We start from the raw sequence: 115,343 nt of genomic DNA, 5'->3' as shown, positions 1-115,343 counted from the left end.
ACCCAGTCGCGGATGGTGCCCTCGTTGCAAAGCGTGAGCGCGGCGACGTGATCCAGCGCCTGGGCCTCCGGGATGTGACGGCCTGCCTTGCCGATGATCAGCACGAGCTCGCCTTCATAGTCGAGCTGCGGTGAAGCGCGGGGACGCACCAGCGGCGTCTCGTGGCCAACGAAGGAGCGCGGCGTGCGCATGAACATCGACGGATATTTCGGCGCGTCCTGGCCGTCCTTGTACTCGGCGTTGCGATCGGGATAGTTGACGCCGATGCAGATGATCTTCTCGGGCGCGGGGATCGGCGGCTGCCAGCTGATGGCATCGAGGCCGTGATCGGGCGACAGCCCGGCTGCGGCATCGATCAGCCGGGGCAGGGCTCCCGCGGCGATCACCTCGCGCAAGGTCGGATAATCCTGGGCGAAACGCGTGGAGAGATCGATGAGGCCCTTGTCGGTCGCAAGTCCGTAGCGGACCGAGCCATCGGCGGCATAGGTGGCGAGGCGAGGGGAGGTCATGGGCATCAGTCCTTACACGCCGAGCCGCTGGATCTTGTGCGTGCCGCGCGCGAGCGAGACGTGCTTGGTCTCCATGTAGAAGTCGAACGAGTAGTCGCCGCCGTCGCGGCCGATGCCGGATGCCTTCATGCCGCCGAACGGGGTCGGCAGATGGCGGACATTCTCCGAGTTCAGCCAGATCATGCCGGCCTCGAGCGCATCGGCCACGCGCAGAGCCCGGCCCATGTCATTGGTCCAGACATAGCCGGTGAGGCCATATTGCACGTCATTGGCGATCTCGATCGCATCCGCCTCGTCGCGGAACGGGATTACGGTCAGGAACGGCCCGAACACTTCTTCCTGCGCCACGCGCATGGTCTGGCTCGCGCCGGTCACCAGCGTGGGCTCGACATAGTGGCCGCCGCCCGGTCCATCGAACGGCTTGCCGCCCACGGCGATGATCGCGCCGTCCTGCCTTGCGACATCGACATAGGAGCAGACCTTGGCCAGATGCCGCTCGTGGATCAGCGGCCCGATCTCGGTGGCCGGATCGAGCGGATGACCCACTTTCAGCGCACGCACGCGCGCCGCAAGCTTGGCCGTGAAGGTCTCGGCGATGCTCTGCTGCACCAGCAGACGGCTCGATGACGTGCAGCGCTCGCCATTGAGCGAGTAGATCATGAACACGACGGCATCGAGCGCGCGGTCCAGATCGGCATCGTCGAACACGATCACCGGGTTCTTGCCGCCAAGCTCGAAATGCACCCGCTTCAGGGTCGGTGCGCCCTGCGCCATGATCGCAGATCCCGTCGAGCTCTCGCCGACGAAGCCGATTGCCTTGATCGCGGCATGCTCGGTCAGCGCCTTGCCGGCTTCCTCGCCGAAGCCGTGTACGGTGTTGAGCACGCCGTCGGGAATGCCGGCCTCCTTGGCGAGTTTCGCCAGCCATTGCGCCGTGATCGGCGACCACTCCGCCGGCTTGTGCACGACAGTGCAACCGGCCGCGAGTGCCGGCGCGATCTTCCAGGTCGAGAGCATGAACGGCGTGTTCCACGGCGTGATCACGCCGACCGGGCCGATCGGCACCCGCGTCGAGATGTTCCAATGCTCGTCGCTCGGCGTGCTCAGGCCGTCGCGGGCCTCGGTGCATTTGTCGGCGAAGAAGCGGAAATTCTCGGCGGCGCGGATCGCGGCCTTGGCCATGAAGCGATAGGCCTGACCGGTGTCGATGCATTCGAGCACGGCGATGTCGTCGGCATGATCCTCGATCGCGTCGGCCACGCGATGCAGCAGCTTGCGCCGCATCGCGGGCGCCATGTCGCGCCACGACTTGAAGGCGAGGGCGGCCGAGGTCGCCGCGCGATCGATGTCCTCGGCATTGCCGCGCGCGACCTTGGCCAACACCGTGCCATCGATCGGGGACTTGGTCTCGAACGTCGCGCCTGAGATCGCCGGCACCACCTTGCCGTCGATGAAGTGGCCGATGCCCTCGTCCTTCAGCTTCGCGAGCAGGGGAGCGGCACGGTCGAGATTGGCCTTGTAGATGTCGGCTTTGGGACTGGCCTTATCCATGGGATGCCTCCGCTTTCAGGGCGTCGTGGATGTTGTTGCGCTTCCAGCTGGTCGCGGCGTCGTTGATCTGCATGTCGAAGGACAATGCGAACTTGCTGCTCGCGAAGACCGGATCGAGATACGCCGAGAGCGCCTTGAAAACGTGCTCGCCGGCCTTCTGCCGTGCCGCGAGGTCGCGGCCTTCGCCGAGCCGCAGCAGCATCGCGAGGAAGGCGGAGTCGGGCTTGCCGTCGGCGATCGCGTAGTGCTCGCAACGGATCGCGCGGACGCGGATGCCGCCGATCGGGAAGATCCCGGTCTCGCTGGCAGCCTTGCGGACCACTTCGCAGACATTGGCCATGACGACAAAGGCGTCGAGATTGGCGGAGTATTCGATGCTGAAATGCGGCATGGTGCGGTCGCTCCGGTGCAGGCGTCAGGCGAAGTAGCAGCTCACCGTCCCATAGGGACCATAGTCGGCCTGGATCGTGTCGCCCTTGCGGGCCTCGATCGGCCGGATGAAGGAGCCAGCGAGCACGACCTGTCCCGGTTCCAGCGCGAGCCCGTGGGCTGCGATCTTGTTGGCGAGCCACGCCACCGCGGTAGCCGGATTGTTGAGCACGCCGGCCGCCAGCCCGGTCTCTTCCAGTTGTCCATTCTTATAACAGAGCGCGCCGATCCAGCGCAGGTCGGCGTCGAGCGGCCGCAGCGGCCGGCCGCCGAGCACGATGCCGGCGTTTGCAGCATTGTCGGCGATCGTGTCGAAGATCTTGCGCGTCGCCTTCGTTTCCTGATCGACCCGCTCGATCCGGGTGTCGAGAATCTCCAATGCCGGCACCACGAAATCGGTCGCGTTGAGCACGTCGAACAGAGTGCAGTCCGGTCCCGAAAGACGATGCTTCATGACGAAGGCAAGCTCCGCCTCGATCCGCGTCGCGATGAAGCGGTCGGACGGCACCAGCCCGCCATCGGCAAAGAACATGTCGTCGAGCAGCACGCCCGAATCGGGCTCATCGATGTTCAGCGCGCTCTGCATCGCTTTCGATGTCAGTCCGATCTTATGCCCCTTGATGATGCGCCCCCCGGCCACCTTGATGCCGATCCAGGCCTCCTGGATGGCATAGGCCTCCGCGATGGTGATATCGGGAAACTCCTGCGACAGCTGCCTGATCTGGCGGCGGCTCTTTTCGGCCTGATCCAGGCGTGAGGCGCAGCGATGAATCTGGTCGCTCGAAAGAGGCATGAGTGATCGCTCGGAAAAGAGGTGGCGAGAGATGGTTAACATGTTAAGTTTATGCGGGCAAATCGAAAGGGCAATTGCTGCAGTGCAAATGTTCGGGGCGGCCCAGGGGGGACCGATGTGAGCGAGACCAGGGCCAAGGTCGCCAGGCAGGCGGCGAAGGAAGCCCGCAAGGTGCCAATGCGTGACTTCTCGCAGTCGCTGCCGATGGCATTGTTGCGGGCGCGTGAGGCCGTGATGCGGCAGTTTCGTCCCAATCTGCGGCAGCACGGCCTGACCGAGCAGCAATGGCGGATCCTACGCGCGCTGGCGGCGGTCGACGTGATCGAGGTGACGGAGCTGGCGCGGGTCGCGTTCCTGCTTGGGCCCAGCCTGTCCCGCATCCTGCGCGATCTCGAGGCGCGCGGCTTGATTCAACGCGAAGTCGATAGCCGCGACATGCGCAGGGGCGTGTTGTCGATTTCGACCAAGGGCATGAAGCTGATCGCGCAGGTCGCGCCGAGCTCAGAGGCGATCTACGCATCAATTGCCAGCCGGTATGGTGCACGCAAGCTTGCCGCATTGCACAAGATGCTGGGCGAGCTCGAGCGGAGCATTGGCGGCGATCTCGACCCCGACGACAGCGGCGACGGCTGATATGCCGCGGACGAGACGCAATGGGTGGGGTCTCGTGCTTGGCAGGCCGTTCGGCGTTTTGATAAGAAGCGATGCAGTCGAGCGGAGATGGCGTGCGTCGCAGGCATGGCAAACCATGCTAACTCTGTTTTCGCATGCTGATCGAACCCGCGAGTTGTCATGGTCACTATCAAGGTAGCGCATCTCATCGATTTCGTTGCCGATGTCTTCGAACACGCCAATTCCTCGCCGGAGGAGGCCCGCCGGATCGCGACCTATCTGACGACGGCCAACCTGACAGGGCATGACAGCCACGGTGTGATCCGCGTGCCCGTCTATATCCGTTGGCAGAAGATGGGTTCGATCGTGCCCAACCAGACCGCAGAGGTCGTGGTCGACACCCCGTCGCTGGTGGTCGTCGACGGCAAGTTCGGCTACGGCCAGACCGTGACACCACAGGCCGTGAAGATCGGCATCGAGCGTTGCAAGAAGAGCGGCTTGGCTGCGTTGGCGCTGCGCAATTCCGGCCATCTCGGCCGGGTCGGCGACTGGGCGGAGATGGCCGCCGCTGAGGGACTCGTCTCCATTCATTTCGTCACGGCCGCAGGCTCGCTGTTGGTGGCGCCCTATGGCGGAGTCGAGAAGCGGTTCTCGACCGCGCCATATTGTGTCGGCATCCCACGCCAGGGACAGGATCCCATCGTGCTCGATTTCGCGACCTCGATCGTGGCTGAGGGCAAGGTCCTGGTGGCGAGCCGCGGCGGCAAGAAGCTGCCCAAGGGCGCCTTGATCGATGCCGATGGTACGCTCAGCGAGGATCCGGCGGTGCTCTATGGACCCTATGAGGCCGAGGGGACGCGCGACCACACCAAGGGGACGGGAGCGATCCGCGCCTTCGGCGAGCACAAGGGCTCCGGTCTCGCCTTCATCTGTGAGCTGCTTGGCGGCGCCTTGACCGGCACCGGGGCGACGTCGGCAAACCGGCGCTTTGCCAACGGCATGCTCGCGATCTACATCGATCCGAAGGTGGTCGATCCGGCGAGCTTCTTCGATGCTGAAATCACCCGCTACACGGATTTCATCCGGGCGACCAAGCCGGTCTCCGGCGTCGATCAGGTGCTGGTGCCGGGCGATCCCGAGCGCAATATGCGGGCCGAGCGTACGGCCAATGGCGTGCCCTTGCCCGATGACACCTGGGCGGCAATAGTGAACACGGCACGCGAAGTGGGTGTCAGCGAAGCGAGCATTCAGCGGGCGACATCGTGATATCAGTGTGATTTGCGGGTGGCGCGAAGCATTCATGCTCAAATTGAGCGGGATTGCATTGCGTTGAGCCATGGGCGAAAACGAATTCTAATGAGACGGATCGGTTGAACAACAAGGGAAGGAAACGCAGTCGTGGCGAACAATAAGGTCAAGCAGCTCTGGGCCGAAGGCAAGACGGTGGTGAATGCCTGGCTCGCGATCCCCTCGGGCTTTTCCGCGGAGGTCGTGGCTCAGTGCGGCTTCGACAGCGTCACCGTGGACATGCAGCACGGGGTACAGGACTATCTGTCGATGGTGCAGTGCTTTCAGGCGATGCATGGCCATCCGGTCACGCCGATGGTGCGCGTGCCGTGGAATGAGCCCGGCATCATCGGCAAGGTGCTCGATGGCGGTGCCTATGGCGTCATCTGCCCGATGGTCAACACAGCGCAGGAAGCGCGCAACCTTGTTTCCTATTCCAAATATCCGCCCAAGGGTGTGCGCTCCAACGGTCCGATCCGTTCGGGCATGTATGGCGGCGCGGGCGAGTATCAGAAGACGGCCAACGACGAGATCGTGCTGCTGCCGATGATGGAGACCAGGACCGCGGTCGAGAACATGGAAGCCATTCTCGATGTCGAAGGCATCGACGGCGTCTATATCGGTCCTTCCGATCTCGGCTTCTCCTATGGTCTCGTGCCGAAGCTCGATCGCGACGAGCCGGAGATCCTCAAGATCTATGAGAAGATCGTGAAGGAGTGCGGCAAGCGCGGGCTCAATCCCGGCATTCACTGCAGCGGCGCCGAGGGTGCGGTCCGCGCCATCAACATGGGCTTCAAGCTCGTGACCTTGTCGAACGAGGTCGGCCTGATGCAGGTCTATGCCCGCCAGCAAGTCGCGCAGACCCGCAAGGACTCCGGCGGCAAGGCCTGAGGCGAATTGCGAATAGGGAGTAGCGAATAGGGGATTCATTCATTCGCTATTCGCAACTCGCTATTCGCATGCCTGTTTGCGACCTACCGATACAAACGAAGAGAGACTGCCATGGCTCCCGCCCCCGTCATCCGTCTTCATCCCGAGGACAGCGTCCTGATCGCGCGTGCGAGTCTGCCGCCCGGCCTCGCGGTTGCCGATGGCGTGGCCACGGTGGACCGCATTCCGGCGGGGCATAAGGTCGCGGTGCGTCCGATCGCGCAGGGCGAGTCCATCCGCCGCTACGGCCAGATCATCGGCTTCGCGACCGCGCCGATCGCGCCGGGGCAGCACGTTCATACGCAGAACTGCGGGATGGGCGATTTCGCCAAGGATTATGCCTATGGCGTCGACGTGAAGCCGACGCCGAACTTCGATCTTCCGGCGACGTTCGAGGGCATTCGCCGTCCCGATGGCCGGGTTGCGACCCGCAACTACATCGGCATTCTGACGTCGGTGAACTGCAGCGCGCATGTCGCGGGCCTGGTCGCCGACGTGTTCAAGCGGAATCCCTTCACCGGTGATGATCCGCTCGCCGACTACCCGAACGTCGATGGCGTCGTGGCGCTGACGCACAAGACCGGCTGCGGCATGACGCTCGACGAGCCGCTGAAGCTGCTGCGGCGAACCCTCGGCGGCTACGCGCGTCACGCGAACTTCTCTGCGGTGATCGTCCTCGGCCTCGGTTGCGAGGCCAATCAGATCGGCGGACTGATGGAGGAGCAGAAGCTCGCCGGCCGCCTTCGTGCGATGGACATCCAGGAGGTCGGTGGCACCCGCAAGACCGTCGAGGCCGGCATTGCTTTCGTCAAGGAAGCGCTCGCCGACGCCAACAGGGTCAAGCGCGAGACGGTTCCGGCCAGCGAGCTGACGGTCGCGCTGCAGTGTGGCGGCTCCGACGGCTATTCCGGCATCTCGGCCAATCCGGCGCTCGGTGCAGCAAGCGATCTGCTGGTGCGACATGGTGGCACGGTGATCCTGTCGGAGACGCCCGAGACCTATGGCGCCGAGCATCTGCTGACGCGCCGCGCAGTCAGCCGCGACGTCGGCGAGAAGCTCGTCTCCCTGATGCGCTGGTGGGAGGAGTATACGGCGCGCGAGGGTGCGGAGATGAACGCCAACCCCAGCCCGGGCAACAAGGCGGGCGGCCTGACGACGATTCTCGAGAAGTCGCTCGGCGCGATGGCCAAGGCCGGCAGCACCAATCTGGTCGATGTGCTGCATTATGCCGAGGCCGTCACCAAGAAGGGCTTCGTGTTCATGGACACGCCCGGCTACGACCCCGTCGCGGCGACGGGGCAGGTGGCCGGCGGCGCCAATCTCGTCTGCTTCACGACCGGACGGGGCAGCGTGTTCGGCTGCAAGCCGGCGCCGTCCATCAAGCTCGCGACCAACACGCCGATGTACAAGCGGATGGAAGACGACATGGACGTGAATTGCGGCACCATCCTCGACGGCGAGGAGACGGTGCAGGAGTGCGGCCAGCGCATCTTCGAATTGATGCTGAAGACCGCCTCGGGGCAGCCGACCAAGAGCGAGAGCTTCGATTTCGGCGGGGCCGAGTTCGCACCCTGGGTGCTCGGCGCGACGATGTAGCTGGATCACTCAGCTATTCGGCTGCCCCATATCGGGGCTGCCGTCTGACATGTCCCGGCATCTGATCGCAGCTGAGATCGCCAATAGCTGAGACTGGATCGCAACTGAGATCAGATGACAGGTGAGCGCGCCGCCATTTGCTGGCCGTCGTGGGCAGTCCGTCATGGGCTGGCCGTGCCGACGCTCGCGCGACAGCGGCGCCGAGCAATTTACCGCTGGTGGCCCAGGCCGATGCCGAGCGCCAGGGCCTTCTGACGGAGCGAGCCTTCGGTCCGCTTCATGGCCTTGGCGATCTTGGCAACCGGGGTCTTGGACTTCGAGTGCTGCTTCAGCAGCTTGATGTCGGCGGGCGTGTAGGGTTTCCGCGCCAACTTCTTGGTAGCTGCCTTCTTAGCTGTCTTCGCCACTTGATTCTCCTTTTGGCAATGGTGGTCCTAAATAGCATGTGTAGTCGAGCTATCAAGCGATTGCGGCAAATGCAACGCTATTAGTTCTTGTTAGTTCATCATTCGGGGTTAATCCCTGCTTTGAGGGACTGGTCAATCTTCCGTGAGCGCCTGCGCGCCTTCCTGTGGACAACTCTCCGCGTGCGGCTGGAGAGGTTGTTTGTTCTTCTCTCGTTCTTCGTGACGGGTCGGATTGGGGCGCGCAGCGGCCGGAAAAGCGACCGGTGCGTGCAGCGGAAGCACCTGACAGGGGAGGCGCAACTCGACCTACGCGGACCCAAATGCCGCCTTTCGGGCTTAGGATAGTTCAATAGGCAGCTCTGCCCTTTGTTAGTGCTTGATCCCTAAGCACAGCAATGTTCTGCTTAAAAAAGTTGCTGGAGCGCCGAAACCTCGTGTCAATCTACGTCGCATTACATCACGTTACCCATTACAAATATGATCGTCCGGTCGAACTGGGCCCGCAGACCATCCGCCTGCGTCCTGCACCACATACCAGGACCCCCGTGCTGAGCTATTCGCTCAAGGTCACGCCGCCCAACCATTTCGTGAACTGGCAGCAGGATCCGCAAGGCAATTGGCTGGCCCGCTACGTTTTCCCTGAGAAGGTGAACGAACTCAAAATCGAGGTCGACTTCACGGCGCAGATGACCGTGATCAATCCGTTCGACTTCTTCGTCGAGCCTTATGCGGACAGTTTTCCCTTTGCCTATCCCGAGGGCCTCAAGGTGGAACTCGCGCCCTATCTCGAAGCGATCGAGCCGGGGCCGTTGTTCGCGGAATATTTGAAGTCGATTCCCCGCGATGCGGACAACACGGTCAACTATCTCGTCGAACTCAATGCGCAGTTGCAGAAAAAGATTCGTTATATCATCCGGATGGAGCCTGGCGTTCAGACGCCGGAGGAGACGCTGTCGTCGGCCGCCGGCTCCTGCCGCGACTCGGCGTGGCTGCTGATCCAGACGCTGCGGCATCTCGGCCTCGCCGCCCGCTTCGTCTCCGGCTATTTGATTCAGCTTCGTCCCGACATCGATCCGGTCGAGGGGCCGGTCGAGGTCGAGAATGATTTCACCGATCTGCATGCCTGGGCCGAGGTCTATCTGCCCGGTGCTGGATGGATAGGCTTCGACGTCACCTCGGGCATGCTGGCGGGCGAGGGGCACATCCCCGTTGCTGCGACTCCCCATTATCACTCGGCTGCGCCGATCAGCGGCAGCGCCGGAGTTGCCGAGGTCAACTTCAACTTCGAGATGAATGTGAGGCGCATCCGCGAAGCGCCGCGGATTACCCGGCCATTTTCGGATGAGGCGTGGGACCGGCTCGACCGCCTCGGCGAAGCCGTCGATGCCGATCTCGCCGAAAACGACGTGCGGCTCACGATGGGCGGCGAGCCGACCTTCGTGTCGATCGACGACATGGAATCGGCGGAGTGGAATACGGCTGCCGTCGGCCCGGCCAAGCGCGGGCTCGCGGACAGCCTGATCCGGCGTCTGCGCGCGCGTTTCGCGCCCGGTGGCCTGCTGCACTACGGACAGGGCAAGTGGTATCCCGGCGAAAGCCTGCCGCGCTGGGCGTTCGGACTGTATTGGCGCAAGGATGGTGAGCCGATCTGGCGCAATCCGGACCTGATCGCCAGCGTCGATGGTCCGCGCAAGGCGACGATCCAGGATGCGGAGCGTTTCCTGGACATGGCCGCCGAGACGCTCGGGCTCGAATCCGACTACGTGCTGCCCGCGTTCGAGGATCCCGCGCATTGGCTGCAGAAGGAAGCCGCGCTGCCCGAGAACGTCGACGCACTCGACTCCAAGCTCGCCGATCCCGAAGAGCGCGCGCGCATGGCGCGGGTGTTCGACGAAGGCCTGCACATCCCGCGCGGCTTCGTGCTGCCGATCCAGCGCTGGAATGCACAGTCCAGGCGCTGGCGCAGCGAGCGCTGGGGCCTGCGGCGCAAGCGCCTGTTCCTGATTCCCGGCGACTCGCCGCTCGGCCTGCGGCTGCCGATCGGCTCGCTGGTCTACATTCCGCCGGAGGATTTCCCGTATATTCACGAGCAGGACCCGATGGAGGAGCGGGGGCCGCTGCCGATGTTCACGCAGGGGCGGCCGGTGATCGTGCCACAGGTGCCGCCGCTGCCGAAGCTCGACCGCGCGCCGAAGCCGCAGCAGGACGTTCAGTATCAGTACTGGGGCGGGCTCGGCGTCCGCACGGCGATGTCGGTCGAGATCCGCGATGGCATTCTCTGCGTGTTCATGCCGCCGGTCGAAACCATCGAGGACTACCTGGAGCTCGTCGCAACGGTCGAAGCGACGGCGGAGGCGATGCAGATCAAGGTTCACGTGGAGGGCTATGCGCCGCCGTTCGATCCGCGCATCGAGGTGATCAAGGTGACGCCAGATCCGGGCGTCATTGAGGTCAACATCCAGCCGGCCGCGAGCTGGCGGCAATCGGTCGACATCACCTTCGGACTTTATGAGGATGCCGCGAAGGTGCGGCTCGGCGCCAATCGCTTCCTGATCGACGGCCGCCACACCGGCACCGGCGGCGGCAATCACGTCGTGGTCGGTGGCAGCTCGCCGCCGGATTCGCCGTTCCTGCGCCGCCCGGATCTGCTGAAGAGCCTCGTCCTGTATTGGCAACGGCATCCGTCGCTGTCTTATTTGTTCTCCGGCATGTTCATCGGGCCGACCAGCCAGGCTCCGCGCATCGACGAGGCGCGCCACGACAGTCTCTATGAGCTGGAGATCGCGCTCGCCAATGTGCCACGGATCGGGCAGAGCGTGCCGCTGTGGCTGGTCGACCGGCTGTTCAGGCATCTGCTGGTGGACATCACCGGCAATACTCATCGCTCGGAGATCTGCATCGACAAGCTCTACTCGCCGGAGGGACCGACGGGCCGCCTCGGACTCGTGGAGTTCCGTGCGCTGGAAATGCCGCCCGATCCGCGCATGTCGCTGGCGCAGCAGCTTCTCATCCGTGCGCTGATCGCCAAATCGTGGCGCGAGCCGCAGGACGGCAAGTTCGTGCGCTGGGGCACGGCGCTGCACGACCGCTTCATGCTGCCTCACTTCATATGGGAAGACTTTCTTGATGTCCTGGATGAGCTGAGGTCGTCCGGCTACGATTTCTCGCCGGAATGGTACCAGGCGCAGCTCGAGTTCCGTTTTCCGACCTTCGGCCGCGTGCAGCATGGCGGCGTGACCTTGGAGCTGCGGCAGGCGCTGGAGCCCTGGCATGTGCTGGGCGAGGAAGGCGCGGCCGGCGGCACGGTGCGCTATGTCGATTCCTCGGTCGAGCGACTTCAAGTGAAAGCCGAAGGCTTCATCGAAGGCCGCCACCTCGTGACCTGCAATGGTAGGAGAATGCCGATGACCTTGACGGGGCGTTCGGCGGAGGCGGTGGCGGCGGTTCGTTTCAAGGCGTGGCAGCCGGCCTCCGGTCTGCACCCGACGATTCCGGTGCATGCGCCGCTGACCTTCGACCTGATCGACACTTGGAATGGCCGTTCGCTCGGCGGCTGCGTCTATCACGTCGCCCATCCCGGCGGCCGCAACTACGACACCAAGCCGATCAACTCCTACGAGGCGGAGGCGCGGCGGCTCGCCCGCTTCCAGGATCACGGCCACACTCCCGGACGAATCCCGCTGCCGCCGGAAGAACGCACAAATGAATTCCCGATGACCCTCGACTTGCGCAGGCCGCTCCTGCATTGATGAAACGGAGTTTGCGCGGAGGACCAGGGTATGGACGGCTCGAGCGGCCAGGACCAGGGAGCGAGCCCCGCCGCCGGTCGGCCGGCGGCACGTTCTCCGCTGCGCCGCGCCGAGCATTGGGCGCGCGATTATGCCCGGCTCCCCGGCATCCCCGATGAGTTCATCGGGGCCGACGGCCGTCCGCGGCCGGTCTGGACCCGCTTTGCCGAGACCTTCGCCGCACTCGCGCCGAGCGACATCGAGCGCCGCTTCGCCTCCGCCGATCGCCATCTGCGCGAAGCCGGCGTCACCTATCGCTCGCCGGGCGATAACGCCGAGCGGTTGTGGCCTCTGAGCCATCTGCCGCTGCTGATCGACGAGTCCGAATGGGCGCAATTGTCCCAGGGCATCGTCCAGCGCGCCGAGCTGTTCGAGCGGGTGCTGCAGGACATCTATGGCGAGGGACGGCTGCTCGCGAGCGGCGCGCTTCCTGCGGCCGCCGTCGCCGGGTCCAGCGAATATCTGCGCCCGGTCTGCGGCGTCAAACCGCCCGGCGGCCGCTTCCTCAGCATCTACGCCGCCGATATCGGCCGTGGGCCTGACGGCGGCTGGTGGGTGCTCAACGACCGCACCCAGGCGCCGTCCGGCATGGGCTATGCGCTGGAAAATCGGCTGGTGCTGTCGCGCGCCTTCTCCTCGATCTACAAGTCCATGAACGTCGAGCGTCTCGCGCCGTTCTTCGAAGCGTTCCGCGATGCGCTGCGCGCCAGCGCCGATCGTGACGAGCCGCGGATCGGCGTGCTCACGCCGGGCATGTTCAGCGAGACCTATTTCGAGCACGCGACGCTGGCGCGCTATCTCGGCTTCCTGCTGGTCGAGGGCGACGATCTCGCCGTCAGCGGCGACCGCGTGCACATCCGCACCGTCGCCGGCCTGAAGCGCGTCGACGTGCTGCTGCGGCGGCTCGATTCCAACTCGCTCGATCCGCTCGAGCTCGACGCGGCCTCGCGGCTCGGCGTTGCCGGACTCATGGACGTCGTGCGCAAGGGCGGCGTCGTGGTCGCCAACATGCCGGGCTCCGGCGTGCTCGAGGCGCGCGCGCTGCTCGGCTTCCTGCCGAGCCTTGCCCGGCGCGTGCTCGGGGAGGATCTCAAGATCCCGCACATCGCGACGTGGTGGTGCGGCCAGAAGTCCGCGCGCGACGAGGTGCTGTCGCGGCTCGAGGAGTTCTCGATCGAAGGTGCCTATGGCCGCGCCGTACCGGGCTTCGCAAGCAGCGGTCCGGTGCTGGCCGGCGAGCTCTCGGCCGCCGAGCGCGAGCGGCTGCGCGCTGCCATCAGCCAGCGCGGCATCGATTATGTCGGCCAGGAGGTAGTGCGGCTGTCGACCACGCCGGTGTGGCAGGACGGCCGGATCGCGCCGCGGCCGTTCGTGCTGCGGGTGTTCGCGGCCGCCACGCCCGACGGCTGGACCGTGATGCCCGGCGGCTTCTGCCGCATCGCCGACAAGCTCGATGCGCGCGCGGTGTCGATGGGCGACGGCGCGCGCGCCGCCGACGTCTGGGTGGTCGCCGACAAGGCGGTGGCGGCGCGCACCTTGCTGCCGGGCTCCGACAACGTGCGGATACGCCGCATCGCCGGCGTGCTGCCGAGCCGCGCCGCCGACAATCTGTTCTGGCTCGGACGCTATCTGGAGCGCGCCGAGGCCACCGTGCGGCTGATCCGGGCGCTCGCAGCCCAGCATCGCGATCCCGGCAAGGGGTCGCCGGCGCAGCTCAACACCTCCGAGCGCATCCAGCGGCTGTTGCTGGCGTGGGGCGCGGTTGAGCAGACCTCGCGCAGCAAGGGATTCCAGGTGGCTGCCGAAGCCCTGCAGGCCGAGGCGCAGTTCGGCTCGGCGCTGTCGCTGCTCAAATCGGCGCAGCGCACCGCGACCTCGCTGCGCGAGCGCCTCTCGCCCGACGCCTGGCAGGTCATCACCGAGATGCCGAATCGGCTGGCGCAGGAGGCCGAGGATGAGGACGCCGTCGTCAGCATCGCCGAGCTCACGCTCGACAGGCTCGCGAGCTTCGCCGGCCTCGCCCAGGAGAACATGAATCGCGCCGCCGGCTGGCGCTTCCTCGACATGGGTCGCCGCGCCGAGCGCGCCATCAACACCGCGCGATTCGCGCGGCAGTTCGGCTATGACGAGGCGACGCCCGAGGATCTCGACGTCCTGCTCACCCTGGTCGATTGTCAGATCACCTATCGCTCGCGCTATCTGATCGGCCCGGCGCTGGCGCCGATCCGCGATCTCGTCGTGCTCGACCTCTATAACCCGCGCTCGGTCGCGTTCCAGGTCGAGCTGCTGAACGAGCACATCGCGAGCCTGCCGGTGCTGAAGGAGAACGGGCTGATCGAGCGGCCGCAACGCCTCGCGATCTCGCTGGGCGCGCGGCTGACCGCAGCGGAGGCGGCCCATCTCGATGGCCGCACGCTGTTTGCACTGGAGCAGGACCTGCTCAATCTGGCGGAGGCGATTGGTCAGCACTATTTCCCGCACGGTCCGAACGCGACGCGGCCGGAAAAGCTGACGGGCCTCGCGTGATCTACGACATCCGGCATGTCACGACCTATGAGTATGAGAGCGCCGTCAGCTTTGCGCGCTGCTCGCTGCGCCTGGAGCCGCTCAGCGGCGACGGGCAGGAGTTGATCTCGCACAGCGTCGACATCCGCCCGCGTCCCTCGGAGCGGACGGCGCGGCGCGACTTCTTCGGCACGCTGACCGAGAGCATCGTGATCGACACCCAGCACCGCCATCTGCGCATCGACTCGCGCTCGCGGGTAAAGCTGTCGCGCACACCGCCGGAGCGCGATGCGCCGAGCGCGGCCTGGGAGGACGTGCGTGATGCCGCCTTCGAGGCGACGAGCCTCGGCCCGTCGTCGCCGATCGGCTACGTCTTCGCCAGCGCGCTGGTGCCGGTGCTGGAGCCGGTGACGGACTATGCCGCGGCAAGCTTTCGCGCCGGCACCGGCATCGTTGCCGGCGCGGCCGACCTCATGCGGCGCATCCGCAAGGAGTTCAGATACGATCCGAAGGCGACCGTGATCTCGACCCCGTTGCGCGAGGTGTTCGACAATCGCCACGGCGTCTGCCAGGATTTTGCTCATATCATGATCGCCGGCCTGCGCGGTCTCGGTCTCCCCGCGGCCTATGTCAGCGGCTATCTGCGCACCATCCCGCCCGAGGGCCAGCCGCCGCTGCAGGGCGCCGACGCCACCCATGCCTGGGTGTCGCTGTGGGGTGGCGAGGAGCTGGGCTGGATCGGCTTCGATCCGACCAATGATCTCCTGGTCGGCAATGATCACATCATCCTCGGCATGGGCCGCGACTTCTCCGACGTTTCGCCGGTCGATGGCATCATCGTCGGTTCGCGCAAGCAGAAGCTCGGCGTCGCCGTCGATGTGGTGATGGTCGAGTAGGGTTCCCTCACCGGGAACGGCCGGAACATTTTTCCCGCATCGCACTTGATCCGCCCGAGGGGCCCGAAATGGGGGCTGGCTGACCCTTTCGAGCGATGGAGTGATCGACATGAAACGCGTTGCAGTCGTCATTGGCCTCGTCGGCGCCTGCGTCGCCGGCAGCGCCTCGGCCCAGCCGAGTGCGAACCTCACCGGCACCTACCGCTGCATCCAGATGTGCCGCGACGGCATGATCGGCGCGCCGGCCTTCGTGACGCAGAACGGCGATGCCGTGAACCTGACCACCGAGACCGGCGAGTCCCTCCAGGCTTGGCCGGACTGGAATGCTCCCAATAGCCGGCTGTGGATCGATGCGCGCGACGAAAGCGCGGTGTATTCGCCCGACGGCATGCGCATTCAGTTCGACGACGGCCGCGTCTGGGAGCGCGACCTGCCGCCGCCGCTGATCGTGCGCCGCGCGCCGGTCGTGTACGGGCGATAAGCGATCGCCATTGCTACTAAGGCCCTCGCGCACGCGGGGGCCTTGATTTGCGGGTGAGATGAAAGGTGCCGGCCTCACGATCACTGTCGTCCCGGCGAACGTCGGGACCCATAACCCCAGCTGAGTGTTGGGCGGCACACTGTTAGCAGCATCTCGCACCTCACTCCTGCTGCGGAGTATGAGTTCCGGGCTTGCCTGGGACAACGGCGAGTTTGTTGCACGGTCTCTCCACCATTCGCGCTGCGGCGGGATACTTTCTGCTGTCATCGTCCGCGAAAGCGGACGATCCAGTACTCGCCGGGAGGGGTGATGAATCGAGACGCCGCGGCGTGCTGGATGCCCGCCTGCGCGGGCATAACACGGAGTACGAGGCAGCGTTCTCGCGACATGATCTGTCCGAGTCATGAAGGATAGCTCGAACCCTCCGAGAACAAGAGGGCGCAGGGAATGCCGGGTGATGGCCTCACCCATGGCCCGCCTGCGAAAAGAATGCAGGCGGCAGGTACCACAGGTGCAGCCGGGTCAACCCGGCATTCCCTGCGCGATGGCTTTACGGCTTATACGTGGTCTCCCTGGTGCGCCGAGCTTTCTGGCCACCATCCCCAGCGCGATCGCATTGCGCCAGGTTGACACCAGCATCGGGGTGTCGGGACATCACGACTTCACCGTGCGCATCATGCCGTTCGTCCGCGCGACTGATCACGCTGCAGCACCACACGCCCACCGCTCCCCAGGCTCCACGTTCGTGACGATCGCGATCCGCCCCTCTCACGAGCCCGGGATGGCCGGAAACATCGGTCTGATTTGCCCGACGATGCAAGTGGGCAAGCGTGCGACAAACTGGCACGACGGGCAATTCGGGCATGGCGGATATGCGCGATCTATTAGTTGTCGTTCAGACAGCGAGCGGCATGCTGAATCCGGCACCAGCAGAGAAGCTCAGCACTTCCGCATCTGCAAACAATGTTCTCGCCCCTCGACATCAGTCCGAAACGACTCGATGAAGCCGCCCTGGCGCTGGGTCACATACACGGTCTTGCCGTCGCTGCCGCCGAAGGCGAGGTTGGTCGGCTCCTTGGCTTTCAGCGCGATCTCCCTGATCATGCGCCCATCCGGCGCCAGCATGGCGATGCTGCCCTTGAGGATGCGCGCGACCAGCAGCCGGCCGCTGGCGTCGGTGCGCAGTCCGTCGATCGTGTTCGGCTCGAAGGTCTTGATCAGCTTCGGCCGGGTCAGCGCGTCGCCGTCGATCGCATAGGACCAGATCTCGCCGCTGTTGGATTCGCCGACATAGAGCGTGCGGCCGTCGGGGCTGAGATCGATGCCGTTGGCGGTGCCCATGGCGCGTGGCGCGATCATCGCCGCGCCCTGCATCACGCCATCAGCGCCCTTCGCAATGCGCCAGACGCGGCCGCTGCGCGCCTTCCAGTTGGGATCGCTCGCATAGATGGTGCCGTCGCGTGACAGCGTGACGTCGTTGGGCTGGCTCATGTCGTCGGCATGGAAGACGAGGCGGGGCTCGGTGGTGCCGGGCGCGATGGCGAAGATGTTGTGCTTCTTGTAGTCGGCGACGAACATGACGCCGGCAGCGTCGATGCGGATCGCATTGCCGATGCTGCCGTCGGGCAGCTCGGTGAATTTCTCCGAGGCCGTCGCTTCCGGCGCCAGCCTGCCGATCGTGCCGGGTTTGCTGATATTGACCACGAACAGATTGCCGTCGCGGTCGACGGCGGGGCCTTCGATGCCGAAGGTGTATTCGCCTGACGGTGTGAGCTGCGTGCTCTCGAACAGTTTTGGGGCGGCCAGAGCAGGGACGGTCGCAAGGACGAGCATTGCGAGTTCCGCCAAACGCGGGATGCGTAGGGTGGGCAAGGGCGCGATGCGACGCTGCTTCCGAGCCAACACCGTGTGCGGCGCGCCGTGCCCACCATCGCGGGCAGCGGTGCTCGCGACTACCCCCACCCCCGACCCCTCCCCGCAAGGGGGAGGGGAGCACACTGCGCCTGTGGCAGTCGCTTTGCTCATCCCAGGGATGATCTCGTCGCGTCCGTCAGAGCGGCACCAGAAACTGCTGTTGGATATAATAGCCATCGTCGTCCGTGCAGGTGCCGTTGAGATAGGTGTCGGCTGGCCGGAAGAGACGGCTGAAGCCGGGCTTATTGACGGCAGACCTCTCGGTCACCACGACGATCTTGCCGAACGGAATGTCGCCGCATTCGCGGCCGTCCGCGGCGAAGAACTTGCGGTGCGGCGGGCCGCCCGCTTTGACCCGCATCCGCGTGCCTGGAACCAGGCGTGCGACGAGGTCGTCGGCAACATCAAGCAGTTTCGCATAGCCTGGTTCCGTCTTGATCAGGTCAGCCCCGGGCGGCATCTGCCGCTCGGCACCCAACCCGCGCAATCGCTGACGCAGCCGGCCGGCTTCGGGATCACCGGGATAGATCCAGCCGTCCTGGGCCAGCATGAAGCGCAGCACCGCGAGGTCCTTGTCTCGATCGGATTGTCCGGCCTCGAGGCCGAAATCCGAATGGCAACCGCGACAGTGTTTCTCGATGAGGTTCTTGCGCACCATCGCCAACCGCGCGCGCCCGGCAGCATCGTCCAGCACCAAGGCGGCCAGCCGGTCGATCAGTTGATCGCTTCTCGTGTCGCAAGGCAACGGCTCGGGTGCAGCCTCGTCCGTGTGGTCGATCCGGATCACGGTCTGGTTCTTGTCCTCCACCAGCCAGATCGCGCCGTCGTCGGCCACGGTCATGCCGACCGGCGCGCCTTGCGGCCGGATGCCGTTGACGCGATGCCAGCCGGTGATGATCTCGTCGAACGCCGCAGCCGGCGCGGGACCGGCTGCGGTCTGGAAAGCGCGGGTCGGCTCGGCGGCGCAGCTCACATGATAGCGCACCGGCGCCGGGCTCACTTTCGGGAAGCCACGCTCGTCGACCTCATAGGCGAGCAGCCGGCTGCCGGTCGGCCGGTAGCCATGCAGGCCGACCAGCAGCCTGCCTTTCAGCTCGTCGAAGCGATCGCCCGTGTAGTAGAGCATGCCGAGCGGCGCGCCATGCGGTGGCAGCAGCGACCAGGGCTGCTTGTAGAGCGTGGTGGTGTTGCAGAGGTTCTTGAGCGCGCCGGATTGCAGCACGCGCTTGAATTCCGGGCTCGGCGTCGTCAGGTCGTAGCAATAGGGCCAGCCATAGTGGCGGCCTTGCTCGATGGCGTTGATCTCCTCGTTGGGTGCGAACACGTCCTGCAGATCGCGCGCGTTCTCGCCCTGCAGCAAGGCGGTGCCGGGATCGGGAAAGCGCGGATGCAGGGCCAACGCCATTGAGTTGCGCAGGCCGCGCGCGTAGACCTCGTGCGGCGGCGACGGATCGCCGGATTTCAGCGCCGCAAAGACGCCGCCGGCCGGTGGCGTGAACAGCCAGATCGCGGCGAGCGCCGAGGTGCCTTCACCGGCGGCGCAGGGCTGCGTGATCGGCGCCTGCGACAGGCAGTTGTCGCTAGGCGAGCCGATGTTGACGAACAGCCGTCCGGTGCGGTCGAAGGCGAATGCCTTCAGCGGATGCGCACTTTCCGATAGGCGCGTGCCGTCGGGCAGCGTGAGGCGGCGTCCCGGCAGGTCGCGGATGATGGTCTCGATCGTTGCTTTCGGGTTGCTCGCAAGCGGATCGAAGCGGAAGATCGACGTATCGGTGGCGGCGTAGATCTTGCCGTCGGGACCGGCCGCAAGCCCGAACGGATAGGACAGCCGCGTGATCACCTCGCGGAGGCGCTGGCCGGCCGGCGCCGCGGGATCGAGGATCAGCAGCCGGCCGTCGTCATGGCCCCAGCCGCCCATGTCCGCGATCACGAACAGCCGATGGCCGGGGATCTGCACGATGCTGCGGGGAAATCTCAGGCCGTCGTCGCGGCCGGCGACGAGGCCGGCGCAGAAGCCGGGCTTCATGTCGATCTGGAGGCGCGGAAAGGCGAGGGCGCCGTCGCCGCAACTGGCCGGGCCGAGCGCGTAGCCGCTGCGGATCGTCGCGTCGTCGGCGCGGCCAGCTCCGATGCCGATGAGCATGGCGGTCGCGACGGCTGCAAGACTGTGCCACGACCATCCCATGCGTCGGTCCCGCTCAGTGAAGCAGATTGTATTGGATGATGTAGGCGGCAGCGCCGGCAAAATAGCCGAGCAGGGCGATGCCGCTGATGCGGCGGACGTACCAGAAGAAGTGGATGTTCTCGAGCCCCATCGCGGCGACGCCGGCCGCCGAGCCGATGATCAGGATCGAGCCGCCGGTGCCGGCGCAGTAGGCGACGAACTCCCACAGGAAACTGTCCGGCGGAAACTGGCTCAGGCTGTACATGCCCATGGATGCCGCGACCAGCGGCACGTTGTCGATGACCGCGCTGGCGAGGCCGAGCACGATCACGATCAGGTCGAGCCGGCCGACGGTGCGATCGAGCCATTGCGCCAGCGCCTCGAGGATGTGGGTGTGCTCGAGCGCGGCGACTGCCAGCAGGATGCCGATGAAGAACACGATCGAGGGCATGTCGATGCGGGTCAGCGCATGCACCAGCGTCAGGCGCTGCTTCTGCTCCGAGGCCTTCTCGCGATGGATGATCTCGCCGACCATCCAGAGTAGGCCGAGCCCGAACAGGATGCCCATGAACGGCGGCAGGTGCGTCACCGCCTTGAACACCGGCACGGCGACCAGGATGCCAAGGCCCATGAAGAACATCAAATTGCGCTCGAACGGCAGGATCGGGCTGATCGAGGCGAGGCCGGCGCTCGCCGGCGGCACCAGCTGCTTGCCGCGCAGGGTGAAGCTGACGACGGCGAGCGGGACCAGCAGGTTCAAGAGCGAGGGGATGAAGACCGACTTCATGATCGCGAGCGGCGTGATCTGGCCGCCGATCCACAGCATGGTGGTGGTGACGTCGCCGATCGCCGACCAGGCGCCGCCGGCATTGGCGGCGATGACGATGATCGATGCGAAGACCAGGCGGTCCTCGTCGCGGCCGGACAGCTTCTTCATCAGCGACACCATCACGATCGCGGTGGTGAGGTTGTCGAGCATGGCGCTGAGGAAGAAGGTGACGAAGCCGACCAGCCAGACCAGGGTGACCTGGTTGCGGGTGCCGATCAGCGAGGTCACGACCTCGAAGCCGTTATGGGCGTCGATGACCTCGACGATCGTCATCGCGCCGATCAGGAAGAAGATGATCTGGGCGGTCGAGGCCACGGACTCGTTGAGCTCGGCCGCGACCGCCGGAGCCGTCCCGCCCATCACGGCGTAGACGGTCCACATCAGGCCGGCGCCGACCAGGGCGGTGGCCGCCTTGTTGATCCGGAACGGGTGCTCCAGCGCCACCACGGCATAGGCGAGCGTGAAGACGGCGACGATGGCGGCGGTCATCGCGGGGGATTTCCGGTCATGAATCTCGGCATGGGCAGCGTGGAACCGCCCCAGATATGACCGATCGGCGGTCCACCAGCAAGCAGGGGACCGAAACCGCGTCGGGTCCTACACCACGGCCGACGCGATCGCGTCGGCGTGGCTGCGGATGGCGCGGATCTCGGCCGCGCTGCGGCGCGCACGGTCTTCTGCATCTTCAAGATCGTTGCAGCATGGAGCTCGGCAAAGGCTTGCTCATCGTTGCGTCCGGCACGGGCCGCTGGCTGCAGAGATGCGCGACGTAACCCTTCTGATCCGCTGATCCGCGCTTGCTGATCGCATCCTTCTCCTGCATGCGCTCTCTCTGAGCGGAAACGGGTCAGAGTCAGATGCGGATCACCCGAATGCTTGCTTCGCTGCGCTCGCAATGACCGCGGAGGAATTCAGAGCCGGACGAACGGGCTGATGAGGCGGCCGAGCAGGCCGTGCATGCGCAGGTCGCCGGTCATGGCGACGAGGCAGAGGCAGGGGCCCTCGTCACCGACCACCGGACGATGGTCGACCTCGTCGTCGCCATAGTCGAAGTCGCCGGGTCCGTAATAGCCGCCGAGATGGCTGAAGCTGCCCTTCAGCACGCAGGTCAGCTCATTGCCGGAATGCGTATGCTCCAGCATCCGCGCCCCGGGCTCCGAGCGCAGCAGGAAGGCGCGCGATTTGCCGGTGCCCGGCAGCAGGATCGGGCGCATGCTGATGCCGGGCGCCACGCGCCGGCGTTTGCCGATCTTGCAGCGCTTGACCATCTCGGGCAGATCCGCGAGCTCGGGATCGTGCTCGGCGACCTCGCTCACCTGCGGCGCCGCCTGCGGGCGTCGATCGATGCGGGCCATCACGGCATCGAAGGCATCCGCGCCCGTCGCGACCGGCTCGGCCGCGTCCAGCGAGGCGCCGGCGAGCTGCTCGATGGCGCGGACGAAGCGCTGGCATCGGCCGCAATCGGCGACATGGACACCGACGACCAGCCGCTCGGCCTCGTCGAGCGCACCAGTGGCGAAGTCGGCCAGCAGGTCTTCCGGCGGGTGGTGGCTGATCGTCATGTCGCGTCGTCCAACAGGTCTCTCAGGCGATTCATCGCCAGTCTGATTCGTGACTTTACCGTACCCAGCGGCAGGCCGAGCACCGCCGCGATTTCCGAATGCGGTCGTTCCTCGACGAACGACAGGCGGATCACGGTGGATTGCTCCACCGATAATCTTTCGATCGCGGCCGCCACCCGTGTGGCATCTTCGACACGCGAGACGATCTGGTCGGCTGCGGGCGTCGGATCGGCTTCCTCGTCACGCCCCACTTCTCTGCTCAGCCGGCTGTCGCGGGCGGCCTTGCGCGCGGCGTCGATCCGCTGGTTTCGCGCGATCGTGAAGATCCAGGCGGCCGCGCCGGCCGTCGACGGATCGAATTGCCCCGCCTTCGTCCACACCGCCACCATGGTGGATTGGGCGATTTCCTCAGCGTCGTCGGCGTTGCAGCCGGTCTTGATGAGGAAGCCTTTGATGCGGGGCGCAAAATGCGCGAACAGGGCCTTGAACGCCTCGCGGTCGCCGCGCGCGGCGACGCGTCCGATCAATTCAGCCCAGTCCACAGTCGCCTTCGGCCCTCTGCTCACATTCATCCCGGTACGGGCACTGAAGGCCCGTGCAAATCGATGCCGGGACGATGCCACGTTCCATTGCGCTATTCCAGTCGCTCTCAGTCGCGTGGTCATGGTCCCCGGCACGCTGCTTGATCCTGGATAACGTGGACCATGGACGGCTGGATCACAGCGGGCCGAGGATTTTCCGGACCCTCAATCCTTCAGGTCGGAATTGACCATCGCCAGGAACTCCTGGCGGCTCATCGGGTCGGTGCGGAAGCAGCCGAGCATACGGCTGGTGGTGAGATCGACGCCGTGCTTCTTGACGCCGCGCGAGCTGATGCAGTGATGGGCGGCCTTGATCACGACCGCCACGCCCTGCGGCTGCAGCACCTCGTCGATGATGTTGGCGATCTCGGCGGTCATGCGCTCCTGGATCTGCAGCCGGCTGGCATAGGCCTCGACGACCCGGGCGAGCTTGGAAATGCCGACCACGCGGCTGTGCGGCACGTAGCCGACCCAGGCGCGGCCGATGATGGGCGCCATGTGGTGCTCGCAATGGCTCTGGAACGGGATGTTCCGCAACAGCACCATCTCGTCGTAGCCGGCGGTCTCCTCGAACGTCTTGCGCAGATACTCCTCGGGGTTCTGCTCATAGCCGGCAAAATAGCTCTTGTAGGCCCGCGCGACCCGGGTCGGGGTCTCGGAGAGACCCTCGCGCGACGGGTCCTCGCCGATCCAGGTCAGGATGGTGCGGATGGCGTCCTCGACGTCATCCTGGGTGACCGCAACGGGGTCGCAGGCGAACGGAAGTTTCTTGGCTGTCTGGCGCACGAGGGCTCTCCAAAAACCAAGAAACGGTTCCGGTATCGGAACGGATCACGTCTTGCGGGGCGATTTCCGCGACCGATGGCTCGCCGCCGTCAGCTCGCCTTGCGCAGCCGCATCTCCGCGGACGGACCCGAGCGCAGGTTCTGGAAGAACTTCTCGACCTCGTTGGCGAGCGTCTGCGCGGTCGCGTTGAGGTCGCCGGACGCCGACAGGACGGAGGCGGCGGCCGTCGAGGTCTCGCTGATGGCGTCGCGGAGCGAGCCGATGTTCATGACCAGCGTCTGGTTGCCCTGTGCGGTCGACTGCGCGTTGGCCGAGATCTCCCGCGTCGCCTGGTCCTGCTGCTGGATCGCATTGGAGATGTTCGAGGTGATCTCGTTGATGCCGCGGACCGCCTGGCCAATCTCGCGGACCGCGTCGACCGCGGTCTTGGTCGAGGCCTGGATCAGGCCGACGTTCTGGCTGATCTCCTCGGTCGCCTTGGCCGTCTGCCCGGCCAGCGCCTTGACCTCGTGAGCGACCACGGCAAAGCCACGGCCGGCCTCGCCGGCGCGGGCGGCCTCGATGGTCGCATTCAGAGCGAGGAGGTTGGTTTGCTCGGCGATGGTCTGGATCAGGGTCAGTACGCCGTCGATGCGCTGGGTGGCGGCGGCAAGGCCTTCGATCTCAGTGACCGACTTCTCGGTGCGTTGGCCGGTCTGCTCGACGGCGCCGGCCGACTGCCGGATCTGCCGGCCGATCTCCTCGACCGACGTCGACAACTCCTCAGCGGCGCTCGCGACGGCGGAGACGTTGCTCGATGCCTGCGATGTGGCGCCGGCCGCGGTGACCGCGCGCTCGTTGGCATCGGCCGTCAGCCGCGTGATCATCTCGGCGGTTTGGCGCATCGCGGCGGCGTTCTCGGTGACGGTCCGCATCACGCTGCCGATCGCGGTGCGGAATTGTTCGACCGCGGTCTCGATGTGGCGGGCGCGGGCTTCGCGGATTTCCGAGTCCTGCGAGACCTGGACATTGAGGTCGCGGTTGTGGGCCATCGCCTGCTGGAATACGCCGATGGCGCGGGCGAGCTCGCCGATCTCGTCGGCCCGTCCGGCATGCGGCACTTCGACGTTCTCGGCGCCGGTCGCGACCCGGCGGATCGTATCGGTGATCTGAGACAGCGGCCGAGCGATCGAGCGGGCGATGATCACCACGCCGGCTGCGACCAGAGCCAACATCAAGCCGCCTAGACCGGTCAGCACGAGCGAGAGCTTGTTGTTCAGCGCCGTTTCCTCGGCGATCTTTCCCGCGCGCTCGACATAGACTTTGGACAGCGCCTCGAGATCCTTGTTGAGCGCCTTGCGCACGGAGCGATTGGCATCGTTGTCGCCCCACTCGCGTCCCGCAGCCGGGCTGATTTCATTGGCGCGCCGGACCAGTTCGGCGCGGAATTCGACGAATTGCTCGATCCGCTTCTTGAACGTTGCGAATTGCTGGGCGTCGTCGGCCTGTACGATCGCCTGCCACTTGTCGACGACCTTCAGGATGTCGGCATTGAACTTGAGCAAGCCGTTGCCGTATTGTTTTACGACGGCGGGGTCGGTCGACATATAGACGCCGCGCGACTCCATGACGACGGCATAGACGAGGCCGTTGACCAGCTGAACGTTGTGAGCGGCGAGATTGGCCGTCTCGATGGCCTTGATGAGCTCCGTGGCCCGCCGCGAGTTGTAGTCGGACAGCCAGGTGATTGCGGCGGTCAATAGCGCAAACAACGCAAAGATTGCATAGAGCTTGACTGCGATGGACTGGCGCGTGGCCGTCTTCGTTGACGTCGGGCGTGAGGTCATGAGGTGAGATACCGCAAGTTTTTGCTACGACGGAGGAGGCGCTTGATTGTTAATAGTTATGCAAAACCTTCATGGAGAAAGCGTTAAGTTGACACCGTCAGTATTATGCAACCGCAGCGCACTTTACTTGGCGTTTCAATCGATTAGTTGGTGCTTCGCAGCAGGGGCGGGCGCCGGGGCATCCGGTTGACTACGGAGGGCATGCGCCATTTCGAGGCCCCTCGTTCCCCTGCAAATGCATTGCAAGCCAGTGGCCGCGCGCACACGCGCTCCGCAATTGGTCCGCCGATCGGAGACAGGCGGGAGCAGTCGTCGCGCTCGACCGATCAATTATCCCTCCGATTGGAACTTTGGATCGCCCGTCGCATTCCACGATCCGTATTGCGATGCATCGGATCCGGTCGCCTCATCAGGTCGCGTCGGATCATGCCAGGCAGCGTGAGCATCTGGCACGCGGCGGGACCTTGCGCCCTGCGACAGGAGCGGAAGGCTCGATCGCACTCAACTTTTCCGGAAGGGGTGGCGAAGCCTTATCTTCGGCCGTAAGGTAACCAGTTAGCGGGTTGTCGCGAGGGGCAGTCGATGAGATTCGAGGGCATCGAAACGGTACGTCGCATTCTCTGTGTGTTTCCGCGCTACACCTCGTCGTTCGGAACCTTCGAGCATGCCTATCCGCTCACCGACGGCGTCCAGGCCTTCATGCCGCCGCAGGGGCTGCTGCTGATCGCGGCCTATCTTCCAAGTTCCTGGCAGGTGCGCTTCATCGATGAGAACATCCGCCCGGCGCAGGACGAGGATTTCTCCTGGGCCGAAGCGGTGTTCGTCAGCGGAATGCACATCCAGCGTCAGCAGATGAACGACATCTGCCAGAGGGCGCATGCGTTCGACCTGCCGGTCGCGCTGGGCGGCCCCTCCGTCAGCGCCTGTCCGGACTACTATCCGAGCTTCGACTATCTGCATGTCGGCGAGCTCGGCGATGCCACCGACGAGCTGATCGCGCGGCTGGCGCGGGATCCGTCGCGGCCTGCGCAGCAGGTCGTGCTGCGGACCGACGAGCGGGTGGCGATGACCGATTTCCCGGTGCCGGCCTATGAGCTCGCCGAGGTGAAGAAGTACTTTCTCGGCAGTATCCAGTATTCCAGCGGCTGCCCCTATCAGTGCGAGTTCTGCGACATCCCCGGCCTCTATGGACGCAACCCGCGCATCAAGTCGCCGCAGCAGATCATCGCCGAGCTTGACAAGCTCAGGGAATGCGGCGTCACCGGCTCGGTCTATTTCGTCGACGACAATTTCATCGGCAACCGCAAGGCGGCGATGGACCTGCTGCCGCATCTGATCGAATGGCAGAAGCGCACCGGCTACGTGATGCGGCTCGCCTGCGAGGCCACGCTCAACATCGCCAAGCGGCCCGAGATCCTGGAGAAGATGCGTGAGGCCTATTTCATCACCATCTTCTGCGGCATCGAGACGCCCGACCCGGATGCGCTGACCGCGATGCACAAGGACCACAACATGATGGTGCCGATCCTGGAGGGGATCAGGACCATCAACGGCTACGGCATGGAGGTCGTCTCCGGTATCATCATGGGGCTGGACACCGATACGCCGCAGACCGCGGACGCGCTGCTGCAGTTCGTCGCGGAGAGCCGGATCCCGCTGCTCACGATCAATCTGCTGCAGGCGCTGCCGAAGACGCCGCTGTGGGATCGCCTCGAGCGCGAGGGCAGGCTGGTCCACGATGACGGCCGCGACTCCAACGTGAAATTCCTGATGCCCTATGACGAGGTGGTCACGGCGTGGCGGCGCTGCATGGAGGTGGCCTATGAGCCGGAGCGGCTGCTCGCACGCTACAAGCACCAATGCGACACCACCTACGCCAAACGCATCAAGGTGCCGGTCAGCGACGAGATGAAGAGCTGGCCGAACATCAGGCGCGGCATGGTCATGATGGGCAAGATCTTCTGGAAGGTGGGCGTGCTCGGCGACTACAAGCGGCCGTTCTGGCGCTTTGCCTGGAGCCAGCTCAAGCGCGGCGAGATCGAGAATTTCATCGCCGTGGCGCTGATCGCGCATCACCTCATCATGTTTGCGCGCGCCGCCTCGCGCGGGAATCAGAACGCGTCGAACTACTCGATCCGGCTGCGCGAGGCCGCCCTTCCCGCAGGGTGATGGTCCTCTCTGGGGCAGGGGCGGCGAGTGGCGCTCGCCGGCACCGGTCCGCGGCCTGCCCCGGGCAAGAAGGGACGGCTCGGTCGGATACCGGTCCTTGAGTCGTTCAGGTTTTTGAGCCCCGCGCCCGTCCGGGTCGTCCACGCTCTTTTCAAGCACGGCAGAATCGTGGCGTGATCGGAAGCCATGCCGGCTCGCCGTCTTGTGTGGCCGGGCATGGTTGCGGCCGGGGAGTGAACCCTGCTAGACCCGGCCTCGACGAATTATCACGTGTTTTCAAGGATTAGCTTCGGCTGCGGGCCACAATGCGGTCATCTCTGCTTCGCTGAGCGGCCTTATTTCTGCCCTATGCGCTCAGGCCTTCCGAATTAGGCCGCCCCCAACCACTGGACACCGCATGCTGGAAGTCAGGCACGACAACGAAGTCCATGTCGAAAAGGTCGAGCACCGGCCGGCCGACAGCATCGCTTTCGGCATCGAGCGGCTCGGCCTCCTCGCGGTCAAGGCGCCGATCTTTTCCTGCGTCGTCCTGCTCGTCCTGATCGTGGCGGCGGTGTTCGGCATTAAGCGGATCCAGATCGACGATTCGCTCAGCCAGCTGTTTCGCTCCGACAGCAAGGAATTCCACCAGTACGAGGAGGTGACGAAGAAGTTCCCGGCCGAGGAATTCGACGTCCTCGTCGTGGTCGAGGGCAAGACCTTGCTGGCCCGCCAGAACCTCGAGAAGCTGCGTGACTTCGTGACCGACCTGCAACTGGTCGAGGGCACCCGTGGCTTGGTATCGCTGTTCTCGGCCCGTCAGGCGCCGGCGCCCGGCAAGCTTCCGGCGGCGCTGTTTCCGTCGGATCTGCCGGAGGGCGAGGCCTACGACAAGTTCATCGAAACGGTGAAGTCCAACGAGATCATCCGCGGCAAGCTGTTGTCGGAGGACGGCACGCTCGCCCTGATCGTGCTGTCGCTCGAGCCCAAGGTGGTGGCCTCGAACGATCTCGGAAAGGTGGTGGGCGACATTCGGAAGCTGATGGCGGAGGACCTCGCCGACACCGGCCTGAATGTCCAGCTTTCCGGCGTGCCGGTCATGCAGCTCGAGATCCGCAACGCGGTGGAACGTGACGGGCTGACCTACAACATTCTCGGCATTCTTGCCGGCTGCATCATCGCCATCATCTTCTTCCGCAAGGTCTCCTTCATGATCGCGGCGGCGTTTCCGCCGCTGATCGCGATCATGCTTGCGCTCGGCGCGCTCGGCTGGGCCAATTTCAATCTCAACATGTTCCTGAACGTGATGACGCCGCTCATCATGGTCATCAGCTTCTCCGATTCGATGCAGCTCACCTTCGCCGCCCGCGACCGCCTGATCGCAGGGCAGGACAAGGTGACGGCGTTCAAGAACGCCGTGCTGGTCGTCGGCCCGGCTTGCGTGCTGACCCACGCCACCGCCGGCATTTCCTTCATCGCCCTGCAGTTCTCCGACAGCGACCTGATCCGCAAGTTCGGCGAGGCGGGGCTTGCCGCCACCATCATCGCGCTGGTCGCGGTGCTGTCGCTGGTGCCGGTGTTCGGCGTGCTGCTGGTGCGCAACGAGAAGACGTTCGCGGTCAAATTCCAGGGGGCCGATGCCGGCGTGCAGGCGCTGCGCAATTTCTGCTACTGGATCGCGGTGCGCATGGTCGGTCGTCCCGGCCTGTTCAGCCTGATCGCGGTGGTGTTCGTCGGCTCGCTCGCGGTGGTCTATGCGAGCCTGGAGCCGCGCTACCGGCTCGCCGACCAGGTGCCGGACAAGCGCCAGGCGGTGGCGGCGAGCAACCGGCTCGATGCCAAGCTCACCGGCGCCAATCCGGTCAATGTGCTGATCCAGTTTCCCAAGGGCGCCTCGCTCTATGCGCCGGAGACGTTGCAGACCATCGCCGACGTCCATGCCACGGTCGAGAAGACTGCCGGTGTCGGCAACGTCTGGTCGGTCGAGACGCTCAGGCGCTGGCTGGCCGAGAAGGCCGGCTCGTCCGATACGGCGACGCTGCAGGAATACGTCAATCTGATCCCCGAGCATCTGGTGCGCCGCTTCATCGACAAGGAGCAGGATGCGGTGGTGGTCGCCGGCCGCGTTCCCGATCTGGATTCCAGCCAGCTGCTGCCGGTGGTCGACAAGCTTGATCATGAGCTCGACACGGTCAGGAAGAAGCACCCCGGCTTTGAGATCGCGGTCACCGGCCTTGCCGCCATCGCCGCGCGCAACTCCGCCAGCATGATCCAGAAGCTCAATCACGGGCTCACCATCGAGTTCGCGCTGGTGGCGATGTTCATCGGGCTCGCCTTCCGCTCCTGGGTGGTGATGCTCGCCTGCATCCTGCCCGGCATCTTCCCGGTGGTGATGTCCGGGACGTTGTTGTGGGCGATGGGGGAGGGGCTGCAATTCGCCAGCGTGGTGGCGCTCACGGTCTCCTTCGGCCTCGGCCTGTCGGCCACCATCCACTTCCTGAACCGGCTGCGGATGGAGAGTGCGCCCGGCGTCAGCGCCGCGGTCGCGGTGGAGCGTGCCACCGTGCTGGTCGGACCGGCGCTGATCCTCACCACGGTGGTGCTGGCCTGCGGCCTCGTCGTCACCGTGTTCTCGGATCTGCCGTCGCTGCGGCTGTTCGGCTGGCTCAGCGCGTTCTCGATGGTGGCGGCGCTGTTCGCCGACCTCTTCATCCTCCGCCCGACCGCGATGTTCCTGATCAACCTGTCGCAGAAGCTGAAGCGCAAGCCGGTGTGAGGGGCGTGATCTAGGCCCAATCCAACACTGTCATCGCCCGCATACGACGCGGGCGATCCAGTACGCCGCGGCTTATCGGCTTAGTCACGACTGCCTCTTGATGCTGGGTCGCCCGGTCCCGTCTGCGCATTCGGCTTCGACGCGGCCATGAGTTCAAGGGGCGCGCCGGAGCTTTAGCGAAGGCGGCAAGCCGGGCGACGACAGCGGGGGGCCCAATGCTCATGGTCTCTGATGTCTCAAAAAAACAAAACGGCCCTGACGTCGTCAGGGCCGTTCGCGCATTCCGTTGCTGACGGTGTCGCGACCGTTCAGGTCTTCGACATCGTGATGTTGACGCCGCGGATCTCGCCCTTGGAGGAGATCTGCACGACCTGCTTGTTGCCGCTGGTCCTCAGGGTGATGCTGGCGGCGAAGCCGGCGGCCTGCACGAACACGTCGATCTGGCCGTTGCCGGCGGTGCCCTGCAGCTCGCCGTTCACGTTGCGGCTGGATTCGCTCCAGTTGCCGGAGATGCGATCGCCCTGGCTGGTGACGTCACTGGTCAGGAGGAACTTGTAGCTGTCGCTGGCGCATTGCAGACTCTGCTTCAGATTGGCGCCGGCCACCTTGTAGCTGGCCTTGCAGCGGATGCGCTCGGTGGTGCCGTCGGACAGCGCGACCGTACCGTTGCCCGACCACGACCCGTCGAAGCCTGCGAACGGGCCCGACTGAGCCTGAACCGCGGTCGCCGCCACGAACAATGCCGCTCCGAGACCGGCGGCCTTGACGACGCGCCCAGAGAAAGGTGAGCCGAACAGTTTCATATCGAGTTTCCCATCCAAAATGACACCGCTGTGTCGGCGTACGCCGCCGCTTCGAACACTTGGTGTTCTCGCCGAAGGTTAGGTTCAAATGACGGCCGGTCGGGCGCTGCGACCGGATGCCATGATGCCCGCCGACACCGTGCGACGGGTCGGCGCCGAATGGTCGTCCTCGCAAGACGGCTGCACGCAAGCCGCCTCGACGGCGCTGCATCTAACGGTCCGCGCGGCAAGCTTGCAACAGCCAAATGCGAAAAACGTGTTCCGAGAATAACGCCCTAGTATCAACGCCTTGTTTGTGCCAAAGCTGTGATCTCCGAGCTTGATCCGCTCGGGATCATAGGGCGCAAATTTGGCCGCATTTGGCAGCGTACCTCCGGCGCTGGGGGGCTTGCGGTCCTTGCCAAACCAAACAGGTGTTTCCCGGGCAGCATCGGCGATCCGGGAGGTCTCCTCTGCTGTCAAAATGAAGGAACACGATGCGTAAGATTTTCCTGGCACTTTCCCTGCTGTCGTCGGTGTCCGTTTCCACCGGCGCGTTCGCGCAAGGCCGCGGCGGCACGCCCGAAGAGCAGGCGGCCTGCACGCGTGACGTTCAGAAGTTCTGCCGTGCCGTCATCGATCAGGGTGACTTCACGATCCTTGCGTGCCTGAAGGAGAACCGCCCCAAGATCAGCCCGGCCTGCGATCAGGTGCTGAAGACCCACAACCAGTAAGCGGTTGCCGTTCGGAACGGTTGTTTCCGAACTCTTTTGGTTAACGACCGCCGGCCCGCCCCTCAGGGCAGGGCGGCGGTTCGATCCTATGGGCTGCCCGACATCGATTGCATTGGTTTTGGCTGGATCTTCGCCTATATGGGGGCGAGCAATCCGTTCGCATGAGCGAAGCGGCGGGCATTGTTTTCGGTAGCGCCCTTTCAACCTGATAGCTGTTTTCGTCCATGACCACCGCGAGCGATTTGCGATCCGGCAAGACACACCGGGACGAGAACTTTCCGGTGGCCTCCTGGATCATCCGTCCAGAGCACCGGGCGCTGATCCTCGCCTTCTACAATTTCGTGCGTACAGCCGACGACATTGCCGATCATCCGAGCCTGCCGGGTGAGGAGAAGCTGCGGCTGCTCGATCTGCTCGAAGCCGAGCTGACCGGGACCGGCGAGACCCAGGATGTCGCCGTCAGCCTGCGCCGGGCGCTCGCCGAGCGCGGCATGCCGCCCCGGCATGCGCTCGATTTGCTGGTTGCCTTCCGGATGGACGTGACCAAGCTGCGCTACGAGAACTGGGACGAGGTCATCCACTACTGCCGCTACTCGGCGATGCCGGTCGGCCGCTTCATGCTCGATGTGCACGGCGAGTCCACCGCGACCTGGCCGGCCTCGGACGCGATCTGCGCCGGGCTGCAGATCAACAACCACCTGCAGGACTGCGGCAAGGACTACAAGGCGCTCAACCGCGTGTACCTGCCGCGCGATGCGCTGGCGGAAGCCGGCGCCACCGTCGAGATGCTCGGCGAGTCCAGATCGCCGCCGCAACTGCTGGCCTGCCTGCAGAAGCTCGCGGTGCGTAACGCGGCGCTGCTCGATGAAGGCAGGGACCTCAACAGCGGCGTCAAGGATTTCCGTTTCGGACTGGAGATCGCCGTGATCCAGGCTTTCGCCGACCGTATCGTGGCGCTGCTGAAGGTGCGCGATCCACTCAGCGAGCGCGTGCACCTGTCGCCCATCGGCATGCTCGGTCTCACCTTCACGTCGGTGATGGGCGAGATCGGTCGCCGCGTGGCCGGGCGTCATCCCGTCACCAAATCGGCAGCCGGCGCATGACCCTCGAGGCGACCGCAGACAATATCGATCACGGCACGGCGGCGTCCGGCAGCTCGTTCTATGCCGCCATGCGCATCCTGCCGCGCGCCCAGCGCGATGCGATGTTCCAGGTTTACAGCTTCTGCCGCGAGGTCGACGACATCGCCGATTCCGACGGGCCGCGGCCCGAGCGGCTGGCGGCGCTGCAGAAATGGCGCGACGACATCGACGCGCTCTACCAGGGCAACCCGCCGCCGCGGCTGCGCGACTACGTCGCCGCGGTGAAGACGTTCGGCCTGAAGCGGGAGGATTTCCTCGCCATCATCGACGGCATGGAGATGGACGTGCCGCAGGAGATCCGCGCGCCAGATCTCGCCACGCTGGACCTTTATTGCGACCGGGTCGCGAGCGCGGTCGGCCGCCTCTCGGTGCGCATCTTCGGCATGCCTGAGGAGGACGGCATCCTGCTGGCCCACCATCTCGGCCGCGCGCTGCAGCTCACCAACATCCTGCGCGACATCGACGAGGACGCGGCCATCGGCCGGCTCTATCTGCCGCGCGAGGCGCTGCTGTTCGCCGGAATCACCGGCGATGATCCGGCCAAGGTGACGCAGGAGCGCGCGCTTCCCAAGGTCTGCAACTCGGTTGCCGTCAGGGCGAAGACGCATTTCGAGAAGGCCGACGAGATCATGCGGCGCAACCGCCGGCGTGCCGTGCGTGCGCCGCGCATCATGTCGAAATACTACCGCGCCGTGTTCGACCTCCTGCTCGAACGTGGCTTCGCGCTGCCGCGCGAGCCCGTCCGCGTGAGCAAGCTCACGAAGATCGGCATCATCCTCCGTTACGCAATCATCTGATGCAAAAGACCGCTCACATCATCGGCGCCGGCGTGTCCGGCCTTTCCGCCGGCGTGCGGCTCGCCAATGCGGGCTACATCGTGCACGTCCACGAGGCCACGCAGCAGCTCGGCGGCCGCTGCCGGTCTTATTACGACGCCGCGACCGACCTGGTGATCGACAACGGCAACCATTTGCTGCTGTCGGCCAATCATCACGTGCTGTCCTATGCCCGCGCGATCGGCTCGGAAGCGGGGCTGGTCGGGCCGGAGAAGGCGCAGTTCGCCTTCGTCGACATCCGGAGCGGCCAGCGCTGGCTGCTCGATCTCGGCAACGGCCGCCTGCCGCTGTGGGTGTTCGACGAGGGCCGCCGCGTGCCGGATACCAAGCTCGGCGACTACCTCGCGCTGTCGCCGCTGATCTGGGCAGGTACGTCCAAGACGATCGGCAGCACGATTCCCTGCAAGGGTACGCTGTACGACCGCCTGGTGCAGCCGCTGCTGCTCGCGGCACTGAACTGCGATCCGCCGGAAGGATCGGCGGGGCTCGCCGGCGCCATCGTCCGCGAGACCTTGCTCGCCGGCGGCCAGGCCTGCCGGCCGCTGATCGCGCGCGATGGCCTGTCGGGCGTGCTGATCGATCCGGCCGTGAAATTCCTGGAAGGCAAGGGCGGCAGCGTGCGGATCGGCCGCGAGCTGCGCGGCCTCGACGATGCGGGTGGTCGTGTCACCGGGCTCAGGTTCGGCGGCGATGAAACCGTCGCGCTCGGTCCGTCCGACGTCGTGGTGCTCGCCGTGCCGCCGCGGCCGGCGATGGCCCTGCTGCCGGGGCTCACGGGGCCGACGAAATATCGCGCCATCGTCAATGCCCATTTCCGCATCACGCCGCCGCGCGATGCACCAGCTCTGCTCGGGGTGGTCGGCGGCCTGGTCGAATGGCTGTTCGCCTTCCCGCAGCGGCTCTCGGTCACCATCAGCAATGGCGATCGGCTGGTCGACATGCAGCGCGAGGAGCTCGCCGCCGCGATCTGGGCCGACGTCTGCAAGGCCGCCGGGATCAAGGCGGAGCTGCCGCCGTGGCAGATCGTGCGCGAGCGTCGCGCCACCTTCGAGGCGACGCCCGAGCAGAACGCGCTCCGACCGGGAGCGAAGACGGCGTTCGGCAATCTCGCTCTGGCGGGGGACTGGACCGATACCGGCCTGCCGGCAACCATCGAAGGCTCGGTGCGCTCCGGCGACCGCGCTGCGAATCTCCTGCTCGGGCACGGCTGACCGGTGCAGGGCGGCGCGAATCTGGCCGCGCCGTCATGCCGCCGGCGCCGCGAGTCTCACATTTTCGTGGCGTAGTTCTTGCTTAAAGTTCCACGCTTGGTGGCGCCGGCGCAATTTGTTCCAGGGCGGAACAGGGATCGGCGGGGCCAAATGGCAACACCAGGCAAAAAACGCATCGGGTACGGGTGCAGTGCGGCGCAAACGGGGTTTCCTCGCGGATTTTTTCTGCGTAATCCTCGGTTTGTTAAGGCCTTTCCGCTCTGGCGCCGCCGTGGCTGAGGCTTTGGAACAAGAGACGGAGACGTCGGCTCACGCGACGTCCGAGAAGGTGTCAGGGGTCGGATTGTGAAGTTGGGGATGGGGGACGATACGTCCGCGGATCGCCCGATTGATCCGCGGCCGGTCTTGGTCGTGACGGGCTTGGTGCAGGAGGCCCGGATTGCTGCCGGGCCCGGCATGATGGTGATCTGCAGCTCGAGCGACCCCAGGCAGTTGCGCTCGCTGCTCACCGTGTTCGATCCGACCTCGATCCGCGGCGTCGTCAGTTTTGGCGTGGCCGGTGGCCTCGATCCCAGCCTCAAGGCCGGCGACATCGTCGTCGCCACCGAGGTGACTGCGGGCGATGCCCGTTGGCTGTCTGGGCTCTCCCTGCGTGAGGAGCACATCGCCCGCGCCGCCCTGAAGAAGCGCCGCGTCGTGCGCGGCGTGCTGGCCGGGGCCGAAGAGGTTGTCGTGGCTCAGGCCCGCAAGGCGGCGCTGCGCATGAAGACCGGGGCGGCCGCGGTCGACATGGAGAGCCACATCGCCGCCGCCTATGCTGCCGAATACGGGTTGCCGTTCGCGGCGCTGCGGGTGATCTCCGATCCCGCCCATCGCACCCTCCCGTCGCTCGCCAAGGACGCCATCAAGCCGAACGGCGACATCGACCTGCCGATGATCCTGCGCGGTGTCGCCCGCAATCCGGCCGTGCTGCGTGGCCTGGTGTCGACGGGCATCGAGTTCAATCGCGCCCTGCGCTCGCTGCGCGGCGCCCGCGACCTGCTGCTGAGCGGCATGCTCGCCGCCGAGCACTTCCTCGAGACCGAAACGCTCGCTGCTGCCGAGGCGTGAGCCGTTTGCGGAGCGTAGCGTTCATCCCGATCCAGAGATCAGTTGAATGAAAAAGGCCGCCGATCACTCGGCGGCCTTTTGATTGATCAGAGCCGTGAAGATCAGGCGGCCGTCGAGGCCTTCTGCTGCGCCTCGATTGCCTCGTCGTGACGGATCTCGGAGAGGCGCTTTTGCACCTCCGACGAGAACACGTACTGCGCCGGGCGCTGCTTGGAGAGATCGATCTCCGGCGCCATCGGACCCTCGGTCTTGATGCCGCGCAGCGACACGAACATCGCCTTGATCGGGTTGGTCAGCGCCGCATTGGCGGCGGTGGCCTCGTAGCCGCAATGCGCCATGCAGTCGGCGCACTTCTCGTACTTGCCGGTGCCGTAGGAGTCCCAGTCGGTGGTCTCCATCAGCTCCTTGAAGGTCTTGGTGTAGCCCTCGCCGAGCAGATAGCAGGGCTTCTGCCAGCCGAAGATGTTGCGCGCAGGCATGCCCCAGGGGGTGCACTCGAACTCCTGGTTGCCGGCCAGGAAGTCGAGGAACAGACCGGAATGCATGAAATTCCACTTCTTGCCCTTGCCGAGCTTGAAGACGTCGCGGAACAGCTGCTTGGTCTTGGTGCGGTTGAGGAAGTGCTCCTGGTCCGGCGCGCGCTCATAGGCATAGCCGGGCGACATGGTGACGCCGACGCCGAGCTCGGTCGTGAAGTCCAGGAACTTGGCGATCTCCTCGGCGGGATGGCCGTCGAACACCGTGGCGTTGACGTTGACGGTGAAGCCGCGCGCCTTGGCGGCCTTGATCGCGGAGACGGCGCGGTCGAACACGCCCTTCTGCGAGACCGCCTTGTCGTGATGCTCGCGCAGGCCGTCGAGGTGCACCGAGAAGAACAAATACGGCGACGGCTCGAACAGGTCGAGCTTCTTCTCCAGCAGCAGCGCGTTGGTGCAGAGCGAGACGAACTTCTTGCGGGCGACCAGGCCGCGCACGATCTCGCCGATTTCCTTGTGGATCAGCGGCTCGCCGCCGGGGATCGCCACCATCGGCGCACCGCATTCGTCGGCCGCGTCCCAGCACTCCTGCGCGCTCATGCGGCGGTTGAGGATCGCGTCGGGATAGTCGATCTTGCCGCAGCCGGCGCACGCCAGGTTGCAGCGAAACAGCGGCTCCAGCATCAGCACGAGCGGATAGCGTTTCCGGCCGAGAAGCTTCTGCTTCATCAGATAGGCCCCGATACGCAGTTCCTTATGGAAGGGGATTGCCATTACGTCTCTTCTTTCTGGACCAAACGAGGACCGATCAGCCCGCGACCAATTCGGCCGGCAGGCGGAATTCGATGTTTTCTTCCCGCCCCGGGACCACCGCGACCTCAACCGGTCCGATGCGCCGTAGGGCTTCGATGACGTCGTCGACGAGGACTTCGGGGGCCGAGGCGCCGGCGGTGATGCCGACGGCCTTGGCATCCTTCAGCCAAACCGGATCGAGCTCGCTGCCATCAGCGATCAGATAGCTTGCGACCCCGGCCTCGGTGCCGATCTCGCGCAGTCTGTTCGAGTTGGAGCTGTTGGCGGCGCCCACCACCAGGATGACGTCCACCAGCTTGCTTAAGTCCCTTACCGCAGATTGCCGGTTCTGTGTCGCATAGCAGATATCCCGGATATCGGGACCTTGAAGGTCTGTAAAGCGGGCTTGAAGGGCTAAAATGATGTCCCTGGTGTCGTCCACGCTGAGCGTGGTCTGGGTAATATAGGCCAGCGGGCTATCGACCGGCAGGGGCAGGGTGGCCACATCGGCCACGTTCTGCACGAGGTGGACCGGGCCGGGAACCTGACCCATGGTTCCCTCGACCTCCGGATGACCGGCATGGCCGATCAGTACCAGGGTACGGCCCTTGGACATGTAGCGCTTGCCCTGGTTGTGGACCTTGGTCACCAGCGGGCAGGTGGCATTGAGCACCGGCAGCCCGCGGGCGGCCGCTTCCTCCTCGACCGTCCGGGCAACGCCGTGGGCGCTGAACACGGTGACGGCGCGCGGCGGCACCTCGGAGAGGTCCTCGACGAAGATGGCGCCCTTGGCCTTCAGGCTCTCCACCACGTGCTTGTTGTGGACGATCTCATGACGCACATAGACCGGCGGGCCATACTTCTCCAGCGCGCGCTCGACGATCTCGATCGCACGCACGACTCCAGCACAAAAACCGCGCGGCTGCGCGAGATACACCTGCATGGGACGTCCAGCCACGTTGCCTCACTTTCGACCCGGCACCTCCGTGCGTGCGACGGGGCTGCAATATTCGCACCAGCGAATGCCCCAATTGCCCGCCACACCGATGGAAGCGCAGGGCTTTGTGTCAAAAATCGAGCGAAGAGGAAAGCCAGTCTGCAAGTCGCTCGCATGTGACCCGTCGCACACAGCCCGCGACAGGCCGCAGGTAATTTAGTAATTATAAATTAGATCAATTAATTGAGTTGGTTATGCTCTCACTCGTTCGTCACTTTACCGCCGAGAACAGCCGCTATATCAGCCGCCCCGACGGTTCCGTGCATCGTTCGACCTGATCCGCCGTCGAGGGACCATCCTCGTCTTCAAGGTTGGGCCAGGCCGGGTCGGGGCGCCGCTCAGGATGTGTGCGTCCGGGGCTCGCCCTGATCGGGGAACTCCGCCATGAAGCGGACGTTTCCGCCCAGCTCTCTAAACATTAGAAAGTCACGAAGTGCTGACCACGTTTGTCGTCTCGATCGTCAAGGCCTGCACCCGGTTTGCCTGGCCGACATTGATTGCGGCCCTGCTGCTCTCCGTAGGCGCGGGCTTCTATACGGCGCGTCATTTCTCCATCAATACCGACATCAACAAGCTGATTTCGCCCGAGCTCGACTGGCGCAAGCGCGACCAGCAGTACGAGCAGGCCTTCGATCGCGATCGGATGATCCTGGCGGTGGTCGAAGCGGCGACGCCCGAGATGACAGGTGTCGCGGCCGATGCGCTCGCCAAGAAGCTCAAGGGCGACACCGCGAACTTCTCATCGGTCGAGCTGCTCGGCGGCGGCGAGTTCTTCGCCAGGAACGGCCTGCTGTTCCTGCCGACCGAGGAGGTCAAGCAGCTGACGGACCAGTTCGCGGCGGCGGCACCGCTGGTCGAGATCATGGCCGGGGACCCCTCGATCCGCGGCCTGACCGGTGCGCTGGAGACCGGCCTTGCCGGCGTCAAGCGCGGGCAAGTCAAGCTCGACAACGTTGCGCGGCCGTTCGACTACATCTCCCAGACCGTCGAGACCGTGCTCGACAAGGGCGATGCGACCTTCTCCTGGCGCCAGTTGATTGCCGACAAGCCGCTCGAAGACAGTGACAAGCGCGCCTTCATCCAATTCAAGCCGATCCTCGACTACCAGGCGCTCGAGCCGGGCAAGGCCGCCACCGATGCTATCCGGCAGGCCGCGGTCGAGCTTGATTTCCCGAACCGTTTTCATGCGCGCGTGCGGCTGACCGGGCCGGTGCCGATCGCCAACGAGGAATACGCCACCGTGCAGGAGGGCGCCGTCGTCAACGGCATCGGCACCGTGATCGTCGTGCTGATCATCCTGTGGCTGGCGCTGCATTCGGCCAAGATCATCTCGGCCGTGTTCATCAACCTGTTCATCGGCCTCGCCCTCACCACGGCCGTTGGCCTGATGATGGTCGGCTCCCTGAATCTGTTGTCGGTCGCGTTCGCCGTGCTGTTCATCGGCCTGGGCGTCGATTTCGGCATCCAGTTCAGCGTGCGCTACCGTTCCGAGCGCTTCAAGAACGACAATCTGCCGGAGGCGCTGGCGGAAGCTGCGCGCCGCTCCGCGGTGCCGCTGTCGCTCGCGGCGATGGCGACGGCTGCCGGCTTCCTGTGCTTCCTGCCGACCGACTACAAGGGCATCTCCGAGCTCGGCGCCATCGCCGGCGCGGGCATGATCATCGCGTTCCTGTCGTCGATCACGGTGCTGCCGGCCTTGCTGAGGATTCTCAATCCGCCCGGCGAGAAGGAGCCGGTCGGCTACGCCTTCCTGGCGCCGGTCGATCATTTCCTGGAGAAGCACCGGGTGCCGATCATCGTCGGCACGCTCGGCCTGGTCGTCGCCGGCCTGCCGCTGCTCTACTACATGAAGTTCGACTTCAACCCGATGAACCTGCGCAATCCGCGCGCCGAGTCGATCGCGACCTATCTCGACCTGCGAAAGGATCCGAACACGGGCGCCAACGCGATCGACGTGCTGACGCGCTCCGAGACCGAGGCCAAGGCGATCGAGGCCAAGCTCGAGAAGCTCCCCGAAGTGGCGCGCGTGATGTCGCTCGACAGCTTCGTCCCCCAGGACCAGCCGGCCAAGCTGAAGCTGATCGCGCAGGGCGCGAAGGTGCTGGGGCCTGCGCTCAGTCCGGACCAGATCGATGCGGCGCCAAGCGACAAGGAGAACGTGGACGCCCTGAACTCGACCGTCGACAATCTCCGGCGCACCGCGGGCGAGAGCAGTGGGCCGGGCGCGGTCGCGTCGCGGCGGCTCGCCGACGCGCTTGCCAGACTCGCGGGCGCCAGCGAAGCGGTGCGCAACAAGGCGCAGGCGGTGTTCGTCGAGCCGTGGAAGATCACGCTGGCGCAGCTTGGCGCCACGTTGCAGGCGCAGCCCGTCAGCCTCGCGAACCTGCCACCGGAGCTGGTGTCGCAGTGGAAGAGCAAGGACGGATTGATTCGGGTCGAGGCGCAGCCCAAGGGGGATCCGAATGACAACGACAATCTCCGGCGATTCGCCAACGCGGTGCTGGCGGCCGAGCCCAATGCGATCGGCGGGCCGGTGTCGATCCTGAAGTCAGGTGACACGATCGTGAAGGCATTCATCCACGCCGGCATCTACTCGCTGGTCGTGATCAGCCTCCTGTTGTGGGTGACCTTGAAGCGCTTCACCGACGTGCTGATGACGATCGTGCCGCTGCTGGTTGCAGGAGCCGTGACGTTGGAGATCTGCGTGCTGATCAAGCTGCCGCTGAACTTCGCCAACATCGTCGCCCTGCCGCTCCTGCTTGGCATTGGCGTCGCGTTCAAGATCTACTACGTGGTGGCGTGGCGCGGCGGCCGCACCAACCTGCTGCAGACCAGCCTGACCCGGGCGATCTTCTTCAGCGCGCTGACGACGGCGACCGCCTTCGGCAGCCTGTGGCTGTCGAGCCATCCCGGCACGTCCAGCATGGGCAAGCTGCTGGCGCTGTCGCTGGTCACCACGCTCGCCGCCGTGCTGCTGTTCCAGCCGGCGCTGATGGGCAAGCCTCGCGAGATCAAGGAGCAAGAGGGCTCGTGATCCCGGAATAGAAAAAGCGGCCGATCTCTCGGCCGCTTTTTTGTTCGGGTGACGGACGCCAATTAACGGGCGCGCGCGATATCGGGCAGCAGGCAGATATCGCCGACCTGGTCCGCGGGCTTTTGTCCCGGCTTGGCCGATGCGGTTGCGCCACTGCCGACGCCGGTCGTCGTTTTGGCCGCCGGGGCAGGGGCTGGCGCGATTGGTTTCTGTGTACCTTTAGCCATGCTGTTCACGGGGCTCGATGGGATCGGCGGAGCGACCCGCGTCCAGGTCTCGCCGCCGCACAGGAAGCCGAGCACGCAGCCCTTGATCTCCAGGTGATCGGGATCGATCGGCGTGATGGTCGAGCTGTAGAGCTGCCCATCCTTGGCGTTGTAGACTTGGCCTTCCCACGCGTCTGCGCCGGGCTTCTTCTTCATGTCGATCAGGATCGGCATGCCGAGCGTCGGCCGGCTCTGGCGGGCCGGATCGGGGTTGTTGCTGTCGCGTCCGCCCGGGGTCTTCTCCCAGGCCACGACGCCCCACATGCTGCCATTGCATTGTGCGACTCGGATGTTCGCGACGCCGTCGGCCACCCGCCAGTCGCCGGTGGCGTCGGCCGCGAGCGCGGAAGAATTTCCTGCTGCGAACACGACTGCGGAGTATGCTAGTGTCGTCGACATGAGATATCTAAGGCGATGCAACATTGGCAGAAACCCGTGCTTGCTTTGATGGTGCGAATGAGGGCAAAACGCCGCATTGCGCGTTTTCAGTTGACGTCACGTCCATCAACCGAAGTATGTAGCCGATGCTAAAACCCAATCTAGACGTTTCCGAGATGTTTGTGGAGCGCCAAGCGCAGCGCAGCACGATGCATTCTCGGCATCTGAACGAGCAGCTTGTCCGCGTTCTCAAGACGATTGGATATGATGTTGGGTTCCAGAAGGGACAAGGGCAATATCTCTACGATCGTGATGGGGCCCGTTATCTTGACCTGCTCAGCGGTTTTGGCGTCTTTGCAATCGGCCGCAATCATCCGACGCTGCGCGCTGCGCTGAAAAGCGTCCTCGATAGCGATCTGCCGAATCTCGTTCAGCTCGACGTCTCGACCTTGGCGGGTGTTCTTGCCGAGCGGCTGCTGGAATATGTCCCGTATCTGGACAAGGTGTTCTTTGCCAATTCCGGCGCCGAGACCGTGGAAGCCGCGATCAAATTCGCGCGTGGCGCGACCGGCCGGCCTGGTATCGTCTATTGCGGGCACGCCTATCACGGCCTCACCTACGGCGCGCTGTCGCTGACCGATGATTCGAACTTCCGCAACGGCTTCGAGCCGCTGCTGCCGGGCTGCACGGCCATCCCCTTCAACGATCTTGCCGCGCTCGAGCAGGCGCTGTCGTCGCGCGAGATCGCAGCCTTCATCGTCGAGCCGATCCAGGGCAAGGGCGTCAACATGCCCTCCGACGAGTTCCTGCCCGGCGCCGCCGCGCTCTGCAAGAAATACGGCACCATCTTCATCGCCGACGAGATCCAGACCGGCATGGGACGCACCGGCCGGTTCCTGGCGGTGGAACATTGGAATGTCGAGCCCGACATGGTGCTGCTGTCGAAGGCGCTGTCCGGCGGCCATGTCCCGGTCGGCGCGCTGCTGACGCGCAAGCAGATCTTCGACAAGATCTTCAACCGCATGGACCGCGCCGTGGTGCACGGCTCGACCTTCGCCAAGAATGACCTCGCGATGGCCGCCGGCATTGCCACGCTCGAGGTGATGAAGGCCGAGAAGCTGGTCGAGGCCGCCGCCAAGCGCGGCGCCGAGCTGCGGCTGGCGCTGACGCGGATGGTGCCGGGCTACGAGCTGCTCAAGGAAGTGCGCGGCAAGGGACTGATGATCGGCGTCGAGTTCGGTCCGCCGAAATCGCTGCGCCTCAAGGCGTCGTGGACCATGCTGGAGAGCGCCAACAAGGGCCTGTTCTGCCAGCTCATCACGGTGCCGCTGTTCAAGGATCACAAGATCCTGACCCAGGTCGCCGGCCACGGCTTGCATACGATCAAGCTGTTGCCGCCGCTGACCATCACCGAAGAGGACTGCGCCTGGATCGAGCGCGCCTTCGACGACGTCATCGCGCAGAGCCACAAGGTCCCCGGCGCGATCTGGTCGCTCGGCAAGACCCTGGTCGACAACGCGATCCGCAAATCGGCGTGATGTTCGCGTCGGGTGGGCAAAGGCGCGTAGCGCCGTGCCCACCGTTTCAGTTCGTCTCCGGACAGACCGTGGGCACGCTTCGCTCGCAATGACTGAAGCGCGAGAGCGCGTCATCCCTCCTTGTTCGCACCCATCGCGCGCTCGAACCGCTCGCCGAACTCGTTGAGTTCGTCGGCGCCGATATCGCTGACCGCCCAATAGCTCAGGCCGCGGTCGCGCCAAGAGCGAATGTTGAAGCCCTGGACGGTGTCCATCCGTGCGGCGCGGCGCTCGGTAGACGCGGTCTGCGCCACGAACAGGTTGATGACGTGCTGGCGGCGGCGATAGACCACGGCGCCGATCGCGCGTGCGTCGACGTAGTCGAGCCGCCCGCCGATCAACGTGAAGCCTTGTGCGGTGAGGTCGATCACCGGAGGCGCGACGTCGAGCTTGCCGTTGAACCAGGGCTTGACGGTGTGCTGATCGGTCGAGATGACGTCGGTGAGGTGGCCGGCCTGCAACGAGCGCAGATGCGCCGAGACGATCTCGGCCTCGATCCGCTGCTGGTCGTCATTGCGCAGCACGATGGCGACGAGGCCGGTGGCGGCCAGCGCCGACACCGCCGAGCCCAGGGCGAAGCCTCGCAGCAGCGTGCGTCGGCTCGGCACTGCAGCGGGCGGGGTGATGGAGGCCGCATCGGCCGGCGGCAGGGCGGCTTCGATCCGCTGGCGCAAGGCGGGGGACGCCTTGTAGCCAAGGTCGGTGCCGGCGAGCATCTGCTTCATCTGCCGGATTGCAGCAAGCTCCGCGGCGCAGCGCGGGCAGCTCGCAACATGGGCTTCGACCTCGCGCGCGTGGCCGGCGTCGAGCTCGCCATCGGCCAGCGCGTGGATCAGGATCTCGGTTTCATCGCAGGTCATCGTTGTGGCTCCTCCCGCGCGAGCCAGGCGGTGCGCAGCATCGCGCGGGCGCGGGCGAGGCGCGACATCACGGTGCCGACCGGCACGCCGGCCGCCGCCGCGATCTCGCGATAGGACAGATCGTTGACCTCGCGCATGACGAAGGTCTCGCGAAACGGCTCGGACAGCGTGTCGATCAGCCGGCGGATCGCCGAGGCATCACGTTCCCGCAATACGGCGCCTTCCGGCGTCTCGGCGTTCTCCTGCCAGATTGGAGGCTGCTCGGCCGCTTCCGGCGCATCGTCGAGCGCCTTGACCGGCGCGCCGGCGCGGCGTGCGAACTCGGCGTGGCAGACGTTGCGCAGGATCGCGAACAGCCACGGCTTCATCGCCGGGCCACGGTAAGTGTCGAAATGCTTCAGCGCACGCAGGTAGCATTCCTGCACGGCATCCTCGGCGTCGGCAGGGTTGCGCAGGAGATAGCGCGCCAGGGTGTAGACGTCGTCGAGATAGGGCAGCGCCGCCTCGCGGAAGCGTCGCGCCCTCTCGGGATCGTCACTGGCTGTTGTCACCGGCGTGGTCTCCGGCTCGGTTCGCGGTCGCACGGCGCGGCCGGCGCTGCGCCGCCGACCGGTCCATGTGACGATGCTCATGCCCTGGTTCGCGATGCTACTCAACCTTGACCAGTCCCGTCATGTGCGGATGCAGCGAGCAGAAATATTTGTAGTCGCCGGCGGCTGCGAAGGTGAAGGAGAAGCTGTCGTCGGTATCGAGCGTCTTCGACCTGTATTTCCCGGCCGACACCACCGTGTGCGGGATGTCGTCATGGTTGGTCCAGGTCACGGTGTCGCCGACCTTCACCGTCAGCGCAGCCGGGGTGAAGGTGAAATTGTCGATCGTGACCTTGATGGTCTCGGCGTGCGCCGGCGTGGCGCAAACAAGCAGTACGGCGGCCAAGCCGGCACCGCGAAGAACAAGCTGGATCATCGCGTTTTCGTCCCTCAGCCCGCAAGCGGCGTATCGATGATGGCGAGGCGCTCGTCACCGACCTTGAAATCGATGCTGGCGATGCCGAGCAGGCTGCGCAGCCTTGCGTCCTCGACCTTCATCGGGCCGGGCGAGGGCGCCGTGCCCGGCGCCGGTTGCGGGAACGCGGTCGAGCGCGCGGTGTGGAAGGTGACGTTGCCTTCGACCTTCTGCATCACCTGGTGGATATGGCCGTTCAGCACCGTCACCGAGCCGAACCCCTTCAGGGTGTCGAGGGCCCGGCCGCCGTCCTCGGTGCCCCAGCCCCATTGCGGATACACCGTCCACAGCGGGATGTGCGCGAACACCACGATCGGCGTGGATCTGGAGCGGCCCTTGAGATCCTGCTCCAGCCAGGCAAGCTGCTCGGCGCCGAGATTGCCGAGCCCGCCGGCCTTGAGATCGACCACGTTGACGAGGCCGATGAAGTGCACGCCATTGGCGTCGAACGAATACCAGCCGGCGCCGCGGCTGCCCTTGCCGTAGCGCTCCTTGTAGAGCTTGACGTCCTCGTCGAGGAAGTCGTGCTCGCCCGGCACGTAGTGCACGTCGAGCCGGGATTGCGAGATGATGCGGTCGGCATCGTCGAACTCGGCCGCCTTCGACAGATGCGAGATGTCGCCGGTATGGATCATGAAGGCCGGCTTCACCGGCATCGCCTTGATGCGGTTCACGGCCTCTTCCAACGTCCCGATCGCGTTGGGATTGGCCGGCTTGTCGAAGCCGACATGGCTGTCGCTGATCTGCAGGAAGGTCAGACCGGAGGCGGGCTGCTCGGCCGCCTGCGCCGCGTCGACCAGGCCGAGCGAGCGTGGTACGCCGCCCGACAAGGTCCAGAGCACGCCCGTGCCGGCCCACGTCATGCATTCCAGCACCTTGCGGCGGCTGACGCCGCTCTCGTCATGATCACCAAGGCTCATCGTCATCTCCCGTTGCCCGTCATCGGGCTTGCGGGTGAGAAGAGCGGTGGTGGCCTGGGTTTATTCCCGGCTTCTCGCGATCAAAAAGCGATGACGTGTTCGTGATCATGCCGGCAATGGCCGACGGCTCACCTGTTCACGCAGGATGTGGCGCAGGGCCGCGCGAAATATATCAGCGGCTGATGGACTGGATGCGACGTCGATGCATGAGCGCGTGACCCCGACCCTGCAACGAACCGAGACGTCGCGCGATCGGATCGTGGCGCTCGACCGCGCCAGGACCTTCATCACGCTCTCGGTCGTGCTCTATCACTCCGCGATCAACTACACCGATTTCGGTCAGGGCGGCGACCGCATGCACTGGCTCGGCTTTGATCTGGTCGCGCTATTCAACGACAGCTACTTCATGTCGTGCATGTTCTTCATCTCCGGCCTGTTCGTGCCGGCGAGTCTGGCGGGCAGAGGAGCGTCGGACTATGTCGGGCGCCGCGCGCTGCGGCTCGGCGTGCCCTATATCGTTTCGATCTTCGCGATCATGCCGATCGCCTACTACCGTTACTATGTGGCCGAGGATCAGTTCAGCGCGGTGTGGTGGCGGATGATCAGCGAGGGGCCGTGGCCGTCCGGCTCGGCCTGGTTTCTCGGCGTGCTGCTGGGGTTTGATATACTGGCTGCGCTCGTCTGGGTCCTGGCACCGCAGGCGATCGGCGCACTCGGGCGCTGGGCCGGAACGTTGCTGCACTATCCGGTCACTGGCTTCCTGATCTTCGCCGTCATCGCCAACCTGGCCTATCTGCCGCCGCATCTCGGCTTCGGTGACGGATTCTGGTTCATGCCCGGACATTTTCCGCTGCCGCTGCAGGCGAGCCGGGTGCTGCTCTACCCGACCTTCTTCGTCGCCGGCATCGCGATCGGTGCCGCCGGGCTGCGGGCGGGGCCGTTCGCAGCCGATGGCGTACTGGTCCGGCGCTGGTGCATCTGGTTCGGTCTTTCCTACGGCTGCTACGGCGCGATCCTGTTGCTGGCCTACGCGCATCACAACTGGATCGCCGATTTCGATTCACCGCCGCTATGGTGGCGCGCGGCCTATGGCATGGCGGTCGCGAGCTTCTGTGCTGCGATGGCGTTCGCCGTGCCGACCTTCTTTCAGCGCTGGGCAAAGGCGCCGCTGGCGCTGATGGATCGCGTCCAGCCAGCGGCCTACGGCATCTATCTCCTGCACTTCCTGCCGCTGCTATGGCTGCAATATCTGGTCTACGACCCGGCGTGGCCGGCCGCCGTGAAGTTCGCGATCGTGCTGATCGGCACGCTGTCGGTGAGCTGGCTCGCAGCAGCACTGTTGCGCCGGGTTCCGCTAGTGGCGCGGATCATCTAGGTCAGCATGCGGCGATGCGTAGGGTGGGCAAAGGCGATGCCGTGCTCTCTCACATCCGAGATACTAGTGGCGCCGTGCCCGCCGCCGTGCCGCCGAGTCTGCCGCACGGCGGTGGGCACGCGCCGCCTTCGGCGCCGCTTTGCCCACCGTACGATTCCCGCATCATTGCGAGGAGCCCAAGGCGAAGAAGCAATCCAGAGTGGGGTCGGGACCCTGGATCGCTTCGCTGCGTTCGCAATGACGGGAATGAGGAGTCGGACGTGAGCGCCTAGCGTCCATCCTCCAAGATCATCGACGCCGCCTTCTCCGCGATCATCGCCGTCGGCGTGTTGGTGTTGCCTGACGTGATGGTCGGCATGATCGAGGCATCGGCGACGCGCAGCCGTTCGATGCCGCGGAAGCGCAGCCGCTCGTCGACGACCGCCATCGGATCGTCTGCGGTGCCCATCCTGGCGGTGCCGACGGGATGGAAGATCGTGGTGCCGATGTCGCCGGCGGCCTTGGCCAGCGCGGCGTCGTCATCGCCGACCGTCGGGCCGGGCAGATATTCCTGCGGCCTGTAGGCCGCAAGCGCATTCTGCTTCATCAGCCGGCGCGTGACGCGGATGGCATCGGCCGCGACCTGGCGGTCGTCCTCGGTCGCCAGATAGTTCGGCGTGATCGACGGCGCTTCGTCGATCCTGGCGGAGCGGATGCGAACGGTGCCGCGCGAGGTCGGGCGGAGGTTGCAGGCGCTGACGGTGATCGCGGGAAAACGATGCAGGGGATCGCCGAACTTGTCGAGCGACAGCGGCTGCACGTGAAACTGGATGTTGGCGCGGTCGCGCCTCGGGTCCGAGCGCGTGAAGATGCCGAGCTGCGACGGCGCCATGGTCAGCGGCCCGCGGCGCCGGAACGCATAGTCGAGCCCCATCAGGCCGCGGCGGACCAGCGAGTAGTAGGTCTCATTCAGCGTCTTCACGCCCGACACTTTGTAGATCGCGCGCTGCTGCAGATGGTCCTGCAGATTGCGCCCCACACCCGGTCTGTCGATGACGACATCGATGCCGAGCTCGCTGAGCCACTCGGCCGGGCCGATGCCGGAGCGCTGCAGCACCTGCACCGAGCCGATCGAGCCGGCGCTCAGGATCACCTCGCCCTTGGTGCGGGCCTCGATGGTCTCGCCATTCTGCTGGAAGCGCACGCCTGTGGCGCGGCCGTTCTCCACGATCAGACGGTCGACGAGGACGTTGGTTTCGAGCCGCAGGTTAGGTCGCTTCAGCGCCGGCTTGAGAAAGCCCCGCGCGGAGGACCAGCGCCGGCCGCGCTTCTGGTTGACGTGAAAATAGCTGATGCCTTCATTGTCGCCGGTATTGAAGTCGGGGATGCGGCGGATGCCCATCTGCTCGGCGGCGTCGCCGACCGCGTCCAGCACCGCCCAGGACAGCCGGGGCGCCTCGATGCGCCAGCCGCCGCCGGTGCCGTGATGCTCGCTCTCTCCGAGGAAGTGATCCTCCAGCCGTTTGAACACCGGCAGCACGTCGGAATAGGACCAGCCGGAGAGGCCGAGCTGGCGCCAATGGTCGTAGTCCGCGGCCTGGCCGCGCATCGAGATCATGGCGTTGATCGCCGAGCAGCCGCCGATCACCTTGCCGCGGGGGTAGGCCAGCGAGCGGCCGTTCAGGCCCGGCTCGGCCTCGGTGCGAAACATCCAGTCGGAGCGTGGATTGCCGATCGCGAAGAGGTAGCCGACCGGAATATGGAACCAGATCCAATTGTCGTTGCCGCCGGCCTCGAGAATCAGGACGCGGCTGTTCGGATCGGCCGACAGCCGGTTGGCGAGGATGCAGCCGGCAGTGCCGGCGCCCACCACGATATAGTCGAAATCCCCCTCGAGCTGTCTCGGCATCGGCATTCCCTTCCCATCATTGCCAGGCTTTTAGTCAGCCCGGACGGGCCCGGACAAGCGCCACGTTCATGGCTGGTTGACCGAGCCATGAGACGGGCGCAGCCCTTATCTTGGGCGGTGCGGCTTTTGCATGCTAAACAGGCGCAAAGTCCCACAGGAGTTACGAGATTCCCCATGCCCATCGTCAACCGCGTCGCCGATCTGCAGCCCGATATCCAGGCCTGGAGGCGGGATATCCATTCGCATCCGGAGCTGCTCTACGATGTGCATCGGACGGCGGCCTTCGTCGCCGAGCGGCTGCGCGAGTTCGGCTGTGACGAGGTCGTGACGGGCCTCGGCAAGACTGGCGTGGTCGGCGTCATCAAGGGCCGGAAGCCCGGCCATGGCGAGGTGAGGGTGCTCGGACTACGCGCCGACATGGACGCGCTGCCGATCGAGGAGGCGACCGGGCTGCCCTATGCCTCGAAGACCCCGGGCATGATGCATGCCTGCGGCCATGACGGCCACACCGCGATGCTGCTCGGCGCGGCGCGCTATCTCGCGGAGACGCGCAATTTCGCCGGCGAGGTCGCCGTGATCTTCCAGCCGGCCGAGGAGGGCGGTGGCGGTGCGGACGCGATGATCAAGGACGGGCTGATCGACCGCTTCAAGATCGATCAGGTCTACGGCATGCACAACGGCCCCGGCCTGCCGGTCGGCGCGTTCGCCATTCGCCAGGGGGCGCTGATGGCATCGACCGACGCGGTCGACATCACCATCGAGGGCCATGGCGGTCATGCCGCCAAGCCGCATAATTGCATCGACTCTCTTCTCGTCGGCGCCCAGCTCGTCACGGCGCTGCAGCAGATCGTGTCGCGCAGCGTCGATCCGCTGGAGGCCGCGGTGCTGTCGATCTGCGAGTTCCACGCCGGCAACGCCCGCAACGTGATTCCGCAGAGCGCGGTGCTGCGCGGCACGGTGCGGACGCTGACGCCGAAGGTGCGCGAGCTGATGGAGAAGCGGGTGCGCGAGGTCGTGACCGGCGTCGCCCAGATGACCGGCGCCAAGATCGACCTGAACTATGCGCGCGGCTATCCCGTCGTCATCAATCACGCCGAGCAGACCGAGATCGCGATCCGCGCCGCCAAGGAGGTCGCGGGCGACGCCAACGTGCACGAGATGCCGCCGATGATGGGCGGCGAGGACTTCGCCTACATGCTCGAAGCTCGTCCCGGCGCCTTCATCTTCGTCGGCAACGGCGACTCCGCCGGCCTGCATCATCCCGCCTACAACTTCAACGACGAGGCGATCGTCTACGGCACCTCGTTCTTCATCAAGGTGGTGGAGAACACGCTGGCGGCGTGAGCCGCGGCCTAGCCATCTCAGATGAACTGATCCGCCAGACAGGGGCGCCGACCGGAGTCGGCGCCCCTGTCATATGGATGGGGCGCGTGTTTGCTATTTTGCCGCCTCTGGTGCTGACGGGCGCAGCGCGTATTGATTCGATCCGCCTGCATCGATCGTGCGGCTTGTTTGTTACGAATTCTCCTCACGTCCCAACGACGGGCATCGCTGCAATGATGATCTGTATCGGCGCGCGTCACGCGATGCGCAGCTGACGACGCGCGCCCGTCTGCGGAGCTGAAATAAATTTCCGCCAGCGTCACTGTCGTAACAGGCAAGTGTTTTCAAAGACACAACCTAAGGTATTTACAACGAAAGCGAGTAAGTTATAGTCATTCGTGTTTCTGCTCACTGCTCGTGATCGAGCGTTCATTGCCTGTCTGAAATTTCCTTGTTCACCAGTTCGATTCCACAGATGGAGAACCCCCATGGACGTCAAGAAGCTCTCCGTGAAGGAAGCGGCTGCGGCCGCGGCCAAGTGTGCGGCAACTGCGGCGCAATGCGCGGCAAACTCGGCCAAGTGCGCTGCGACGGCAGCGCATGCCCAGGCTAAGGCGGCCTCGGCACGGTGTGCGGCCACCGCTGCGCGATGCGCAGCAACTGCGGCGCGCTGTGCGGCCACAGCCGCAAAGTGTGCTGCCTCCTGAAGCAGATCTCCTGCAAGAAATCCCGGCGCGCTGGCTGAGCCGGCGTGGACGGGCTGGTCGGAGATGAGACCTATGAGCTTTCCGCGTCTTGGAGTGGGACTCCAATTCAACCCGGAACTGGTCGGCTGGTTTCCCTTCCTCGACCAGCCGCTTGATGCGCTCGAAATCCTGTTCGACTCGATCATGAGCCCCCTCGATGGCCCGGGGGTGCTGTCTCCCCGTGCCATCGAACTCGTCCGTGATGTCTCAGGCAAGTTTCCGCTGCTCGGACATTCGAACTATGGCGGAGATTTCGGCTTCGAGGATCTGACGGCGACAGCCGCGGTGCGCCGACACGTGCCGCTGGCCAGGAAGTTCGGCGTGGCCTGGGTTGCCAATCACTGCTTCTACAGCGATGCGTCCTGGGCGGATGTGTGGAGCAGTCCGCTGCAGTTTTCTCGCGCGGAGGTCGTGCGGCTCGCCGAGCGGGCGCGCACGCTGCAGGCGCTCTACGGCGTCCCGCTCGCGCACGAAAACGCAGCCTATTATCGGACCTGTCCCGGCAGCGAGATGCCCGAGGAAGAGTTCCTCGCGGCAATCCTGGAATTATCGGGGACCTATCTGCATCTCGATCTTCACAATCTGTATGCGAATGCGCAGAACCACGGCTCACGCGGCTACTCCATTCAACGCTTCCTGGCGACGATCCCGTCCGAGCGCATCATCTCCATCCACCTCGCAGGCGGGCGCTGGATCGGCGGCCAGTATCACGATCTTCACGACACGCAGGTCGCCGAAGAGGTGTGGGACCTTCTCGATGACGTCCTGGCGCGGGCGCGCCCCGGGGCCGTCATTCTCGAATACGAGACGCAATCCCTCTATTGCGCGGGGGAGCGGGTCGATACGGACCGCACCACTGACTTGATCCTCTCCGACCTGGAGCGGGCGCGGAATGCCTGGGATCGCGCCTATGGACCGGCGAGCCGCCGTACCACCCGCAGCGAGGCCGCGTGATGAATGCCGAACTGGTATGGAGCACTTGGCGTCGCGTGTTGAGAGACGATGGTCTCGTCACATGGATCACCCGATCCGACGCCCGAACCGCAGATCCGGATGGCCTCTCTGTGGAGGAGAGAGCGATCGTCACCGACTACGCGGGCACGCCGGAGGCCACGAACGCCAATATCGGCATGTACCGGCGCGGACTCGTCAGGAATGCGTTGGGGGCGCTCGATCTGGTGCCGCTGACACGCCGCCTTCTGAACATGAGCGGTCGCGACGTCGATATTGTGGCTGAGGATTTCGTCAGATCGACCGGCTATCCGGACGACGGACCGAATTTCTGGCGCTGTGCGGCTGGCTTCGTCGCCTATCTGACCAGGCTTCCGGAATTTGCGTCCCGCGCCCATCAGGATGTCATGGCGATTGATGACGCGACGATCGCCTTGGCGCGCAGGCTCGGCCGGTCGGCGCCGCCGGCGTGGCCCGTCGACGCGGCCCGCCACGCGGGCGTGGCGGCGCGCAGCGAGGGTGAGGCGGCTCGCGTCCGTCGCAATCCGGCTGCGGTCGTGGTTTCGTCATCCTGCGATCTCACGCCCTGGATCGAGGACCCATTCGAGTTCGATCCGTCCGACGATCTCGAGGCCTCGTCGCGCCATTGGCTGGTGTATTTCCCGGGGCCCGAGCTGGCGCATGAATATGCCGAACTGTCGGAGCGGGGGGCCCGGACGTTCGACCTGCTCGGCACGCCGCGGACCGTTGACGAGTTGGCTCTGGAAATGCGCGATCTCTCGCGTGACGACGTGCAGGCCGTGGTCGGATCGCTGATGGAATTGGGCGTCCTGACGAGCGTGGCGGACGGGCTAGCATCGGGAAACATCCTGACGATGGAGGGCTGCACCGACCGTTCAGTTCAGTCGCGCATCGAATGGGCGCCAATCCCATGAGACCGCTTGAAAAGCCCTTGCGTTCTGCTCCCGACAGCCTTCCCGGCCGTCTGTCAGACGATACCTTCGTCATGCTGGATCCGGCCGTCGAGGTGGTGGACGCTACAGTTTCGGGCCATCATTTGTTGAGCCACGGCCATTTCGATGCGGGGATGGTCGTGCCGCCCGGCGATGGTCTGCTCGATTTCGTGACGACGCTGATGCCGCGGCCGATCAGGCTCGCCGCGCTGCGGGCGCAATATGACGATCAAGGGATGATCGACAAGATGCTGGCGTCCCTGCACGGCCAGGGCTTCATGCATGTCACCTCGGCTGAAACGCCATCGGCGCAACAGCTCGCGCTTCTTCGGCGCAAGGCATGGCAGATGCGCGAGCCGATGCTGCGCCGATCCATTGTCGTCGATCTGGATACTCTGGAATCGATCGAGCAGCTGACCGAGCGCCTGAGCGCCGAGCCGCTTCCCCCGGAAGTTCTGCTGCGTTGCTCGAGGTTGTCGGACCATCGCAAATGCTTCGATCGACTGGCAAGGTTGCGGCAGGGCGGTGCATTGCGGATGCACCAGACGGTGGTACAGACGTGCGATCTGGTCGCCGATCACCAATTGCGCCAGTCGCTGCTGCATCTCGGCGCGTCAGTGACTGTCGAGGACGTGGCCTGGCCCGTCCCCGATCGTCCGATCGCAGGGCTCGACGAGATCGTCCGGGCCTGCATTCCCGTGCATGTGCTGATGGCGCCGGATCAATCGATCTGCGACGAGGCTGCGCGAAGCCGGATGCTCGGCTGGGCAGCATCCAGGTTCATCTCCGGCCTCAGGCTCGTTCTGGACGTGCGGACGCTATGGCCGGATGGCGATGCCGGCGACGACGACTTTGCCCGCGTCTTCGACGCGTTGAGCATCATCGAGAACGAGTTCGGAGATGTTCTGATCGAGAACCTGCCGAGCGATGAGGTGCTGCTCGGAAACACGGCGACGAGTCTGCCGTCCGGTCCTGGTCTCGAACTCGCCGATCGTTTTCGGCGGTCATATCTGCGCTGGCGCCTGCCTCTACTCAAGTCTTGCGAGAACGACAATAGCTGGAGCCAGACGCCCGAAGTCGAAGACAAGCTGGTCCGCGCCGGGGATGACCTGCTGCCCAATCATCCGGAGCTGCTGAAGCTCCAGTCCGGCAGCATCGTGGTCGACGTGTGCGGCGGCCTCGGTCGCGTTGCGAGGCGGCTTTCGCCCGCCGTCGGCAGGGACGGACTGGTCATCTCCATCGAGATGTTCCGCTGTCTGAGTGATCGGGCTCGTCGCTTCGCATGCGAACGGGACATCACCAATCTGCAATTTCGTCCCGGCCTCGCGCAGCGTATTCCGCTGCCCGACGCCACCGCCGACGCTGCCGTCAACGAGTGGACCGGCGGCATATGGGAGCTCGGGATGGGACCCGTCATGGTCAGGGAAATGGCCAGGGTCGTCCGTCCCGGAGGCCGCATCGCGGCGACGCATCGGCTGGTCCAGCTGCAGCTGTCGGCCCTGGCGCAGCCCTGGGTGCAGTACGCCAGGATCTATGCCTGGATGCGCGAAGCCTTCGCGCAGCCGGAGCTGACGATCGTGACCGAGCGCATATGGGGGCAGATCGTGCCGTCGCTGGTGGGCGAGAACGCCACGCTGTGGCGCAAGCAATACATGCCGCGGCTGATCAATCCCTTCGACGTGACGTACAGACAGGACGAGAATCCGGATACGCGTGCCGACGTTTACCTGACGATCATTGCGCAACGAAATTGACGTTCGTTTTCATTGAGGTGATTGCTCGAGGTGCTCATATGCGATCGCAAGAAACCGCCTTCGAACGAGCCCGCGCGTCGTTGCATCGGCTTGGAATTCCGCTCGTCCTTCCCGCGCTCCACGCAGCCGGCGTGGGGATCAGCCGGACGGTCCTGGGCGGCTCGCATTCGGTGGCCATCTATCCGCCGATCAACTCGCTGACGCCGCTCGATCCGTCCTGCCTGGAGCGGGGGATCGACTGGGGCCGCGAGATCAGCCTCTACGTGCACATCGCGTTCTGCGAGACGCGCTGCACGTTCTGTCACTATACGGTCGAGCACTACGCCGGACGGAACAGCAAGTCCGCCACGGACGACGACAAGGTCGTTCGCTACCTCGATGCGCTCAAGCGCGAGCTGGCGGCCTGGGAGCCGCAGCTGTGCCGATCCGGAACGGTGGTGTCGTCGATCTATATCGGGGGCGGCACACCGCTCGTTCTCGATGAGGACGCATTGACGGATCTGATCGCGACGATCCGCGATACGTTCGACGTGCGGCCCGGCGCCGAGATCTGCATCGAGGGCAGCCCGCTCACGATCACCGCGCCCGAGGGAGAGCAGAAGCTGCGCTCTCTGAAGCAGCAGGGCGTCACGCGCCTTAGTTTCGGCGTGCAATCGTTCGACGATACCGTGCTCAAATATGCCGCGCGCGGCTACAAGCGGGACGTTCCACTTCTCGCGTGCTCGATCGTCGCCGACATTTTCGAGAACTGGAATCTCGACCTGATCCAGGGGTTGTACAAGGGGTCGCCGTCCGAGACCTGGAACAATTTGGCGATGGTCGCCGAGATCCGGCCTCCGCACCTCACCTGGTATCACGCTCGGTTTGCCGATCGCCCCCAGGGACACTGGCTCAAATCCGACCTGAAGCAGGCGAGCTTCGAGAGCGAGTTCGCGACCTTGTTCGGACGCATGCTGATCTGGCAGGAGATGGCGGCGCTCGGATATGACCTGACCGACGGCAACCGCTTCGTGCGCGCGCGCCGCTATGCCGACCCGTTCAAGACGATCCGGACCTCGCCGTCACGGGATCTTCTCGGGATCGGTGCGGGCGCGTATTCGCATGTCAGTGCCGGGGCTGCGAAGAGCGGCTACGTCCTCCGCAATGTTCCCGACGTGCACGCCTATGTCGAAACCGTCCTGGCTGGCAACAGTCCGATCACGGCAGGGCGCGCCGTCGACCGGCAGGAATTGCTGGCGACGTCCTATGCCACAGGGCTCCGGACCGGCCGGGTCGAGGATGCCGATCGCCGCGCCATGCGCGCCGACAACCGGGAGCTGTCCGCCCATTATGACAAGCTCGTTGCCAGGCTGAGCAGCGTCGGCGCCCTGGAAGCGTATCGCGACGGCGACGGCCATGCGGGGCTGCGGCTTTCGGAGCTCGGCCGGCTGTTCGAGGATGAGATGCTGTCGCTGTTCTTCAGTCCGGCCGTCAAGGACGCGTTGTCGCCGAAAGTGACGGAGCGCGCGCTTCAATACGGTTAGATCGGGAGTTTCAACACGTCGTCGACCAGGGAGGAAACGTCATGGTTGTGTCCGGGCAAGCAACCCTCGAGCGGGACAACGCGACCGGTGACGGCATCCGCGCCGCGCGTGCCGGCTGGAGCTTCGGCGGCGACACGCCTCAGCACTTCGATCTCCACGTCGCGAGGTCGGTTCCGAACTACGAAGCCGGCCACAAGCTGGTCGAGCAGGTCAGCGATTTCTTCGTGAAGCGGGATTCCGTCGCCTATGAAATCGGAACGTCGACGGGGACGCTGCTGCGGCAACTCGCCAAGCGCCATCCGCACGGCACGCGCTGGATCGGCATCGATACCGAGCGGGCCATGATCGATTACGCGCGGGCGCACAGCAGGGATGTGGCGAACGTGGAATACCTGGCGGCCGATGCCTGCGAGGTCGGCTACGAGGCGAGCGACTTCATCGTGTCGTACTACACCGTGCAGTTCGTACCGCCGCGCTATCGCCAGACCCTGATCGATGCGATCTATCGGTCGCTCAATTGGGGAGGCGCGTTCCTGTTCTTCGAGAAGGTCAGGGCGCCGGACGCGAGGTTCCAGGACATCATGACGTCGGTCTATATCGACTACAAGCTGGACAACGGCTACTCGCCGGACGAGGTGCTGGGCAAGGCCAGCAGCCTCAAGGGCGTGCTGGAACCGTTCTCGACCCAGGGCAATCTCGACATGCTGCGGCGGGCCGGATTCGTGGACACGATGACGATCTACAAGCACGTCTGCTTCGAGGGCTTCCTGGCGATCAAGTAAGGGCCGGTTGGGGCAGCCTCACGCCGCGTGCGCGGCGCGCTTGATCGCGGCGGCGGCGATCTTCAGGTCTTCGACGAAGCGCTGATATTCGCGGGCCTTGGCGTCGGCATCCGGCAGCCGCAGCAGGTAGGACGGGTGCACCGTCACCATCGCCTTGGGGCCGTCGGGCAGGTCGACGACATGGCCGCGGCTCTTGTTGACCGGTGTGATCCTGCCGAACACGCTTTGCGCCGCGGTGGCACCGAGCGCGACCACCAAGGCCGGACGGACGGCGGCCAGCTCGCGCTCGTACCATTGCCGGCAGGCCTTGATCTCCGGCGTGTTCGGCTTCTGGTGCAGCCGGATCTTGCCGCGGGGCACGAACTTGAAGTGCTTCACTGCATTCGTGACGTAGACCTTGCTGCGGTCGATGCCGGCCTCGGCCAGCGCGCGGTCGAGTATCTGGCCGGCGGGACCGACGAAGGGATGGCCGGTGAGGTCCTCCTTGTCGCCGGGCTGCTCGCCGACCAGCATCAGCGGCGCATGCGCGGGGCCTTCGCCGAACACGGTTTGCGTGGCGTCCTTCCACAGCGGGCAGGCGCGGCAGCCGGCGGCTTCTTCACGCAAGGTCTCGAGATCGGTGGACTCGACATCACGTGAGGTCTCAGCAGCATGCGCGTGTGTGATTAGCTTGCGGGTCATCTCGCTCTACTCGACGCGTTTCTGCGGCTTGTGCGGTGAGGTGCCGGGCTCGGCGATCATCTCCGTGGTGCGCTGGGAGGCGGCCGTGATCAGCGGCTGGATCAGCTTCGCCTCGGGCAGGTTCTGCCAATATTTCTTCGGCATCTCCTTTTCCATCGCCTTCACTTTCAGCCGTGCCGGATTGAAAATGCTGGCGTAATAGCGCAGCCACAGCTCTTCGAGCCGGTCCTCCGACGGCGCGTCAGCCTTGCTCACGCCGGGCGTGAAGCTGACGCGGCTGCCGTCCCAATGCGCACAGAGTTCGGGTGTCAGGATCGACCACGGCATGTCGGCGAAGCGGCGGGCGAAGAACGGCGCAGCGCGCTCGACGATGTGGTGCTCCGGCTCGAACCAGGCGACGTAGCGCGCCTCGCGCTCGCGGCCGACCTCGCGGAAGCGGACGAAGGCATGCATCTTGTGGACGTCGCGCCGCACCGCTCGCGCCAGCGCGTTGGCCTGCGCGACATCAGGATCGGTCGCGATCTCCATGAGATCGTGGTTGGTCCGCAGACGCCACAGCAGCCGGTAGAGCAGGGCGAAGCGGTTGGGATCATTGTGCAGAATCGCGCTCTCGGCGAGCTCCATGAAGCTCGCCGGCACTGAGAACGCGCCCTTTGGCACCTCGGGAAGCTGCGTGTCGGCCTGATCGTCGAACAGGTCGGGCGCTGCGCCCTTGACGCGCCAGCTGACATCGGCCGGCTTGACGTCGTTCATCGCCAACGCCCGCGCCGCCTGACGCCAGCCGTCGAAATCAGTGTCGCTGTCGAGGGTTACGACGTGCATTTCACCTCTCTCGTCATTGCGAGCAAAGCCGCCGCCGTCATTCCGGGGCGCCTCGCAGGGGCGAACCCGGAATCTCGAGATTCCGGGTTCGATGCTTCGCATCGCCCCGGAATGACGGCTGCTTCCTGGCTTCGTTCTTCGCCACGACGTTCAATTAGAATCCAAATCCCAGCTGCTGCGGTTTGGGCCGCAGCCGGGCTCTGAGGCTGGCGCCGTCGAGCAGGGACGGCTGTGGCCGGTGGTCGGAAAGAACGATGAACGGCAGCGCCTTGTTCCTGATGACGTTGAGCTGGGCGAGATCCGCAAAGCGGATCGTGGTGGTGCGGCGGGTCGCGAGGATGCGCTGCACGGTGCGGGTGCCGAAGCCGGGCACGCGCAACAGCTCCTCGCGGCTGGCCGTGTTGATGTCGAGCGGGAAGCGGTCGCGGTGGCGCAGCGCCCAGGCGAGCTTGGGGTCGATGTCGAGCGGCAGCATGCCTTCGCCTTCCTCGACGATTTCATCGGCGTCGAAGCCGTAGAACCGCATCAGCCAGTCGGCCTGGTACAGCCGGTGCTCGCGCACCAGCGGTGGCGCCTGCAGCGGCAAGGCACGGCTGGCATCGGGGATCGGGCTGAAGGCGGAATAATAGACGCGCTTGAGCTTGTAGGCGCCGTAGAGATTGGCCGAGGTCGACAGGATGGTGCGGTCGTTGGCCTCGTCGGCGCCGACGATCATCTGCGTGCTCTGGCCGGCCGGCGCGAAGCGCGGCGGCCGCGCCTTCCACACCGTCTTCTTGGCTTCCGCGGTTTCGTCGAGCTTGAGCCGAAGCCGGCCCATGGTGCGGCGGATCGCGCGCTGGTCCTTCTCCGGGGCGAGCTGTGTCAGGCTCGCTTCCAGCGGCATCTCGATGTTGATGCTGAGCCGGTCGGCATATTTGCCGGCCGCGGCGATCAGCGCCTCGTCAGCCTCCGGAATCGTCTTCAGATGAATGTAGCCGCGGAAGCGATGCTCCTCGCGCAATTTGCGCGCGACGCTCACGACCTGCTCCATCGTGTAGTCCGGGCTGCGGATGATGCCGGACGACAGGAACAGACCCTCGATGTAGTTGCGGCGATAGAAATCGATGGTGAGCTTCACCACCTCGTCGACCGTGAAGCGCGCGCGCGGCACGTTGGAGGAGGCGCGGTTGACGCAATACAGGCAGTCGTAGTTGCAGGCGTTGGTCAGCAGAACCTTGAGCAGCGAGATGCAGCGGCCGTCCGGCGCATAGGAGTGGCAGATGCCCATGCCGGGCGCGGTCGAGCCGAGACCCTTGCCGTCGCGGGAATCCCGCATCTCGGTACCGCTGGAGGCGCAGGACGCGTCGTACTTGGCGGCATCGGCCAGGATCTCCAGCTTGCGGAGCAGCTCCATACCTTTGAATCCCTTTGATTCCATTCGCTGAATCACATCCGGGGCAATCCCGATTGACTCTCTCGAAGGCGTTAGCTTTATATTAGAACGTATCATGAACAAAGAGGGCCGTCGTGGGTTCAACTGCAACAACGGCAGCGCCCGCACGATGGATGGAAGAGGAGCGGCGACGGATGACCGGCGCACGCATGGATACGCTCGCGCGTCTGCGCGGCCGCATTACCCGTCTCGAGGCGGGAGATGGCGCACATGATCTGCGCCGGGTCGCGCTCGGTCATGACGAGGCCGACGCCGTGCTGCAGGGCGGGCTGGCTACCGGCGCGCTGCACGAGGTGTTCGCCGAGACCGGCCGTCAGGCGGCGGCCGCGACCGGCTTCCTGTGCGGGCTCGCCGCGCGCGTCGCGGCGCGCCGCCCGCTGATCTGGATCCGGCAGGATTTCGCCGAGCGCGAGATGGGCGCGCTGTCGATGAGCGGACTCGCCGAGCTTGGCCTCGACCCGCGCCGCATCGTGATCGTGCGGGCGCCCGATCTCGATCACGGCTTGCGCACCGCGGCCGACGCGCTCGCCTGCGATGCGCTGGGCGGGGTGATGCTGGAGGTGTGGGGCGAGACGCAAAAGCTCGATCTCGTCGCCAGCCGCAAGCTGACCCTGGCCGCGCAGGAGTCCGGCGTGACCGCGCTCGTGTTGCGCATTGCAGCCACACCCGAACCTTCGACCGCCGAGACGCGCTGGATCGTCCGCACCGCGCGGTCGCTGCCCTCGGCGCCCTGGATGGCCTGGGGCGCGCCGCGTCTCGACGCCGAGCTCATTCGCAACCGTCACGGCCAGACCGGACGATGGATCATGGAGTGGAGCCCCGATGCGTGCCGTTTCAGCGAACCGGCGGCGGATCCTCAGCCTGTGGCTGCCGCGCCTGCCCATCGATCGGATCAAGCGAAACTGCTCCGCCGATCGGCGTGACGACCTGCCGCAGGTCGTCGTCATCAAGGACGCCAATGCGCTCTTGATCCATGCGCTGGACGAGGCGGCGGCGTGCCATGGCGTCAGCCTCGGCCAGCCGCTGGCGAACGCCCGCGCGGTCTGTCCCGACCTCGTCGTCCACGAGGTCGACCTCGCGGCTGACGCCAAGATGCTCGAAGACATCGCCGACTGGTGCGACCGCTTCACGCCGCTGGTCGCGCTGGATCCGCCGCATGGGCTTTCGCTCGACATCACCGGCTGCGTGCATCTGTTCGGCGGCGAAGCCAAACTGATGCGGTCGCTCTGCGATGCGCTGACCGCGCACGGCCTCACCGTGTCGGCGGCGATCGCCTCCAACGCCGTGTGTGCGCGCACGCTGAACCGGCAGGTGCATGGCCGCATCGTGCCTGACGGCGAGGAGGCGGCCGCGGTCGCGCCGCTGCCGGTGGCAGCCCTTGGCGGCAGCGAGGCGATCACGCTCGGCCTGCGCCGCGCCGGCCTCAAGACGATCGGCGATGTCGCGTCGCGCGGCCGCAACGAGATCACGGCGCGGTTCGGTGTCGCCTTCACCCGCGTGCTGGCCCAGGCGCTGGGCGAGGCCGATGCGCCGATCAGCCCGCGAAAAGTCCCGCCGGACTACATCGTCGACAAGCGCTTCGCCGAGCCGGTCGCGACCGACACGGTGATCGCGACCAGTCTCTCCAGTCTCGCCGCGATGCTGGTGGCGGCGATGGCACAGCAGGGCAAGGGCGCGCGGCGGCTCGAGGCCTGCTTCTTCCGCACCGACGGCCTGGTGCGCGTCATCGCGGTCGACACCGGCCAGCCGGTCACCGAGGCCGCAATCATCGACCGTCTGTTCCGCGAGCGGCTCGACGCCCTGAATGATCCGCTCGATCCCGGCTTCGGCTTCGACATGATCCGGCTGTCGGCGAGCCGCAGCGAGATCGTGGTGCAGCAGCAGCGCGATCTCGACGCCCATGTCCACGACAATGACGAGCTGTCGGCGCTGATCGACCGCATCGCCGCGCGCATCGGCGGCAAGCGTGTGGTCGTGCATCTGCCGGTCGACACCCACATCCCGGAGCGCGCAGCGCTGCCGTTGCCGGCGCAGCAAAGTCTGGCGGCTTCGAGCGCGGCCGAGTGGCCCGAGCGCAGCGACGGCGAGCCGCCGCTGCGCCCTCTGCGGCTGTTCGCGCGCCCCGAAGTGATCCAGGTGATCGCCGGGGTGCCGGACGGCCCGCCCGCGCGCTTCGTCTGGCGCCGTGCCGCGCATGCGGTGGTGCGCGCCGAAGGCCCGGAGCGCATCGCCATGGAATGGTGGCGGCCGGGCGGGCAGGGCCTCACGCGCGACTATTTCCGCGTCGAGGACGAGCACGGCCTGCGCTTCTGGCTCTACCGCGACGGGTTGTATGACCGCGAGCTCGATCAGCAGCAGGGCCCGCCCGTGCAGCCCGCCTGGTACATGCACGGTCTGTTCGCATGAGGGTGGGGAAGATGGCACACATCCCGCGCCGACCTCGCTGCTCACCCTCCCCTGGAGGGGGAGGGTCGGCTCGCATGCGTGCATGCGAGCCGGGGTGGGGTGACAGACCATCCGCGTTTGCGCTGCCCGTTGTCCTCGAGGCCAACTTACCGGCAGCTGAGAAGAGCTGGCGCAATGACAACTGGTTGCTGGGCTCACCCCACCCCGCCGCGCGCTCTGCGCGTGTCGACCCTCCCCCTCCAGGGGAGGGTGGGCAGCTGTGCAAGCCGGTGCGTTGGGACAAATCACCTGCAGGAGGCGGGCAACGCGCTGTCACGGAAACAGCCTGCGCGGTCGCGCCATGACACCGGTTGCCTATGCCGAGATCGGCATCACCACCAACTTCTCGTTCCTGCAGGGCGGGTCGCATCCGCAGGACTATGTGCATCAGGCCGCCGCGTACGGCCTCGAAGCCATCGGCATCGCCGATCACAACACGTTGGCCGGCATCGTGCGCGCCTATAGCGAGCTGAATAATGACAGGCTGAGCTACAAGCCGAAGCTGCTCTATGGTGCGCGGCTGGTGTTCAGCTGCGGCACGCCGGACCTCCTGGTCTATCCGCGCGACCGCGCCGCCTACGGCCGGCTGTGCCAGTTGCTCACCCGCGGCAAGCGTGGCAGCGACGCCGACAAGGTCGCCAAGGGCGATTGCCGCCTGAGCTTCGATGATCTGTTCGCGTTCATCGAAGGCCAGCTCTTGGTCTTGATGCCGCCGCATCGTTTCGACGAGGCCGTCCTTACTCAAACCCTGGCGCGCCTGAAGGACAGCCCGGCCGAGGGCGTGTGGCTTGCCGCAAGCCTACTCTATCGCGGCGACGACCGCCGCCGGCTGGCGCGGCTGGCGCGTCTCGCCGCATCGGTCAAGGTGCCGCTGATCGCCACCAACGACGTGCTGTATCATCATCCCCAGCAACGGATGCTGCAGGACGTGCTGACCTGCATCCGTGAGAAGAGCACGATCGAGACCATCGGCCGAAGACTGCAGGCCAATGCCGAGCGCCATCTCAAGCCGGGACACGAGATGGCGCGGCTGTTCCGTGACCACCCCGACGCTGTGACCGAGACCATCCGCTTCACCGACCGCATCGTCTTCTCGCTCGACCAGCTCAAATATCAATATCCCGATGAGCCGGTGCCGCCCGGCAAGACCGCGCAGGGGCATCTGGAGGACCTGACCTGGGCCGGTGCCAAGACCTATTTCGGCGACGACCTCGACGACAGACTGTGCGCGGTCCTCAAAAAAGAGCTGGCGCTGATCGCCGAGCTCAACTACGCGCATTATTTCCTCACGGTTCACGACATCGTCCGCTACGCCCGCAGCCAGGGCATCCTGTGCCAGGGCCGCGGCTCAGCGGCGAACTCGGCCGTGTGCTACGTGCTCGGCATCACCTCGGTCGATCCGACCAAGATCGATCTGCTGTTCGAGCGCTTCATCTCCAAGGAGCGGCTGGAGCCGCCCGACATCGACGTCGATTTCGAGCATTCGCGACGCGAGGAGGTGATGCAATATGTCTATCGCCGCTACGGCCGGCACCGCGCGGCGATCATCGCCACCGTCATCCATTATCGCCCGCGCAGCGCCATCCGCGACGTCGGCAAGGCGCTGGGGCTGACCGAGGACGTCACGTCGGTGCTCGCCGACACCGTGTGGGGCAGCTGGGGCGATGGCCTCTCCGACATGCAGGTGCGCCAGGCCGGGCTCGATCCAACCAATCCGATGATCCGCCGCGCCGTGGAGCTGGCATCGGAGCTGATCACCTTTCCGCGGCACCTGTCACAGCATGTCGGCGGCTACGTGCTGACCCAGGACCGGCTCGACAGCTACGTGCCGATCGGCAATGCCGCGATGGACGATCGCACCTTCATCGAATGGGACAAGGACGACGTCGACGCGCTCAGCATGATGAAGGTCGACGTGCTGGCGCTGGGCATGCTGACCTGCATCCGCAAATGCTTCGACCTGATCGCCGATCACAAGGGCCAGCGATACGTGCTTTCCGATATCCGGTCGGAGGATGACAACGAAGTCTACCAAATGCTGCAGCGGGGCGAGTCGCTCGGCGTGTTCCAGGTCGAGAGCCGGGCGCAGATGAACATGCTGCCGCGGCTGAAGCCGCGCACCTTCTACGACCTCGTTATCGAGGTCGCGATCGTCCGGCCCGGACCAATCCAGGGCGACATGGTCCATCCGTATCTGCGGCGCCGCAACGGTCTCGAAAAGGTCAGCTATCCCTCGCCGGCAAACGGCCCGAAAGACGAGCTTTACAAGGTGCTGCACAAGACGCTCGGCGTGCCGCTGTTCCAGGAGCAGGCGATGCGGATCGCGATCGAGGCCGCAAAGTTCTCGTCGGAGGAAGCCAACGGCCTGCGCCGCGCAATGGCGACGTTCCGCAACGTCGGCACCATCGGCTCCTACGAGGAGAAGATGGTCGGCAACATGATCGCGCGCGGCTACGATCCGGCCTTTGCCAAGAGCTGCTTCGACCAGATCAAGGGGTTTGGCTCCTACGGCTTTCCGGAAAGCCATGCCGCGAGCTTCGCCCAGCTCGTCTATGTCTCGTCCTGGCTGAAATGCTTCCATCCCGACGCGTTCTGCTGCGCATTGCTCAACTCGCAGCCGATGGGCTTCTACGCACCGGCGCAGATCGTCGGCGACGCCCGCAAGAATGGCGTCGAGATCCGGAACATCGACGTGTCCCACAGCTTCGCCGACAACACGCTGGAAGAAATGGGTAGCAAATACTGCGCCGTCCGCCTTGGCTTCCGCCAGATCGACGGTTTCCGCTGGATCGACCGCGACGAGGAGCGGATCAAGCGATTGTCGGAGGCGATGCGGAGCGAGGCACAAGTCGCTTCCGCATTGTCATTGCAGGATGATGCGCAAGCTCTCTCCCCACCGTCATTCCGGGGCGATGCGACGAGTCAAAACAGCGAAGCTGTTTTGACCGGGGCATCGAACCCGGAATCTCGAGATTCCGGGCTCGCCCTCCGGGCGCCCCGGAATGACGCTGCGGAAGGAGGCGTTCTTTACTCACAAGCCGTTGATACGTTTCGAGCGCTCGACGCTGTCGCGTTGCCCAGGAATGACAGCGAGGGACAGGCCGGCATCTTTCTCCAGGACGACGACTGGGCCGACCGCATCATCAAGGCGCGCGCCCGCGGGCCCTTCACCTCGCTGGAAGACTTCGCCCGCGACACCGCTCTGCCCAAGCGCGCGCTGCTGCTGCTGGCCGATGCCGATGCGTTCCGCTCGCTCGGGCTCGACCGTCGTGCCGCGCTCTGGGCTGTGCGCCGGCTGCCCGACGATGTGCCGCTGCCGCTGTTCGAGGCCGCGATCGCCCGCGAGCAGCCGGACGAGGGTGCCAAGCCGCTGCCCGAGATGCCGCTGCCGGAGCACGTGGTCGCGGACTATCAGACCATCCGCCTGTCGTTGAAGGGCCACCCGATGGAGTTCCTGCGCCAGCGCTTCGCTACGGAAGGCGTGCTGGCCTGCCGCGACGTCAACCACGCCAACGACCGCCGTCGCGTCCGTTGCGCCGGCGTGGTGCTGGTGCGGCAGCGGCCGGGCAGCGCCAAGGGCGTCGTGTTCATGACCCTGGAGGACGAGACCGGCATCGCCAACATCGTGGTGTGGCCGAAGGTGATGGAGACCTTCCGCAAGGAGGTGATGGGCGCGCGCCTCGTGCTGGTCGAAGGCCGCATCCAGAGCAGCCCCGAGAAGGTCGTGCATCTCGTCGCCGAGCGCCTGGTTGACCGCAGCGCCGATCTCGCCTTGTTGTCGAACGATCGTCTCGGTGTCGTGCCGCACGGCCCGATGCCCGCCGAGCCGCTCAACGACGACCGCCGCGATCACCTCGACACTCCCTCCCAGCGCGTCAGCCACCCCCGCAACGTCCGCATCCTGCCGCGGTCGCGGGATTTTCATTGAGGGTCAGCGAATAGGTCGCGACGTTGCAGTTAAACGTGATCTCGTAGGGTGGACAAAGACGCGGCGCGCATCGCGCGTCGCGACGTGCCCACCGGCCGCGGTACGATACCCGCCGTTATCTGGGAGCGCAGCGACGCGATTCAGAGTTCCAGAAATTTCGACGTGCGCGCCCAAAATTCTACTTTCTTTTTTTCAGAAATTATGCTCTATTCCGCGCATCCCGCTCCCTGAAGAGGGGCGTTGCGCGCGATCGTCACGACACGCGGGGCGGGGAGCGATGGCTGTGAGATGCCGCAGCGTGGGGCGAGGCCTTGCGCGGACGAACGGCAGGCTTGCGGACGTGAAGGCGTATGGTCCTGGCGCCCCGATGCTGGCGCCAAGTCCGCGGGTGATGATCCCGCCGGCGACGGTGGCTAAAAGCCGGACACCGGGGAGAGTACGCAGTAAACGTGAAAACCATCGCGCAGGGAAGGCCGGGCGTTCTCGGCTGCACCTGTGGTACCTGCCGCCTGCATTTTTCTCGCAGGCGGGCCGCAGGCGTCAGCCGGCGCCTGGCCTTCCCTGCGCCCTCTTCACGAGAGGGTGAAACGATCGGCAAGACTCGGGCGCATCCGCGCCGCGAGACGACGTCTTCATGTGCGTGTCACAGTCAACGGATCGAAGCTGCAACGGATGATCGCACGATGGACCGTCACCCATCGCAGGGCCTTGAAAACCATGACTCGATTTTTGCGGACACGCGCAACGTTGCGAGCCCGTCCGAGCTGGAACGCAAATCCGGAGCATGGGCGTCAGGCTGGAGTAGGCGCGTACCCGCGGAGGTTGGCCTACAGACTGGCAACACCGTTACGGCGATCCGCCGCGCGCTCGATGCGTCCATGGTGCGTCGCGGTGAAACCGCGATTGCCCAGAACCAGCTGAATGCAGGCTGAACGGCTGTCGTTCAACTTTCAAATTTTTAAAGCAAAACAGAGGCGAGTTGGGCGATTTTTAGGTTGTTTAAAGCTCCAGTTCCGCACTATTAGCGCAACGATGAGACCGCCAGAGCCGGAATCGTCGACCGATCAAGCGAGCCGATCTGACCAGCCATGGCGTCTGACATGAACCCATCTCCGCAGATGCTCAGCACCAAGCGGCTGCTGATCGGCCTTGCTGCCCTGGCGATGGTCGGCGCGGGCGGCTATGGCTACGTGCAGGTCCGGTCGGGAACGGCTGCGAAGGACAATATCGAGCTCTCCAGCCAGTCCAAACGCAACGGCACCAGCTTCACGCCATCGGCGGCGGAATGGTCGACGCTGACGATCGAGCCGGTGTGCGAGAAGATATTTCGTGCCGAGCATATTACCGAGGGCAAGGTTGCCGTCGACGAGGATCGTTCGACACCGGTCTTCTCGCCCTATGCCGGCCGTGTCACCAAGCTGCTCGCCCGTCCCGGCGAAACCGTGCGCCAGGGCCAGCCGCTGTTCGTGATCGAGGCCGCCGACACCGTGCAGGCGCAGAACGATTTCATCGCCGCCATCAGCGCGATGAACAAGGCGAAGTCCGCCCTCGACCTCGCCGACATCCAGTACAAGCGCGCCAAGGACCTGTTCGAAGGCCGGGCGATCCCGCTGAAGGATTTCCAGCAGGCGGAGGCGACCTCCGTTCAGGCTCAGAATGACATGCGGTCGTCACAAACGGCGCTGGAGGCCGCGCGCAACAAGCTGCGCATCCTCGGCTTCACCGAGGCCGCGATCACCGATTTCCAGAGCAAGGGCGTGATCGATCGCGAGATCACCATCTACTCGCCGATCGCCGGCACGGTCGTGCAGCGCAAGGTCGGCCCTGGACAATATGTCAATTCCGGTGCGAGCGACCCGGTATTCGTGATCGGTGATCTCTCCACCGTCTGGCTGACGGCCTTCGTCCGCGAGAGCGATGCGGCGCTGGTGAACGTCGGCGAGGAGATTCTCGTCAACGTGCTGGCGCTGCCCGGCCGGCCGCTCAAGGCCAGCATCAACTACGTCGCCGCATCGATCGACCCGGCGACACGGCGGCTCCTGGTCCGCGCCACCATCGACAACAAGGATGGCCTGCTGAAGCCGGAGATGTTCGCCAACGTGACGATCTATTCGCCAGGCGAACAGCCCGCGGTCGCGGTGCCCCGGCAGGCGCTGATCTACGAAGGCAATCAGGTCCGCGTCTGGGTCGCCCGCCCCGACAAGTCGATCGAGCTGCGCAAGATCAAGACCGGTTTGATCAATGGCGATCTGGTCGCGGTCGAAAGCAATCTGAGCGCCGGCGAGCAGATCGTCACCAAGGGCAGCCTGTTCATCGATCGCGCAGCCTCGGGCAGCTGACATGCGCTTCTTCTGCCTGCCTTCCTGAAAGTGCCGATCTGAATGGACCGTCTCGTCGCCATCGCCGTTCAGCGGCGCTTCCTGATGGTCGGAATGTTCGTCGCCGTCCTGATCGGAGGTCTGATCGCATTCCGCCAGCTCAACATCGAGGCCTATCCAGATCCGACCCCGCCGATGGTCGACATCGTGACGCAGAGCCCCGGCCTCTCGGCCGAGGAGATCGAGCGCTACATCACGATCCCGATCGAGACCCAGGTCGCGGGCATCAAGAACCTGCGCACCATCCGCACGATCTCGCTGTACGGCCTGTCCGACGTCAAGCTGCAGTTCTCGTTCGACTACACCTACGATGAAGCCTTGCAGCAGGTGCTGAATCGCCTGTCGCAACTGTCGCCGCTGCCGGGCAACGTCACGCCGCAGATCTCACCGCTCAGCGCGGTCGGCGAAATCTATCGCTATCGCTTGCGCGGTCCGCCGGGCTACAGCGTGCTCGACCTCAAGACCTTGCAGGACTGGGTGCTGCAGCGCCGCTTCCGCGCGGTGCCTGGCGTCATCGACGTCACCGGCTGGGGCGGCAAGACCAAGACTTATGAGATCCAGGTCGACTTCAACAAGCTCGTCGCGAACGGCCTGACCCTGCCGCAGCTCTTGCAGGCGGTCGGCAACTCCAACATCAACGTCGGCGGCAACACGGTCGAGATCGGCACGCAGTCGGCGGTCGTGCGCGGTGTCGGCCTGATCCGCTCGATGGACGATCTCGCCAACACCATGGTGTCGCAGAGCGGCGGCAACCCGGTGCTGGTGAAGGACGTCGCCAACGTCACGGTGGCGGAGAAGCCGCGGCTCGGCATCGCCGGCCTCAACGACAACGACGACATCGTCCAGGGCATCGTGCTGATGCGGCGCGGCGAGCAGAGCTCGCCGACGATCGCCCGCGTCGAGCAACTGGTCGATCAGATCAACAATTCGACGATCCTGCCGCCGGGCGTGCGCATCGAGCGCATCTACGACCGCAAGGACCTGATCGACACCACGACCCACACCGTCCTCCACAACATGGTGGTCGGCATCGGCCTGATCGTGCTGCTGCAGTGGATCTTCCTGGGCAATCTGCGCAGCGCGCTGATCGTCGGCGCCACCATTCCGTTCGCGCTGTTCTTTGCCGTCATCATCCTGGTGCTGCGCGGCGAGTCCGCCAACCTGCTGTCGGTCGGTGCAATCGATTTCGGCCTGATCGTCGATGCCACCGTCATCATGGTCGAGGCGATCTTCCGCCGGCTGACGCAGACCACGCCGTTATCCGCCGCCGAGGAGAGCCACATCTCGCCGGAGACGATGATGGGCATGAAGGGCCACGCGATCCTGTCGGCCGCGGCGGACGTGTCGCGCTCGATCTTCTTTGCCGCGGCCATCATCATCGCCGCGTTCCTGCCGCTGTTCACCCTGAGCGGCGTCGAGGGCAACATCTTCGGGCCGATGGCGCGCACCTATGCCTATGCGCTCGCCGGCGGTCTGCTCGCGACCTTCACGGTCACGCCCGCGCTCAGTGCGATCATCCTTCCGGCGCATGTCGAGGAGACCGAGACGCGCCTGATGCGGCTGCTGCATGCAATCTATTCGCCGGCGCTGCGCTGGGCTGTCGGCAATCGCAACCTGGTGATGACCGGCGCGATCGGCCTCGTATTGTTGACGGTGGTGGTCGGCCGACTGCTGGGCCTGGAATTCCTGCCCAAGCTGGAGGAGGGCAATCTCTGGATCCGTGCGACCCTGCCGCCGACGATCTCGCTGCAGGAAGGCAACGCCTACGTCAACGAGATGCGCAAGATCATCCGCGCGCGGCCCGAGGTCGATGCGGTGGTCTCGCAGCACGGCCGTCCCGACGACGGCACCGATGCCGCGGGCTTCTTCAATGCCGAGTTCTTCGCGCCGCTGAAGCCGGTCAAGGACTGGCCCGGCACCAAGGACAAGGACCAGCTCACTGCGGAGCTGCTGAAGCAGCTCGACGACCGCTTTCCCGGTGTCGAGTTCAACTTTTCGCAATATCTGCAGGACAACGTCTCGGAAGCCGTGTCCGGCGTGAAGGGCGAGAACTCGATCAAGCTCTATGGCAATGATCTGCAGGCACTGACGGACACCGCCAACAAGATCAAGCAGGTCCTGTCCACCGTGCAGGGCGTCACCGACCTTGCGGTGTTCACCTCGCTCGGACAGCCGACGGTCCAGATCGACATCGATCGGGCCAAGGCTGCGCGCTACGGGCTGGCGCCCGGTGACATCAACGCCACCATCAAGGTGGCGATCGGCGGTGACACTGCGGGAGATCTCTACGAGCCGGGCAGCGACCGGCATTTCCCGATCATCGTTCGTCTGGCGCCGGAATATCGCAAGAGCGCGGAGGCGATCGAGAATTTGCGCATCGGCGCGCAGGGGCCGAACGGCATCACCCAGATTCCGCTGAGCGAGGTCGCGACCATCAAGCTGGTCTCGGGCGCGGCCTATATCTATCGCGAGCAGCAGGAGCGCTATCTGCCGATCAAGTTCTCGGTGCGCGAGCGTGATCTCGGCAGTGCGATCCAGGAGGCGCAGCAGAAGGTCGCCGAGCAGGTGCAGTTGCCGCCGGGCTCACGCGTCGAGTGGGTCGGCGAGTTCGGCAATCTGCAGGATGCAATCAAACGGTTGTCGATCGTGGTGCCGATCAGCCTCGCTCTGATCGGCGTGCTCCTCTGGTTCAATTTCGGCTCGATGGCCGATACCTTGCTGGCCATGAGCGTGATCCCGATGGCGATCTTCGGCGGCGTCGTCGGCCTCGTTTTGACGGGCATCCCGTTCAGCGTGTCGGCCGCGATCGGCTTCATCGCGCTGTTCGGCATCGCCGTGATGGACGGCATCATCATCCTGTCGCAGTTCAACCAGCTGATCGACGAGGGCGTCGACCGCATCGAGGCGGTCATCCGCACCGGCGAATTGCAGCTTCGTCCGGTGCTGATGACCTGCGTCGTCGCCGGCATCGGCCTGATGCCGGCCGCGGTGTCGACCGGCATCGGCTCGCAGGTGCAGAAGCCGCTTGCGATCGTCGTGGTCACCGGCATGATGCTGGCGCCGGTGGTCATCCTCATCACGCTGCCGGTCCTGATCTCGCTGTTCTCGCGGCGACGGGTCCGCTAGATGCGCATGTGCTCGTCGATGCGCGCGGCGGAGTCACGATCGACCGCGGCGGCATCGACGATCTCGCCGCGCTTGAACACGAGGTATCTGTCGCTGATCGAAAGCGCGAACGGCAGATGCTGCTCGACCACGATCATCGAGGTGCCGATCTCGCGTCGGACCCGCACCAGCACCTCGGACAGCCGATCGACGACGGAGGGCTGCAGACCTTCCGTGACCTCGTCGAGCAGCAGTACGTCGGGCTTCGCCATCAGCGCGCGCGCCACGATCAGCATCTTCTGCTCGCCGCCGGACAGCGTGCCGGCCCTCTGGCTCAGCCGCTTGGTCAGCACCGGAAACCAGCCGCCGACCTGCTCGAAACGCGCGCTCATGTCATCGTCCGTGAGCACGCCAAGTCTGAGATTGTCGCGCACCGACAGGTCCTGGAACAGCGCATGTTCCTGGGGAACATAGACCAGCCCCATCTTCCGCTTCAGATGCGGCGCCACCCGCGTCACGTCCTTGCCTGCAAGTTTCACTCGGCCGCGCCAGGCCGGCAGGAAGCCGACGATGGCCTTGAGCAGCGAGGTCTTGCCCATGCCGTTCTTGCCGACGATGGCGAGGGTTTCGGCTTTGCCGAGCGCAAAACCGACATTGCTGATCACCTCCGACGAGCCGTAGCCGCTCGCCAGATCGCTGACTTCCAGGACGCTGCTCATGCGAGGGTCTCCGCATGCAGGACATGCTGTCCGGTGTATATTTCACGCACCAGATCGCTGTTCACGACCTCGTCGACCGAGCCGTCGAGCGCGAGGCGCCCCTGGTGCAGCACGATGATGCGCGAGGAGATCTCGCGGACGAAATCGAGATCGTGCTCGACCAGGAGGATGCAGAGCCGGTCGCGGCGGGCGAGGGCGGTGAGGATGTCGGCGAAGCTCTGCCGTTCCGCGCGCGTCAGTCCGGCGGTTGGCTCATCCAGCAGCAGCACGTCGGGCTCGAGCGACAGCACCATCGCGAGCTCGAGTGCCTGCTTGAGCCCGTGGCTCAGATTGCGCGCTTCCTCATCGAGCCGCTCGCTGAGCCCGGAGCGTTCGACGACCGACATGGCTGCAGGCGGCAGCGCCAGCATCATCGCGCGCGACGTCAGTGCGGGAGGATCTGCGTGTGTCCGCGCGACGCGCAGGCACTCTGCGACGGTCAGCGTCTCGAACACCGAAGCCGTCTGGAACTTGCGCCCGAGACCAAAACGGACGACGCGATCCGGCGGCAGCCGTACGATGTCATGGCCGGCGATCGCGACGTCGCCGGTCGAGCGCTCGCGGCCGTCGGAGAGGCAACGGATCAAGGTGGTCTTGCCGGCCCCGTTGGGACCGACGAGGCTCAGCAATTCGCCGCGATATGCCGTGAACTGCACGCCGTCCAGCACTGCGAGACTACCATAATGCTTGCCGAGCGCGCGAACTTCGATTGCAACGGCGTCCGGATTGCTGACCGTCGTGGCGGCGGCGGCCGGGCGCAGCGTCGTCGCAGTGCTCCGTCCCGAACCACCGCGCTTGAACAGGCGCATCACAGCGCCGAGCAGGCCATCGGGGAAGACAAGGATCACGATGATCAGCGCAAGCCCGACGATCAGCTCCCACACATAGGGGAGGCTATTGGCAAGGTAGGCGCTCGCCACCTCGATGCAAAGCGCGCCGATCACCGGACCGATCACGGTGCCGCGGCCGCCGAGCGCGACCATGATCACGAGGTTGGTTCCGAAGGCGAAGCTCGCGTTCTCGGGCGCGGCGACGCCGCCGAAGCCCGCGTAGAAGAAGCCGGCGAGCGCAGACACGATTGCGGACAGCACGAGCGCGATGATGCGCAGCCGCGAGGTGTCGATGCCGAGATAGGTGCAGCGCGCGTCGTTGTCGCGCAGCGCTGCAAGCAGGCGCCCGGTGTCGCTGCGCATCAGGATGAGCGCCAGCACGGCCGTGGCAAGCAGCCCGAGACCGGCGAGGCGCAGCCAGGTCTCGATCTCCAGATCGAAGCTCTCGAAGCCGACGAGGCCGCTGGACGAGCCGGTGAATGTGCCGCCGGAATAGAGGATCTGCACCAGCACGATCGGCACCACCAGAGAGATCACCGAGGCGTAGAGCGGTGTCGAGCCGGGATAGAACGACAGCCAGCCAGTGAAAGCTGCGACAGCTGCAGCGATCGTCACCGCGGCGGCGATCGCTGCACACACCTGCCAGGTGCCGAAGCCATATTCGGTGAACATGATTGCGAGCGCATAGGCGCCGATGCCGAAGAACGCGGACTGGCCGAAGGTCAGCGTGCCGCAATAGCCCCACATGATGTCGACGGTAATGGCGGCGATGGCGACGAAGCAGGCACGCACCAGGATGTTCACGAGGTAGGTATCGAGCAGCAGTGGCGCGATGACGATCACGCCGGCCGCGATGGCCACGAGCACCACCGGGACGATCATGCGCGGCATCGCACGGCTCATTGCGGGCGCCTCGGGAGAGGCGAGGGGGCGCGCATCAGGCACGGGCAAAACCCTCCGGGCGGATCCGCAGCACGATGGCGGCGCAGATCGCAATGGTAAGGCCGCCGAGGATCGGATTGACAAAGGTCGAGACCAGCACCTGCAGCGTGCCGAGCACGGCACAGGAGCCGGCCAGTGCCAGCAGCGAGCCGCCGGACACCATGACCAGCATGAACGCGCCGATCAGCCATGGGACGCCCATGTTCGGATCGACGCTCGACAGCGGCGTGATCAGCGCGCCCGAAAGCGCAGCGAGCCCGCTGCCGAGCGCGAAGGTGATGAGCCTGACGCGCGAGGAATCGACGCCGAGGCCCTGCGCCAGCATTTCGTTCATGATCACGGCCTTGGTCGACAGGCCGAGCCGCGTCCCGTTGAGCAGGGCGGTGAACAGCAGGCCGACGATGATGGCCGCGACGATCATCACCAGCCGGTAGGCCGAATAGTCCGCCCCGAACAGATGGATCGTGCCTGAGATTGGCGCCTGCACGAACTGGACCTCGCGGCCGAACATCAACGTAATGAGCTGTCCGAGAACGATTCCGAGTCCCCAGGTGGCGAGGATCGCGTCGAGCGGGCGCTTGTAGAGCCGCCGCACGATCACGACCTCGGTGACCCCGCCGCAGACGGCGCCGGCAGCAAAGGCAAGCGGCAGGATCAGGAACCAGGGCAGGTTCAACTGCGTGCCGACCAGCGCGGCATAGGCGCCGACGGTCAGAAAGGCGGCATGGGCGAAATTGATGATCTTCATGACGCCGAACACGATCAGCAGGCCGGCGGCAATGATGAAGAGCATGGCGGCCGTCGTGACGGCATCAAGGGCGACGGTCAGCATGGACATTTCCAGTCGAGAGGTTGCGAGGCGGACGCGCGTCCGCCCCGCGGAAGCATACGCGATCAGGACTTGCCCGGGCACTGCGCGCCGGGATCGACGTTCTGGAAGCTCTGGATCACCTTCACGCTGCCGTCGGCCTGGACCTGGCCGAGATACATCGTCAGCGGCGCATGGCGCTGCTTGTCCATCTTGATCGTGCCGCGCGGGCCGTCGACCGAGACCTCGGCCAACGCCTTCAGGACCTTGTCCTGGTCGGTGCTGCCGGCCTTCTCGACCGCCGCCTTGTAGGCGTAGACCGCCTCATATTCCGGGACCGAGAGATCGTTCGGCGTCTTGAGCTCGGCGCCGAACTTCTTGGCCATCGCCGCCAGGAACGTCTTGTTGGCGGGCGTGTCGATGCCGGTCACGTAGGAGGCGGAGAGGAAGATGCCGGCGGCATCAGCGCCCATGCCCTTGGCGGTGCCCTCGTCGACGGCGAGGTTGCCGTAAGGCAGGTTCACGCCGGCGGCGCGCAACTGCTTCGTCAGGGTCACGTTCGGTGCGCCGCCCGCGGTCGAGGTGATCAGCGCGTCCGCACCCGATGCCTTCAGCTTGGAGATGATCGAGGTCCAGTCGGAGCCGTCCATCGGCAGATATTCCTCGCCGACCACCTTGCCGCCGGTCTTCTCGATGTAGCTCTTGGTGAAGCCGAGCATGCCGCGGCCGAAGGCGTAGTCGGAGCCGATCAGGAAGTAGCTCTTGGCCTTCTTCTCCTTGTTGAAGTAGTCGACGATCGGCGGCACCTGCTGGTCCGGCACCCAGGCGTTGACATACAGATAGGGGCTGCAGGACTTGCCCTCGTAGAACGAGGTGTAGATGTAGGGCGTCTTGCCGCGGGCGACGATCGGCAGGCCGGCATTGCGGGCCGCACTGGTCTCCATCGAGATCAGCACGTTGACCTTCTTCTGGAAGATCAGGGCGTCGAATGCCTTCTGCGCGCCGGCGGCGCCCGAGGCGTCATCGGCGACCTCGAGCGCGAGCTTGCGGCCGAGCACGCCGCCCTTGGCGTTGATCTCCTCAACTGCGAGCTCGGCCGACTGCACCACCGAGGGAGCGACGACGGAGTTGGCGCCGGACAGGCCGACGGGGACGCCGATCTTGATCGGATCGGCGGCCAAAGCAGGGGAGAGTGCCGTCGCCGCAAGGGCGAGCGCCAGCGAGGTGGTGATCAAACGCGACGTCATCGATTGTCCTCCGTGAATGGTCGAAAGCTGAAAAGTCGTTGTGAAGCAGTCAGTACCAACTCCGTTTGACCTCGCTGCCGAGCATCTCGTCATAGACGTCGGAGCGGCGGTCGCGCAGGACCTGGTTGAAGGCGTTCCAGTTGCGGGCGCGGCGGGCCTCGCCGAGCGCGACGTCGGCAATCACGATCTCCTCCTTATCGCGGCTCGCGGGGCCGGCGACGGGCCAGCCGGTGTAGCTGACGATCAGGCTCTGGCCCTCGAACGGCTGGCCGCGCTCGACACCGACGCGGTCAGCGCAGGCGACGAAGATCGAGTTGGAATGCGCCGCCGCCATCGCCAGAATGTTGGCCATGGCCTCGCGGCCCGGCGCCTGGCCGGGGATCGGAACCCAGTTGGTCGGCACGCAGACGATATCGGCGCCCTGCAGCGCGTTGAGGCGATAGCTCTCCGGGAACCAGCCATCGTAGCAGATCGCCATGCCGATGCGGCCGATCTCGGTGTGGTAGACGGGGAAGCCGAGATTGCCGGGCTCGAAATACAGGTTCTCCTCGTTCCACAGATGCACCTTGCGGAACGTGCCGATGTAGCCCTTCGGCCCGATCAGCACCGCGCTGTTGTAGAGCTTTGCGCCGTCGCGCTCGCAGATCCCGGCCACGAGATGCAGGCCGTGCTCGGCCGCGATCTCGCTCCAGGCCGTCACGGCGGGACCGCCAGGGATAGTCTCGGAGGCGGCGAAGGCCTCTTCGCGCGACTTGAACACGTAGCCTGAGGAGGCGAGCTCGGGCAGCACCACGAGCTTGGCGCCTTGCGCCACCGCCTGTTGGATCAGATCGAGGCTGTGGGCGAGGTTGGTTGCCAACTCGCCGACCATCGGCTGCATCTGGATGCAGGCGATCCGCACTTTGCTGTCGTCATCCGTCGTCAAGGCACGAGTCTCCGTTGCGTTCGCGAGGTCCGCGCGCGCCAAACAAAAAGCCCCCGACTGCGCCTTGCGGCGCAATGCGAGGGCTGCATAGCCTGATGTGAAATGGCCGACCGGCCATTGGCGGACATCCGATGTCCGCGATGGCCTCAAGTAATTCCCATGCTTGATACGAAGTCAACGCCATCGGCTGCAAAAATTTCGGGCCGCGGCTGCCCAACGCATGAGCGCGGAAACACCCGCTCAGCGCGAGGCCGGCGCATCCAGCACCCCCAGTCCTCCGAGCGTCTCCTGTGCATTGATGATGGAGATTGCGATGTCGGCCATGGCGACGCGCTTCTGCGTCGCCTGCGCGCGGATCAGCTCGTAAGCCTCGACCTCGCCGACCTGCTTCAGCCCCATCAGGATCTTCACCGCCTTGTCGACGTCGCGCCGCGCCTTCAAGGTCTCCTCGAGCTTCTGCACCTTGCCCTCGAGGCGGCGCGTGTAGCCGCGCAGCGAGCGCGCCAGCACCAGCGACGACAGGATGCCGAACGAGCGGATCGGCTTGTTGACGACGCCATGTGCATTGCTGTCGAGCAGTCGCTTCAGGATGGTCGGGTTCTCGTAGTCGACGATGGCGATGAAGGTGAGGGGATGATCGCTGGTGCCTTCCGGAAAGATCATCTCCTCCGAGGTCTCGATCAGCTGGAACACCGTGTCGATGTCGTGTGGGATCGCGGCCGGCGGCGGCCATACGCCGCGCACGTTGCAGCCGATGCGCTTGAGCTGGTCGATCAGCGCGTCCCCCTCGGCGTCGCGCGGATGGATCACCAGCACGCGCGCGCCGCGCAGCTCCTCGATGAGGCGGCGCACGCCGGGCTTCATGCGGTCATCCGGCCTCATGCCGACAGCGCCTCTTCGCTCAGCCAGCGGCCGCCGATCGGCGACACCGAAAGATAGGGATCGGGCTTGATCGGACTCTTGCTCTCCCAGACGATGTCGAACTGGCCGTCGGCGCGCACGCGCCCGATGCGCGGCGTCACCCAGACATGGTTGTTGTCGGGATCGATCCGGATCGGTCCCTCCGGCGCATCGAGGCTGAGGCCGAGCGCAGCTTCCACCAGCTTCTGGGTGTCGAGGCTGCCCGCCTGCGCCAGCGCCAGCGCGAACAGCTTGATCTGCGCATAGGCCGAGGCGCTCCACATGCTGACCGGCTTGTCGGGGCCGAAGGCGGCCGCGAACGCCGCCTTGAAGCGGTCGTTGCTGTCGCGCGCGAGCGTACCGAAATAGCTCGCCGCGGTGAGGTGACCCGCGCAGTATTCGGCGCCGATGGCGCGGACCTCGCCTTCAGCCATTGTGAGACTGGCGATGGGCAGCCGCTTCGGATCGAAGCCCGCCTGCGCATACATCCGGTAGAAGCGCTGCGCGGTACGGCCGACGATGGTCGAGAACACGACGTCGGGCGCGGCGTTCCTGATGGCGTCGAGGCCGCGTGCGAGCTCGGCGTCTCCAGCCTCCATCGTCACATATTGCTCGCCGACGACGCGGCCGGCATAGGACTCGACGAGGTCGCGCATGATGCGGTTGGATTCGCGCGGATAGATGTAGTCCGATCCGATCAGATAGACGCGCGGACCGTGCTTGCGCACGATGTATTCGGCGAGCTGGAACGCGTTCTGGTTCGGCGCCGGCCCGGTGTAGATCACGTTCGGCGAATATTCAAAACCCTCGTAGAGCGACGGGTACCAGAGGAGGCCGTTGCGGCGTTCAATCGCCGGCAGCACCGCCTTGCGCTCGGCCGAGGTCGAGCAGCCGAAGATCACGGAAGCGCCGTCCTCGGTGAGCAGGCGGTCGGCGAGCTTGCGGAACGTTTCCGGCTGCGAGCCTGGATCATAGGCGATGACCTCGATCTCGCGGCCGAGCACGCCGCCGTCCCGGTTGATCTCCTGGATCGCCAGCGCGGTGCCGAAGAAGTGCTCGGACTCCGTGACCTCCATCAGGCCGCTGCGCGAGAACAGCACGCCGACGCGCCAGACATCCTTGTCGGATGATTTTGCGGCCGGTCTCGTCGTCATCATCATGCCTCCAGGTCAACGGGCCGGTCGGGCCGGCTCGGAAGCGCGGACTATTGCGGCTCGCCGTGCGGTTGGCAACCGGGGGCGGGGCCGCAGGCGGGGATCCGATCAGGCAAGCCGCAGCATCGCCGCGACGCCAGGGCGTCCGGATCATGCGGCAGACGGGCCCTCGTGAACTGATGAGGGCGCAGGGAATGCCGGGCGCTGGCCGCACCCATGGCCCGCCTGCAGAAAAAAGCAGGCGGCAGTCACCACAGGTCAGCCGAGACATCCCGGCATTCCCTGCGCGGTGGTTTTAACGCTTATACGCGATCTCCCCGGGGACCGGCTTGATTGACCCCGTCGATCGCAGAGCTCATCAGGACTCCGCAACCTCCAGCCTCAGCACCGGGAGGCCAGGACCACGCGATTTCACGTCCGCGAAGCGCATCGCTCGTCCGCACAGATGCGCGCCGATGCCCTCGCGTCCACCGCATTGCCGGCCCACGTTTCGTGACGACGCGTACGCCCCTCATCCGGACCGGAACGCGGACCTTATACGCCTGATTTGCTGATTTTCAGAAGCGTTTTATTTTTCGAGCAGGCTCTTGAAATCGGCGTTGTTGCTGGAACGGCAGACAAATTCGGCGTTCTGGAGCATGTTTTCGCCGGCAACGTCGCGTCGTGGCAGGGGCCAAAGTCGAATTCGAACGTTGACCATCTCGCGACCAAGCGGCAAACCGTCCGCCGTGGAGGAAGGAACGGTCCAACTCATGGTCCCGGTCCGCTAGGAAAGCCAGATGCGTAGCCTCGAAGACCGAGCCCTGCTTCTCTTGCTCGTCGCGATATCGCTGATGTTCGGGTGGATCCTGCTGCCGTTCTACGGCGCGGTTCTGTGGGGCGTCATCGGCGTCATCGTCTTCGTTCCGCTGCACCGTTGGTTGGCGCGGTCGATGCACGGCCGACACGGCCTGGCGGCGGCCGTCGTGGTGTTGATCTTCGTCGTGATCGTCATCCTTCCGCTGTCGCTGATCGGGGCGTCGCTGGCGCAGGAGGCCTCCGGAGTCTACAAACAGATGCAGTCCGGTCAGCTCGACATTGGACAGTACTTCCAGAAGATGCTGGCCGCGCTTCCGACATGGGTGGTCGATCTGCTCAATCGCTTCGGACTCGGCAGCCTCGCCGGAATGAAGGGCAAGCTGTCGGCCGTCCTGCTGAAGGGCAGCGAGGTCATTGCGAGCCAGGCGCTCGTGATCGGACAGGGTACGTTCGAAGTCTTCGTCAATCTGTTCATCATGGTCTATCTGCTGTTCTTCCTGCTGCGTGACGAAGAGACGCTATCCGAGCGCATCAAGAGCGCCATTCCCCTGCGCCCGGAGCAACGCGATGCGCTGCTGCGGAAGTTCACCGTGGTCATCCGCGCGACGGTGAAGGGCAGTCTGCTCGTCGCTCTGGCGCAAGGCGCGCTGGGCGGCCTGATGTTCTGGTTCCTCGGCATCAACGCGCCCCTGCTGTGGGCAGTCGTGATGGCCTTCCTGTCCTTGCTTCCGGCAGTGGGAGCGGGCCTCGTCTGGTTTCCGGTCGCGCTCTATCTTCTTGCCACCGGATCGATCTGGCAGGGCGTGGTCCTGATCGCCTATGGCGCCCTCGTCATCGGTCTCGTCGACAATGTCCTGCGTCCGATCCTGGTCGGACAGGACACCAAGATGCCCGACTATGTGGTGCTGATTTCGACATTGGGCGGGATCGAGGCATTCGGCCTCAACGGGTTCGTCATCGGGCCGGTGATCGCGGCAATGTTCATCGCGATCTGGGACATCTTCTCGACCTCGCGCTGTGAGAGGGCCTTGGCGCCGGATGCCACGCGCGGGACGGGATGAGGGGAACGCGGTGCACAATGTGGAGCGCGCATTTCATCGGGCGGATTAACGGATCGTAACCCGTCCTCTCCTAGCCATGAGGCGTTCGACGGGTTAAGTTCCAGTGATCCGCCGCACGCGCTCTTTACCTGTCTCCTGACGGGCGTCCACGTCCCAGACTTTCTCTTCCAGAGCGGTTCGTTGTCAGGCGCACGATGAACCATTTGGCTTCGACGGCGGTTAAACCGACGATAGCTCGTGATTTCGAACTCCTGCAGCCCGTTCGGCGGTCCGCAGGGGTCCATTTGGCCGCGGTCTCGCCATGCGCGATCGCCAAGAACACAAGGTGGAGACGACATTGCAGTTCGATCAGCCAGTCGCGATGGCGATTGTGCCGCCCAAGGACCGCGCCACGCTGCGCGCCGGCGATAACGAGGGCCGCGCCGCGGCCGATGCCCGCTACTGGATGCAGATTCTCAGCAGCTACCGCACGCCAAACCGCCTGCGCAGCGTGACCGAGCTGGTGATCACCGCCGTGCCGCTGGTGGCCCTGTGGACGGCCGCCTGGTTCGCGTTCTCGCTCGGCCATGCCTGGGCGTCGTTGCTCATCGCGATCCCCGCCGGCGGTTTCCTGGTGCGTCTGTTCATGATCCAGCACGATTGCGGCCATGGCACCTTCTTCGCCGGGCGTCAGGCGAACGACTGGGTCGGCCGTGTCCTCGGCGTGCTGACCCTGACGCCCTACGACTGGTGGCGGCGCACCCATGCGATCCACCACGCCACCAGCGGCAACCTCGATCGGCGCGGAATCGGCGACATCGATACGTTGACCGTGCGGGAATATCAGGCGCGGTCGGCCTGGGCGCGGCTGCGCTACCGGCTGTACCGCCACCCGCTGGTCATGTTCGTGGCAGGGCCTGCGTATTTGTTCTTCCTGCAGCACCGTCTGCCGTTCGGTCTCATGCGGGCCGGCTGGTCGCCCTGGATCAGCACGATGGCCACCAATTTCGGCATTGCCCTGGTGGTTGCCGGGCTGATGTGGCTCATCGGCATCCAGGCGTTCCTGGTCGTGCATCTCCCGATCATGCTGCTCGCCGCCATGGCCGGCGTGTGGCTGTTCTATGTCCAGCATCAGTTCGAGCACACCGTCTGGGAGCGGGACGAGCGCTGGACGATGCAGCAGGCCGCGCTCTACGGCAGCTCACATTACGACCTGCCGGGATGGTTGCACTGGCTGACTGCCAATATCGGCATCCACCACGTCCACCATCTCTCGAGCCGGATTCCCTATTACCGGCTGCCGGTCGTGCTGCGCGATCATCCCGAGCTACGCGAGATCGGCCGCATCACGCTGCCGGAGAGCCTGCGCTGCGTCCGGCTGGTGCTGTGGGACGAGTCGCAGCGCCGGCTGGTGTCGTTCCGCGACGCCGGAGCGGGAGCATTGGAGCTTCGGACAACGACACCGAAGCTCGCTGGGCCACAACCATAGTACGTAGATTAGGCAGAGGCGCGCGAACGACCTGGCCACATACAAGTTCTGAGCCGGCGGATTGAGCCGTCAGATGGAAACCCAGGCGCGACGACCGCGCGCGTCTCAGGCCGCGCCGCTTTGTTTGGCCGGTGCCTGTCGTTGGGCCGCCGACCAGGATGCGTGGAACCAGCCGCCGAGGCCCCAGGGGTGAGTCCGTTCCAACCAGATGAACGGTCCCATCGGCGTTTCAAAGTTGCCGGGCTGGGGCCCGACCACACCCCGACCATGCAGCAACTCGCCCTGCCAGCCTTCGTTCTTGGAGCCTTCCGCGCCGACATGAAGCCGGTAGGCCCAGGGCTCGGTGTCCATGATGACGTTGCCCTGCGCCGTCTTCATCCAGGCGATGGTGTCGGCGTGGATCGCACCAAAGGGATGGAAAGGACGGTCCTCGGGGACGCCGACGAACACGCCGACGCCGGTCTTGACCGTCGCGCCGGCGGCGATCGTCACGGGCTCGCCTTTCTGATCGTACAGCACGCCGTGCCAGTTCTGCGATTTCGTGCCCGGCGCAGTGACGATGATCTGGTAGGCGAGGCGCGGCTCGTCGAGGAGCGGCTTTTGTGACATGATCGTCTCCCATCCATGCGGGCCGGGCGTGACCGCCGGGACACGTGCGGCCCTATGCTGACGCAGTATCGGCACGGCGCTAGATCGGGCGTTGATCTGAATCAACCATCACGAGTGGAATGCAATTTCAGATTGAGTAAAAGGCTGGTGCGGAGTGTCAGCGGACGCGCCGTGCCCACCGCCCGTCGGTCGTAGTAATCGACCTCATAGTAGGACGGCAGGCATGCATCTTCCTTCACTCTGTCGAGCGAAGGCAGATGCCTTGTCCGTCCTGCGGGCTAAAGGCTCAATCCCTCACCACGCGCACGGCGCCCTTCGCGGCGCTTGAGGCGAACGCGGCGTAGGTCTTCAGGGCGGCGTAGCATCGTGCGGCGGGTTACGCTGCGCTAACCCGCCCTACGGACTAACAACGCCATCAAAACCCGTACAGCTTCGCCGGATTATCGACCAGGATCTTCTTGCGGACCGCGGCGTCCGGCGCCCAGACCGGGAGCTGGTTCATCAGGCGGCCGTCGTCGATGGGATAGAAGGGCCTGATATCCGTGACCTTCAGTTCGGGATGCGGCGACAAATCCGGGTGGGGCCAGTCGGTGCCCCAGACGATGCGGTCCGGGTTGGCTTCGATCAGGGCCTTCGCGAACGGGATCACATCGGTGTAGTCGGGACCGCGGGTCGAGGCGCGGTAGGCGCCGGAGATCTTCACATAGGCCTTGCCGCTGCGGACGAGCTCGACCAGATCGGCAAAGCCCGGCTGCCCGAGGCCGAGATCAGCCTGCGCGCCGCCGAAATGATCGAACACGGCCGTCACGGGCGATTGCATCACGAGGTCCTTGATGGCCGCGATCATCGCCGTGTTGGTGTAGAGCTGGACATGCCAGCCGCGCGCCTTCATCCGCTCGACCGCGGCCTGGAAGCGGGCGCGGCCGACATTGGGGTCGTTGATGCCACCGGTCGCGAGATTGAGGCGGATGCCGCGGAAGCCCTCGGCATGCATGGCATCCAATTGCGCCTCGGTGGTCTTGTCGTCGATGACCGCGACGCCGCGCGCGTCATTGCCGCGCGCCTTCATGCCGTACAGCGTCGCAGAGTTGTCGGTGCCGTAGACGCTCGGCGTCACGATCACCACGCGCTGGATATGTAGAGCCCTGTGCAGCGCCGCCATCTCGTCGGGCAGGGCCGGCTCCGGCGTGTAGACCCGGCTCGCCGCAAACGGAAATTTTTCGGGGTCGCCGTGGATGTGGGTGTGGCAGTCGCAGGCCTGTGGCGGCACGTCGAAATCGATCGGGGTCGAAGGTTGCGCCGGCTTGGCGCGCGCGGCTGTCGTGGTCATCGTCACTCCGGCGGCAAGCGAGGCGAGCAGCAGGCTGCGGCGGTTCAGCATGGCGATCCTTCCCAGGGCTTGGCGCGTGCATTGTGGCTGACGCGCTCATTGTCGATGAAGGGAGCCTGAACCCGCTGTCGTCAGTGGGCAACAACGAAGTGCGGCATGGCTGTTCGCAGGACGAGAGCGAGACGAGGAAGTCTATGGTGAGGCCGCGGCCGCCGGCCGCAGCAACCGGTCGGAAAGGACCGGTGCTGCCGACCGAACAGATCGGTCTTACTCCTTGACGATGCGCACGGCGCCCTTGGCGGCGCTCGACGCGAACGCCGCATAGGCTTTCAGCGCGGTCGAGACCTTGCGGGCGCGCGTCTTCGGCTTCCAGGCTTGATCGCCCTTCGCCGCCATCGCTGCGCGGCGGTTGGCGAGCTCCTCATCCGACACTGCGAGATGGATGGTGCGGTTGGGGATGTCGATCTCGATGCGGTCGCCGTCCTGGACGAGGCCGATCAGGCCGCCCTCGGCAGCTTCCGGCGAGACGTGGCCGATCGACAGCCCCGAGGTGCCGCCGGAGAAGCGGCCGTCGGTGATCAGCGCACAGGCTTTGCCGAGGCCCTTCGACTTCAGATAGCTGGTCGGATACAGCATCTCCTGCATGCCCGGGCCGCCGCGCGGGCCCTCATAGATGATGACGACGACGTCGCCTGCCTTGATCTTGTTGGTCAGGATGGCTTCGACCGCGGCGTCCTGGCTCTCCATGACGCGCGCAGGACCCGAGAACTTCAGGATCGAGGCATCGACGCCCGCGGTCTTCACGATGCAGCCGTCGCGCGCGATGTTGCCGGTCAGCACGGCCAAGCCGCCGTCCTTGGAATAGGCGTGCTCGATGTCGCGGATGCAGCCTTTCTCGCGGTCGAGATCGAGCTCCTCGTAGCGGCGGTCCTGACTGAAGGCGACCTGCGTCGGCACGCCGCCGGGCGCGGCTTGATAGAAGTTCTTCACGCTCTCACTCGCGGTCCGGCGGATGTCCCAACGCTCCAGCGCAGCCGCCAGCGAAGTCGAATGCACGCTCGGCAATTCCGTGTGCAGCAGGCCGGCGCGGGCGAGCTCGCCGAGGATGCCCATCACGCCGCCGGCGCGGTGCACGTCCTCCATGTGCACGTCGGCCACAGCGGGCGCGACCTTGCACAGGCAAGGGACCTTGCGCGAGAGGCGATCGATGTCGGTCATCGTGAACGGGATTTCCCCCTCATGCGCGGCGGCGAGCAGATGCAGCACGGTGTTGGTCGAGCCGCCCATCGCGATGTCCAGGCTCATCGCGTTCTCGAACGCCTTGAAGTTGGCGATGTTGCGCGGGAGCACGGATGCGTCGTCCTGCTCGTAATAGCGGCGGGCGAGGTCGACGACGAGATGGCCGGCCTCGACGAACAGGCCCTTGCGGTCGGCATGGGTTGCCAGCACCGAGCCGTTGCCGGGCAGGGACAGGCCGAGCGCCTCGGTCAGGCAGTTCATCGAGTTCGCCGTGAACATGCCGGAGCAGGAGCCGCAGGTCGGGCAGGCCGAGCGCTCCATCACCTCGACATCCGCGTCCGACACCTTGTCGTCGGCGGCGGTCACCATGGCGTCGATCAGATCGACCTTGCGCAGCTTGCCCGCGATGTTGACCTTGCCGGCCTCCATCGGGCCGCCCGAGACGAACACGGCCGGAATGTTGAGCCGCATCGCGGCCATCAGCATGCCAGGGGTGATCTTGTCGCAATTGGAGATGCACACCATGGCGTCGGCGCAATGCGCGTTGACCATGTACTCGACGCTGTCGGCGATCAGCTCGCGCGAGGGCAGGCTGTAGAGCATGCCGTCATGGCCCATCGCGATGCCGTCATCGACCGCGATGGTGTCGAACTCCTTGGCGACGCCGCCGGCCTTCTCGATCTCGCGCGCGACCAGCTGGCCGAGATCCTTCAGATGCACATGGCCGGGCACGAACTGGGTGAAGGAGTTGACGACCGCGATGATCGGCTTGCCGAAATCCTCGTTGGTCATGCCGGTGGCGCGCCACAGGCCGCGGGCGCCGGCCATGTTGCGGCCATGGGTGGAGGTACGGGAGCGATAGGCGGGCATGGTGGTTTCCTTAGGCGTTCCTCGGGATCAGGCAATGTTGGTCCGCGGGCGGAAAGGGTCCCGACAACCGACGGACGGCAATGATGCGGCGAGGCATACAGCGAAGTGCTTGATGATTCGACCCTAAATTTCGCTGTTCCGGGATGCCCTCCGGGCAGGGCCGGGGCCTCGTGCCGCTCCCGCAGGTTCCGGCCGGCCCCGGTCACGCGTTTGTGGCTACGTCGGGAACAGGAAGGTCGCTTAGATTAGAACGGTCGAGTTTTGTTCGTCCCGGTCTTGTCCCCGAACGTCCCTGCCGCAGCCTCCGCCGCCCGCGCGTCCCATGCCGTCCGTCATCCGCTTCCGCCACCTGCCGACCCTTTCCGCGCTGCTTCTGGCTGCCCCCGGCGCCGCCTCGGCCCATGCCATCATCGTCTCGTCGCAGCCCGCGGCGGGCGGCACCATCGAGACGCAGGCGACAATGATCCGGCTGCGCTTCAACAGCCGCATCGATCACGCCCGCTCGCGGCTGAAGCTGCGCGCGCCCGACGGAGCCGAGCAGGCACTTACTCCGGCAGTCGATGCGCCGGCCGACGAGATCGACGCCGAGGCCAAGGCGCTCAGCCCCGGCGCCTGGCACCTGCAATGGCAGGTGCTCAGCGTCGATGGCCACATCACCCGCGGCGACATTCCTTTCAACGTGCGCTAGCCGTGTCGCTGTTGCTCGACATCTTCGGCTATCTCTCGGTGGTGCTGCGCGGCCTGACCTTGCTGGCACAGTCCTTCACCATCGGCGGCTTGGCATTTCTGCTGTTGCTGCTGCGCCCGCTGCAGGACAGGCTGTCCGCTGACGCGATCGTGGTCGGCAAGCGCGGCCAGCGTTTCCTGCGCCGAAGCGCATTCGGCTGGTTCGCGGTGGTGCTGGCCTCGCTCGCGGTCAACATGGCGGCGCTGATCGGGACGCTCGACCTGTCGCTCGGCGCGGCGGCGAGCGCGGATTTCGCCCGCTCCGGCATGGCCGTTGCCGCCTGCGCGCTCGGCATCGCGGCGCTCGCCCGGACCGGCAGTTGGGCCGCCTGGCGCGTCGTGGCGCTGACTGTGCTGACCATCTCAGCGCTGCTGCTGCAGCTCAACCTGACGCACGCGGCGAGCCGGCTTGAGGTGCGCTGGCCGCTGCTTGCCGCCGACTTCCTGCACATGCTCGGCGCCGGCGTCTGGATCGGCGGCCTGCCGTATTTCCTGATGGCGCTGAACGGCTGCAAGGCGGATGACGATCAGCGCCTGATCGGCCGGCGCTACTCGCTGATGTCGATGGTCTCGGTGGCGGCGATCGTGCTCGGCGGCATCGTGATGGCGATCGCCTATCTCGGCTCGTTCGCGGCGATCTACGGCACCGCTTACGGCGTCATGACCTCGGCCAAGGTCGCGATGCTGCTGATGCTGCTCGCGCTCGGGGCAGCCAACTTCTTCGCCGTCGAGCGGCTGCGCCGTCGTGATCCCATCGCACCGCTCTCGCGCATGAGGCGCTTCGTCGAGGTCGAGCTCGGCATCGGGCTGACGGTGCTGCTCACCGCGGGCTCGCTGACCTCGCTGCCGCCGGGCATCGATCTCAGCCAGGACCGGCTGAGCTGGCAGGAGATCGTCGCGCGCGCCGCGCCGCAATGGCCGCGGCTGACGAGCCCCTCGGTCGACCAGCTCACCATCTCGCAGCTCCAGGCCAGGATCGATGCCGCCGACGCGCAGCGCGTGACCGCGCCGCAGGCCTATGTCCCCGGCGAGGGCGTGATCCTGCCGCGCAGCGCCGCCGACATCGCCTGGTCGGAATACAACCACCATTGGGCGGGCATCTTCGTCGTGCTGATCGGCGTGCTCGCGCTGATCGAGCGCTTCTCCTGGGGCCGCTGGGCCCGGCACTGGCCGCTGTTGTTCCTGGGGATGGCGGCGTTCCTGTTCCTGCGCGCCGACGAGATGGCCTGGCCGCTCGGCCCGATCGGCTTCTGGGCCTCGTTGCGGGATCCCGAAGTGGCGCAGCACCGGCTGTTCGTGGTGCTGATCGTCCTGTTCGGCCTGTTCGAATGGAGGGTGCGGCTGCGTGGGCAGAAGGCGGGGCGGGCGGCGCTGGTGTTTCCGCTGACGGTCGCCGCCGGCGGCGCGCTGCTGCTGACGCATTCGCACGCCATCGCCAACATCAAGGATCAGCTCCTGATCGAGATGAGCCACACGCCGCTGGCGCTGTGCGGCATCACCGCCGGCTGGGCGCGCTGGCTCGAGCTGCGGCTGGACGGCCGCATCAGCCGTGCCGCCGCCTGGGTCTGGCCGGTGGCCTTCGTGCTGGTCGGGCTGATCCTGCTGGATTATCGCGAGGCGTAACGAGCCTCACTCCTTCCGCAGGAACACGTAATCCGCGGAATAGGCGACGCTGCGGAATTGCCCGGCGGTGTCGCAGGTGCCTTCCAGCTTGCCGCCGGCGGTGTTGATCCGCTGCACGGTGGTGACGTCCGACAGCACGCCCTTGCTGCCGCGGTGGGAGACGACGGCGAGCTTCAGCCAGGGGATGTCGTTGTCGGTGGCGCCGATGGCGGTGCCCTGCACGCGGCCGCCGACAATCGAGCCGTCCTGGTGCTCCCAGCTCGGGCCGGCGTAGTGCCGGCCGACGGTCTTGCCGTCCGCCAACAGGGTGGCAATCGGCTCACGGAAGGTCCAGGCGAGCTTGCCGTCCTTGTCGGTCTTGCAGTCGTAGACCTGCGCGCCCTCGGCATGCAGCGTCAGCACGGCCTTTTCGCCGGCCGCGACCAGCGCATCGGGAATCGTGGTCTCTGCGGCGTGGGAGGAGCCGATCTGGGCCCCGAGCAACAGCAGGGCGAGCGATGAGGTCAAGCGCATGATCAGGTTCCTCGACGGCAGGGGAAAACGGAAACGGGCCACGCTGGTGGCGCGGCCCGTTGATAGGTGACGAAACCAGAAGGCGAAAGTGGGGAAACTTACGCCGCCATCGCCTTGGTCAGGTTCTCGGCGATCTTGTCGAGGAAGCCGGTGGTCGACAGCCAGCGCTGGTCGGCGCCGACCAGGAGCGCGAGGTCCTTGGTCATGTAGCCGGACTCGACGGTGTCGACGCAGACCTTCTCCAGGGTGGCGGCGAACTTCGCGAGTTCGGCATTGTTGTCGAGCTTGGCGCGGTGCGACAGGCCGCGGGTCCAGGCGAAGATCGACGCGATCGAGTTGGTCGAGGTCTCCTTGCCCTTCTGGTGCTCGCGGAAATGGCGGGTCACCGTGCCGTGGGCGGCCTCGGCCTCGACGGTCTGGCCATCCGGGGTCATCAGCACCGAGGTCATCAGGCCGAGCGAGCCGTAGCCCTGGGCCACGGTGTCGGACTGCACGTCGCCGTCATAGTTCTTGCAGGCCCAGACATAGCCGCCCGACCACTTCAGCGCCGCGGCGACCATGTCGTCGATCAGGCGGTGCTCATAGGTGATCTTCTTGGCCTCGAACTTGTCCTTGAACTCCTTGTCGTACACCTCCTGGAAGATGTCCTTGAAGCGGCCGTCATAGACCTTCAGGATGGTGTTCTTGGTCGACAGGTAGACCGAATAGTTCTTGGCGAGGCCCATGTTGAGCGAGGCGCGAGCGAAGTCGTAGATCGACTCGTCGAGGTTGTACATCTCCATCGCGACGCCGGCGCCGGGCGCCCTGAACACTTCCTTCTCGATCACGGTGCCGTCGTCGCCGACGAACTTCATCGTCAGCACGCCCTTGCCGGGGAACTTGAAGTCGGTGGCGCGGTACTGGTCGCCATAGGCGTGGCGGCCGATGATGATCGGCTTGGTCCAGCCGGGAACGAGGCGCGGCACGTTCTTGCAGATGATCGGCTCGCGGAACACGACGCCGCCGAGGATGTTGCGGATGGTGCCGTTCGGCGACTTCCACATCTCCTTGAGGCCGAACTCCTTCACGCGCGCCTCGTCCGGGGTGATGGTGGCGCATTTGACGCCGACGCCGACCTTCTTGATGGCGTTGGCGGCATCGATCGTGATCTGGTCGTTGGTCTTGTCGCGGCTCTCCATCCCCAGGTCGAAATACATCAGGTCGATATCAAGGAAGGGGTTGATCAGCTTGTCCTTGATGTACTGCCAGATGATCCGGGTCATCTCGTCGCCGTCGAGCTCGACGACCGGGTTGGTCACCTTGATTTTTGCCATGATCGATGGGGCCTCTTGGGAACAGCGCGCCAGGAGTGGAAAGCGCTTGTGAAATCAAGCGCGTCATAGCACTGCTGCACCGCGGGCGGAAGCGCACCCGGTATGCGCCCGGTGCTGATTTTCGCAGCCCGCTCATGCGGTGGGCAACGGCGGCTGCCGGCCGGCCTGCAGGTTCGAGCAAACCCTAAAATTCTTGGCTAAGCTGATTATTTTGCTTGAGAATTCTCTCCGGTCAGGTCAACGGAGCGGGCAGGGCGCGCCGCGGGCGCTTCAACCGGATTCAGAGGGCGAGGATTGAGCGTGTCGGGCACCGACAAGACCAAGGTGGGATTGGAGATTGCAGGCCCGGTGGTGATCCTGGTCGAGCCGCAGCTCGGTGAGAACATCGGCATGGCGGCGCGCGCCATGGGCAATTTCGCGCTGTCCGAGCTGCGCCTGGTCAATCCGCGCGACGGCTGGCCGAACATCGCCGCCCAGCGGGCGGCCGCCGGGGCCGACCACATCATCGATCATGTCCGGCTGTTCGACACCCTGCCGGAGGCGATCGCCGACCTCGACCTCGTGTTTGCGACCACCGCCCGCGCCCACGACCAAGCCAAGCCGGTGATGGGGCCGGAAGCGGCCGCCCGCGAGATGCAGGGCCAGATCGCCGCTGGCGGCCGGGCTGGCATCCTGTTCGGCCGCGAGCGCGCGGGCCTGACCAACGAGGAGGTCGCCCGCGCCAACCGCATCGTCACCTATCCGGTCAACCCGGGCTTCGCCTCGCTCAACCTCGCCCAGGCGGTGCTGCTGATGGGCTATGAATGGTTCAAGCTGGTGACAGCGGGCTCGCTGCCCTTCGCCATGCCCGAACGCTCAGAGCGCGCCACCCAAGACCAGATGGAAGCGTTCTTCGAGAATCTGGTGCGCGAGCTCGACCGGGTCGAATTCCTGCGGCCCGCCGAGAAGCGCGAGACCATGCTGGTCAACCTGCGCAACATCTTCTTCCGCATGGAGCCGTCGCGGCAGGACATCCACACCCTGCACGGCGTGGTCATGGCGATCGCCGAGGGGCGCAAGGGGCCGGCCAAGGGCGGCGTGCTCGACAGCGAGCAGGCGACGCGTCTGCGCGCCCTGATCGCCGAGCAGGGCACGGTGGCGAACCTGCCGGATTCGCGCGGCTCGCTGCGCGGGCTGGCGCGGCTGCTCCGCCGCAACCCGACCGACGCCGAGCGCGCGCTGTGGCACGCGCTGTCGCGCGACCGCCGCTTCGCCGGCCAGTTCAAGCGCCAGACCCCGGTCGGCCGCCACATCCCCGACTTCGTCTCCTTCATCCACCGCCTGGCGATCGAGCTGGTGGGTCCCGACGAGAGCGAGGGCGTCGTCGCCGACCGCAGCGCACGGCGGGCGTGGCTGGAAAGCCGCGACTACCGCGTCACCGAAGTGAAGGCGGCGGATGTCGAAGGGAATCTCGAGGCCGAGCTGGTGCGGCTGCAGGCGCTCATCGCCGAGGCGAAGTAGCTGACGGTCGCATTGCCGGCTGCATGGCGCCGACTGCCAGCTACCCGCGTGAGCGCAATCGCCGATTGAGCCGTCGCGTGGCTCACACCGCCGTAGCAGTTGATCCAAACATCCAGGGCAGGCCGAGTCTGCGATCCCGTTTACACCGGCTGAAGGATGATTTGCGATCGCAATTCCAGATTGTGGTTTGCCCGATCGGTTTTGGTTAGATCGCAGCACAAAGAGCAAGACCAAGGGGGCATTCATGACTACGCGACGATGGCGCTCGTTTCTGTGTTGTGCGTTGATCATCGGTTCGATCTTCGGCTTGTCGGCAAGCGCCCACGCAGCCGGCGCGAAGCGGTGCACGACCGCGGTCGATCTCGGCGCCGATGAGCGCATTGCCGGTTGCACCATGGTGATCGAGCACGGCAAGCCGGCGACGCCGCAGGTGATCGAGGCCCGTTTCGCGCGCGCCGGAGCCTATTTCCGCAAGGGAGACGTCGAGCATGCGATCGACGACTACAAGATCGTCATCGAGCAGTCCTCGGCCGGTCTTCTTGCCGCATTCGATCGCGCCGCTCCTGATCTGCGCGAGAGCGAGCCGCAGCCGGGGTCGGGTTTCGGGCGGGCGTTCGGGCGCAACGGCTACCGGGCGCAAGCCTATCGCGCGCTGGGGATCGCAAGCTTCCAGGCGGGTCTTCTGGAGCAGTCGCACGACGATTTCAGATGGCTCAGCGAGATCGATCCCCACAATGCCGATGCGGCCCTGTGGCTGGATCTGGCCCGCCGCCGCGCCGGCCTGCCGAGCGAGCTCGCCGACCACGCGAAGCGGCTCGACATGGGCAAATGGCCGGCCCCGATCGTCCGTCTCTTCCTCGGGCAGGAGACGACAGAGGCTGTGCTTGCGGCGGCCGACCGTGGTGCTCCCGCCACGCGCAGGGCACGGCGTTGCGAGGCGAGCTTCTTCGCCGGCGAGCTGATGCTCGACCAGAGTCGTGAGCGTGATGCCATGCAATTGATCGACCGCGCTCTCGCCGAGTGCCCGTGGACATCGCGCGAACGCTCGGTCGCCGAGGCTGAGGCGCGCGCGCTCCGCGTCATGCCGTAGGCGTCCTGCGTCGCTCGCGCGGGAAGAACGGATCGGCGCGGCGATCGCGCCGCGACCGGATCCCCGGCCGCATGCTTAACGCCCACGCGCGCATTTGAGTGAAAATGCCCGGTCAAATCCGCACGGCGCGGGTTACGGAACGCTCGGGTTCGAACGCTATGATCCGCGCATTGCCCTTTCATCGTTGCAACTGTGCGGCCTTTCATCATGAACGAAACCAGATCGGTGTTGCGGGACCTCGAGGATGCGATTGCGCGGGGGACCGCCGACAGCCGCGAGCGCGCGCTGTGGCATGCGACCGACCTGCTGATCGCGGGGCGCTACTGCGAGGAGGAGATCGCCACCTTCGGCGAGGTGATCGGCCGGCTCGCCGACGAGATCGAGATCGAAGCGCGCGCCAAGCTTGCGGATCGCCTCGCCAGGATCGAATATTCGCCGGCCAGCGTCATCCGCAAGCTGGCCTTCGACGACGAGATCTGGGTCGCCGGTCCAGTGCTGCGCGAGTCCGAGCGGCTCGATGACGCCACGCTGGTCGAGAACGCCAGCACCAAGAGCCAGGACCATCTGCTCGCGATCGCCGAACGCCGAACGCTGAGCCCGGCGGTGACCGACGTGCTGGCCACGCGCGGCAACCGTGACGTCGCCACGGCGGTGGCGCGCAATCAGGGCGCCCAGTTCTCCGGTGCCGGTTTCCTGCACATGGTCCAGCGAGCAGAGAACGACTCGATCCTCGCCGAGCATCTCGGCCGGCGGCTCGACATCCCGCGCCACCTGTTCCAGCAACTGATCGCCAAGGCCTCGGACGATGTCGGCAAGCGGCTGGCCGGGGAGCGGCCGGAGCTGCTTGGCGAGATCAGTAGCTCGGTCGCCAACATCGCCGGCGACCTGCAGTCGAAGTTCGGCCCCGGCTCGCGCAACTACTTCGTCGCCAAGCGCACCGTGACGATCCAGCACCGCCTCGGCAATCTGCACGAGAGCACCATTGCCAGCTATGCGACGGCACACAAGGTCGAGGAGGTGACGATCGGCCTCGCGCTGCTGTCGGGACTGCCGGTCGACGTCGTCGAGCGCGCCTTGTTCGACCGTAACCGTGAGATGCTGCTGATGCTCGCCAAGGCGCTTGGCTTTACCTGGGATACGATGATGGCGCTCGCCTTTCTCGGCGCCCGCGAACATCGCATCACGGCCGGCGAGCTGCAGGAGCTGGAGCGCAACTATGCCAAGCTCCAGTCGCAGACGTCGCGCAGCGTGCTCGAATTCTATCAGTCCCGCAAGAATCCAGGCAAAGGCGGCAAGGCGTCCGCGCCGCGCGCCGCGGCGTATTGAACCTGCAGCGACGGACGGAGGTGATCGCGGATGAGCGGCATGGGATTTCCTCTTCGCGGAGAGCAACGGCTCGGCCATCGCGAGGCGCCTGCGGACGGCGCGGCAGTCGATGCGGCCTGGCATGTGCTCGAAGCGGCCAACGAGCTCGGCGACGAGGCTGCGGTCGCCGCCTGCCGCCGCGTGATCGATTCGAGCCTGAACGGCGCAGTCGCGGATCAGGCCGACGTGAAGCTTGTGACAGACTACTTCCGTTAGTTCGATTGATGGCTTTGCACGGGCGCTCCGCGGCGTCACGAGTTGACGGCTCCGTCCTCCCCGTCCATTCCGCCGTCATTCCGGAGCAATCGTCAACGCGCTTGCGCGTTCGCGATTGAACCCGGAATCTCGAGATTGTGAGGAATGGACGCAAGACAAGGTCGAGATTCCGGGTTCAAGGCCTGCGGCCTTGCCCCGGAATGACGGTGGGTGGGACTCAGGGCGAGCAGGCCGCTTCACACAGCGGCGAGCTGCGTGTCCGCCTTGCCGACGCGCTTTCCCGTCTTGTGCTTCGCCGGCTCGATCAGCGCCTTCGCGGCCAGCCCGGCCGTGTCCGCGACTTCAGGATTGCGTGACACCATCGCCGCCACGATCGCGCCGTCGATCAGCAGTGCGAGCTGATGCGAGAAGCTCTCCGGCTCGGCAGCGCCCATCTCACGGGCGAGCTTCTCGATATGCGCCAGCACCACTTTCTTGTGGCGCATCGCAATGGTGCGAAACTGCTTCTGGTCCTTGTCGTGCTCGCCGACCGCATTGATGAAGGGACAGCCGTAGAAGCGCTCCTCGCCGAACCAGCTCTTCAGCGCCGGAAAGATGCGTGCCAGCTTGGTCTCGGCGTCACCGCCGCCGCTCTCCATTTCCGCGATGAACCATTCGCGCCACTGCTTGCCTTCGCTTTCGAGCACGGCGGTAACGAGCGCGGTCTTCGATCCGAACAGCTTGTAGAGCGTGGTCTTCGCGGTGCCCGCCTCGCTGATGATCGCATCGATGCCGGTGGCATTGATGCCGTTCTTGCAGAACAGCCGCGTGGCGGCGCCGAGCAGACGGCCACGCGCGGATTCGTCATCGCTGGCCGCGATCGTCCTTGCGATCGCCTGCTTCTTGCCGGTTTGTTTGCCCGCAGCTGACTTGCCCATGTGTACGAGCTTAATCGCTGTGCGCGTGAGTCAGCAAGGCTGCTGATGCGGTCGAGGCAGCGTTGCGCTCAATTTGATCGCTGGAGGCGGCATTCTGCATCGCGCTTGGGCAGCGGCTGGGTCGTGGCGGGGCGCCGCTCGCCGCCCTGATCGCGTAAGCCGCGAGGATCATTCCGGCTTTTGATTTTCGGCCTCTCTGGCACGCTTCGTGCAGGATACAGACCGTTCGGTATCCTCATCCCAGGGAGAGAAATGAGATGACCGCTGTGGTTCAGAAGACGGTGCTGACGGGCTGCCTCGCACCCATCGACAAGAACGGGCTTGAACAGCTCATCGTCAACGGCAAGGCCAACCCCAAGGTCATCAAGACCCTGAAGTGCAAGACCGTGGCGGAAGGCAGGTTCCGCCACGCCAACTACATCCGCAACCTCGCGCCCTACATCGTCGACGAGCCGCCGGGCCTGCTCGGTGACGACACCGCGCCCAATCCGTCGGAGGCCTCGCTGGCCGCGCTCGGCTCCTGCCTCGCCGTCGGTCTGCACGCCAATGCCGTGCATCGGGGCTGGATCGTCAACAAGCTGGAGCTGGAGCTCGAGGGCGATCTCAACATCACCGCGGTCTGGGGCACCGGCGACATCAGCGAGAAGCCGGTCGGCTTCACCGACGTTCGCGTCAAGGTCGACATGGAGTGCGAAGGCATTTCCAAGGAGGAGGTCCAGGCCCTGGTCGACCACGTGAAGAAGTGGTCGCCCGTCGCCAACACCTTCACGCGTCCCGTCAATCTCGAGGTCGGCGTCTGAGCCTGGCTCGAGGCCATGTGGAGCGGAGGACGTCATGGGTTCACTCGGACAGCATCTGGCGATCGACAGTGCGGGCGTGATGCCCGTGCCGTCGACTGTGGAGCAGGTCGCGGCGATCGCGCGCAACGAGCTTGCGCCGCTGGCCAGCGGAATCGACGCCGGAACGGTGTATCCGGCTGACGTTCTCCGCCGCTTCGGCGAGGTCGGTGCGTGGAGCAGCCACGTGCCTGAGAGCGGCAAGGCCGGTCTCAACTGCACCATCGACTCGATCTCGGCGATCGGCGAGGTCTGCGGCGCTTCAGCCTTCATGGCGTGGTGCCAGAACACGCTGGTCTGGTACATCGCCAATTCGGACAACAAGGCGCTCAAGAAGCGTCTGCTCGACGATGCCGCGAGCGGCAGGCTGCTCGGCGGCACCGGCCTTTCCAACCCGATGAAGAGCTTCTTCGGCATCGAGAAGCTCAAGCTGAAGGGCCGGAAAGTGGAGGGCGGCTACGTCGTGCGCGGCGTGCTGCCCTGGGTCTCCAATCTCGGGCCGGACCACATGTTCGGCACGATCTTCGAGCGCGAGGATGCGCCCGGCGAGATCGTGATGTTCATCGTCGACTGTTCGGACCCGGCGGTGACGCTGCAGCCGTGCCAGCAGTTCCTCGCGATGGACGGCACCGGGACCTACGGCATCCAGCTTCGCGACCTGTTCGTGCCGGATGAATTGATCCTCGCCGATCCCGCAGGACCCTTCGTCAAGAAGATCCGTGCCGGCTTCATCCTGCTGCAGGCCGGCATGGCGCTCGGCCTGATCAAGGACTGCATCAAGATCATGCAGGAGGTCGAGGCGCCGCTCGGCCATGTCAACCGCTATCTGCCGCAACAGCCGGTCGACTTCAGCGCGCTCGCCGCCGAGCTCGCGAGGGAGACTGCTGAGCTCGCCAGCGATCCGTTCAACACCGACGAAACCTACTGGCGCAAGGTCGTCGCGCTGCGCCTGCGTGCCGGCGAGGCCAGCGTCGCTGCGGCTCATGCCGCGATGCTCCATTGCGGAGCGCGCGGCTACATCAAGGGCAATCGCGCCGAACGTCGCCTGCGCGAGGCCTATTTCGTCGCGATCGTGACTCCCGCGACCAAGCAGCTCCGCAAGATGCTCGCCGACGGCTGACGCCGGCGAGAACGGCAAAACCAACAGATCCAACCAGGAGAGGCCTGCCATGACGGACGTTTTGATACCTGCCGGCGAACTCGCTGAATTCATCAAGACCGAGCCGTGTGTCGTGATCGACACCCGCAATCCCGATGCCTACGCTGCGGGACATCTTCCCGGCGCCGTCAACGTCCACGAGATCTTCACCTACCTCGCAACGTCGACGCCGGAAGGCATCGAGGAGCTGAAGACGAAATTCGCCGACGCGTTCGGCGCAGCCGGCCTGTCGGGTACGGAAACCGCCGTGGTCTACGAGCAGTCGATGAACTCCGGCTTCGGCCAGTCGTGCCGCGGCTACTTCCTGCTGACGATGCTCGGCTATCCCAAGGTGAAGGTGCTGCATGGCGGCTACGATGCCTGGGTCGCGGCTGGCATGCTGGTGACGACCGACGTGCCGTCGCCGGCCAAGGCCTCGTTCGCGATCGTGCCGGAGGCGGGCAGCATCCTGATCGACGCCAAGGCCATGCTGGCGGCGGTCGGCAATCCCGCCATCGCCATTCTCGATGTCCGCGATGTCGACGAGTGGATCGGCGATTCCTCCTCGCCCTACGGCAAGGATTTCTGCCCGCGCAAGGGGCGCATCCCCGGCGCCGTCTGGCTCGAATGGTACCGCATGATGAAGCCGACCGCCGAAGGTCCGCGCTTCAAGTCGAAGGACGAGATCCTCGCCGAATGCGCCACCGTCGGCATCACCACCGAGACGCCGGTCTATCTCTATTGCTTCAAGGGTGCGCGTGCGTCGAACACCTTCCTGGCGCTGAAGAACGCCGGCGTGAAGGATGTGCGGATGTACTTCGGCTCGTGGAACGAGTGGTCGCGCGACCCGTCGCTGCCGATCGAGGAAGGTCTGCCGATGCCGGCGATGACCAGCAAGGCGGCATAGAAGCTGCATGTTATGCACGTCCGGCCGCTGAAAAATGCGGCCGGATGAGCAGTTCGAAGGCGCAGTCAGCGCAGGTGTGACAAAGGGGCGCAGCACATGTCGATTTTCGATGATCCGTTCGATGCCGAGGCCAGCGTGAATGCCGGTTGTATCTGCGGCCAGCATCGCAGTCCGGCCGAACACGAGCACGCCGTGCGGACGCTGCGCTGTGAGCCCGTGGCGGACTCCACCGAGAAGCGTTACGAGAACGTGGTCGCGTCAGCCGTGCTGCGTGCGGTGTTTCCGGAAGCAGCCACCCGTCGCGCGTTCCTGAAGTCGGTGGGCGCCGCCACCGCGCTCGCCGCGGTCTCACAATTCTTTCCGCTGAAGACGGCGACCGAGGCCTTTGCCGAAGCGGGAGCGCCCGAGAAGAAGGATCTCAAGGTCGGCTTCATCCCGATCACCTGCGCGACGCCGATCATCATGGCCGCGCCGCTCGGCTTTTATTCCAAGGCCGGCCTGAACGTCGAGGTCGTGAAGACGGCCGGCTGGGCCGTCATCCGCGACAAGACCATCAACAAGGAATACGACGCCTCGCACATGCTGGCACCGATGCCGATCGCGATCTCACTCGGACTCGGCGCGCAGCCGATCCCGTTTACCGTGCCCGCGATCGAGAACATCAACGGGCAGGGCATCGTGCTTGCGATGAAGCACAAGGACAAACGCGACCCGAAGGACTGGAAGGGCATGAAGTTCGCCATTCCGTTCGACTATTCGATGCACAATTATCTCTTGCGCTATTATCTCGCCGAGCACGGCCTCGATCCCGACACCGACGTGCAACTGCGCTCGGTGCCGCCGCCGGAGATGGTCGCGAACCTGCGCGCCGACAACATCGACGGCTTCCTCGCGCCGGACAACATCTGCCAGCGTGCGATCTTTGACGGCGTCGGCTTCCTGCATATTCTCTCGAAGGAGATCTGGGACGGTCACCCCTGCTGCAGCTTCGCGGCGAGCCGCGAGTTCATCACGGCCGCGCCGAACAGCTTCGCCGCGCTGACCCGCGCCATCGTCGATGCCACCGCCTATGCGTCGAAGGCCGAGAACCGCAAGCAGATCGCCGAGGCGATCGCGCCGGCCAACTACATCAATGCGCCGGTGACGGTGCTGGAGCAGGTGCTGACCGGCACCTATGCCGACGGCCTCGGCGGGGTGAAGACCGATCCGAAGCGCGTCGATTTCGATCCGTTCCCGTGGCAGTCCTTTGCGGTGTGGATGCTGACCCAGATGAAGCGCTGGGGCCAGATCAAGGGCGATGTCGACTACAAGGCGGTCGCCGAGCAGATCTATCTCGCCACCGACACCCGTAAGGTCATGACCGACATGGGCCTGACGCCGCCAAAGGACTCCTACAAATCGTTCTCGGTGATGGGCAAGCCGTTCGACCCGACCAAGCCGGACGACTACGTCGCCAGCTTCAAGATCAAGAAGGCGTCGTGATGGGGGCGACGAGGGCGACGCTGCCGACCACACCCATGGTGATGAACACGCCGCCAACCACACTACCGGTGTCGTCCCCGCGAACGCGGGGACCCATACGCCGTGACCTGTCTTGGGGCAGGGGCGGTAGCGACAATCGTTTCCACCAACTGCCGACGGTGGTTATGGGGCCCTGCGTTCGCAGGGACGACAGCGTGGGTGGAGCGACGTCATGACCGCCTCACTCCGCCTGCGCGCCGCCGTCGTCTCGATCGTCTTGTTGGCCGTCTTCCTCGGCGCCTGGCATATCGCCACCCGCAGCACGGGCACGGCCGCCAACATGAGCCCCGAATACGCCAAGCTGATGGGCATGACGGCCACCCAGGGCAAGTCGGCGATGCCCGGACCGCTCGATGTCGGCGCCAAGCTGTGGGAGCATCTGCGGCGGCCGTTCTACGACAATGGTCCGAACGACAAGGGGCTCGGCATCCAGCTCGCCTTCTCGCTCGGGCGGGTCATGCTCGGCTACCTGATCGCGGTCGCGGTCGCGATCCCGCTCGGCTTCCTGATCGGCATGTCGCCCTTGATGAGCAAGGCGCTCGATCCGTTCATCCAGATTCTCAAGCCGATCTCGCCGCTCGCCTGGATGCCGCTGGCGCTCTACACCATCAAGGATTCCAGCCTGTCGGCGATCTTCGTGATCTTCATCTGTTCCGTCTGGCCGATGCTGATCAACACCGCCTTCGGCGTCGCCAGCGTGCGCAAGGAATGGATCAACGTCGCCCGCACGCTCGAGGTCGGGAATTTCCGCCGCGCCTTCACGGTCATCCTGCCGGCTGCGGCGCCGACGATCCTCACCGGCATGCGGATCTCGATCGGCATCGCCTGGCTCGTCATCGTCGCCGCCGAGATGCTCGTCGGGGGCACCGGCATCGGCTACTTCGTCTGGAACGAGTGGAACAACCTCTCGATCACCAACGTGATCATCGCGATCCTGCTGATCGGCCTTGTCGGCATGGTGCTGGATCAGATGCTGGCCCGCGTCTCGCGACTCGTGACGTTTCCGGAGTAGGGCATGATCAGGCGAACTGCTGCAAGGTGCGCAACTCCGTTCCCCTCCCCCTTGCGGGGAGGGGTTAGGGGTGGGGGTGCCCCACGCGCGAGTCTTCGTGGGGGGCCCCCCTCCCAGACCCTCCCCCACAAGGGGGGAGGGAACGGAAAGACCTTCCTATGACCGACAAGTTCATCTCCATCGAAGGGATCGCCAAGCGCTATGATGGGGCGCGCTCGACGACGATCTTCGAGAACCTGTGGCTCACGATGGCGCGCGGCGAGTTCGTCTGCGTGATCGGCCATTCCGGCTGCGGCAAGACCACGGTGCTGAATGTTCTTGCCGGCCTCGACGTGCCGAGCGAGGGCGCCGTCATCGTCGACGGCCAGGCGATCGAGGGGCCGAGCCTCGACCGCGCCGTCATCTTCCAGAGCCACGCGTTGCTGCCATGGCGGACGGTGCTCGGCAACGTCGCCTATGCGGTCTCGTCGAAGTGGCGCAAATGGGACCGCGCCAAGGTCAAGGCGCATGCGCTGAAATATATCGAGCTCGTCGGCCTCGCCGGCTCGGAGCACAAGCGGCCGTCGGAGCTGTCCGGCGGCATGAAGCAGCGCGTCGGCATTGCCCGCGCGCTGTCGATTACGCCGAAGATCATGCTGATGGACGAGCCGTTCTCAGCGCTCGATGCGCTGACGCGCGGCACGCTGCAGGACGAGGTCCGTCGCATCTGCGTCGAGACCGGCCAGACCGTGTTCATGATCACCCACGATGTCGATGAGGCGATCTATCTCGCCGACAAGATCGTGCTGATGACCAACGGGCCGGGCGCGGTGCTGGCGGAGATCGTCGAGAACCCGCTGCCGAAGGACCGGCTGCGCGGCGACCTGCACCGCCATCCGCTGTACTACGCGCTGCGCAACCACATCATCGACTTCCTGGTCAGCCGCAGCAAGACCTTCACCGCCGAGACGCCCGATTACGACCCGCGCAAGGTGCCGGTGGTGAAGATCGGGCGCAGCGAGCCGACGATCGTCGCGTCCAACCCGGTCGAGAACGACGCGCCGCAGGCGATCGCCCGCTGACGCCCAGCCGGAAGAAACCCATCAACGAAGACTCTCAAGGGAGACCAAGCATGAAGCGATCCGACCTCACCGAGAAGCTGCTCGATATCAAGCGCGAGAAGGGCTGGAGCTGGAAGTACATCTGCGAGACGATCGGCGGCTATTCCGAGGTGCTGATCGTCGGCGCCATCCTCGGCCAGATGAAGCTGACCAAGCCGCAGGCCGCCAATGCGGGCGAGCTGTTCGGCCTGTCGAAGCCCGAGATCGCGATGCTGAACGAGACGCCGATGCGCGGCGAGGGCGTGCAGATGCCGCCGACCGATCCGCTCATCTATCGCTTCTACGAGCTCGTGATGATCAACGGCCCGGCCTGGAAGGAGCTGATCCAGGAGGAATTCGGCGACGGCATCATGTCGGCGATCGATTTCGACATGGTGATGGAGCGCCTGCCCAATGCCAAGGGCGACCGCGTCAAGATCACGATGTCGGGCAAGTTCCTGCCGTACAAATATTACGGCGCCAGCGGCAACGTGCCAGAATATGGATTTAAAGAGGAATAGCGAGTAGCGAATTGCGAGTAGCGAATAGGGGCAGGAGATCCCTATTCGCCACTCCCTATTCGCTATTCGCCTCTTACTGTCCCGCCTTGACCTGGGCGACGGCGGTCGACAGCAGCTCGCTCATCTTCGCGCGCACGTCCGCCTCGGTGACGGCCGCGCCCTTGGCGGTGAGGTCGCCCAGCACCTTGCGCAGCACGTCGGCATCGCCCGCTTCCTCGAAATCGGCCGCGACGACCTCCTTGGCGTAGGCGTCGGCGTCAGCGCCGGACTTGCCGAGCTTTTCGGCTGCCCACAGGCCGAGCAGCTTGTTGCGGCGGGCTTCTGCCTTGAACTTCAATTCCTCGTCATGGGCGAATTGCTTCTCGAAGGCGTCCTCGCGCTTGTCGAACGTGGTCATGGTCGGAACTTCCAGTGTTGCCGAAGAGGGTTAACCGCGCAGGCGGTTGCGGGGCGGTGGCCGCACGCCTAAATAATTGGAACATCTTGCCAATACAACGGGTACGAGGCCGCAGGGAAGGGCGGTAAAACTCCGCTCCCGAGGCCCGGATCGATTGTGCTCGGGACACCAATGAGATAGGTTTCCCACAGGCCCGGTTCTTGTTCTGTTTCCGTCCGTCCGGGCCCTCGCGGCAGCTCCGTCGTGGTCCTGTCCAAAGTCATCCGGAGCCCACCATTTCATGGATTTCAACAAAACACGGTACATCCCAATGAGCCGTCGGCGTCGCATTTATGAAGGCAAGGCCAAGGTCCTGTATGAAGGCCCCGAGCCGGGCACCCTGATCCAGCACTTCAAGGACGACGCCACCGCCTTCAATGCCAAGAAGCACCAGGTGATCGAAGGCAAGGGCGTCCTCAACAACCGCATCTCGGAGTACCTGTTTCAGCACCTCAACGACATCGGGGTACCGACTCACTTCATCCGCCGGCTCAACATGCGCGAGCAGTTGATTCGCGAGGTCGAGATCGTGCCGCTCGAGGTCGTCGTTCGAAATGTGGCGGCGGGCTCGCTGTCGCAGCGCCTCGGCATCGAGGAAGGCACCCAGCTGCCGCGTTCGATCATCGAATTCTATTACAAGAACGATCAGCTCAACGACCCCATGGTGTCGGAGGAGCACATCACCGCGTTCGGCTGGGCGACCCCCCAGGAGATCGATGACATCATGGCGCTCGCCATCCGCGTCAACGACTTCCTGACCGGGCTCTTCCTCGGCATCGGCATCCGCCTCGTCGACTTCAAGATGGAGTGCGGCCGGCTGTTCGAGAACGAGATGATGCGGATCATCGTCGCCGACGAGATTTCCCCCGATTCCTGCCGGCTGTGGGACATCAAGTCGAACGAGAAGCTCGACAAGGACCGCTTCCGCCGCGATCTTGGCGGCCTTCTGGAGGCCTATACCGAGGTCGCCAAGCGGCTCGGCATCCTGATGGAGAACGAGCGTCCGGTGGGCTCCGGTCCGGTTCTCGTCAAGAGCTAAAAGGGAACAAGACGTGAAAGCGCGTGTCACGGTGACGCTGAAATCCGGCATCCTCGATCCGCAGGGCAAGGCGATCGAGGGCGCCCTCAAATCGCTCGGCGTCGACGGCGTCGCGAGCGTGCGCCAGGGCAAGGTGTTCGACATCGAGCTCGAAGGCGCCGACAAGGCCAAGGCGGAGGCCGCCCTGAAGGCGGCCGCCGACAAGCTGCTCGCCAACACGGTGATCGAGAATTACCGGGTGGAGCTGCTGGGATAGGGCAATGGTCGTGACCGAGCGCGAGATCTACGAGCGACTGCTGGAGATCTCGCGTGATCTGGTCCTTGTCGAACATTCGGTCGATGAGCTCCTTGCCGGCGTGCGAGCGTTGAATTTGGAGCTCTCGTCAGACTCAAACACTCTCGCGTGGCCGCGAGGGAGCGATCCTCGAGCAAGCACGTAAGATCATGAAATCCGCCGTTCTCGTCTTCCCCGGCATCAACCGCGAGCGCGACATGGCGCGCGCGCTGCGCATGATCTCCGGCCATGAGCCGGCGATGGTGTGGCACGCCGAAACGGCGCTGCCGAAGGGCACCGATCTCGTCGTCGTCCCCGGCGGCTTCTCCTATGGCGACTATCTGCGCTGTGGCGCGATCGCGGCCAGGGCACCCGTGATGGATGCGGTGCGCGACCACGCCGCCAAAGGCGGTCTCGTCCTCGGCGTCTGCAACGGCTTCCAGATCCTGTGCGAATCCGGCCTGCTGCCGGGCGTGCTGATGCGCAACGACAAGCTGAAGTTCATCTGCAAGGACGTGCATCTGCGGGTCGAGCGCTCCGACTCGCCGTTCACGCGCGGCTACAATGCCGGCCAGGTGATCCGCGTGCCGGTCGCCCATGGCGAGGGCAACTATGCAGCCGACGAGGAGACCCTGAAGCGCCTCAATGGCGATGGCCGCGTGCTCTATCGCTACTGCTCGGCCGATGGCGAGGTCGGCGACATCAGCAACATCAACGGTGCTGCGCATTCCATCGCCGGCATCGTCAACGAGAACGGGAATGTGCTCGGCATGATGCCGCATCCCGAGAATCACGTCGAGGACATCATGGGCTGCACCGACGGTCGCGGCCTGTTTGCCGGCCTCGTCGCCCATCTCGATCGCGCGGCCTGAAGGCCGTTCATCGAAATCGTTCCGTAGCTTTTTTCTCGCGCCGCCCGGCAACACCGGGCGGCTGTTTGCGTTGTCCGCCCGATTCCATGGGGCATGAACCAAGGAGGTTCTTATATGACGACGAAACATTGGCTGGGAACTGCCGCCATCATTCTCGCGATCGGCGCGGGTGCGAATGCCGCGTCAGCGCAATCGGAAATGAAGCACGAGGGTGGCCCGGCCGCGGCCTCGCCGCGCGAGGCGGCCCGTCCGGGCGCGGAGTCGAAGGGCGGCGGCGCTGCCGCGGCGGAACGCGCCGGGTCCGATGCGAAGCAGAGCGCGCAGGATCTGCGGCGCAGCGAGCCCTCGTCCTCGAGCGGGCGCGAGCAGGCGCAGGAGCGAGCCTCGGAGCGCTCGGCGCATGAGACCAAGCAGGGCGCTGACAGCAAGGCGGAGCGCGGGCCGGCCTCGGCGCAGCGCGACCACGATGCCAAGGACAGCGCCGAGACCAAGTCCCAGGCTGACAGCAAGCAGTCTGACAGCAAGGGCAAGGCCGAGTCGAAGCAACAGCAGGGACGCGCCGACGAACCGCGCAACGGCGAGGATCGCGCGGCCGAGAGCAAGTCGGGTGCAACCGACCGCGAGGCCGATCGCAGCGGCAGCGACAAGAGCCGGCAGAGCCAGGACGAGCGCAAGGCCGGCACGTCGGACCAGGCGGCCGACAAGCAGACCGACCGCAGCAGGCAGGCCAATCAGCCGGGCGCAACGGACAGCAAGAGCACGACCGCGCAGCAGAACCAGCAGACCGGTCCGGCCGGCGCCACCGCGGGCAAGCCGGATGCGACCGGGCAGGCCAGCAACCAGAGCCAGACCAACAGCACCCGCTCCAGTACGCAGGTTTCGGTCAACGAGCAGCAGAAGACCCGCGTGGTCGACCAGCTCAAGCGTGATCACGACTTCGACCGTGCCCGCACCGATATCGACATCCGCATCAATGTCGGCGAGCGCCTGCCGGAGCGCGTGCGGCCGCGTCCGCTGCCGTCGGAGATCGTCACCATCGTTCCGCAATATCGCGGCTACGAGTACACGGTCGTGCATGACGAGATCGCCATCATCGATCCGCGCAGCCGCGAGATCGTCGACGTGATCCCGCAAAACGGCGTGCGCGCCGAACGCGGCTATGATCGCGGCGGCTATGGCGTGAGCTCGACCCGCATCGTGCTGTCGGACGATCAGCGCCAGATCCTGCGCCGCGCCACGACCGAGACCGGCACGGTGGGTTCGACGACGTCGTCGTCATCCTCGTCCGGGTCGAGCTGCCTGAGCCTGCGCCGCGTCCCTGATGAACTCGCCCGCAGCAATCCGGAGCTCGCCAACTTCCAGTATCTGGCGATCGGCGATCAGGTCATTCTGATCGATCCGCGCGACCAGAAGGTGGTGCAGGTGATCGATCAGCAGCAATAAACTCTGCGATCGTTCGGGGGTCGAGGGCGGGAGCGCGATGCGCTTCCGCCCTTTTTGCGTGGCGCCGGCGGCCGTCCGGAGATTGAACATGATCGCGATCCGCCGGTTGAACCGGCCGTTGCCCGGATGCGTCAAACCGGCAGCGTCACTTCGGCCTGCGCTGCCGTGGGATTGTCGCCCGCGGCAGGCCACGCTATCAACGTCGGCGTGTAAAGTTCCGGCGCAAGTTGGGGGTCTGCCGTGCCAATCGCACTCGTCGTTCTGCTGCTCGACATCTCGCTGATCTATCACGCCTCGCGCACGGGACGCCTGCAGCCATGGGCCTTCATCATCCTGATGGTGCCGATGATCGGCGCGCTCGCCTACATCGTCGTCGAGCTGGTGCCCGAATGGCTCGGCAGCCACGACGTCCAGAAGGCGCGCAAGCGCGTCGCCAACAAGCTCGACCCGGAGAAGTACTACCGCGAGTTGTCCGATCGTGTCGCGATCACGGACACGATCGCCAACCGCGCGGCGCTGGCCGAGGAATGCGTCGCCGTCGGTCGCTATGACGAGGCCGAGCAGCATTACGATCATATCCTGAGCCTGCCGATGGGCCACGAGCCGCTGTTCGCGCTCGGCAAGGCCAAGGCGCAGTTCGCGCGCCGCCGCCCCACGGATGCGCTGGCGACGCTCGACGAGCTGCAGAAGGCCTGGCCGGACTACAATTCGGCCGAGGCGCATCTGCTCTATGCGCGGGCTTTGCAGGAAGCCGGCCGCACCGACGAGGCAATCGAGGAGTACCAGGCGCTGCTGGACTATGCGCCGGGCAGCGAGGCGAAGGTCCGCTACGGCACGCTGCTCAAGCTGGTCGGCCGGATCGATGAGGCCAAGGTCGTGTTCACCGAGCTGCTGATCCAGATGAAGCGCGCGCCACGACATGTGCGCAAGGCGCAGGCCGAGTGGATCGCCCTCGCCGAGAAGCAGCTCGCGGGGTGACGCCGGAAGCCCGGGTGAGCACAGCGATATCCGGGTTCACGGACAGCGCGCGTGAGACCCCGGATATCGTTGCGCTCATCCGGGCTACGACATCATCCGCTACGGCGAGTTCGCCGCCTCCGGCGTCCGCCGCTTGACCCGCTTGATGGTCCCAGAGAACGAGAACAGCGGCCTCGGGCCGGAATGCAGCATGCCGCGCAGGAAGATCAGCGAGGCGCCGGCGCGGGTGACCTCGCCGGTGGCCTCGATCAACTCACCCTCGCGCGCCGCGTCGAGGAATTCGCTCGAGAACGAGACCGTGACACCCGGGCCCTGCATGATCGGCGCGGCGAAGGCGAACAGGCAGTAGTCGGCGAAGGTCATCAGGCAGCCGCCATGGACGTTGCCGCCGCCGTTGAGGTGCTTCTTCTCGACCCGGAAGGCGCAGCGGATCGAGCCATCGTCCTCCATCCGGTGCCAGAATGGCCCGGTGTGGGATTCGTAGCTGTCGCGCATCCAGGTCCGCCAACCGGCGAATTCGCCGTCGGTCGCGATGTGGATGCCAGGACGGTTCTCGAAGGCGGAACGGGACAGGTCGTGCACGTGTCAGGGCCTTTAACTGTTGATTTACCGTCTTAAATCCGATTGGTCGCCAATCTGCAAATATCCCTTCTGGCGGTCCGGGCCAAAGCTCTGGACAGGGCGGAATAGGGCCGTAAAAGGCCTTTTCCCGCCCTGGCGATCTTTCTATGAAGCAGGCTTCAAGGGACCAGCGGCCCACGGGCAAAGGCATTTCTCCATGCGCAATGAACCGCAGATCACCCCCGAGCTCGTCGCCGCCCACGGGCTGAAGCCCGATGAATATGAGCGCATCCTGAAGCTGATCGGGCGGGTGCCGACCTTTACCGAGCTCGGCATCTTCTCGGCGATGTGGAACGAGCATTGCTCATACAAGTCGTCCCGCATCCATCTGCGGGGACTGCCGACCAAGGCGCCCTGGGTGATACAGGGCCCCGGCGAGAACGCCGGCGTGATCGACATCGGCGACGGCCAGGCGGTCGTGTTCAAGATGGAGAGCCACAACCACCCGAGCTACATCGAGCCGTACCAGGGTGCGACCACCGGCGTCGGCGGCATCCTGCGCGACGTGTTCACCATGGGCGCACGCCCGATCGCCTGCCTGAACGCGCTGTCGTTCGGCGCGCCGGAGCATCCCAAGACCCGCCACCTGGTGTCCGGCGTCGTCGCCGGCATCGGCGGCTATGGCAATTCCTTCGGCGTTCCGACGGTCGGCGGTCAGACCCGCTTCCACACCCGCTATGACGGCAACATCCTGGTCAACGCCATGGCGGTCGGCCTCGCCGACGCCGACAAGATCTTCTATGCGGCGGCCTCCGGCGTGAACATGCCGATCGTCTATCTCGGCTCCAAGACCGGCCGCGACGGCATTCATGGCGCCTCGATGGCCTCGGCCGAGTTCGACGATTCCTCGGAGGAGAAGCGCCCGACGGTGCAGGTCGGCGATCCCTTCGCCGAGAAGCTGCTGCTGGAGGCGTGCCTGGAGATCATGGCCGCGGACTGCGTGATCGCGATCCAGGACATGGGTGCGGCCGGCCTGACCTGCTCGGCGGTCGAGATGGGCGCCAAGGGCGACCTCGGCGTCGATCTCGATCTCGATGCCGTGCCGACCCGTGAGATCGGCATGAGCGCCTACGAGATGATGCTCTCCGAGAGCCAGGAGCGCATGCTCATGGTGCTGAAGCCGGAGAAGGAGAAGGAGGCCGAGGCGATCTTCCGCAAATGGGGGCTCGATTTCGCGGTGGTCGGCTACACCACGCCGAGCAAGCGGTTCGTGGTGAAGCATGGCGGCGACGTCATGGCCGACCTGCCGATCAAGGAGCTCGGTGACGAGGCGCCGCTGTACGACCGTCCGCATGTGGCCTCATCGGCGCTGCCGGTGATCCACGCCCGCGAGGTCAAGTCGCCGATGGACATCATCCCGGCGTTGGAGAAGCTCGTCGCAACGCCCGATCTGTGCTCCAAGCGCTGGATCTGGGAGCAGTACGACCATGTGATCCTCGGCAACACCGTGCAGCGCCCCGGCGGCGATGCTGCCGTGGTGCGCGTGCAGGATGGCCCGAAGGGGCTCGCGCTCACCGTCGACGTCACGCCGCGCTATTGCGAGGCCGACCCGTTCGAGGGTGGCAAGCAGGCCGTCGCGGAGGCCTGGCGCAACATCACCGCGGTCGGCGGCCGGCCGCTCGCCATCACCGACAATCTCAATTTCGGCAACCCGGAGCGGCCCGAGATCATGGGGCAGTTCGTCGGCTGCCTGAAAGGCATTTCGGAAGCCTGCCGCGCGCTGGACTTCCCCGTCGTCTCCGGAAACGTCTCGCTCTACAACGAGACCAATGGCCGCGCGATCCTGCCGACGCCCTCGATCGGCGGCGTCGGCCTGCTCGATGATTTCACCAAATCGGCGAGCATCGCGTTCAAGGCCGAGGGCGAGGCGATCCTGTTGATCGGCGAGACCCATGGCTGGCTCGGCCAGTCGGTCTACCTTCGCGACGTCTGCGGCCGCGAGGAGGGCGCCCCGCCGCCGGTCGATCTCGCCGCCGAGAAGCGCATCGGCGATGTCGTCCGCGGCATGATCCATGCGGGCACAGCGACGGCCGCACACGATCTCTCCGACGGCGGCCTGCTGGTGGGGCTCGCCGAGATGGCGATGGCCTCCGGGATCGGCGCGCGGCTGCTGGCCGCGCCTGCGTCGATCGTGCCGCATGCGTATTGGTTCGGCGAGGACCAGGCGCGCTATCTCGTGACGGTGCCGGAGACCGAGGCTGGCCGCGTGCTCGCCAAGATGCGCGGCGCCGGCGTGTCGTGCACGCGCATCGGCACCACCGGCGGCACAGCGCTTGCCATCGCTGGCGAGGCGTCGGTCGAGGTCACTGCGCTCAAGACCCGCTTCGAGAGCTGGCTGCCCGGCTACATGGGCGGGGCCGCCTAACTCACCCCTGTCGTCCCGGACAAGCCACGACGGCGCAAGGCGCCGTCGTGGCGCCGATCCGGGACCCAGACTCCGCGGCCGCGGTTGTCACGCACGCTGGTCGTTGAGCTCTTTCAACAACGACGCCCTGTGGTTATGGGTCCCTGCTTTCGCAGGGACGACGGGGGAGTTTGCCGTGAGCGCCGCAGCCTTGCCCGGCGTCATTGCGAGCGAAGCAATCCAGGATTCCATCGGCGGATGCAGTCTGGATTGCTTCGTCGCTTCGCTGCTCGCAATGACGGAGGAGACAGGATCGTCCTTACAACACGTTCTTCGCGCCCGGAATCTGCCGCAGCACCCACGTTGCACCCCAGCTCAGGAGCACGGTGGCGACGAAGGCGATCGCCGCCTTGGCGATGGCCGGCAGGCCGAAGTCGAACAGCCAGTACTGGATCCACAGCACGATCGGATAGTGCACCAGGAACATGCCATAGGCATCGGCCTGCATGCGATCGAGCACGGAGAATTCCGAGCGGCGGTTGTTGAGGAAGTAGGACAGGATCGCGAACAGGATCGCGGCGCTGAAGATGGCGAACAAGAAGCCGTAGGCCGCCTCGTACCACTGCGGCAACACGGGCGGATTGCCCAGCACCTGGCGCTTGATCGTGATCAGCACCCAGAGCAGCGCATAGGGCACGAGCGTGACCACGATCCAGGCCCCGAGTCCGCGCTGCGACATCTGCCCTTCTGCGGCCAGCAGGCCGCGTTCGAAATTGGCCGAGCCGATACCAGCCCCCACGTAGAAATAGGCGGCGTAGAGCAAGACGCGGCTGGCCTGCACCGAGAGCGGTCCGGCCTCGAACCAGAAGGTCGGGCCGAAATAGAGCCGGGACGGGATGTAGAGCACGCCAGTGATCAGCAGGAAGACGAAGAAGAAGTCGCCCGGATTCTCGAAGGCGCGCTGCGACAGCCGGTTGATCGGATCCAGCAGGCGCGGCGAGACGCGGTACAGCAGGGCCGCCGAGGTGTCGAACGCCAGCAGCACCCAGATGAACCAGATCGGCCCGCTCGGCCATGGACCGACCGTGACCGTCTTCCACCAGAAGGCAGCGAAGCTGGCTTCGGGATTGGCGCGCAGCTCGATCGCGTAATAGGCAAACGGAATGACGGTCAGGGCCGCGATGGCGAAGGGCAGGCCAAGACGCAACAGCCGGTCGCGCAGGAATTGCAGCGTCGACTTGTGAGCAAGGCCCGACCACACGAACAGGCCCGACAGGAAGAAGAACATGGCCATGAAGAAGCTGTCGGTGGCCAGCACGATGGCATCGAAGCCGAGGAAGGACGTCGGATCGGTGTGCCCGAAATAGGTATAGGGAATCACGGCGTGGTGGAGCAGCACCACCAGCGTCAGGAATGTCCGGGCGTGATCGAGCGCGGCGTTGCGCGCCCGGGCGCGCGGGCGGGCCTGAAGCTCGACCTTTGCGGCCGCCGCCGATTGTGTAACCGATATGACCATATGCCCCCCAGCGTCGCTGCTGCCCGGCCCGTGCAGCGGATGTGACGTTCGCATCCCCGCGGGGCGTCACGCAAACGCCGTCCAAGGCTGCGCGAGCCGGAATGATTCAATGAGATCGTGTGACTGTCTGGCACCGTCATTCGCTGGAGACGCCCGCAAGCGAGCGAATGACGGCGCCGGACCACCAGATGTTGTCGTTGGTGCTGCAAATCAGCAAGTGCCGCGGTCCGCAAGCCGGTTTCTCACACCCTCTGCCGATTTCCGCTCCCGATATCCTTACGAACCGACGACCTACGAAGTTACGGGCGGGACTGCCGTGGGTTGCGCATTTCTTCGGCAACGGGATCGATGGCCGAAGGAACCGGTTCCCCGCGGCATCGTTAGTGAGGCGCCGCGCCGGCACGGCGCAGAACCGGAGGACCATACCGTGACACTTCTCAAATGGGCGTTGCTGTTCTTCGTGATCTCGGTGGTGGCCGGTATTCTCGGCTTCACCGGCATTTCGGCAGCTTCCGCCGACATTGCGCGGATCCTGTTCTACATCTTCCTGGTGATCTTCCTCGTGCTCCTGATTCTGGGGCTTACGATTTTCAGAGTGTAGCACGCCATCAGGTCAGTGACCGAAACGACCGCCGCGCCGGTATGGTCTCGCGCCGGCCGCGCGGCGGGCTGTCACCGCAGTTCAATCAACTGCGACCTCCTCGATCCGCACCTTGTCCGGATAGAACGCCAGGTGGCCCGAGATCTCGGTCATCGCCGGGAAGGGCGCCTCGTAGCTCCAGATCGCATTGTCCAATGTCTTGCCGTTGGCGACGACGCTGAAATAGCTCGCATCCCCCTTGTACGGACAATGGGTGACACGATCGGTCTTCTGCAGGGCCGCCATGTCGGCGTCGGCCCGCGCCACGTATTGAACCGCGGGGTAGCTCGCTTCCTTCAGCGTCAACGCGCGGGTGGTGTCGGCAATCACGGCGCCGTCGGCGATCACCCGCACACGTTTCGGATTGGGGGTGATGGTGATCGGGTGATCCGGTCCTGGAAGCTTCATGTCGCCCTCACGATTCAGCCTTTTGGGTGCGTCACCCGGTCCGACGTATCTCGTTTGATCCCGGAATATAGTGGTTCCGCGCGTGACCTCGAAAGCGGTTCGCGCTAGATTTCACCATCACGGTCCCGCGAGAATGCCTTGATTCGCCGTGCTCGGCGGGCCACTGATGGGAGTGCAGCCAAGCCGCGGGCCCTGCGGGCTACATCGTCCACGGGATGCGGCGCCTGCCCGACATAAGGAGATGCACCGGGATGCCCATGGATGCCCACGATATCGAGCAGATGATCAAGTCTGCCATCCCTGACGCCCAGGTGACGATTCGCGATCTCGCCGGCGACGGCGACCATTACGCCGCGACGGTGATCTCGGAATCGTTCCGCGGCAAATCCCGCGTGCAGCAGCATCAGCTCGTCTATCAATCGCTGCGCGGCCAGATGGGTGACGTGCTGCACGCTCTGGCGCTGCAGACCGGCGTGCCTGAGCAGCGCTGACCGTTCATTGCAGATCGCGCAGCACGCATCCGGGGGAGATGGCGGTGGACGATCCGCGTGGTGCGCTGTTTCGCGTCATCGAGCCGAACCGGCATAGCCGGGTCACGTTCGTCGAGCTGTTCTTCGATCTCGTCTTCGTCTACGCGGTGACGCAGATCTCGCACTATCTGATCGGCCATTTCTCGCCGCTCGGCGCCGCCCAGACGGCTGTCCTGTTTCTTGCGGTCTGGTGGGTGTGGGTCTACACCGCCTGGGTCACCAACTGGCTCGATCCCGAGAAGGCGCTGGTCCGAGGTCTCTTGTTCGCGCTGATGCTGGCGGGCCTCGTGCTGTCGATGTCGATCCCGCGGGCGTTCGACGACCGCGGCCTGTGGTTCGCGATGGCCTACGCCGCCATGCAGGTCGGCCGGACCGCGTTCTGGTTGACCGCGACGCCGCCGCAGCGATCTGCCGTCCGCCGCAACGCCGCCCGCATCCTCTCCTGGCTCA

94 protein-coding genes and 1 pseudogene (2 of these 95 running past the window's edge) are annotated in these 115,343 nt (G+C 65.3%); 54 read left to right on the top strand and 41 right to left on the bottom strand.

Annotated features, from left to right (window positions below):
* The 4 genes in view from QW881_RS12830 to hpaH are tightly spaced (at most 24 nt apart) and all read right to left on the bottom strand, a layout consistent with a single transcriptional unit that may run on beyond the window.
* On the bottom strand, positions 1-509 hold the 5' portion of the coding sequence (locus QW881_RS12830; RefSeq protein WP_315757743.1) for a fumarylacetoacetate hydrolase family protein. It extends 364 nt beyond the left edge of the window; 509 of the gene's 873 nt are visible here — the first part of the coding sequence; its start codon is at positions 507-509; its stop codon lies beyond the left edge, outside the window.
* A 12-nt stretch (positions 510-521) separates the two neighbouring features.
* Positions 522-2,060 carry a 5-carboxymethyl-2-hydroxymuconate semialdehyde dehydrogenase gene (gene hpaE, locus QW881_RS12825; RefSeq protein WP_315757742.1) on the bottom strand — a complete coding sequence of 513 codons (1,539 nt, stop codon included), beginning with the start codon at positions 2,058-2,060 and terminating at the stop codon, positions 522-524.
* Complete coding sequence (locus QW881_RS12820; RefSeq protein WP_315757741.1) at positions 2,053-2,451, bottom strand: 5-carboxymethyl-2-hydroxymuconate Delta-isomerase; 399 nt, start codon at positions 2,449-2,451, stop codon at positions 2,053-2,055. The genes hpaE and QW881_RS12820 overlap by 8 nt, the downstream gene beginning before the upstream one ends.
* A gap of 24 nt (positions 2,452-2,475) precedes the next feature.
* Entirely contained in the window at positions 2,476-3,282 is an 807-nt protein-coding gene (gene hpaH, locus QW881_RS12815; RefSeq protein ID WP_315757740.1) for a 2-oxo-hept-4-ene-1,7-dioate hydratase, read from the bottom strand.
* Between the two features lie 177 nt (positions 3,283-3,459).
* Here hpaH and hpaR point away from each other — a divergent pair, with 177 nt between their 5' ends.
* The 4 genes from hpaR to QW881_RS12795 all read left to right on the top strand — a co-directional run bounded on the left by hpaR (position 3,460) and on the right by QW881_RS12795 (position 7,707).
* Positions 3,460-3,915 carry a homoprotocatechuate degradation operon regulator HpaR gene (gene hpaR / locus QW881_RS12810; protein ID WP_409999016.1) on the top strand — a complete coding sequence of 152 codons (456 nt, stop codon included), beginning with the start codon at positions 3,460-3,462 and terminating at the stop codon, positions 3,913-3,915.
* A gap of 159 nt (positions 3,916-4,074) precedes the next feature.
* On the top strand, positions 4,075-5,160 hold the full coding sequence (locus tag QW881_RS12805; RefSeq protein WP_315757738.1) for a malate/lactate/ureidoglycolate dehydrogenase: 1,086 nt from the start codon (positions 4,075-4,077) through the stop codon (positions 5,158-5,160).
* Between the two features lie 132 nt (positions 5,161-5,292).
* On the top strand, positions 5,293-6,072 hold the full coding sequence (locus QW881_RS12800; protein WP_315714912.1) for an HpcH/HpaI aldolase family protein: 780 nt from the start codon (positions 5,293-5,295) through the stop codon (positions 6,070-6,072).
* 111 nt (positions 6,073-6,183) lie between these two features.
* Entirely contained in the window at positions 6,184-7,707 is a 1,524-nt protein-coding gene (locus QW881_RS12795) for an altronate dehydratase family protein (RefSeq protein ID WP_315757737.1), read from the top strand.
* Positions 7,708-7,916: 209 nt separating this feature from the next.
* On the opposite strand, the gene QW881_RS12790 is transcribed toward QW881_RS12795, so the two are convergent.
* Positions 7,917-8,114, bottom strand: a complete 198-nt coding sequence (locus QW881_RS12790; protein ID WP_008964013.1) for a hypothetical protein — start codon at positions 8,112-8,114, stop codon at positions 7,917-7,919.
* A gap of 434 nt (positions 8,115-8,548) precedes the next feature.
* On the opposite strand from QW881_RS12790, the gene QW881_RS12785 reads away from it, so the two are divergent.
* From QW881_RS12785 to QW881_RS12770, 4 genes are all read left to right on the top strand, one after another.
* The gene (locus QW881_RS12785; protein WP_316158374.1) at positions 8,549-11,863 is read left to right on the top strand and encodes a transglutaminase family protein; all 3,315 of its coding nucleotides are present in this window, start codon (positions 8,549-8,551) and stop codon (positions 11,861-11,863) included.
* Positions 11,864-11,893: 30 nt separating this feature from the next.
* Positions 11,894-14,428, top strand: coding sequence for a circularly permuted type 2 ATP-grasp protein (locus QW881_RS12780; protein ID WP_316158375.1), 2,535 nt, complete (start codon positions 11,894-11,896; stop codon positions 14,426-14,428).
* The gene (locus QW881_RS12775) at positions 14,425-15,303 is read left to right on the top strand and encodes a transglutaminase family protein (RefSeq protein WP_315737284.1); all 879 of its coding nucleotides are present in this window, start codon (positions 14,425-14,427) and stop codon (positions 15,301-15,303) included. Before QW881_RS12780 ends, QW881_RS12775 begins: the two co-directional genes overlap by 4 nt.
* 100 nt (positions 15,304-15,403) lie before the next feature.
* Positions 15,404-15,784, top strand: coding sequence for a hypothetical protein (locus QW881_RS12770; protein WP_316158376.1), 381 nt, complete (start codon positions 15,404-15,406; stop codon positions 15,782-15,784).
* A gap of 939 nt (positions 15,785-16,723) precedes the next feature.
* Here the strand turns inward: QW881_RS12770 and QW881_RS12765 are convergent.
* The 7 genes from QW881_RS12765 to QW881_RS12735 form a co-directional block, all read right to left on the bottom strand.
* Positions 16,724-17,617 carry an SMP-30/gluconolactonase/LRE family protein gene (locus QW881_RS12765; protein ID WP_316158377.1) on the bottom strand — a complete coding sequence of 298 codons (894 nt, stop codon included), beginning with the start codon at positions 17,615-17,617 and terminating at the stop codon, positions 16,724-16,726.
* 217 nt (positions 17,618-17,834) lie between these two features.
* Positions 17,835-19,883, bottom strand: coding sequence for a PQQ-dependent sugar dehydrogenase (locus tag QW881_RS12760; protein WP_316158378.1), 2,049 nt, complete (start codon positions 19,881-19,883; stop codon positions 17,835-17,837).
* Between the two features lie 13 nt (positions 19,884-19,896).
* A complete protein-coding gene (nhaD, locus tag QW881_RS12755) occupies positions 19,897-21,180 on the bottom strand; it encodes a sodium:proton antiporter NhaD (RefSeq protein ID WP_316158379.1) in 1,284 nt (427 codons plus the stop codon).
* 422 nt (positions 21,181-21,602) lie between these two features.
* The gene (locus QW881_RS12750; protein ID WP_315737288.1) at positions 21,603-22,253 is read right to left on the bottom strand and encodes a ChrR family anti-sigma-E factor; all 651 of its coding nucleotides are present in this window, start codon (positions 22,251-22,253) and stop codon (positions 21,603-21,605) included.
* On the bottom strand, positions 22,250-22,795 hold the full coding sequence (locus tag QW881_RS12745; protein ID WP_315772520.1) for a sigma-70 family RNA polymerase sigma factor: 546 nt from the start codon (positions 22,793-22,795) through the stop codon (positions 22,250-22,252). The genes QW881_RS12750 and QW881_RS12745 overlap by 4 nt, the downstream gene beginning before the upstream one ends.
* 204 nt (positions 22,796-22,999) lie before the next feature.
* Positions 23,000-23,620 (bottom strand): GTP cyclohydrolase I FolE, encoded by a 621-nt coding sequence (gene folE / locus QW881_RS12740; protein WP_315757726.1) that lies wholly within the window; start codon positions 23,618-23,620, stop codon positions 23,000-23,002.
* Positions 23,621-23,709: 89 nt separating this feature from the next.
* Positions 23,710-25,446 carry a methyl-accepting chemotaxis protein gene (locus QW881_RS12735; RefSeq protein WP_315757725.1) on the bottom strand — a complete coding sequence of 579 codons (1,737 nt, stop codon included), beginning with the start codon at positions 25,444-25,446 and terminating at the stop codon, positions 23,710-23,712.
* Positions 25,447-26,028: 582 nt separating this feature from the next.
* On the opposite strand from QW881_RS12735, the gene QW881_RS12730 reads away from it, so the two are divergent.
* Together QW881_RS12730 and QW881_RS12725 are read left to right on the top strand one after the other, a co-directional pair.
* On the top strand, positions 26,029-27,615 hold the full coding sequence (locus tag QW881_RS12730) for a B12-binding domain-containing radical SAM protein (RefSeq protein WP_315757724.1): 1,587 nt from the start codon (positions 26,029-26,031) through the stop codon (positions 27,613-27,615).
* Positions 27,616-28,012: 397 nt separating this feature from the next.
* A complete protein-coding gene (locus QW881_RS12725; protein WP_315757723.1) occupies positions 28,013-30,370 on the top strand; it encodes an efflux RND transporter permease subunit in 2,358 nt (785 codons plus the stop codon).
* A gap of 308 nt (positions 30,371-30,678) precedes the next feature.
* Here QW881_RS12725 and QW881_RS12720 read toward each other — a convergent pair whose 3' ends face one another.
* Positions 30,679-31,173, bottom strand: coding sequence for a hypothetical protein (locus tag QW881_RS12720; protein WP_315737293.1), 495 nt, complete (start codon positions 31,171-31,173; stop codon positions 30,679-30,681).
* Between the two features lie 476 nt (positions 31,174-31,649).
* Between QW881_RS12720 and QW881_RS12715 the strand changes: the two genes are divergently transcribed.
* From QW881_RS12715 to QW881_RS12695, 5 genes are all read left to right on the top strand, one after another.
* Entirely contained in the window at positions 31,650-31,886 is a 237-nt protein-coding gene (locus tag QW881_RS12715; protein ID WP_315714894.1) for a hypothetical protein, read from the top strand.
* A 224-nt stretch (positions 31,887-32,110) separates the two neighbouring features.
* Positions 32,111-32,989 carry a squalene synthase HpnC gene (gene hpnC / locus QW881_RS12710; RefSeq protein WP_315779683.1) on the top strand — a complete coding sequence of 293 codons (879 nt, stop codon included), beginning with the start codon at positions 32,111-32,113 and terminating at the stop codon, positions 32,987-32,989.
* Positions 32,986-33,825, top strand: coding sequence for a presqualene diphosphate synthase HpnD (hpnD, locus tag QW881_RS12705; RefSeq protein ID WP_315813071.1), 840 nt, complete (start codon positions 32,986-32,988; stop codon positions 33,823-33,825). Before hpnC ends, hpnD begins: the two co-directional genes overlap by 4 nt.
* Positions 33,825-35,075 (top strand): hydroxysqualene dehydroxylase HpnE, encoded by a 1,251-nt coding sequence (hpnE, locus tag QW881_RS12700; protein WP_316158380.1) that lies wholly within the window; start codon positions 33,825-33,827, stop codon positions 35,073-35,075. Before hpnD ends, hpnE begins: the two co-directional genes overlap by 1 nt.
* A 345-nt stretch (positions 35,076-35,420) precedes the next feature.
* Positions 35,421-36,185 carry a phosphorylase gene (locus QW881_RS12695; protein WP_409998094.1) on the top strand — a complete coding sequence of 255 codons (765 nt, stop codon included), beginning with the start codon at positions 35,421-35,423 and terminating at the stop codon, positions 36,183-36,185.
* A gap of 101 nt (positions 36,186-36,286) precedes the next feature.
* Here the strand turns inward: QW881_RS12695 and hpnH are convergent, their stop codons facing one another.
* A complete protein-coding gene (gene hpnH / locus QW881_RS12690; protein ID WP_315714889.1) occupies positions 36,287-37,435 on the bottom strand; it encodes an adenosyl-hopene transferase HpnH in 1,149 nt (382 codons plus the stop codon).
* A 34-nt stretch (positions 37,436-37,469) separates the two neighbouring features.
* Positions 37,470-38,396, bottom strand: coding sequence for a 4-hydroxy-3-methylbut-2-enyl diphosphate reductase (ispH, locus tag QW881_RS12685; RefSeq protein ID WP_315757719.1), 927 nt, complete (start codon positions 38,394-38,396; stop codon positions 37,470-37,472).
* A 487-nt stretch (positions 38,397-38,883) separates the two neighbouring features.
* Between ispH and QW881_RS12680 the strand changes: the two genes are divergently transcribed.
* Positions 38,884-41,484 carry an MMPL family transporter gene (locus QW881_RS12680; protein ID WP_315757718.1) on the top strand — a complete coding sequence of 867 codons (2,601 nt, stop codon included), beginning with the start codon at positions 38,884-38,886 and terminating at the stop codon, positions 41,482-41,484.
* 62 nt (positions 41,485-41,546) lie between these two features.
* Here the strand turns inward: QW881_RS12680 and QW881_RS12675 are convergent, their stop codons facing one another.
* Positions 41,547-42,173: a DUF2147 domain-containing protein gene (locus QW881_RS12675; protein ID WP_409999015.1), complete on the bottom strand. Its 627-nt coding sequence runs from the start codon at positions 42,171-42,173 to the stop codon at positions 41,547-41,549.
* 101 nt (positions 42,174-42,274) lie between these two features.
* Between QW881_RS12675 and hpnO the strand changes: the two genes are divergently transcribed.
* A complete protein-coding gene (gene hpnO / locus QW881_RS12670; RefSeq protein ID WP_315757716.1) occupies positions 42,275-43,666 on the top strand; it encodes an aminobacteriohopanetriol synthase HpnO in 1,392 nt (463 codons plus the stop codon).
* Between the two features lie 110 nt (positions 43,667-43,776).
* Here hpnO and QW881_RS12665 read toward each other — a convergent pair whose 3' ends face one another.
* The 4 genes from QW881_RS12665 to QW881_RS12650 all read right to left on the bottom strand — a co-directional run bounded on the left by QW881_RS12665 (position 43,777) and on the right by QW881_RS12650 (position 46,490).
* Positions 43,777-44,565, bottom strand: a complete 789-nt coding sequence (locus tag QW881_RS12665; RefSeq protein WP_315757715.1) for an anti-sigma factor — start codon at positions 44,563-44,565, stop codon at positions 43,777-43,779.
* Entirely contained in the window at positions 44,562-45,116 is a 555-nt protein-coding gene (locus QW881_RS12660; protein ID WP_315757814.1) for a sigma-70 family RNA polymerase sigma factor, read from the bottom strand. Before QW881_RS12660 ends, QW881_RS12665 begins: the two co-directional genes overlap by 4 nt.
* A 97-nt stretch (positions 45,117-45,213) precedes the next feature.
* A complete protein-coding gene (locus QW881_RS12655; RefSeq protein WP_315757714.1) occupies positions 45,214-45,531 on the bottom strand; it encodes a cupredoxin family copper-binding protein in 318 nt (105 codons plus the stop codon).
* Between the two features lie 14 nt (positions 45,532-45,545).
* Positions 45,546-46,490 (bottom strand): metallophosphoesterase family protein, encoded by a 945-nt coding sequence (locus tag QW881_RS12650; protein WP_315757713.1) that lies wholly within the window; start codon positions 46,488-46,490, stop codon positions 45,546-45,548.
* A 202-nt stretch (positions 46,491-46,692) separates the two neighbouring features.
* Here QW881_RS12650 and QW881_RS12645 point away from each other — a divergent pair, with 202 nt between their 5' ends.
* On the top strand, positions 46,693-47,865 hold the full coding sequence (locus tag QW881_RS12645; protein ID WP_315757712.1) for an acyltransferase: 1,173 nt from the start codon (positions 46,693-46,695) through the stop codon (positions 47,863-47,865).
* A 268-nt stretch (positions 47,866-48,133) separates the two neighbouring features.
* Here QW881_RS12645 and QW881_RS12640 read toward each other — a convergent pair whose 3' ends face one another.
* Positions 48,134-49,753 carry a GMC family oxidoreductase gene (locus QW881_RS12640; protein WP_315757711.1) on the bottom strand — a complete coding sequence of 540 codons (1,620 nt, stop codon included), beginning with the start codon at positions 49,751-49,753 and terminating at the stop codon, positions 48,134-48,136.
* A gap of 174 nt (positions 49,754-49,927) precedes the next feature.
* On the opposite strand from QW881_RS12640, the gene QW881_RS12635 reads away from it, so the two are divergent.
* The 6 genes from QW881_RS12635 to QW881_RS12610 all read left to right on the top strand — a co-directional run bounded on the left by QW881_RS12635 (position 49,928) and on the right by QW881_RS12610 (position 57,785).
* A complete protein-coding gene (locus QW881_RS12635) occupies positions 49,928-51,097 on the top strand; it encodes a M20 aminoacylase family protein (protein ID WP_315757710.1) in 1,170 nt (389 codons plus the stop codon).
* Positions 51,098-51,855: 758 nt separating this feature from the next.
* The gene (locus QW881_RS12630; RefSeq protein ID WP_315757709.1) at positions 51,856-52,776 is read left to right on the top strand and encodes a DUF692 family multinuclear iron-containing protein; all 921 of its coding nucleotides are present in this window, start codon (positions 51,856-51,858) and stop codon (positions 52,774-52,776) included.
* Positions 52,777-52,886: 110 nt separating this feature from the next.
* Positions 52,887-53,708, top strand: a complete 822-nt coding sequence (locus tag QW881_RS12625; RefSeq protein WP_315757708.1) for a hypothetical protein — start codon at positions 52,887-52,889, stop codon at positions 53,706-53,708.
* Positions 53,690-55,480, top strand: a complete 1,791-nt coding sequence (locus QW881_RS12620; RefSeq protein ID WP_315757707.1) for a class I SAM-dependent methyltransferase — start codon at positions 53,690-53,692, stop codon at positions 55,478-55,480. The genes QW881_RS12625 and QW881_RS12620 overlap by 19 nt, the downstream gene beginning before the upstream one ends.
* A 170-nt stretch (positions 55,481-55,650) precedes the next feature.
* Positions 55,651-57,003, top strand: a complete 1,353-nt coding sequence (locus tag QW881_RS12615) for a radical SAM protein (protein WP_316158381.1) — start codon at positions 55,651-55,653, stop codon at positions 57,001-57,003.
* Between the two features lie 41 nt (positions 57,004-57,044).
* Entirely contained in the window at positions 57,045-57,785 is a 741-nt protein-coding gene (locus tag QW881_RS12610) for a methyltransferase domain-containing protein (protein ID WP_315757705.1), read from the top strand.
* 18 nt (positions 57,786-57,803) lie between these two features.
* Here the strand turns inward: QW881_RS12610 and QW881_RS12605 are convergent.
* Positions 57,804-59,288: pseudogene (locus QW881_RS12605) on the bottom strand (UdgX family uracil-DNA binding protein).
* A 154-nt stretch (positions 59,289-59,442) separates the two neighbouring features.
* Positions 59,443-60,681: a putative DNA modification/repair radical SAM protein gene (locus QW881_RS12600; protein ID WP_316158382.1), complete on the bottom strand. Its 1,239-nt coding sequence runs from the start codon at positions 60,679-60,681 to the stop codon at positions 59,443-59,445.
* A 173-nt stretch (positions 60,682-60,854) separates the two neighbouring features.
* Between QW881_RS12600 and QW881_RS12595 the strand changes: the two genes are divergently transcribed.
* The 6 genes from QW881_RS12595 (at position 60,855) to QW881_RS12570 (ending at position 72,597) form a co-directional block, all read left to right on the top strand.
* A complete protein-coding gene (locus QW881_RS12595; RefSeq protein ID WP_316158383.1) occupies positions 60,855-61,643 on the top strand; it encodes a DNA repair protein in 789 nt (262 codons plus the stop codon).
* Positions 61,543-63,126, top strand: a complete 1,584-nt coding sequence (locus QW881_RS12590; RefSeq protein ID WP_316158384.1) for a DNA polymerase Y family protein — start codon at positions 61,543-61,545, stop codon at positions 63,124-63,126. The genes QW881_RS12595 and QW881_RS12590 overlap by 101 nt, the downstream gene beginning before the upstream one ends.
* Before the next feature lie 340 nt (positions 63,127-63,466).
* The gene (locus QW881_RS12585) at positions 63,467-67,093 is read left to right on the top strand and encodes an error-prone DNA polymerase (protein WP_315757700.1); all 3,627 of its coding nucleotides are present in this window, start codon (positions 63,467-63,469) and stop codon (positions 67,091-67,093) included.
* Between the two features lie 48 nt (positions 67,094-67,141).
* Positions 67,142-67,324, top strand: a complete 183-nt coding sequence (locus QW881_RS12580) for a hypothetical protein (RefSeq protein WP_316158385.1) — start codon at positions 67,142-67,144, stop codon at positions 67,322-67,324.
* An 869-nt stretch (positions 67,325-68,193) separates the two neighbouring features.
* Positions 68,194-69,432, top strand: coding sequence for an efflux RND transporter periplasmic adaptor subunit (locus QW881_RS12575; protein ID WP_410052024.1), 1,239 nt, complete (start codon positions 68,194-68,196; stop codon positions 69,430-69,432).
* A 42-nt stretch (positions 69,433-69,474) separates the two neighbouring features.
* Positions 69,475-72,597, top strand: a complete 3,123-nt coding sequence (locus tag QW881_RS12570; protein ID WP_316158388.1) for a CusA/CzcA family heavy metal efflux RND transporter — start codon at positions 69,475-69,477, stop codon at positions 72,595-72,597.
* Here QW881_RS12570 and QW881_RS12565 read toward each other — a convergent pair.
* The 8 genes from QW881_RS12565 to QW881_RS12530 form a co-directional block, all read right to left on the bottom strand.
* Complete coding sequence (locus tag QW881_RS12565) at positions 72,594-73,295, bottom strand: ABC transporter ATP-binding protein (RefSeq protein WP_315798063.1); 702 nt, start codon at positions 73,293-73,295, stop codon at positions 72,594-72,596. The genes QW881_RS12570 and QW881_RS12565 overlap by 4 nt on opposite strands.
* Positions 73,292-75,067, bottom strand: a complete 1,776-nt coding sequence (locus QW881_RS12560) for a branched-chain amino acid ABC transporter ATP-binding protein/permease (RefSeq protein ID WP_316158389.1) — start codon at positions 75,065-75,067, stop codon at positions 73,292-73,294. The genes QW881_RS12565 and QW881_RS12560 overlap by 4 nt, the downstream gene beginning before the upstream one ends.
* Before the next feature lie 34 nt (positions 75,068-75,101).
* Complete coding sequence (locus QW881_RS12555; protein ID WP_315772549.1) at positions 75,102-75,938, bottom strand: branched-chain amino acid ABC transporter permease; 837 nt, start codon at positions 75,936-75,938, stop codon at positions 75,102-75,104.
* Positions 75,939-76,000: 62 nt separating this feature from the next.
* On the bottom strand, positions 76,001-77,161 hold the full coding sequence (locus QW881_RS12550) for a substrate-binding protein (RefSeq protein ID WP_316158390.1): 1,161 nt from the start codon (positions 77,159-77,161) through the stop codon (positions 76,001-76,003).
* Positions 77,162-77,210: 49 nt separating this feature from the next.
* Positions 77,211-78,086, bottom strand: a complete 876-nt coding sequence (locus tag QW881_RS12545; protein WP_316158391.1) for a nitrilase family protein — start codon at positions 78,084-78,086, stop codon at positions 77,211-77,213.
* 240 nt (positions 78,087-78,326) lie between these two features.
* Positions 78,327-78,950 (bottom strand): ANTAR domain-containing response regulator, encoded by a 624-nt coding sequence (locus QW881_RS12540; RefSeq protein ID WP_315737327.1) that lies wholly within the window; start codon positions 78,948-78,950, stop codon positions 78,327-78,329.
* A gap of 14 nt (positions 78,951-78,964) precedes the next feature.
* Positions 78,965-80,140, bottom strand: a complete 1,176-nt coding sequence (locus QW881_RS12535; RefSeq protein ID WP_316158392.1) for a transporter substrate-binding domain-containing protein — start codon at positions 80,138-80,140, stop codon at positions 78,965-78,967.
* A 568-nt stretch (positions 80,141-80,708) separates the two neighbouring features.
* Positions 80,709-80,894, bottom strand: a complete 186-nt coding sequence (locus tag QW881_RS12530; RefSeq protein ID WP_315779724.1) for a hypothetical protein — start codon at positions 80,892-80,894, stop codon at positions 80,709-80,711.
* A 25-nt stretch (positions 80,895-80,919) separates the two neighbouring features.
* Here QW881_RS12530 and QW881_RS12525 point away from each other — a divergent pair, with 25 nt between their 5' ends.
* Positions 80,920-81,999 carry an AI-2E family transporter gene (locus QW881_RS12525; protein ID WP_316158393.1) on the top strand — a complete coding sequence of 360 codons (1,080 nt, stop codon included), beginning with the start codon at positions 80,920-80,922 and terminating at the stop codon, positions 81,997-81,999.
* 445 nt (positions 82,000-82,444) lie between these two features.
* On the top strand, positions 82,445-83,467 hold the full coding sequence (locus QW881_RS12520; protein ID WP_316158417.1) for a fatty acid desaturase: 1,023 nt from the start codon (positions 82,445-82,447) through the stop codon (positions 83,465-83,467).
* A gap of 105 nt (positions 83,468-83,572) precedes the next feature.
* On the opposite strand, the gene QW881_RS12515 is transcribed toward QW881_RS12520, so the two are convergent.
* The 3 genes from QW881_RS12515 to ilvD all read right to left on the bottom strand — a co-directional run bounded on the left by QW881_RS12515 (position 83,573) and on the right by ilvD (position 87,515).
* Positions 83,573-84,076, bottom strand: coding sequence for a hypothetical protein (locus tag QW881_RS12515; protein WP_316158394.1), 504 nt, complete (start codon positions 84,074-84,076; stop codon positions 83,573-83,575).
* Between the two features lie 415 nt (positions 84,077-84,491).
* Positions 84,492-85,457, bottom strand: coding sequence for an amidohydrolase family protein (locus QW881_RS12510; RefSeq protein WP_316158395.1), 966 nt, complete (start codon positions 85,455-85,457; stop codon positions 84,492-84,494).
* Between the two features lie 216 nt (positions 85,458-85,673).
* Positions 85,674-87,515 (bottom strand): dihydroxy-acid dehydratase, encoded by a 1,842-nt coding sequence (gene ilvD, locus QW881_RS12505; RefSeq protein WP_315737333.1) that lies wholly within the window; start codon positions 87,513-87,515, stop codon positions 85,674-85,676.
* A gap of 322 nt (positions 87,516-87,837) precedes the next feature.
* On the opposite strand from ilvD, the gene QW881_RS12500 reads away from it, so the two are divergent.
* The gene (locus QW881_RS12500) at positions 87,838-88,203 is read left to right on the top strand and encodes a copper resistance protein CopC (RefSeq protein WP_316158396.1); all 366 of its coding nucleotides are present in this window, start codon (positions 87,838-87,840) and stop codon (positions 88,201-88,203) included.
* A gap of 2 nt (positions 88,204-88,205) precedes the next feature.
* A complete protein-coding gene (locus QW881_RS12495; protein WP_316158397.1) occupies positions 88,206-89,864 on the top strand; it encodes a copper resistance D family protein in 1,659 nt (552 codons plus the stop codon).
* A 6-nt stretch (positions 89,865-89,870) separates the two neighbouring features.
* Here the strand turns inward: QW881_RS12495 and QW881_RS12490 are convergent, their stop codons facing one another.
* Complete coding sequence (locus QW881_RS12490) at positions 89,871-90,377, bottom strand: DUF3455 domain-containing protein (RefSeq protein ID WP_315759048.1); 507 nt, start codon at positions 90,375-90,377, stop codon at positions 89,871-89,873.
* Between the two features lie 98 nt (positions 90,378-90,475).
* Entirely contained in the window at positions 90,476-91,690 is a 1,215-nt protein-coding gene (locus QW881_RS12485; RefSeq protein WP_315759047.1) for an NADP-dependent isocitrate dehydrogenase, read from the bottom strand.
* A gap of 300 nt (positions 91,691-91,990) precedes the next feature.
* Here QW881_RS12485 and QW881_RS12480 point away from each other — a divergent pair, with 300 nt between their 5' ends.
* The 4 genes from QW881_RS12480 (at position 91,991) to QW881_RS12465 (ending at position 95,861) form a co-directional block, all read left to right on the top strand.
* Positions 91,991-93,190, top strand: coding sequence for a TrmJ/YjtD family RNA methyltransferase (locus QW881_RS12480; RefSeq protein ID WP_315759045.1), 1,200 nt, complete (start codon positions 91,991-91,993; stop codon positions 93,188-93,190).
* 244 nt (positions 93,191-93,434) lie between these two features.
* On the top strand, positions 93,435-94,280 hold the full coding sequence (locus tag QW881_RS12475) for a hypothetical protein (protein WP_316158398.1): 846 nt from the start codon (positions 93,435-93,437) through the stop codon (positions 94,278-94,280).
* 207 nt (positions 94,281-94,487) lie between these two features.
* Positions 94,488-95,606 carry a DUF2336 domain-containing protein gene (locus QW881_RS12470; protein WP_316158399.1) on the top strand — a complete coding sequence of 373 codons (1,119 nt, stop codon included), beginning with the start codon at positions 94,488-94,490 and terminating at the stop codon, positions 95,604-95,606.
* 39 nt (positions 95,607-95,645) lie between these two features.
* Positions 95,646-95,861 (top strand): hypothetical protein, encoded by a 216-nt coding sequence (locus QW881_RS12465; RefSeq protein WP_315737341.1) that lies wholly within the window; start codon positions 95,646-95,648, stop codon positions 95,859-95,861.
* 236 nt (positions 95,862-96,097) lie between these two features.
* On the opposite strand, the gene QW881_RS12460 is transcribed toward QW881_RS12465, so the two are convergent.
* On the bottom strand, positions 96,098-96,778 hold the full coding sequence (locus QW881_RS12460; RefSeq protein ID WP_315759043.1) for a TetR/AcrR family transcriptional regulator: 681 nt from the start codon (positions 96,776-96,778) through the stop codon (positions 96,098-96,100).
* Between the two features lie 257 nt (positions 96,779-97,035).
* Here QW881_RS12460 and QW881_RS12455 point away from each other — a divergent pair, with 257 nt between their 5' ends.
* The 7 genes from QW881_RS12455 (at position 97,036) to cynS (ending at position 103,792) form a co-directional block, all read left to right on the top strand.
* Positions 97,036-97,578 (top strand): OsmC family protein, encoded by a 543-nt coding sequence (locus tag QW881_RS12455; RefSeq protein ID WP_316158400.1) that lies wholly within the window; start codon positions 97,036-97,038, stop codon positions 97,576-97,578.
* A 34-nt stretch (positions 97,579-97,612) separates the two neighbouring features.
* A complete protein-coding gene (locus tag QW881_RS12450) occupies positions 97,613-98,734 on the top strand; it encodes an acyl-CoA dehydrogenase family protein (protein ID WP_315759040.1) in 1,122 nt (373 codons plus the stop codon).
* A 49-nt stretch (positions 98,735-98,783) separates the two neighbouring features.
* A complete protein-coding gene (locus QW881_RS12445) occupies positions 98,784-99,659 on the top strand; it encodes a sulfurtransferase (protein WP_316158401.1) in 876 nt (291 codons plus the stop codon).
* 96 nt (positions 99,660-99,755) lie between these two features.
* A complete protein-coding gene (locus QW881_RS12440) occupies positions 99,756-101,141 on the top strand; it encodes a CmpA/NrtA family ABC transporter substrate-binding protein (RefSeq protein ID WP_316158402.1) in 1,386 nt (461 codons plus the stop codon).
* A 211-nt stretch (positions 101,142-101,352) separates the two neighbouring features.
* The gene (gene ntrB / locus QW881_RS12435) at positions 101,353-102,192 is read left to right on the top strand and encodes a nitrate ABC transporter permease (RefSeq protein WP_316158403.1); all 840 of its coding nucleotides are present in this window, start codon (positions 101,353-101,355) and stop codon (positions 102,190-102,192) included.
* Positions 102,193-102,350: 158 nt separating this feature from the next.
* On the top strand, positions 102,351-103,253 hold the full coding sequence (locus QW881_RS12430; protein ID WP_315759035.1) for an ABC transporter ATP-binding protein: 903 nt from the start codon (positions 102,351-102,353) through the stop codon (positions 103,251-103,253).
* A gap of 50 nt (positions 103,254-103,303) precedes the next feature.
* The gene (gene cynS, locus QW881_RS12425; protein ID WP_315759034.1) at positions 103,304-103,792 is read left to right on the top strand and encodes a cyanase; all 489 of its coding nucleotides are present in this window, start codon (positions 103,304-103,306) and stop codon (positions 103,790-103,792) included.
* 73 nt (positions 103,793-103,865) lie between these two features.
* On the opposite strand, the gene QW881_RS12420 is transcribed toward cynS, so the two are convergent.
* Entirely contained in the window at positions 103,866-104,189 is a 324-nt protein-coding gene (locus tag QW881_RS12420) for a DUF1476 domain-containing protein (RefSeq protein WP_315776525.1), read from the bottom strand.
* Between the two features lie 310 nt (positions 104,190-104,499).
* On the opposite strand from QW881_RS12420, the gene purC reads away from it, so the two are divergent.
* The 5 genes from purC (at position 104,500) to QW881_RS12395 (ending at position 108,834) form a co-directional block, all read left to right on the top strand.
* On the top strand, positions 104,500-105,267 hold the full coding sequence (purC, locus tag QW881_RS12415; RefSeq protein WP_208866972.1) for a phosphoribosylaminoimidazolesuccinocarboxamide synthase: 768 nt from the start codon (positions 104,500-104,502) through the stop codon (positions 105,265-105,267).
* A gap of 13 nt (positions 105,268-105,280) precedes the next feature.
* Positions 105,281-105,523 (top strand): phosphoribosylformylglycinamidine synthase subunit PurS, encoded by a 243-nt coding sequence (gene purS / locus QW881_RS12410; protein ID WP_315759032.1) that lies wholly within the window; start codon positions 105,281-105,283, stop codon positions 105,521-105,523.
* A gap of 188 nt (positions 105,524-105,711) precedes the next feature.
* Complete coding sequence (gene purQ / locus QW881_RS12405) at positions 105,712-106,413, top strand: phosphoribosylformylglycinamidine synthase subunit PurQ (protein ID WP_315737352.1); 702 nt, start codon at positions 105,712-105,714, stop codon at positions 106,411-106,413.
* Between the two features lie 114 nt (positions 106,414-106,527).
* The gene (locus QW881_RS12400) at positions 106,528-107,856 is read left to right on the top strand and encodes a DUF1236 domain-containing protein (RefSeq protein ID WP_316158404.1); all 1,329 of its coding nucleotides are present in this window, start codon (positions 106,528-106,530) and stop codon (positions 107,854-107,856) included.
* Positions 107,857-108,096: 240 nt separating this feature from the next.
* On the top strand, positions 108,097-108,834 hold the full coding sequence (locus QW881_RS12395; RefSeq protein ID WP_315759030.1) for a tetratricopeptide repeat protein: 738 nt from the start codon (positions 108,097-108,099) through the stop codon (positions 108,832-108,834).
* 99 nt (positions 108,835-108,933) lie between these two features.
* Here QW881_RS12395 and QW881_RS12390 read toward each other — a convergent pair whose 3' ends face one another.
* On the bottom strand, positions 108,934-109,416 hold the full coding sequence (locus QW881_RS12390; RefSeq protein WP_315759029.1) for a PaaI family thioesterase: 483 nt from the start codon (positions 109,414-109,416) through the stop codon (positions 108,934-108,936).
* Positions 109,417-109,612: 196 nt separating this feature from the next.
* Here QW881_RS12390 and purL point away from each other — a divergent pair, with 196 nt between their 5' ends.
* Entirely contained in the window at positions 109,613-111,820 is a 2,208-nt protein-coding gene (purL, locus tag QW881_RS12385; RefSeq protein ID WP_315759028.1) for a phosphoribosylformylglycinamidine synthase subunit PurL, read from the top strand.
* Positions 111,821-112,118: 298 nt separating this feature from the next.
* Here the strand turns inward: purL and QW881_RS12380 are convergent, their stop codons facing one another.
* Complete coding sequence (locus QW881_RS12380; protein WP_315759027.1) at positions 112,119-113,315, bottom strand: acyltransferase; 1,197 nt, start codon at positions 113,313-113,315, stop codon at positions 112,119-112,121.
* Positions 113,316-113,742: 427 nt separating this feature from the next.
* On the opposite strand from QW881_RS12380, the gene QW881_RS12375 reads away from it, so the two are divergent.
* Positions 113,743-113,916, top strand: a complete 174-nt coding sequence (locus tag QW881_RS12375) for a DUF1328 domain-containing protein (protein ID WP_009031962.1) — start codon at positions 113,743-113,745, stop codon at positions 113,914-113,916.
* 81 nt (positions 113,917-113,997) lie between these two features.
* Here the strand turns inward: QW881_RS12375 and QW881_RS12370 are convergent, their stop codons facing one another.
* Positions 113,998-114,363 (bottom strand): DUF427 domain-containing protein, encoded by a 366-nt coding sequence (locus QW881_RS12370; protein WP_315759026.1) that lies wholly within the window; start codon positions 114,361-114,363, stop codon positions 113,998-114,000.
* A gap of 251 nt (positions 114,364-114,614) precedes the next feature.
* On the opposite strand from QW881_RS12370, the gene QW881_RS12365 reads away from it, so the two are divergent.
* Both QW881_RS12365 and QW881_RS12360 read left to right on the top strand, forming a co-directional pair.
* Entirely contained in the window at positions 114,615-114,854 is a 240-nt protein-coding gene (locus QW881_RS12365; protein WP_315737357.1) for a BolA family transcriptional regulator, read from the top strand.
* 38 nt (positions 114,855-114,892) lie between these two features.
* Positions 114,893-115,343, top strand: the 5' end (the start) of a protein-coding gene (locus QW881_RS12360; protein ID WP_315759025.1) for a low temperature requirement protein A. 752 nt of this gene lie beyond the right edge of the window; only the first 451 of its 1,203 coding nucleotides appear in the window; it begins with the start codon at positions 114,893-114,895; its stop codon lies off the right edge, out of view.

This window comes from Bradyrhizobium sp. SZCCHNS3016 (assembly GCF_032484535.1).
In the GTDB taxonomy this organism is placed as follows: Bacteria; Pseudomonadota; Alphaproteobacteria; order Rhizobiales; family Xanthobacteraceae; genus Bradyrhizobium.
This window is presented reverse-complemented; position numbering and strand designations above follow the sequence as displayed.

Excerpts from the sequence above, each read along its gene's own strand:
- hpaE (WP_315757742.1), bottom strand. The coding sequence starts at position 2,060 with ATGGATAAGGCCAGTCCCAAAGCCGACATCTACAAGGCCAATCTCGAC.
- QW881_RS12820 (WP_315757741.1), bottom strand. The coding sequence starts at position 2,451 with ATGCCGCATTTCAGCATCGAATACTCCGCCAATCTCGACGCCTTTGTC.
- hpaH (WP_315757740.1), bottom strand. The coding sequence starts at position 3,282 with ATGCCTCTTTCGAGCGACCAGATTCATCGCTGCGCCTCACGCCTGGAT.
- hpaR (WP_409999016.1), top strand. The coding sequence starts at position 3,460 with ATGCGTGACTTCTCGCAGTCGCTGCCGATGGCATTGTTGCGGGCGCGT.
- QW881_RS12805 (WP_315757738.1), top strand. The coding sequence starts at position 4,075 with ATGGTCACTATCAAGGTAGCGCATCTCATCGATTTCGTTGCCGATGTC.
- QW881_RS12795 (WP_315757737.1), top strand. The coding sequence starts at position 6,184 with ATGGCTCCCGCCCCCGTCATCCGTCTTCATCCCGAGGACAGCGTCCTG.
- QW881_RS12780 (WP_316158375.1), top strand. The coding sequence starts at position 11,894 with ATGGACGGCTCGAGCGGCCAGGACCAGGGAGCGAGCCCCGCCGCCGGT.
- QW881_RS12765 (WP_316158377.1), bottom strand. The coding sequence starts at position 17,617 with ATGCTCGTCCTTGCGACCGTCCCTGCTCTGGCCGCCCCAAAACTGTTC.
- QW881_RS12760 (WP_316158378.1), bottom strand. The coding sequence starts at position 19,883 with ATGGGATGGTCGTGGCACAGTCTTGCAGCCGTCGCGACCGCCATGCTC.
- nhaD (WP_316158379.1), bottom strand. The coding sequence starts at position 21,180 with ATGACCGCCGCCATCGTCGCCGTCTTCACGCTCGCCTATGCCGTGGTG.
- QW881_RS12750 (WP_315737288.1), bottom strand. The coding sequence starts at position 22,253 with ATGACGATCAGCCACCACCCGCCGGAAGACCTGCTGGCCGACTTCGCC.
- QW881_RS12735 (WP_315757725.1), bottom strand. The coding sequence starts at position 25,446 with ATGACCTCACGCCCGACGTCAACGAAGACGGCCACGCGCCAGTCCATC.
- QW881_RS12730 (WP_315757724.1), top strand. The coding sequence starts at position 26,029 with ATGAGATTCGAGGGCATCGAAACGGTACGTCGCATTCTCTGTGTGTTT.
- QW881_RS12725 (WP_315757723.1), top strand. The coding sequence starts at position 28,013 with ATGCTGGAAGTCAGGCACGACAACGAAGTCCATGTCGAAAAGGTCGAG.
- QW881_RS12720 (WP_315737293.1), bottom strand. The coding sequence starts at position 31,173 with ATGAAACTGTTCGGCTCACCTTTCTCTGGGCGCGTCGTCAAGGCCGCC.
- QW881_RS12715 (WP_315714894.1), top strand. The coding sequence starts at position 31,650 with ATGCGTAAGATTTTCCTGGCACTTTCCCTGCTGTCGTCGGTGTCCGTT.
- hpnC (WP_315779683.1), top strand. The coding sequence starts at position 32,111 with ATGACCACCGCGAGCGATTTGCGATCCGGCAAGACACACCGGGACGAG.
- hpnD (WP_315813071.1), top strand. The coding sequence starts at position 32,986 with ATGACCCTCGAGGCGACCGCAGACAATATCGATCACGGCACGGCGGCG.
- hpnE (WP_316158380.1), top strand. The coding sequence starts at position 33,825 with ATGCAAAAGACCGCTCACATCATCGGCGCCGGCGTGTCCGGCCTTTCC.
- hpnH (WP_315714889.1), bottom strand. The coding sequence starts at position 37,435 with ATGGCAATCCCCTTCCATAAGGAACTGCGTATCGGGGCCTATCTGATG.
- ispH (WP_315757719.1), bottom strand. The coding sequence starts at position 38,396 with ATGCAGGTGTATCTCGCGCAGCCGCGCGGTTTTTGTGCTGGAGTCGTG.
- QW881_RS12675 (WP_409999015.1), bottom strand. The coding sequence starts at position 42,173 with ATGTTGCATCGCCTTAGATATCTCATGTCGACGACACTAGCATACTCC.
- hpnO (WP_315757716.1), top strand. The coding sequence starts at position 42,275 with ATGCTAAAACCCAATCTAGACGTTTCCGAGATGTTTGTGGAGCGCCAA.
- QW881_RS12665 (WP_315757715.1), bottom strand. The coding sequence starts at position 44,565 with ATGACCTGCGATGAAACCGAGATCCTGATCCACGCGCTGGCCGATGGC.
- QW881_RS12655 (WP_315757714.1), bottom strand. The coding sequence starts at position 45,531 with ATGATCCAGCTTGTTCTTCGCGGTGCCGGCTTGGCCGCCGTACTGCTT.
- QW881_RS12650 (WP_315757713.1), bottom strand. The coding sequence starts at position 46,490 with ATGAGCCTTGGTGATCATGACGAGAGCGGCGTCAGCCGCCGCAAGGTG.
- QW881_RS12645 (WP_315757712.1), top strand. The coding sequence starts at position 46,693 with ATGCATGAGCGCGTGACCCCGACCCTGCAACGAACCGAGACGTCGCGC.
- QW881_RS12640 (WP_315757711.1), bottom strand. The coding sequence starts at position 49,753 with ATGCCGAGACAGCTCGAGGGGGATTTCGACTATATCGTGGTGGGCGCC.
- QW881_RS12635 (WP_315757710.1), top strand. The coding sequence starts at position 49,928 with ATGCCCATCGTCAACCGCGTCGCCGATCTGCAGCCCGATATCCAGGCC.
- QW881_RS12630 (WP_315757709.1), top strand. The coding sequence starts at position 51,856 with ATGAGCTTTCCGCGTCTTGGAGTGGGACTCCAATTCAACCCGGAACTG.
- QW881_RS12620 (WP_315757707.1), top strand. The coding sequence starts at position 53,690 with ATGGGCGCCAATCCCATGAGACCGCTTGAAAAGCCCTTGCGTTCTGCT.
- QW881_RS12610 (WP_315757705.1), top strand. The coding sequence starts at position 57,045 with ATGGTTGTGTCCGGGCAAGCAACCCTCGAGCGGGACAACGCGACCGGT.
- QW881_RS12600 (WP_316158382.1), bottom strand. The coding sequence starts at position 60,681 with ATGGAGCTGCTCCGCAAGCTGGAGATCCTGGCCGATGCCGCCAAGTAC.
- QW881_RS12595 (WP_316158383.1), top strand. The coding sequence starts at position 60,855 with ATGACCGGCGCACGCATGGATACGCTCGCGCGTCTGCGCGGCCGCATT.
- QW881_RS12590 (WP_316158384.1), top strand. The coding sequence starts at position 61,543 with ATGCGTGCCGTTTCAGCGAACCGGCGGCGGATCCTCAGCCTGTGGCTG.
- QW881_RS12585 (WP_315757700.1), top strand. The coding sequence starts at position 63,467 with ATGACACCGGTTGCCTATGCCGAGATCGGCATCACCACCAACTTCTCG.
- QW881_RS12575 (WP_410052024.1), top strand. The coding sequence starts at position 68,194 with ATGAACCCATCTCCGCAGATGCTCAGCACCAAGCGGCTGCTGATCGGC.
- QW881_RS12570 (WP_316158388.1), top strand. The coding sequence starts at position 69,475 with ATGGACCGTCTCGTCGCCATCGCCGTTCAGCGGCGCTTCCTGATGGTC.
- QW881_RS12565 (WP_315798063.1), bottom strand. The coding sequence starts at position 73,295 with ATGAGCAGCGTCCTGGAAGTCAGCGATCTGGCGAGCGGCTACGGCTCG.
- QW881_RS12560 (WP_316158389.1), bottom strand. The coding sequence starts at position 75,067 with ATGAGCCGTGCGATGCCGCGCATGATCGTCCCGGTGGTGCTCGTGGCC.
- QW881_RS12555 (WP_315772549.1), bottom strand. The coding sequence starts at position 75,938 with ATGCTGACCGTCGCCCTTGATGCCGTCACGACGGCCGCCATGCTCTTC.
- QW881_RS12550 (WP_316158390.1), bottom strand. The coding sequence starts at position 77,161 with ATGACGTCGCGTTTGATCACCACCTCGCTGGCGCTCGCCCTTGCGGCG.
- QW881_RS12540 (WP_315737327.1), bottom strand. The coding sequence starts at position 78,950 with ATGAAGCCCGGCGTGCGCCGCCTCATCGAGGAGCTGCGCGGCGCGCGC.
- QW881_RS12535 (WP_316158392.1), bottom strand. The coding sequence starts at position 80,140 with ATGACGACGAGACCGGCCGCAAAATCATCCGACAAGGATGTCTGGCGC.
- QW881_RS12530 (WP_315779724.1), bottom strand. The coding sequence starts at position 80,894 with ATGAGTTGGACCGTTCCTTCCTCCACGGCGGACGGTTTGCCGCTTGGT.
- QW881_RS12525 (WP_316158393.1), top strand. The coding sequence starts at position 80,920 with ATGCGTAGCCTCGAAGACCGAGCCCTGCTTCTCTTGCTCGTCGCGATA.
- QW881_RS12520 (WP_316158417.1), top strand. The coding sequence starts at position 82,445 with ATGCAGATTCTCAGCAGCTACCGCACGCCAAACCGCCTGCGCAGCGTG.
- QW881_RS12515 (WP_316158394.1), bottom strand. The coding sequence starts at position 84,076 with ATGTCACAAAAGCCGCTCCTCGACGAGCCGCGCCTCGCCTACCAGATC.
- QW881_RS12510 (WP_316158395.1), bottom strand. The coding sequence starts at position 85,457 with ATGCTGAACCGCCGCAGCCTGCTGCTCGCCTCGCTTGCCGCCGGAGTG.
- ilvD (WP_315737333.1), bottom strand. The coding sequence starts at position 87,515 with ATGCCCGCCTATCGCTCCCGTACCTCCACCCATGGCCGCAACATGGCC.
- QW881_RS12500 (WP_316158396.1), top strand. The coding sequence starts at position 87,838 with ATGCCGTCCGTCATCCGCTTCCGCCACCTGCCGACCCTTTCCGCGCTG.
- QW881_RS12490 (WP_315759048.1), bottom strand. The coding sequence starts at position 90,377 with ATGCGCTTGACCTCATCGCTCGCCCTGCTGTTGCTCGGGGCCCAGATC.
- QW881_RS12485 (WP_315759047.1), bottom strand. The coding sequence starts at position 91,690 with ATGGCAAAAATCAAGGTGACCAACCCGGTCGTCGAGCTCGACGGCGAC.
- QW881_RS12475 (WP_316158398.1), top strand. The coding sequence starts at position 93,435 with ATGACTACGCGACGATGGCGCTCGTTTCTGTGTTGTGCGTTGATCATC.
- QW881_RS12470 (WP_316158399.1), top strand. The coding sequence starts at position 94,488 with ATGAACGAAACCAGATCGGTGTTGCGGGACCTCGAGGATGCGATTGCG.
- QW881_RS12465 (WP_315737341.1), top strand. The coding sequence starts at position 95,646 with ATGGGATTTCCTCTTCGCGGAGAGCAACGGCTCGGCCATCGCGAGGCG.
- QW881_RS12460 (WP_315759043.1), bottom strand. The coding sequence starts at position 96,778 with ATGGGCAAGTCAGCTGCGGGCAAACAAACCGGCAAGAAGCAGGCGATC.
- QW881_RS12455 (WP_316158400.1), top strand. The coding sequence starts at position 97,036 with ATGACCGCTGTGGTTCAGAAGACGGTGCTGACGGGCTGCCTCGCACCC.
- QW881_RS12450 (WP_315759040.1), top strand. The coding sequence starts at position 97,613 with ATGGGTTCACTCGGACAGCATCTGGCGATCGACAGTGCGGGCGTGATG.
- QW881_RS12445 (WP_316158401.1), top strand. The coding sequence starts at position 98,784 with ATGACGGACGTTTTGATACCTGCCGGCGAACTCGCTGAATTCATCAAG.
- QW881_RS12440 (WP_316158402.1), top strand. The coding sequence starts at position 99,756 with ATGTCGATTTTCGATGATCCGTTCGATGCCGAGGCCAGCGTGAATGCC.
- ntrB (WP_316158403.1), top strand. The coding sequence starts at position 101,353 with ATGACCGCCTCACTCCGCCTGCGCGCCGCCGTCGTCTCGATCGTCTTG.
- QW881_RS12430 (WP_315759035.1), top strand. The coding sequence starts at position 102,351 with ATGACCGACAAGTTCATCTCCATCGAAGGGATCGCCAAGCGCTATGAT.
- cynS (WP_315759034.1), top strand. The coding sequence starts at position 103,304 with ATGAAGCGATCCGACCTCACCGAGAAGCTGCTCGATATCAAGCGCGAG.
- QW881_RS12420 (WP_315776525.1), bottom strand. The coding sequence starts at position 104,189 with ATGACCACGTTCGACAAGCGCGAGGACGCCTTCGAGAAGCAATTCGCC.
- purC (WP_208866972.1), top strand. The coding sequence starts at position 104,500 with ATGAGCCGTCGGCGTCGCATTTATGAAGGCAAGGCCAAGGTCCTGTAT.
- purQ (WP_315737352.1), top strand. The coding sequence starts at position 105,712 with ATGAAATCCGCCGTTCTCGTCTTCCCCGGCATCAACCGCGAGCGCGAC.
- QW881_RS12400 (WP_316158404.1), top strand. The coding sequence starts at position 106,528 with ATGACGACGAAACATTGGCTGGGAACTGCCGCCATCATTCTCGCGATC.
- purL (WP_315759028.1), top strand. The coding sequence starts at position 109,613 with ATGCGCAATGAACCGCAGATCACCCCCGAGCTCGTCGCCGCCCACGGG.
- QW881_RS12380 (WP_315759027.1), bottom strand. The coding sequence starts at position 113,315 with ATGGTCATATCGGTTACACAATCGGCGGCGGCCGCAAAGGTCGAGCTT.
- QW881_RS12370 (WP_315759026.1), bottom strand. The coding sequence starts at position 114,363 with ATGAAGCTTCCAGGACCGGATCACCCGATCACCATCACCCCCAATCCG.
- QW881_RS12365 (WP_315737357.1), top strand. The coding sequence starts at position 114,615 with ATGCCCATGGATGCCCACGATATCGAGCAGATGATCAAGTCTGCCATC.